The organism is Labrenzia sp. PO1 (assembly GCF_012273635.1).
Lineage (GTDB): Bacteria > Pseudomonadota > Alphaproteobacteria > Rhizobiales > Stappiaceae > Roseibium > Roseibium algicola.
Window position 1 is genome coordinate 283,624 of the sequence record NZ_JAAXCR010000004.1, and the last position, 111,147, is coordinate 394,770.

The following is a 111,147-nucleotide window of genomic DNA, read 5'->3' on the forward strand; positions in this document are numbered from 1 at the left end:
GTCTGAAATCGTTCTGCGTTTCTATCTGACCATCGGCTTTGTCGCGCTGTTCGGGCTGGCGGTTCTGGGTGCGACCTCCTTCGACAGCGCCATCCGCAAACTCGGGCGGAACTGGCAGCGGCTGCACACCCTGATCTATCCGATCGGCGGTCTCATGCTGTTCCACTTCTTCCTGCAGTCCAAGTCGGACGTCACGCAGGCCACCTTGATGGCAGGCCTTTTCGTGCTGCTGATGATCTACAGACTTGCTGTCAAGGCAGGCTTCAGCCTTGCAAACCCGCTGGTTCTGGCGGTTTGCGCGCTGCTGGCAGCTGTAGGGACTGCCGGGATCGAATTTGCCTGGTACGCACTTGCCACCGGCATTCCTGCCGACCGGGTGTTTCAAGCCAACTTCGCCCTTTCCGTTGCAATCCGTCCGGCTATCTGGGTCGGGATCATCGGGCTCGGGGTTGGCGTGGCCGCAATGGTTCAATGGATCGGCGGATTGCTCGGCCCCAAGCTGGGGCTGAAACGGGCGTAGAATAGCGCCAGACCTTCGGTGCAGCCTTTGTCATCCCACGGTTCGACAGTGGTCTCCATGTCGATCACCTCTCCTTACCGATGCGCTTGGCAGTGCGGCAAGGTCACGGCATGGATTGCCGGATCAAGTCCGGCAATGACGGTGAGGGGACTGATTTTCCATTGAAAAGCCGAAGATTTGCACAGGGCGAAGTCTGTTTTGGCTGACTGAATTGCCCGACAGGGGAGATGGGGGCATTCGCCCTACGACTGTTTCTCGTCGTCGCGCACGCGGCGTTCGGCGTTGATCTGCTCCAGTTCGGCCATCTTTTCGCCGATGGGGCGCAGGGCTGAAACCGTTTGGCGGAACTGGTTGGCGCGCTGGTCGAGCATGCGCTGTGCAAGTTCCGGGAATTCCTGGATCATGCGTTTGAAGAGCGCGCGGCGAATGCGGATGATGCGTACGCCGTCAACGGCTTCTGCCCGGCAAGGGCGCTTGTTTTCCGCAAGAAGAGCCGTCTCGCCCAGCAGTGTGCCCTGACCGACGCGCTCGATTTCCTCAAAGCCGTCCTTGGTCCTCGTCTGCAGGCTGACCGTGCCGCTGGTAATTACCAAACCGCCATCGGCGCGGTCGCCCTGATCGAACAGGCGCTGGCCGCGGTTGTAATCCATGCTTTCGGCGCTGAAGGCGAGCAGACGCAGCTGATCGTCCTGAAAGTCCGAAAGCATCGGGATTTGTTTGAGAATCGCAATGTCTTGGGCAAGGCTCATGCCCAAGAAATACGCCGATTACCGGTTACGGCACAAGCTTATATCCACCGGCTTCTGTGACAAGAAGCTCCGCATTGGACGGGTCACGCTCGATTTTCTGCCTGAGGCGGTAGATGTGGGTTTCCAGCGTGTGGGTGGTCACCCCGGAATTGTAGCCCCAGACCTCGTGCAGCAGCACGTCGCGGGTTACGGGCTTTTCGCCGGCGCGGTAGAGGAATTTCAGGATGGAGGTTTCTTTCTCCGTCAGGCGAACCTTGGAGCCGCTGTCGTCCTGCATCACCTTGGCGGCGGGCCGGAACGAATAGCGGCCGATGGCGAAGGTGGCGTCTTCGCTTTGTTCGTGCTGGCGCAAATGTGCCCGGACACGGGCCAGAAGCACGGCGAACTTGAACGGCTTGGTGACATAGTCGTTGGCACCGGCCTCAAGCCCCAGGATCGTGTCGCTGTCGCCGTCATGACCGGTCAGCATGATGATCGGTGCCTTGAAACCGCCCTTGCGCAGCAGCTTGACCGCTTCGCGCCCATCTATGTCCGGCAGGCCGACGTCCATCAGCAGCAGATCGACGTGCTCTTCCTTGGCCATGGCAATGCCGGACGTGGCCGAATCCGCCTGGATCGTCTCAAATTCATCGTAAAGCGACAGCTGCTCCACCAGCGCTTCGCGCAGTTCGGTATCATCATCGACAATCAAAATCGTGCGGGCGGTCATCGTCGCGTCCCTCGCCAGAATCCAAAATCTCTTCACGACGACTTGTGCAAAGGACACAAGCGCGTTCCTGCTTCTATGTGCGTGGGAAATTGTTCCCGCACAAGCGGTGTCCCGTCAATTCTTCTTCACGCGGGGTTTAGGGGTGGTTTATCAAGAAGACCGGCGGAGCGGACAGGCGGAACGGACAGGATCATGAAAACCTTGAAAAAATCGGCGGGAATGCTGGAGGTTCGTGCGTCGCCTCTGAACCGGACACGCGGCGTGCTCAGTCTTGGGCGGATCACGGTCCCGTGTGCGCTCGGCCGGTCGGGCATTGTCATGCGCAAGCGCGAAGGCGATGGCGGCACGCCGGTGGGCCGGTTCGAATTGCTGCACGTCTACTATCGCCCAGACCGGGGCTTGCCGCCGGCAACACTGCTGCCGACCGAGCCGCTGACACCGGCGTCGGGCTGGTGTGACGATCCTGGCCACCGCCTGTACAACAGGCCGGTGCAACTGCCTTTTTCGGCCAGCCACGAGAAGATGTGGCGCGACGACAGGCTCTACGACATCGTCGTGGTGCTGGATTGCAACCTGAACCCGGCCGTGAAGGGCCAAGGTAGCGCGATCTTCTTTCACATCGCGCGGCAGGGCTATTCGCCGACGGAAGGCTGCGTTGCCGTTTCACCGGAACACATGCGCCTGATTCTTCAGAACATCGGCCTTGGCGCGGAGATGGTGATCCACGCCTGAGCCGGCCCGAACAGTCTTAAGGATTGGCACTGACCTGTGGCCGGTAGATGGTGAAACTGCCACTGACCGTGGTCGAGGTCCTGACGCCGGCGTCATCGGTCGTCGTCGCCGTGCGAATTCCGAAACCGTTGCGCTTGACGGTCTGGTCGTCGGTGACGTTGCTTTCCAGAAAGGTCGCCCTGTTGCCGTTGACACTTTCCAGGATCGCCGTGTGCCGCGGTTCGCCGCGGGACATCGTCTGTTCCTCCCAGCTGCCGTCGGGCTGGGTTACACGAACCGTGACTTCGAAGCGGGTGAACTGGAAGACGTCGCCCGGCCGGGCGTCCGACAGGTTGTTGATCACCCGTCCCCAGACATAGGTGGAGGCCGGCTTGTTGAAGCCGACGTGCCGGAAAGCGTTGTCGACCAGCGTCCAGCACTGGCCATCGCCTTCCACCCGGCCAAGTCTCTCGGTGGCGAAATTGATCAGGCGTTGCGCCTGTTGAGCGTTTACGTCGGGCATGATCGTTATCCTTCATAACTGCCCCATGGACGCAATATTAGGTCGGCATGACCGCCAACTCTGTAACCCGCATCACGATTCCGTTGGCAATGAGGGCAACCGAACGCGCCTTGCCGCGTTTTTTGAAAAGTGTCTCACAGGCAGAGACGGCGGCCAACCGCATAGGTTTCCGTGGTCTTGTCTGGTATGACGAAGTTCGGGTTCATGGAGATAATCAGGACATGCGCTGGAAAGGCCGCCGCGGCAGCAGCAACGTTGAAGACAGGCGTTCCATGGGCGGGAGACCACGCATGCGCGTCGGTGGCCGCCGGGTGAGAGGTGGTGGCCTCGGGTTGACGGGCCTCCTGATTATCGTCGGCATTGCCTGGCTGACCGGCATCAACCCGCTGACACTTCTCGGCCAGCTGGATGGCGGGGGCGGTTACGATACGCAGTCCTATCAGACGCAGGCCCCTCGCAGTGCGGCCGACCAGGAAACCGCGCAATTTGTCTCCGTCGTACTGGCCGACACGGAAAACACCTGGGGCCAGATCTTCGAAAACGGTGGTGCGACGTACCCCGAGCCGACGCTGGTGCTGTTTTCAGGGTCGGTATCATCAGCCTGCGGATATGCCAGCGCGGCCACCGGCCCGTTCTACTGCGGCGCCGACAGCAAGCTTTACATCGACCTGTCCTTCTATCAGGAACTGGCAAACCAGCTGAATGCGCCGGGTGATTTCGCACAGGCCTATGTGCTGGCGCATGAAGTCGGTCACCACATCCAGAACGTGCTTGGCGTGCTGCCGGAATTCCAAAAGGCCCGGCGTACGCTCAGCAAGGCGGAAGGCAACGCTCTATCGGTACGTGTCGAGTTGCAGGCCGATTGTTATGCCGGCATCTGGGCGCATTATGCCGCCCGGCAGAAAGGGTTTGTCGAGGAAGGCGATATCGACGAGGCACTGAACGCGGCCAGCCGGATCGGTGACGATACGTTGCAGCGCCAGGCTCAGGGCTATGTCGTGCCGGAAAGCTTCAACCACGGCACCTCTGCGCAGCGGGCGAGCTGGTTCAAGAAGGGTTTCCAGTCCGGCGACCTCAATGCCTGCGATACGTTCAGCGCGGCGAGCCTGTAAGGGCACCAACACATCGCGTCATGCCATGGCACGTCCATGGCATCCATGCCGCTTGATCGGTTCTTTTCCCTACGCTTCCGGCTTTGAAAGGCCACGGATGGATTGCAGGGGCAAGCCCTGCAATGATGACCAAGTGATAACGGGCTGGCGCGTTTACGCATATCTGCGATGACTGCCTGCCCCACTGGTAATTTGCGGTGTTTTCCGCCATATAGGGGCAAATGTCCGCAAGATGGCGGACGCTTTTCCTTGAAGCTTTGAAGAAGTGCGACCGGTATGGCGTCTGAAACCAGACCCTTTTTGAAGATGAACGGCCTTGGCAATGATTTCGTGGTCTGGGATGCGCGTGAAAAACCGCTGCGCCTGACACCTGAAGCCATTGCCGCATTGGGCGACCGCGAGACGGGCATTGGTTTCGACCAGATGATCACCGTTGAACGGTCCTCGCTGGGTGTCGATGCCTTCATGCGCATTCACAACCGCGATGGCAGTGAAGTATCTGCTTGCGGCAACGCCACGCGCTGCATCGGCCGTCTGCTGATGGAAGAAGCCGGCAAGGAGCTTGTTACCATCGAGACCGGTGCCGGGCTGCTGCACGCGTTCGATGCCGACGGCCCGCGCAGCGTGACTGTCGACATGGGCGTACCGCGGCTTGCCTGGAACGAAATCCCGCTTGCGGAAGAGTTTGCCGACACGCGTGCGATCGAACTTCAGATCGGGCCTATCGATGACCCGATCCTGCACACGCCGGCCGTCGTCAACATGGGCAATCCGCACGCGATCTTCTGGGTCGACGACGTGGAAGCCTATGAGCTTGAGCGGGTCGGTCCCTTGCTGGAACACCATCCGATCTTTCCGGAATACGCCAACATTTCGCTGGCCCATGTGTTTGATGCCGACCAGATCCGGGTAAAGGTTTGGGAGCGCGGCGTCGGTCTGACGCTGGCCTGTGGAACGGCTGCCTGTGCGGTTGGGGTTGCCGCCGCGCGTGATGGCCGGACCAGTCGCAAGACCACAATCCATCTGCCGGGCGGTCCCATCGGGATCGAATGGCGCGAGAGCGACAACCACGTGCTGATGACCGGTCTGACGGAAGTGGAATTCGAAGGCGAGGTCGATCTCGATACCCTGGCCTGGCGCAAAACCGCCACGGGCGACACCCCGCTGGCGGCTGGAGCCGCGTCATGAGCATCGATGTCGTGACCTTCGGCTGCCGGCTCAATGCATATGAGTCGGAAGTCATGAAGCGCGAGGCGGAGGCTGCCGGCCTCAAGGACGCCATCCTCATCAACACCTGTGCCGTTACCGGCGAGGCGGTTCGTCAGGCCCGCCAGGCCGTGCGCAAGGCCAAGCGCGACAACCCGAACGCCAGGGTAATTGTCACCGGCTGCGCCGCGCAGACGGAAAGCGAGACCTTCTCCTCCATGGAGGAAGTGGATCTGGTGCTCGGCAACACGGAAAAGCTTGAGCGCAAGTCCTATCAGGACGTTGCCGCCTTCGGCGTTTCCGAAACCGAGAAAGTGCGCGTCAACGACATCATGAGTGTCGAGGAGACCGCAGGCCATCTGATCGACGGGCTGACGGGCCGTGCGCGTGCATTCGTGCAGGTCCAGAACGGTTGCGATCACCGCTGCACCTTCTGCATCATTCCCTATGGCCGGGGCAATTCCCGCTCCGTGCCGATGGGCGTGGTCATCGACCAGATCAAGCGCCTCGTCGACAATGGCTACAACGAGATCGTGCTGACCGGTGTCGACATCACCTCCTATGGCGCGGACCTTCCGGGGACCCCCAAGCTGGGCACGCTGTCGGCGAAGATCCTGAAAATGGTTCCGGACCTGAAGCGCCTGCGGCTGTCTTCCATCGATTCCATCGAGGCCGATGACGACCTGATGCGGGTGATTGCCGAAGACGAACGGCTGATGCCGCATCTGCACCTGTCGCTCCAGGCGGGTGACGACATGATCCTGAAACGGATGAAGCGGCGCCACCTGAGGGCCGACACGATCCGCTTCTGCGAAGAGGTTCGCCGCCTGCGGCCGGACATGGTTTTCGGTGCGGACATCATCGCCGGCTTCCCGACGGAAACCGAGGACATGTTCCAGAACTCGCTCCGGATCGTCGACGAATGCGGCCTGACGCATCTGCACGTCTTTCCGTTCTCGCCGCGCAAGGGTACGCCGGCAGCGCGCATGCCGCAGCTGCCGCGCAATGTCGTGAAGGAACGCGGCGCGCGCCTCAGGGCCAAGGGCGAGGAAGCGCTGGTCAGGCATCTTCAGGCCGAGGTCGGCAAGACCCGCCCCGTGCTGATCGAGAAGGAAGGCCTTGGCCGGACTGAACAATTCACGCAGGTCGAGCTGGGCAGCGGCAATGCCGGTGAGATTGTCGAAACCAGAATTATCGGACATACCGGCCGCCATCTTCTGGGCGAAGCCCTTTCCAGGGCTGCCTGAGGAAAGGTTCAGGGTTCGGGTGGTGACGAGCTGGCCTGAGGTGTGTGTCAGATTGGATTGAAGCCGGACAAACAGCCTCATCCTGAGGAAGCGCGCAGCGCTGTCTCGAAGGATGGGCCGCTTGCTCCGTGTATGCTGCCCATCCTTCGAGACGGTCCTGTCGGACCTCCTCAGGATGAGGCGGAATGTGTGGCCACTTCAGTTGCGACAGTTTAAGAACGCAGTAATGGGCAGATTTTTTAAGGCAGGTTCATGAGCGAGAAAAAGCGCGGCTTTCTTGGACGCCTCTTCGGCGGCAAAAGCAAACCGGAAGACGAGGCTGCTCCGGCCGCAGAGGATGCGGCACAGAAAGCAACATCCGCAGAACCGCAGGAAGATGACCCGGCACTCGACGTCGAGATGGACGTTCGGCCTGTCGCGGCGCTGAACGAGCCGTTCCAGCCGATCGCAATGGATGTCAGCCCTGGTATCGTTCCGGAACTTTCGCCAATGAAGCCGGCGGTGGAGCCGGAAGACATTCTGCCAACCGACACGGGACCCGACGTCGAGCCCGAGCAGGCAGAAACTCGGGAACCTGAAGCGCCCCGGCCGGAAGAGCCCGAAAGCCAAGAACCCGCAACGCCAGAACCTGCAACACCAGAACCTGCAACACAGGCGCCAGAAACCCAGGCACCAGAACCGCAGGCACCGGAAATACCTACGCCTGAAACGGCCAGCGCACCGGAACCGGTTGTCGAGCCGGCCGCCGCAGAAGCGCCTGTTGCCGCACCAGTGCCCGCCGTACCGGCGGAACCTGTTGCCGAAGAGCCGAAACTGTCCTGGTTCCAGCGCTTGAAGAACGGCCTGTCCCGGTCTTCCGCATCGCTGACCGAAGGCATCAGCTCGATCTTCACCAAGCGCAAGCTGGACGCCTCCATGCTGGAGGAGCTGGAGGATATCCTGATCCAGGCAGACCTTGGTGTCGACACGGCGATGGCGATTACCGACCGTCTGTCCGACGGGCGCTACAACAAGGAAATTTCGCCGGAGGAAGTCCGGGCGATCCTGTCCGAAGAGGTTGAGAAGGTGCTGGTTCCCGTCGCCAAGCCGCTCGATCTCGATACCGGCAAGAAGCCGCATGTGGTGCTGATGGTCGGGGTCAACGGTACGGGCAAGACCACCACCATCGGCAAGCTGTCACAGAAGCTGCGTTCGGAAGGCAAGACCGTCATGCTTGCGGCCGGCGATACCTTCCGTGCGGCCGCAGTGGAACAGCTGAAGATCTGGGGTGAGCGCACCGGGGCTGAAGTGATTGCGCGCGATACCGGCGCGGATGCCGCCGGACTTGCCTATGATGCGATGAAGGAAGCACAGGCGAAGGGCGTCGATGTGCTTCTGGTCGATACCGCCGGCCGGCTTCAGAACAAGGCCGAGCTGATGGATGAGCTGGAGAAGGTTATCCGCGTGATCAAGAAGCACGACCCGGAAGCTCCGCACACGGTCCTGCTGACGCTCGATGCGACGACAGGCCAGAATGCGCTCAACCAGGTCGAGATCTTTGGCAAGGTTGCCGGCGTGACCGGACTGGTGATGACGAAGCTCGACGGTACTGCCCGGGGCGGGATCCTGGTCGCGATTGCCGCCAAGCACGCAATGCCGGTGCATTTCATCGGTGTCGGCGAAGGTGTGGCCGATCTCGAGCCCTTTTCGGCCAAGGATTTTGCCAGCGCCATTGCAGGCATGGCTTAACGCGAGCGTCCCGCAAGGCGCCGGATCCGTTCGTTCGGGCGCCTTGCGACATTTGCAAAGCAGTGCCGGGGAACCTCGCAGCCCGACGTGCGTTTAGTTAGCGTCGAAGTCTGGCGCGCGCGGAAACCCTTCTACTGACGGCAGCCGGGCACAAGCGCGGAAAGGCCGTCATGATTTCCAGATTGTTGCACTCGTTTCTTGTTGCTCTGCTGCTGTTTCTGCCCGGCGCACTGCCTGCATCTTCACAATCGGAAAGCCCCGCCGGAGCTATCACCGCCATGCCCGGTGCCGGCGACGATCAGGCCATCGAGCAGCGTATCAACGGCATCTATGACCAGCTCGACGGGCTTTCCGGAATTTCGGTCGTCGTAAGATCAGGTGTGGTCAACCTGAACGGAACCGTGACCGAGGCGAGCCTTGCCACAAAGGCCGAAGAGCTTGCCGGCCGTGTCGACGGCGTCGTCGCAGTCCAGAACAATCTCACCGAGGAAACCGCGCTGGAGGAACGTCTCGTTCCGGTTTACGAGCGCCTGCAGGCGCGCCTGTCCCAAGGGGTGAACTATCTGCCGCTTGCCCTGGTTGCCCTGCTCGTCTGGATGCTGGCCAGTGCGGCCGGACTGCTGATCGCGCGGTTTGAATGGCCCTGGAACAGACTCACGCCCAATGCCTTCATTGCGGATCTTGTCAGGCAGCTGATCAGGATCCTGTTCTTCACGATCGGGATCGTGCTTGCGCTGGATGTGCTGGGCGCCACTGCTGTCATCGGCACCTTGCTTGGAGCAGCCGGCATTGTGGGGCTGGCGGTCGGCTTTGCTGTCCGGGACACGGTCGAAAACTACATTGCCAGTATCATGCTCAGCATCCGGCAGCCGTTCAACCCGAAGGACTTCGTCCGGATTGAAGGCTACGAGGGCTTTGTCATCAGTCTCACGTCGCGTGCTACGATCCTGATGGAAAAGGACGGGAACCATATCCGCATCCCCAACGCCATCGTCTTCAAGAGCACCCTCGTCAACTTTTCCACCAATCCACGGCGCCGCTTCGTCTTCGAATTGGGCGTCGATGCGGAAAGCAACCTCGACAAGGCGCTGGACGTTGGTTTGATGACGCTTCGCCGCCAGGAGTTCATTCTTCAGGACCCTTCTCCCGATGCCTGGATCGAAGCGTTGGGAGATTCCAACGTTGTTCTGAGTTTTGTGGGCTGGATTGACCAGACGCGGACCGATTTCCAGAAGGCCCGTTCCGAGGCGATGCGCCTCGTCAAGCTGGCGCTTGAATCAAACGGCTTCTCCCTGCCGGAGCCCATCTACCGGCTGAGGTTCGACGATGCGCCTGCGCTGGAAAACCTCCTGCCGGACAGGCACCAGGGAGATCAGGACCGCGGGAAGATCGCCCGTAAGGAGGCAGCGTTTCCGCAATCGGCAGAAGTGCCGAACGATACGGAAGCCGACCGGGATCTTGAAAAGCAGGTTGAACTGGAACGTAAAGCCGCCCAGTCGGACGACCTTCTCGATGAGCATGCGCCGAAGGAATTCGGGGCTAAATCAGCAAGGTAATCCTGACAGACAGGCGATTAATGAAGCAAATCCTGAGCAGCGTGTCAGGAAAGGCTGACCCTGCGCCACCGGGATTCGACAAAGGAGTAGATGGCAAAAACCATCAGACCAACCGCCAGCGCGAACAGCATGACCTGCCCATAAGGCAAACCCTGAATGTATTTCAGAGCATCCAGCGTGCTCGGCAGATCGCCGCCGGAGGTTGAGGCGCCCTCGATGCCAAGCCAGATCATTGCCGACAGAAGGGCGAACACGATCCCGCGTGCACCGAGGCCAAGAACCGACACGACGTGAACAATCCGCATCGGGGCTTCGTTTTCATCGAAGTGCTTGCTGTATCGGCCTGAACAGGCCTTCCACCAATGCGCAACCGCTATTCCCAAAAAGACAAGGGACAAGCCAGTCACGAATACCCGCTGGCCAAGAGCTTGCGAGATAGCGTTCATCAGGCTCGGCAGCAGTTTGCCATCATCCGTGCCCGTAATTCCGAGCAGGCCAATGGCGTAGAGTGCGAGCGCGCTATAGGTGGCGGCGCTTGCCAGAAGGGCCAGGCGCACGACGATCCCCTGCAGGTCCCGTCCATGGTTGTCCGCGTCCAGAACGGCCTGAACCAGCCGCCAGACGACAAAACCGAACAGGCCCGTCACAAGGACAGCCACCAGAACAGAGCCGAAGGGTTGGGACAAGAGAGTGACAAGGGCCCCTTTCGTGCCCTTGCTGCTGCCTGCGCCGATGGACGCGAGAATGGCAAAGAAGGATATGATGCCATAGACGATGCCGCGTGAAAGATATCCGGCACGTGCGGCAGCTTGTAACCAGTGCGAGTACTTCATTCCCCTGGTCTTTCCGCCATCCCGGCATTTTCACAATCGGTAAAGCGCTGTGCGCCGGCTCCGCCAGAACGATTGGCGGGCCGATCAGCGGGCGGCGCCAGAGGGCGTGGTTGCCAAACCTGCAATATTCGGGAGGTTACCCCGGCTCAGCCGAGGCCGAGAAACGACAGGATGGCAACAACCACGACGACAAGTCCGACGAGATAGATAATGTTGTGCATGTTCAATTCCTTGCCAGAAACGGAAAAGGGCCGGACGCTGGGTGAACGGCAGGGGGCAGCCGTTCGTGGCGGGGGCTTGCGTCCGGCCCAAACTGTTGGAGATCGTCTGCCGGGGGCGCGGCAGGGTTACCGGGGCTAGGTTAGACCAGTCCGATGAAGGACAGGATCGCGCCGACAACGACGACGAGACCGACCAGATAGATGATACCGTTCATGCCTCTCTCCTTTCGTTGGAGAGAGAACTCGTCAAACAGGAAATGGTTCCGAGGAATCGAACAGGGAGCGAAAAATCAGCTTCCCGGTTGCCAGTCTTCCGGTGCCATGACGAAGCCTTCGAACTGAAATCCGGGGGCAACCGTGCAGCCGACCAGGGTCCACGCACCGAGCGAGCGGGCCTGCTGCCAGCCGTCACGGGGAACGATGCCTTGCGGGCGCTCGCCGGCCAGAAGATCGTTTCCCAGGGTCAGCACCTGCCGGGTGGTGCCGTCGGGGCTGATGGAAAGTTCCAGCGGGCTGCCGGCGTACCAATGCCAGGTCTCGACCGCGTCAACCTTGTGCCAGCGGGAGAGAACGCCTTCGGGAAGCAGGAAATAGATCAGGGTAGATGCAGCCCGGCCGCCATCATCGGTGACGCTGTCGCGGAAGGTTTCGGCATAAAAGCCACCTTCCGGGTGCGGCTGCATGTCGAGAAGGTCGACGATCTTTTCGGCGGTCAGGCTGGCGGTAGAAGTCATGAAAAGTCCCGGCTGGATCAACTGGATTTCCGGGACGGGATCGCTCAGGAGGATTTCGACCCGGTGCAGAAAGCCAGATCATCAATGGTTTCGCGCAGGGCCGCAACCACTTCCTCGTAAAGGAGCTGCATGTCCAGCCTGTGTCCGCCGCCCAGATGACCCGGTATCGGTTCGGCCTGGCCGACGATGCGGCTGACCACGTCCCGTGCGCGCTGCTCCGCGGAGCGTGTCAAGTGGTCTTCGGAACTCGCAGGTGTCATGGTGTGTGCCCCTTCATGATCACGATGGCGTGCATATGGGGGCAACCAGTCGTTGTTTTAAGCCTTCCGGCCAAGAAAAACCGGAAGGCGGTGCAAGAATTCTGCTGCGGGACCTATAGGTATGATCAAGCGTTGTCCTTGCGCATGCGGATCTCGGAAAAGACTTCGGCAGCACTTTTGCCTTCCATGCCGAGTGCAGCGGCGACAGAAGCTTCACCTGCACGCAGGAACGGATTCGTTGCTTTCTCTTTCGCCATGGTCGTCGGCAGCGTCGCGGCGCCTTTCTCGCGCAGCGCGGCCACTTCGTCTGCCCGCGCCTTCAGATCGGCGTTGTCCGGGTCGATTGTCAGGGCGAAGCGCGCGTTGGCCTGCGTGTACTCATGGCCGCAGTAGATGGTGGTGTCATCGGGCAGCTGGCGCATCAGTTTGGCAAGCGACGACCACATCATGTCCCTATCACCCTCGAACACACGGCCGCACCCGAGCGAAAACAGAGTGTCGCCGGTGTGGGCCACCTTGATGGAGGCGATGTACCAGGAGATCTGATCCAGCGTGTGGCCCGGGGTCGAGATCGCCTTGATCTCGTAAGGTCCGCACCGGACGTCGTCGCCGTCTTCCACGGTGCGATCGAACTCGGCAATCTTCAGGCGTGAACGCTCGGGACCGATGACGGTCGCGCCAGTTTTCCGCTTGAGTGTGCCGAGACCCTGGACATGGTCCCAATGGTGATGGGTGATCAGAATATGCGTCAACGACCAGCCGGTCTGCTCCAGCGCCTTTTCGTAGGCATCGGCGTCGGGCACGTCGACGGCAACGGTCGTTCCGGTGTCGGTGTCGTGAATCAGCACGCCGAAATTGTCGTCGAGACAGGTAAACTGGTGAATTTCGGTGGTGTCGCTCAAGGCCATGAAACGGCTCCCTGCTGAGATCTGTCGGTTGAGATGCAGACTGGCAAAGTCAGGCGCCAAGGGCAAGGCAAGAGATCTTGCGCTCTCCCGCCGTTCCATGTTCAATCGCCGCGACCCTTCTTGACCGAGCAAGGCTGAATGTATCTCGACGTCGTTCATTTGCGCGCTTTTTACGATTTGCCACTCGGCAGGCTGCTTCGCAGCCTGATCGGCGCCCCTATCCGCAAGATGTGGCCGGACCTTACCGGCCAGGCTCTGCTCGGTATCGGTTACGCGGGCCCGTTCATGCGACCCTACCTCGACACGGTCGACCGGGCGATCGCCGCCATGCCCGCTCCCCAAGGCGCGGTTCATTGGCCGCGCGAGCGGGATAGCGCCTGTGCGCTGGTGGAAGACCAGGACCTGCCGTTTCCCGATGCCTATTTCGACCGGGTGATGCTGGTACACGCTCTCGACCATTGTTCGGACCCTGCGGCCGTCCTCAGGGAAGCCTGGCGGGTGCTGGTGCCGGGCGGGCGACTGATTGCCGTCGTGCCGAACCGGCGCGGCCTGTGGGCGCAGTCGGAGCTTTCCCCCTTCGGCTATGGCCGGCCTTATTCGGGCAGCCAGCTCAAGGATCTTCTGAAGAGCTGCCAGTTCAACGTGACCGAGGACAAGGAAGCCCTCTTCATGCCGCCTTCGCGCGCCCGCACCATCCTGCGCGCGGCCCGCACCTGGGAAGGCATCGGCCGCCGCATCTGGCCCGCCTTTGGCGGTGTTCTGATCATGGAAGCGGAAAAGGTCGTCTTCCAGAGCCTGCCCGTGGACGGCAAGAAAAGCCGCTTCCGCGTGCTGCGGCCTGTCTTCATTCCCGAAGGCGTCGCGACCGGGCTGAAGCCTGTCAGGTCGGTGCATCGGCAGATGAAGGCGGACTAGGGCTGGTGGTTTGGTTGCAGGGTGCGGTGTGCATAGTTGGCTGAACCCTCACCCCTAACCCCTTCCCACAAGGGGAGCTATATACTTGACGTACTACAATGAAAAAAGCCACGATTCGGACCGTGACAGGCCAGTATGTGAAGAGATTGAGGTGACGCTCGAGATGATTGAGGCGGGGGTCACCTTGTTTTTTGGAAAGTGGTCAGAATGGCCGAGTAATTCGGTAGCGCTAGAGGAGATGGTTACAAACCTTTACCGCGCAATGGCCTCCGCTCGTGCGAGGTGTCTTCATAGAACTTCCAAAGAGCTAGGTTAAGCCGCTCTGCCAGCTCACAATCCTTATTGAGTGTCTGAATCGTGATTACTTCTTCGGCTGTGTTACGAAAATCGAAGCGGTACGAAGACATGCGAATCTCACCGGGAATGCCGGTCGTTTGATAGAGTCCATGGCAGTACAAGTTTCGGCGCTTTTGTAGGTTCTTAATTTCTGAAAGCACTTCATCAAAGAAGGCTTGTTTGCCTTCGTTTAGGTTCGCTGCAAGCCTCGCAGTGTCCACCATAGCCAGGCGTCTGCCGAAGTCAGTACTTACGCTCAATAAGTGCTCACTGGTAGAACGATCCATTCCAGTAAGCGTAGCCAGCATCGCTGGTAGATGCGATTCAATGCTAGTAAACAGCGCAAGGAACCGGCCAACAGCATTTGCGATTTCCGGCTCGTCATCCATCGGAGTTCGCGCGCGCCACTGCTTGTCAGATATCGTGTATTCAGATGGGCGTTTAGGTCGAGATTCGCTCATGTCAGACACCGATAAAAAACCAGATCAAGAAAAAGGCGACGAGATCCCAAAGCGGATGCTCAACGCGCCGCCAGATCCGAAAACTAAAGAAAAGGACGCTGACCGAAGCCAGCGCCCCCCTGTGTCAAAGGAAGGCTTGGATAATCGCAGCGATGCCGAATAGGCACAAAGCGACGTTGACCTTCACTTCTATTGTGACCGTATGTTGCTTACGCATTTCGCGTGCTCCGCACGGGCAGTCCGGACTAGCCCTTTGAGGAACTAGACGGAGTATTTGTATACCGCCCTTGCTGGCGGTTGCTCCTCCCTCACCATGGAGTTGGGTGGAGCGTTCGACGCGCAACCTTCGGATTATCCAGTATGAGTGGGTCCCGTTAGTATTGCGCCATCAGCCTGCTTTGACCAAAGCGGACAGCAACGGCGGGTCAAGCCGTAGGGTAAGCATACTGAGTCGCTCGTACAGAGTCTCAGTATGTTTACGTTTTCGCTCTGTACTTGTTGATAAACTTGCCGACTTCTGCTTAAGCGTGCGCGCTTACGTCAATCCATCGATAGGTAAGACGCTTGCCGCATGCGCCGTCAGGAAGCTTAACGGTGCGCTAATCGCGCGAAATATGTCTGGGTTCCGGATCTGCGTTCGGCTTCGCCTTCCTTGTCCGGAATGACGGCCGAAGGTTATTGAACCAGCTCACCGCTTCAGCAGAAACACGGCCTGTTCGGCGACGATGTTCCACACCCACCACGGGGCATTGACCGGGATCTTGTTGCCCCGGCCGCTGAGGGCGATGGCCTTCTCGACGTTCGCGTCCAGTTCCCGGCAAAGCTCGACGAAATCGCGCAGCGAGCAGAAGTGGATGTTCGGCGTGTCGTACCATTCGTAGGGCAGGTATTTGGTCACCGGCATGCGGCCGCGGAACAGGAGCTGGGCCCGGTTGCGCCAGTGGGCGAAGTTCGGGATCGAGATCACGACCTGATTGCCGATGCGCAGGAGCTCGCTGACGACCTTTTTCGGTTCGCGGGTGGCCTGCAGGGTCTGGCTCAGGATGACGACGTCGAACGCCCCGTCCGGATAGTCGGACAGGTCCTGGTCGGCATCGCCCTGAATCACCGACAGGCCGCGGGCTACGCAGCGGTTGACGCCTTCCTGGGACAGTTCGATGCCGCGTCCGTCCACCTGGCGTTCGCGCACCAGAAGGTCGAGCAGCTCACCGTCGGCCGACCCGATGTCGAGCACGCGGGCATTGTGCGGTACCAGCGAGGCGACAACCTTGTGGTCGCCGCGCACGTCTCCGCTCTTGGTCTGTCTTGGAGCCAGGTTCACGGGATCAGGCCTCCTCGCCCGGTGCGGGCAGGCCGCGGGCGTGTGCTGCGCCGGTGACGAAGCCGGAAATGGTCTGGAACATCTCCGGCACGTCCAGCAGGAACGAGTCGTGACCCCGGTCGCTTTCGATCTCGACGAAGGAGACATTGGCCGCCGCCGCATTGAGCGCCTTGACCACGCGCCGGCTTTCGGACGTGGGGAACAGCCAGTCGGATGTGAACGACATGACGCAGAAACGCGTTTTCGTTCCCTTGAAGGCGTTCGCCAGAGAGCCACCGAACTGATGCGCCAGGTCGAAATAGTCCATCGCCCGGGTGACATAGAGATAGGAATTGGCGTCGAACCGGTCGACGAACGTCATGCCCTGGTGGCGCAGGTAGCTCTCGATCTGGAAATCCGCGTCGAAACCGAAGGTGACATTGTCCCGGTCCTGCAGGTTGCGGCCGAATTTCTGGTGCAGGGATTCGTCCGACATATAGGTGACATGCGCCGCCATGCGGGCAACCGCCAGGCCCTTTGTCGGCCTTTGTCCTTCCTGCAGGTAACTGCCGGCGCACCAGTTCGGGTCGGCCATGATTGCCTGCCGGCCGACTTCGTGGAAGGCGATGTTCTGGGACGTGTGCCGCGCTGCCGCGGCAATCGGTACGGCCGAGAACACGCGCTCGGGATAGCTGGCCGCCCACTGCAGCACCTGCATGCCGCCCATGGAGCCGCCGATGACCGCAAACAGCGTGTCGATGCCAAGATGATCGACAAGGCGAGCCTGTGCCCGGACCATGTCGCGAATGGTGATGACAGGCAGTGCAAGACCGTAGGGCTGCCCTGTCTCCGGGTTGATGGAGGCCGGTCCTGTGGTGCCGAGGCAGCCGCCGAGAACGTTGGAACAGATAACGAAATAATGATTGGTGTCGACCGGCTTGCCGGGGCCGACCATCTGGCTCCACCAGCCGGGCTTGCCCGTCACGGGATTGGTGGAGGCCACATACTGGTCGCCCGTCAGGGCGTGGCACACGATGATGGCGTTGGACTTGTCCGCGTTGAGCTCGCCATAGGTTTCATACGCAATCTGCCAGGGGCCAAGCTTTACGCCGGCATCGAGCTCCAGCGGTTCTTCTGCGGGAAAGCGCGCAAGTTTGCTCGAGGGCGAAACCGCTTCGCTTGCCTTCAGATCCTCCGGGGTGGCTGGACGTGATGTGTCTGCGGACATGGCTCTAAAGAATTATCTGTTGTCCCGGGCGGGAATTTTCAGGCCGGTTGAGCGGGCCACGGTCCGCCACCGGGAAACGGCAGGCACCCGGCAGAACGGCCAGACTGGCGACCTAGCCGTGCCGGAACGCCTGAGTCAATGTTTTCTTTTGCCTTTGGGCAATCACATGCCTATGACTATGCGCCGCTGAACCCAAACGAAGGCCGGAGCCACCTCATGTCTCACTTGCCGGACAGCGGGCTGTCGCTGGACGACCTCAGGACACGGGTCGACGAGATCGATGCACGCATCCACACCGCCCTGATGGAACGCGCCCAGGCCGAAGCCGGTATCCAGGCTGCCGGCCGCGCCGCAGGAGCTGCACCCGCCCTGTTTCAACCCGAACGTGACGCCGACCTGATGCGCCAGATGGTGGAGCGCCACCAGGGCGACCTGCCGCTGGCAACCGTCGAACACATCTGGCGTGATCTCATCTGTGCCTGCACCAGCCTGCAGGCAGACACCGCCGTCCATCTGGACGGCAGCGCCGATCTGATCGAGATGCTCGACCTGGCGCGTTTCTACTTCGGTTTTTCCGTGGAGCTGGTGCCGGGAAGCGATGCGGCCGACGTGGTCGGCGCCGTGACGGCGTCAGCCGGTGACCTGGGCCTTGTGGCGCTGATCGACCGGGCGGAGCTGCCCTGGTGGCGTGGCCTCAGCGAATCCGGCGCACTGGTGCGGGCGCGGCTGCCCTTCGTCATTCTGGACGAGCGTCCCGCCGACCTGCCGGCGCTTGTGCTGGCCAAGGCCGACAGCATGATCGACAACGCCGATATTGCGGTTTATGACGCCCGCTGGTCGGATCTTCTGCCGGGCAACCTGATGGACGAAGGCATTGAAGTGCTCAGTTTCTTCCGGTCCGCCGCCGGTGTCGACGCGCTGCTTGCGATTTCCGGCGAGCTGACGGAAGAGGATGTGCGCGCCGCCTGCCTTGCCGCAGGCGCCGCCCCGGAAGTTTTGAGACGTGTCGGCGGCTATGCCGCACCGATCGACGGCAATGGCGATCCGGACGACACATTTGCTGCCGAGGACGAGGAGCCTCAGGGATGAACGAGATGACGACAGTGACTGAAGCCGGCAAGGCAACCGCAAACCGTCCGCAGCCGCGGCCGGGCGTTCTGGATATTGCGCCTTATGTTCCCGGCAAGTCCAAGGGCAGCCACGGCAAGACCGTTCACAAGCTTTCGTCCAACGAAACGCCGCTCGGCACCAGCGATGCTGCCCGCGCGGCCATTGAAGCCGTGGCGCGGAACCTGGAACTTTATCCGGACGGCTCCTCTGCCGAACTGCGTGCGGCCATCGGCGAAGTCTACGGCCTCAATCCGGACCGCATCATCTGCGGCGCCGGGTCCGACGAGGTTCTCAGCCTGATCGCCTACGGTTATCTCGGCCAGGGCGACGAGGCGATCTATTCCGAACACGGCTTCCTGGTCTACGACATTGCCATCCGCGCTGCCGGGGCAACGCCGGTGATTGCACCTGAAAAGGACCTGACGACGGATGTCGATGCGATCCTGGCAAGGGTCACCGACAAGACGCGCATGGTCTTCATCGCCAACCCGAACAATCCGACCGGCACCTATTTGCCGTTCGAGGAGGTCAAACGGCTGCATGAGGGCCTGCCGGCCAACGTCCTGCTGGTTCTGGATGCCGCCTATGCGGAATATGTCCGCCGCAACGACTATGAAAGCGGTCTCGAGCTGGCAGCGACGTCCGACAATGTCATCATGACGCGGACCTTCTCCAAGATTTACGGCCTCGCCAATCTGCGTCTCGGCTGGGGTTTCGGTCCGGCCCATGTGATCGATGCGCTCAACCGCATCCGGGGGCCGTTCAACGTCAACGGCATGGCGATTGCCGCCGGTATGGCTGCGGTTCGTGACCGTGATTTCGTCACGCGCTCGATCGAGCACAATGACACCTGGCTGCCCTGGGTGACGGCGGAGCTGGAAAAGCTCGGCCTGAAGGTGACGCCGAGCGTCGGCAACTTCGTGCTGGTTCACTTCCCCGACGAGGACGGCAAGCGCGCGGCGGATGCCGATGCCTATCTGCTGGAGCGCGGCTGCGTGCTGCGCATGGTCGGCAATTACGGGCTGCCGAACTCGATCCGCATGACCATCGGTTCGGAAGACGCCAACCGGGCCATCATTGGCCACCTGAAGGACTTTCTGGAACAGAAATAAGAACACATGACTGTTGCCCCCATTTTCGAGCGCATGGCCCTGATCGGCATCGGCCTGATCGGTTCCTCGCTCGCACAGGTCGCCCGTGAACGCGGCCTGGTCAAGGAAATCGCGATTTCCACCCGGTCTGCGGACACCCTGCAAAGGGCGGAGGAGCTGGGCCTGGGCGACAGTTATGCGCTCGACGCCGCCGTGGCGGTGGAGGGGGCCGACCTGGTGATCCTCTGCGCGCCGGTGGGGGCCAATGAGGCCATTGCCAAGTGGATTGCGCCTGCGCTGAAAAAAGGCGCGATCCTGACCGATGTCGGTTCCACCAAGGGCTCCGTCGTCGATCAGGTCAGCCCCCATGTGCCCGAGGGCGTGCATTTCATTCCGGGTCACCCGATCGCCGGGACCGAACAGTCCGGACCCGATGCCGGGTTTCCGACGCTGTTCGACCAGCGCTGGTGCATCCTGACACCGGCAGAGGACACGGATCCCGAGGCCCTCGAAAAACTCAGCGCCTTCTGGCGCGCCTGCGGCTCCGACGTCGACACGATGGACGCCAGACACCACGATCTGGTGCTGGCCATCGTTTCGCATCTGCCGCATCTGATTGCCTACAACATCGTCGGCACCGCGGACGACCTGGAGACGGTCACCAAGTCGGAAGTCATCAAGTATTCGGCGTCCGGTTTCCGCGATTTCACGCGTCTGGCGGCGTCCGATCCGACCATGTGGCGGGACGTCTGCCTGCACAACAAGGACGCGATCCTGGAAATGCTGGCGCGGTTTTCCGAAGATCTTTCGGCCCTTCAGCGGGCAATCCGCTGGGGCGATGGCCAGATGCTGTTCGACCTCTTCACCCGCACCCGGGGTATCCGCCGCTCGATCATCGAGGCCGGTCAGGAAACCGACGCCCCCGACTTCGGCCGTCATGCCAAGGACAAGGCCGGCGCACCGGCGGAGTGACCGCTTCCATCAGGAACCGGTCTTGCCAGAGAATTTCCCGGGCGTTGAGCCCCCATTGCATTCTAGCCCGTGAGGATCGCTCGACCCTCAAGGGCTTTTTTGTCTCGTCAGTTGGTCCGGTTGACGATGAAACGGGCAAGGGCGCTCAGGATCGCCGCACGGCTGCCGTAGGGCGCGAGAAGCGTTTCGGCTTCCACCACCAGCCGGCCAAGCTCGTTGCGCGTCCTGTCGGTGCCCCAGAGGCCTACAAGCGTCGCCTTGCCGGCCTCCGCATCCTTGCCGGTGGCCTTGCCCATTGTTTCCGCGCTGGCTTCCACGTCCAGAAGGTCGTCCGCGAGCTGGAAGGCAAGGCCGATTACCTCACCGAAGCGGGTCAGCCGGTCGACATCCGCTTCCGCTGCATCCGCCAGAATGGCGCCCGCCCGGCAGGCGTAGCGCAGCAGCGCACCGGTCTTCATGGATTGAAGCTGGCGGATCTCCGCCTCGGAGCGCTCGCGGTGTTCGGACTCCAGGTCGAGCATCTGCCCGCCCGCCATGCCGCCGATGCCCGACGCGCGGGCCAGTTCACGCGATAGCCGCAGGCGCACGGCTGCATCCGCATGCACAGCCTCGCCCGTGATCACGTCAAAGGCGAGCGTCAGCAAGGCATCGCCGGCCAGGATGGCGGTCGCCTCGTCATAGGCCTTGTGCACGGTTGGCTGGCCCCGGCGAAGATCGTCGTCGTCCATGGCTGGCAGGTCGTCATGGACCAGCGAATAACAATGGATCAGTTCCAGCGCGCAGGCAGCCTGCAGAACGCCGTCATCCGCCCGCCCGAACAGGTTGGCAGCCTCCATCACCAGAACCGGCCGCAGTCGCTTGCCGCCGTTGAGCGCGCCGTGGCGCATGGCGGCAAGCAGCCTTGGAGGGCGCACGGTTTCATCCGGCAGCGCCTGGGTGGCCAGAAGCGTTTCCAGCGTGGCCTCCACAAACTTGGCCTGGAATGTCAGATGCTGGTTTGGGTCAAGGGTCACGATTGGCTCCGGGACGGATCGGCAACATTTTCAAAGTCCGGGTTTCCCTGAAACCAATTCTCTGTATCGTCAAGGCTCGAATTTCAAAAAAATGCGGGAGCTACTTGCCCGATCTTTTCAAACTGACCCATTTGGAGATTTTTCCATGAAACTGCTGTCGAGCCTTCTGCGATCCTTCATCAAGCGCGGGCGCATGCGTGTGATCGACGTCGCGGGTGCCGTGCACGAATTCGGGTCGGGCGAGGACGGTCCGACAGTGACCATCCGGCTGCATGACAAAAAGCTTTACCGATCCCTTTTTCTCAATCCGGAGCTGGCCGCGGGCGAAGCTTATATGGACGGAACCCTGACGATGGAGGAAGGGTCGACCTGCTACGACTTCATGTTCCTGTTTTCCATCAACAGGGCGCCGCTTGGGGCCAATCCCGTACAGGGCCTGTTGCGGAAGGGCTGGAAGCTCTTGCGGCGCCGCCAGCAGCAGAACAGCGTCGAACGGGCAAAGTCGCAGGCGCGGCATCACTATGACCTTTCAACCGACCTCTATCGGCTGTTCATGGATGAGGGCCTCAACTACAGCTGTGCCTATTACACCTCGCCTGACGACACGCTGGAACAAGCCCAGGCGGCCAAGCTGGCCCATCTGGTCGCCAAGCTGGACCTGAAACCAGGGATGGAAGTTCTTGAAATCGGCGGCGGCTGGGGCTCACTCGCCATTCGCATGGCTCAGGCCGGTGCAAAGGTTACCTCGCTCAATGTCTCGCCAGAGCAAGTGAAGATCGCCGAAGAACGCGTGCGCGCTGCGGGTCTTGAGGACCAGGTGAAATTCGTTCTGAAGGATTACCGGGAATTCGAAGGGCAATTCGACCGGATCATCTCGGTCGGCATGATGGAACATGTCGGTATCGGCCACCTCGACGAGTATTTCGGACAGATCCGCAGATGCCTGACCGAAAAAGGCTATGCGGTCGTGCATTCCATCGGTCGCATGACGCCTCCGGGCACCACCGGGCCTTTTATTCGCAAGTATATTTTCCCCGGGGGTTACGTTCCTGCGCTGTCGGAAGTCTTTGCGTCTACCGAACGGCTTGGGTTATGGGTCTGCGATGCGGAAATCCTGCGGCTGCACTACTACTACACCATTCGCGACTGGCGCATTCGCTTCGAAGACAAGAGGGCGATTGCCGCTGATCTTTATGACGAAACTTTCTGCCGTATGTGGGAGTTTTATCTGTGTGCGGTCGAGCTGGGCTTCCTGCACGGATCCAACATGGTCTTCCAGCTCCTCCTGTCGAAGGAGAGGGATGCCGTGCCGATTGTCCGCGACTTCATTGTCGATAACGAACGGGAACTGAATGGTTAGGGTCAAACCTGCAACGGGTGGAAAGTCAGGCTCCGGGGGCGCGCCGGGGCGCCGCCGTGGCATGATCGGCCTTGTCCGCAAGCGCTTGTTGCAGCTGCTGCTGGTCCTTGTCCTGCTTCCGCCCGTTCTCACCGTCATCTATTCCGTCGTGCCGCCCATAAGCACGCTGATGATCGGGCGCTATGTCCAGTTTCTGTGGGTCGACCGTCAGTGGGTGCCGCTTGAGCAGATTTCGCCAAACCTCGTCCGGTCGGTGATCACTTCGGAAGACAGCGGCTTTTGCGAAAACGACGGCGTCGAGTGGGACGCGCTTCAGGATCAGGTCGAAGCACTGAGCGAAGGCGAGAAGCCTCGCGGCGCAAGCACCATCACGATGCAGACAGCCAAGAACCTGTTCCTGTGGGGCGAGCGGTCCTACATCCGCAAGGGGCTGGAACTGCCGCTGGCCCTGATGCTGGATGCGATGCTGACGAAGAAGCGGATCCTGGAAATCTACCTCAATATTGCCGAGTGGGGCGAGGGTATCTTCGGCGCCGAAGCGGCCGCGCAGGCCTGGTTCGGCAAGAGCGCCAAGGACCTGACACGGACCGAAGCTGCCAGATTGGCGACAGCCTTGCCAAATCCACGTGGCCGGAACCCCGCCAAACCAGGTTCCGGACACCGGAAACTGGCCGGCACGAACCTGGCCCGTGTGAAGGGCGCGGGGCCGATTTTCGGCTGTGTTCTGGGGAAATAGACGAAGGTGGATAGCGCTTCGCCACCGCCTGTTCTATCCAGACCAAGAATTTTTTCTCTATGGGGTGGCAAAACGTTGGCGTTGCCTGTATAACGCCGCGCATTCCAACACGCTGCGTGACGCCACGCCCCGGGCTAACCCGGTCCGGGCCGCGCGGTTATGGACCACGGAGAAAAACAAAATGGCCGTTCCAAAGAGAAAAACCTCGCGCTCCAAGCGCGGTTTTCGCCGTTCCGCGGACGCCCTCAAGCAGCCGACTTACGTCGAGGACAAGGATTCGGGCGAACTGCGCCGTCCGCATCACGTTGACCTGAAGACCGGCATGTACCGGGGCCGTCAGATCCTTTCCGCAAAAGACGACGCATAACACCCGTATTCTTCGTGAATGCAGGTAGCGTCCGGACCGGATCGCCGCATGGCAAATCAAGATTGAGGCTGGCCTTGTTTCGACGGGCCGGCCTTTTTCTTTTCAGCGCCTTGAATTGGCTATCAAGATCGTGTCAGCTCGCTCCGATTTCCGCCCGCTTCGGGTGTCCTTGAATTCGGGAGCCGTTCATGCGCCTTTTTTCAGCCGTTCCTTTCACGCTTTTCTCGCTGCTGATCTATAACGCCCTTGCTTTCACGGTGGGCGCGGGAGAGCCCGGCTTCTGGGCGCAGCCGATGATCACCATACAGATGGTTTCCGGCGCAACCTTCGAGCTTCTGGCGAGCGATCTGCTCATCACCGTCGGGCTGTTCTTCCTGTTCATCGAAATTCTGAAGGCGACCCGCATCGGCACGACGGCCCTGCTGGACCACATGTTCTCGGTGCTGGTGTTCGTCGCCTACCTGGTGGAGTTCCTGGTGCTGCAGCCCGCGGCGACGTCGCTGTTCTTCATCCTCATGGCGATCTCTCTGATCGACGTGATCGCCGGGTTCTCGATCTCCATCACCGGCGCACGGCGGGACGTTTCCTTCGGCCACGGGGACGTGCACTAAGACTGCTTGCCTGCCAACCGCCGCTATTCCGGACAAGGGTGACGCGGCCGAGCGCAGAACCGGCACGCGGAATTCCTTTGCGTTTTAGCGCGGTCCACATTTGAGGAGAATGGGTTTGCTTGGCTCGCGCCGATATCCGGTTTCCGGATCGGCGTGCGGCGCTTTGCTGCATTTGTCGGAATAACGGTGCAGTGCCATGACCGAAGGGGTCAGGCGTCCTTGCCGTCTTCGACGATCGCGTGTTTCTGGATCAGAGGCAGCTGGGTCAGGGTGAAGACAAGTGTGATCGGCATGATGCCGAAGACCTTGAAGCTGACCCAGAAATCGGTCGAGAAGCTGCGCCAGACGATCTCGTTGATTGCGGCAAGCACGAAGAAGAACACGCCCCAGCGGAATGTCAGCTTACGCCAGCCTTCGTCCGTCAGCCGGAAGGCGCTGTCGAAGACGTAGCCGAGCAGTGCCTTGCCGAACAGCAATCCGCCCAGCAGAACCGTGCCGAACAGGCAGTTGACGATGGTCGGCTTCAGCTTGATGAACAGTTCGTCGTGGAGCCACAGCGTCAGGGCGCCGAAAACCAGAACCACCGCGCCGGACACCAGCGGCATGATCGGCAGGCGCTTCGTCAGCCACAGTGACACGACCAGCGAGATGCTGATGGCCACCATGAAGGCGGCAGTTGCCAGGAAGATTGGCTTGCCGACCTGTTGCAGCACCGGAAAGGCCGCCGCGATCTGTTCGCCGCGGGCATTGAACAGGAAGAACACGCCGAGCGGTCCCAATTCCAGCGCCAGCTTCAGGAGCGGGGAAAGTTCCTTGCGGGTGGGGTCGTTCGGGGCGTGTTCGAATTCCATGTTTTTCCGTTATCCTGTTCAGGAAGTCTGCTTCCGGACATAGGTGATGGAGGGTGCCAGGGTCAAGGACCCCGGTCCGATTCGGAAAATAGAGCCGGAAAATTTCAGGGCCAGTAGAGAGGCACCGGGAAGCGTGAAGATGAAACGTTGGATGCTATGCCTCGCGGCCACCTTGCTGCTTACGGTCTCTGCCTTCGCGGCGATGCCTGTTCGTTGGGACCAGCTCAAGGATCCGGAGGCCGCAGCCTATGAGGACCCCTTTGCCGCGCTCAGCGGCACAGAGCTGCGGTCGCTGGGCACGGTGCTGCGGCTTCGCCAGCAGTTGGATGGGACGGCTGCGACTGACGCGGATCGTTCAACGCTGAAACGTCGTCTTCAGCAGGAAGAGGCCCAGCTTGCAGCGGCCGGCGTGCCGACGGACAAATTGCTGTCGCAACGCTTCGAGGTTGCGAAGAAACGGGCTGCTGCGTCGCTTGCCGGCAACAAGGCTCTGGCCGGGAGGGACATCGAGATTACCGGGTATGTGATCCCCGTGCAGGAACCCGGCAGCGATGAGGTGATCGCCGGCTACCTTGTTCCCGAACAGGGCATGTGCAGCCACATGCCGGCGCCCGATCCCAACCAGATGATCCGGTACCGGCTGTCGACAGGCTGGAGGGCGGAGTATGTCTATGAACCGGTCCGGTTAACCGGGCGCTTGTCGTTGAAAACGACCCGCCAGGAAATCACGCTTCTGGACGGTCAGGTCGACATGATCGCGGCGTTCGAGATGGAGGTCACAGGCGCTCAAAGCCTGGGTGAGGAGACCGCCCCGGACCCTATGAGCCGGATCTGGAAGTTCTTCAAGGGGCCGGTGCCTGAGAACTCCTGGAAGCGCCCATAAAAAAGGCGCTGCAACAGGCGCTTTTTGGAAAAGCCGCGTGATCGCTGAAATTCGTTTGTCTGAGGTGCCAGGCTAAAATACGCGATGGATAGGTAGAAACTAAAAAAGTCGGAAACCAGCTCGCCGGTGCAATTTTTGCGCAAATTCCGAGATGATTTTGCGCAGTAGATTGAAAACCGGAGCATTCATCAAGATCTGATCCATAGTAGAAACCGTTTCAACTCTTGCGGTGGTTCCTTTCGTTTCAGCTCTGGTGCCTTTGTGATGATTAAGATTTTTTCTTTTCTTGGGTTTCTCGGGATCGTAGGGTTTATTATCACATTTCCGATTTTCATGGTCAGGTTGAAAACTGCCATGAAGATAGCCCTCGCGATTTTTTCAGGACTGTTGCTTTGGTGGCGTTTTACCGGCCCCTCTGACCGGGAGGGTGTTTTGTTTGTCGTTGTCTTCGCCAGTATTGCAATAGGTATGAGCGTGTCGCTACGCTTGCTGTGCGTGCTGTTTCTCCATTTCGCAGACAAGAAACGTTGTTTTGAAGATGTTGAAACCGCATCGCCTTACTGGCTGGACTTAGTCGTGGGGTTTGGTGCGTCAGGCATTTTGACGCTGATCTTTTTTTGCAACCTGGCCTGGGCAACCAGTGACCTGTCCCACGCCATGCTACTGCATGTTAGCCTTGCTCTTTTCTGTATCTGGCTATTTGCCAAGACCACTGAGTCTTGGCTGAAACGACCAGCATCAAGGCTTTTTCTTCATCCATTCGGCATTGGAACCGCCACGGTCCTGCTGGCTCTCACGGCTTATAGCTGGTTCTGGTATCCGACCCTGGTACGCTCTGAAGCGTATGCTGCTGTCAATGGCAGCGACCACTGCATCTACTTTCCCACCACTCAAAAGATCGCGCAGGTCGGCGACCGTCTGACTCTCCTGACTTTGGCCAAACGCAGAAGAGGTGGCAATTTTTTCCTGGTTTCGCGAGAGAAGGCCTGGGCGTGGAGCTACTATGAACGTGGCTTTGTTCCCGATCAGAAGGCTAATCGCGGCTGGCTTCAGCGCGTCTGTTTCGGCCAGGATCAACGAGAGTAACGTTCTAAAAAACAGAAAAAAGAAAGGCGCCCGAGAGCGCCTTTCCGTAGTTCTGGTTTTACTGAAGCCTCAGCCGTTGGCGATGTACTGGCCGCCGTTGATGGTCATCACCGCGCCGGTCATGAAGGCGGCGGCGTCGGACGCCAGGTAGACCACCGTCTGGGCGATTTCTTCCGGATGGCCGAGGCGACCGACCGGGATGCCCGAGATGATCGACTGCAGCACTTTTTCCGGCATGGCGGCGACCATGTCGGTGTTGATGTAGCCCGGGCAGACGCAGTTGACGGTGATGCCCTTGAAGGCGTTTTCCTGCGCCAGTGCCTTGGTGAAGCCAATCACGCCGGCCTTGGCCGCGGAATAGTTCGCCTGGCCCATCTGGCCCTTCTGGCCATTGATGGAAGAGATGTTGATGATGCGGCCCGAAGACCGTTCCCGCATACCGTTGATCACCGGCTTGGTCATGGTGAACATGGAATCGAGGTTCGTCGACAGGACTTCGCGCCACTGTTCGAAGCTCATCTTGTGGAACATGCCGTCGCGGGTGATGCCCGCATTGTTGACCAGCACTTCCACCGGACCCAGTTCGCTTTCCACCTGGGCAATGCCTGCCGCGCAGGCGTCAGGATCGGAAACGTCCCACTTGAAAACGTGGATACCGGTCTCGGCCTTGAAGGCTTCGGCCTTTTCGGTGTTGCCGGCATATGTTGCCGCCACGGTGTAGCCTGCGTCTTTCAGACCCCGCGAAATTGCTTCGCCGATACCGCGCGTACCACCCGTGACCAATGCGACCTTGCTCATTCCCCTTCCTCCTGACTTCCAGTTCCGGGCCCTTTGGGCTCTCTGACATCAATTCAGTCTTGTTTGCTGTTCCCGATCATGGCCGGAGGCCCGGCCATGATCCTTCTTTGCCTTTGCGGCTTAGCGCTCCAGGCACATGGCGACACCCATGCCGCCGCCGATGCACAGTGTTGCAAGGCCTTTCTTGGCGTCGCGGCGGTTCATTTCGTGCAGCAGGGTGGTCAGGATGCGAGCCCCGGACGCGCCGATCGGGTGGCCGATGGCAATCGCGCCGCCGTTGACGTTGACGATGTCCGGGTTCCAGCCCATGTCCTTGTTGACCGCGCAAGCCTGAGCGGCGAAGGCTTCGTTGGCTTCCACGAGATCGAGGTCGGCAGCGGACCAACCGGCTTTTTCAAGCGCCTTGCGCGATGCCGGGATCGGGCCGGAGCCCATGATTGCCGGATCGACACCCGCGGTGGCCCAGGAGGCGATGCGGGCGAGCGGCTTCAGGCCGCGCTTTTCGGCTTCGGCGGCGCTCATCACCAGAATGGCGGCTGCACCGTCGTTGATGCCGGAGGCGTTGGCGGCGGTCACGGAACCGTCCTTGGTGAAGGCCGGGCGCAGCTTGGCGACGCTTTCCAGCGTGGCGCCGTGACGGATATATTCGTCATCGGCAACGACGCGCTCGCCCTTGCGTTCCTGCAGGGTTACCGCGGTGATCTCGTCCTTGAACTTGCCGGCCTTCTGGGCAGCTTCCGCCTTGTTCTGGGAAGCAACTGCGAACTCGTCCTGCTGGTCGCGGTTGATCTGCCACTTTTCGGCGACGTTCTCGGCAGTCTGGCCCATGTGGTAGCCGTTGAAGGCATCCCACAGGCCGTCCTTGATCATGGTGTCGATCATCTTGTAGTCGCCCATCTTGTAGCCGGCGCGCATATGGGCGCAGTGCGGCGACAGCGACATGTTCTCCTGGCCGCCTGCCATCATGATGGTGGCGTCGCCTGAAATGATCTGCTGCGCTGCAATGGCAACGGTGCGAAGACCGGAACCGCAGACCTGGTTGAGCGTCCAGGCCGTCGCACTATCGGCAATGCCTGCCTTGATGGCAGCCTGACGCGCCGGGTTCTGGCCCTGACCGGCCGTCAGAACCTGACCGAACACGACTTCGTCGATGTCGCCGCCTTCGACGCCGGCCTGTTCCATGGCCGCCTTCATGACAATGGCACCGAGGTCATGCGCCGGGGTGTTGGCAAAGGCGCCATTGAACGACCCCACGGGCGTGCGGGTCGCACTGACAATGACGATATCGGTGAAAGCGCTCATCATACTCTCCAGACTTGAGGCCAATTGACCGTAGTGGACTGGTGCCGCAGGGGCACCTGTCGATGCTTATTATGCATGGACTAGAAACTGCGCTGAGATTTGTGTCAACCGTAACACTCCGTATCGAAGGCCTGTTTTCGCATTTGCGGTATAATCCTTTCGTCAGCGCACATAAAAAGGCTGGCACGATCCGATACGATTGGCTTAGTCTCTTACACGGAGGAGATGACAGGCCTGCGAAAGCCTTGTCGTCAAATGGGAAACTAGCCACAAGGCTGATAGGCGGAATTCACGGATGGCCAAGACCAACGAGCCGACAATCATCAAGAAATACGCCAACCGGCGCCTGTACAACACGGGCACCAGCACCTACGTCACGCTTGAGGACCTGGCGGTGATGGTGAAGGGGGAGGAGGACTTTGTCGTCTATGACGCGAAGTCCGGTGAGGATATTACCCGGTCGGTCCTGACCCAGATTATTTTCGAACAGGAAGGCAAGGGGCAGAATCTTCTGCCGGTCACGTTCCTGCGCCAGCTGATCCGTTTTTACGGCGACAGCATGCAGGGCCTCGTGCCGAGCTTCCTGGAATATTCCATGACCTCGCTCACCAAGGAGCAGGAGAAGCTGCGTTCGCAAATGAGCGAAGCTTTCGGCGCAACGGCGTTCGAGGCCATTGAGGACCAGGTCAAGCGCAACACGGAGATGTTCGAGCGGGCCATGAAGATGTTCATGCCCTTTCCGGCCGCAGGGGGAGATCCGGCTGCGACTGCCAACCCGGCAAGCCAGGCCAAGCCTGCAAAGTCCGGCGGAAACGATCTCGACGACATGAAGCGCCAGCTGGAAGACATGCAGAAAAAGATCAACCAGCTCAGCGAAAAGTCCTGAGGCGTTTACGCGACCTGCAATGAGCCGTGATCCGGACCGCATGACCGTCGCCATCATTGCGCTTGGCGATGATCCCGTGTTGCTGAAAATCCTCGAGACGTGGTTTGTCGAGGAATGGGCCGACTGGTATGGCCCGGGGCAACCCGGCGATGCGCGGGAAGATTTGCAAAAGTGCCTTCTGCCAAATGCTCGCCTGCCGCGCTGTCTGGTCGCGCTGGACGGAGATGGCAGGCCGTTGGGAACGGTCTCCCTGCGCGATACCTCGCCGGGGTCGGACCTTTATCCCGGCGCCTGGCTGACCGCATTGCTTGTGCATCGCGATTGCCGGAAAGCAGGTATCGGCATCAAGCTGATCGCTGCCGCAGAACGGGAAGCCACCAGGATCGGATTTCCGGAAATTCTGACTGCAACAGCAACGGCCGGGACGCTCGTCCTCAGACGGGATTGGCAGCAGGTCAAAACACTTCAATCGGCTTCGGGGCCGTTGGATATCTATCGCAAAGCCCTGGGGCCGGTCTGAACGGGCGTCAGCCCGGACCGCCGTCAAAATAAAGCCTCATCCCGAAGAGCGAGCTCACTCGAGTCTCGAAGGATGGGCCGCTTGCTCTTGTGTTTGCAGCCCACCTTCGAGACGTGCCTATCGGCCCTCCTCAGGATGAGGTGAAGGGTAGGTGAGGCTTCTTGAAAGAAGGCAGATCCGGTCTTTCCCTCAGCCGCAGTCGGCAACCAGGTTTGCAGCGGCAATGCCGGCGACTGCGCAGGCTTCGTCATTGTCGGACGTGTCGCCGGTAATGCCGACAGCGCCAAGGGTTTCGCCTTCGTCGTTCTTCACCAGAACGCCGCCGGGCACCGGTACGATGGCCCCGCCGGAAACGCCGTTCAGAGCGTTGACGAAATGCGGACGGGACTCTGCATTGGCGTTCAGCCATCTGGTGCCGGTGCCGACAGCGAGTGCACCTATCGCTTTGCCCGTGGCGATCTGCGGACGCATGATCGAGGATCCGTCCTGCCGCTTGAGCAGGATGGCATGACCACCCGCATCGAGGACAGCAACGGTAAGCGGTTTCAGATTCAGCTCGGCTGCTTTTTCAAAAGCGGCAGAAATGATGGTCTCTGCCGTTGATAATGTCAGTTTGCGCATTTTCCCACTTCTCCTTAAGGTGCTGACCGCGATACCGATTTGCTAACAGAACATGGCATTGGCGAATAGGCGGCTTTCCCGAGAAGCTATTGCTGCGATTCGGAAAGAAAGACACTTCGGCCAGGAGGAATTCAGTGAAGCGTGATTTTCAGGCCCCGGGCCGGTCCCCGGTTTTTGCACGCGAAGCAGCGGCTGCGACCTCTCATCCGCTGGCAACGAGCGCGGCTCTGGAAGTGCTTCAGGCAGGTGGCAATGCGGTTGATGCCGCGATCGCGGCAGTTGCCGTTCAATGTGTTGTCGAACCGCATATGACCGGTATCGGCGGCGACTGTTTTGCCATTGTCATGGAGCCGGATGGACGCCTGACGGGTTTCAATGGCTCAGGTGCAGCCCCGCGGGCCGCGACACCGCAAAAGCTTGCAGAGCTTGGCGTCAAGGACATCACCGACACGTCGCCCCATGCCGTGACCGTACCCGGTGCCATTCGGGCCTGGGAAACGCTGCTGAAGGCGCATGGCACCAAGAGTTTCAAATCCCTGTTCAAACGGGCAATTCAATATGCCCGCGACGGATTTCCGGTTGCCCCGCGTGTCGCGCGTGACTGGGCCGGGGATGTCGACAAGCTGCGCGCCGACGAGGTTTCGGCCGCGCGCTACCTGATCAAGGGTGAAGCACCCAAAACCGGCACGGTTCTGAAATATCCGCGTCTGGCAGACACTCTCGCGGCAATTGCCGAGGGCGGGGCGGATGCCTTCTATTCTGGCCCGGTTGCCGACGACATCGTGAGCGCGCTGCAGTCGCGCGGCGGGCTGATGACCCAGGACGATCTGGCCGCCTGCCACACGACAGCGGTGTCACCGGTGTTGAGGGACTACAAGGGTCACACGGTGGCCGAATTGCCGCCAAACGGGCAGGGGATCGTTGCCCTGATCATGCTCGGTATTCTGGAACAGTTCGACCTGGAAAGCCTTGATCCGCTCGGTCCGGAACGTTTCCACCTGGAAATGGAAGCCGCGCGTCTGGCCTATGGCGTCCGGGAGCAGTTCATCACCGACCCGGGCTATATGGATGTCTGCCATACACGGTTGATCGGCGCGGATTATATCGACCAGCTTGCCCGGCAGGTGTCGCTGACCAAGCGGATGGACTCGGTCCCGGCAAGTGCGCTGGCTCCGCAGACGGATACGGTCTACCTGACGATCGTCGACAGGGACGGACTTGCGGTTTCCTTCATCAATTCCCTGTTCAGCGGGTTCGGCAGCGGCATTGTCGCTCCGGAAACCGGTGTGCTGCTGCATTGCCGTGGCAGTTCGTTCCGGGCCGAGCCGGGACATGCCAATTCCATCGACGGCGGCAAGCGGCCGATGCATACGATCATCCCGGCGATGGTGCTGAAAGAAGGGGCGCCGTTCCTGTCCTTCGGCGTGATGGGTGGCCACTACCAGGCCTGCGGCCATGCACACGTGCTGACCAACATCATCGACTATGGCATGGATGTTCAGGCCGCCATCGACTTCCCGCGCATGTTCTTCGACATCGCCAGCCACGAACTGCAGGCGGAACGACTGGTGCCACCGTCCACGCTCGACGGCCTTCGCGCGCTGGGCCATTCCGTCGTTCCGGCGTCCGGCCCGATCGGCGGGTCCCAGGCCATCATGATCGACAAGGCCCGGCACTTGCTGACCGCAGGCTCCGATCCACGCAAGGACGGGCATGCCGGAGGCTACTGACCCGGCTTCGACAGGCTACCTGACCGCGTCAATTTGAACCTTGTGATCGCCGCCTCACGGGTGTTTGGTGCGGTTGGACGCGCCGATAATCATATGAGGTTTTCAATATGCCCGGATTTTCGAGGCGGGAGATCCTGCTTGGCGGCGCCGGGGCGCTGACGGCGTTTGCGGCCGGTGGACTTGGTGCCAGGCAGGCACTGGCCGCTGAGCACAGCCTGACCCTTTCGAGGCTCAATCATTCCGTGCTGCCGGAAACGGTCACGGCTGACATGATGAGCTTCAGCCCCAGTGGTCCGCCGCCGGTGCTGCGGTTCCGCAAGGGACAGACCACCACGATCGACGTGAAGAACGCGCTCGATGAAGCGTCGGTGGTGCATTGGCACGGCCTCAGGATCGCCAACAACATGGATGGCGTACCCTATCTGACGCAATATCCGATCGAGGCGGGAAACGCGTTCCGCTACGAGTTCACGCCGCCTGACGCCGGCACCTTCTGGTACCACCCGCATTGCAACACGCTGGAACAGATCGCCCGGGGAATGACCGGGGTGATCGTGGTGGAAGACGAGGAAGATGCCGGCTTCGACAGCGACCTGCCACTGAATATTCGTGATTTCCGGCTTGGGGGCGACGGCCAGTTCATTGCCTTCTACAAGCCTCGCAATGCCGCGCGAGGCGGTACGCTCGGAACCGTTTCGACAGTCAACTGGCAACCACAGCCCGTTTATGAACTTGCCGCGGGCTCTCTCGTGCGTCTGCGTCTGGCTGTCACCGATCTCACAAGGGTCGGCAGATATACAGTTTCCGGTGCCGAGGCACTGGTGATCGCAATCGACAGCAACCCGTTGCCGCAGCCGGTGGCGATGGACGAAATCGTGCTTGCGCCCGGCCAGCGGGCTGATGTTGCCCTGCGTGTGCCGGACAGTGAAGACGAGGTTCCCACGCTTGTTCTGAAAAAGCCGAATGGCGACAAGGTGCTGGCGACGTTCCAGCCCAAGGGCGCGTCAGCCGGCAGGGACCTGCGAGAACTGAAGCCACTCAAGCCGAACCCTGTGCCACAGGCAGACCTTGCCAATGCCGAGGTTCTGGATTTCGTGTTCGGCTGGTCTCCGGGCGGGGATGCGCCGCAGGCCAGCATCTGTGGTTCGCTCGGCTATACCTTCTGGTCGATCAACCGGGTGGCCTGGGGCGGGGATGTGCCCGGGCCGTTCGATCCGCTGGCGACCATGCGGCACGGCAAGTCCTACATCCTGCGCTTCCGAAACGAATCACCGAACGATCATCCGATCCATCTGCACGGCATGTCGTTCCAGTTGCTGCGGTCGAACAAGCGCAAGCTGCCGCCGCTGGTGACGGATACCGCGCTGCTTCTGGAAGAAGAAACCATGGAAGTGGCCCTGGTTGCCGATAATCCGGGCGACTGGGCATTCCATTGTCATGTGATCGAACACCAGAAAACCGGCCTGGCCGGTTTCCTGCGTGTAGAAGCCTGAGCGTTTTCCGACAGGTCAGGCAGACAGGGAGATCGTGTAGGAGCGTTCGTCGCCGTCTTCGGCGGCGGATGCATATTGCGCGACATGCTGCCGGCGCTCCAGCCAGGTCTGCTCGTCAAACGAGTCTCCGGCCAGAAGCTGGGTGGCATATTCGGCATGGGCGCCGTAATAGGCGTCACGCTGAGAAGCCTGTGCGGCGAGATGTGCGGGGACGGCATCCAGAGCGCCAAACTGACCATTTGAGGTCGAACCGAAGCCGGTTCTTTCAGTCGGAGCGGTTACCGGCTTCTGCCGGATGCGCATGGGATGGATGGCCGATACGGGTCTTACTTGCATTTCAGTCTCCGGGGTGGGCCAGTCCGTGGCCAGTCTTTCGGAGGTCCGGGGAGTCCGGATCTGTTTTTCAATATAGGGTCTCTGACAACAGAAAAATGTGACGCGCGTCACACTTTGACGGGTGAAGGGTTTGCCCGCTGCTGTGTAGAGATAACGGTTGTCAGCAGAATTTGTTCCCGGTGCCGTCATTTGCCGCGGTGCTTCTGTCTCCAGCCTCTGCAGTCCGGCTGATACGTCCCCTCCAAGATCCTCACCTGAAGCATGTTCGGGCGAACCAAAAAAAGACCCGGAGCAATGCCCCGGGTTGAAGGTCTCCAGTGGTACTTCTGGAACTTTAAAACAGGTTGGCCTAGCGCTCGGTCTTGAGCAGTCGGCCGGCAGGGCGCTGGCGTGGCAGGGCAGCAGTTGCCCGATAGGAGTTCACGCCGGTGAGAGGCTCAGTTTGCCTGCGGAACCTTGTCTGGGGCTCTCCATCTCGCGTCGCGATCAGATGGGCGAGAAAAATAGAGTTCGGGCGGTAGCGTGCGCTGAACGCAATCTGCTCGCGCTCAAGCTCCGGTTCCACGGGAACGGGGAGATACGTGTCAAAGGTCGCCTGCCGCTCGGACTCCGTCTCTCCCACGGAGGGACGCTTCCGCCTCACATTGGCACGACCTGCAGAAGAAACCGGGTTAACTCGCACGATTTAACGCCTCATTGTTTCAGAATGGCACGCCCAAGGCTGCCTCACCTGAAACGTCGCAATCACCGTGCCACGTTAACCTCTTGTTAACTTTTTGTCCGCAGAAAACCGCCGATCCGCATTAACAATCGTTAATGCAGTGGCGCAAAACCGGACACTTTTCAGTGGGAAGCGGGGATAGCGGTGGTAACCGGAACCGGCCCGTTGCAGGCAGGGGCAAGTCCTGACGGCAAAGGGAATCAGGTTTGACCTGCGGGGGGAGGACTCAGGCTGAACGGTGTTCCGACAGTTCTGGCAGCCGAACCGCGAGTGGTAGAGCGAAGTCCTCGGCGGTCAGTTTTTCGCTCCTCAGAAGATGCTGCAGGCTCACGGCAACCGACATGGCATCGTCGAGAGCGTCGTGTTGCCGCCCGTCCGGTGTCTTCAGGTCAAAATACTCCGCCAGGCGTCCGCTCGTCATTTTGCCCATATCCTCAACGGGGGTGCCCGCATTCAAGATCAGGCCGATGGCGTTGCCGAAGCGGTGGGCGGGGATAGGTGGTGTCAGGCCTTCGATATAGGAACTGATCGCCAGAAGGGTGAGTTCGTCCTTGCCCCAGGACCAGAAATTCGCCCCCTCTGCGAAGGCTGCGAGCCTTTCCAATGCGTCGGAGTGGGCAATGCCTTCGCGGTCGATGTCCGCCTGGGTTATGCCGGTCAGTTCGGTGAAGAAAGGATCTACCGTCGGGTGCCTGCCGAACCTGTCCCTCGGTTTGATCAGGACATTGAAGGTATCGAGAATGTCATAACCGCTCCCGAGCGAGAGTTTCACCGCTCCAATCTGGGCGACATTCGGATCCGGATCCAGCGGGCCGCACCATTGCCGGCTCATGGCGCCGGGCGCGGTCAGATATTCGCAGTCGTAAATGATCACGTGATGCATGAAAAAGAGATCCGTCCGATCAAAAGAAGGAAAAAGCGAGGGCGGCCAGAAACAGAAGAACGGTTGAATAGAATGTCAGGGCAAAGCCGAAGGCCCTGGCGGCAGCGCCTTTTTCATAACCGTTCCAGAACAGAGCGCGTCCGCACCAGAACAGCAGAGCAGCAGCAGGCAAAGCGCCGAGATACCCGGCCGGGGCAAGTGCTGCGAATGCGATGTAGGCAAGGGCGGCCAGCGTGGTCTGTTCCAGCGTGTTCTGGAGCACGGCCTGCAACACCCTGGCCTTTTCGGTGCCAGAGGTCAGTCCGCTGCCGTCGATATCCTCCGGTGTGAAAAAGCGATGCCGCGCCAGAAGGCCTATCGACAAAAGCAGCCAGAAAGCGCCGGCCAGCAGACACTGGGCGGCGAGCGTAAGGCGGGCTTGCGGCGAGCCGTCCGGCAGCCAGTCCTGCGGATACTGAACGGCGCCGAAGCCGAGCCCGGTGGCCGCGACGATTACCGCCGCGATCATGCCCTTCATCACACCATGTTGTTTCACTGTCAGGGGCAACCTGCTGCCTCGCGTTTGCTGGCGGAACCGACACGGGAACAGGATCACACCGGGCTTCAAAAGAAAAGTGTTGGCAGGCCCAGGTGCAGGCAGACTGGCGCGACCGGGAGGCCGCGCCAGTGCAAGAGATCGTCTTTGAGCCCGTCAGTCCGGTGCCTTGCCGGTCCAGGCGCTGCGGTCGATGTCGAGATCCGCGAAGTTGTCAGGGTTCAGCACCGGTCGGGCGACACCTTCCCGAAGCTGGCTCTTGAAGTCGTCCAGGATCCGCTTGGCTGTCGGGAACAGCATCATCAGAGCGAGTAGGTTGACGACCGCCAGGACGCCCATCAGCGGATCGGAGAAGAAGAACACCGAGGTTGCATTCGGTGCCGTCGCCCCCAGGAACACGACGCCCATCACGGCGACCCTGAGAACGTGCAGGGCCATGGTGCTGGATGTCATCGAACTGAGGGCGTTTTCGCCGAGGTAGTAGTTGTAGATGATGGAGCTGAACGCGAAGAGCAGCACTGCGCCGGTCAGGAAATAGCTCGTCCAGCCACCGAGGTGGGAGGCAAGCGATTGCTGGGTCAGGACGACGCCGTCAACGCCTTCTGCACCCGGCGCATAGACATCGCCGAGCAGGATGATCAGCGCCGTACAGGTGCAGATGATCATCGTGTCGATGAAGACCGAAAAGGACTGGGTGATGCCCTGGCTGATCGGGTGGCGGACTTCCGCCGTGGCGGCAACGTTGGGAGCCGAGCCGAGGCCGGCCTCGTTGGAGAACAGCCCGCGGCGCAGGCCTTGCGCAAGGGCTGCGCCCATGCCGCCGCCGACCACTTCTTCCAGCCCGAAAGCGTTGAGAACGATGGAATAGATGACGCCGGGCACCTCGGTGATGTTGAGAAGGATGATCACCAGCGCCATGCCTATATAGCCGACGGCCATGATCGGCACGATGACATCCGCTGCCTTTGCAATTCGGTGGATGCCGCCAAAGACGATCAGGCCGGTCACCACGGTCAGGCCAATGCCCGTCCACAGCCGACCGATGCCGAGGCTTTCTTCCGCGGCGCCCGCCACGGTGTTGCCCTGGAAGGCGTTGAAGCCGAAGGCGAAGGAGGCCATGAGGCAGAGTGCATAAAGCACCGCAAGCCAGCGGTAATCGGCGCCAAGACCATGGATGATGGTGCGGGCAGGTCCGCCACGATAGGTGCCGTCACCCGTGGAGCGCTTGTAGAGCTGGGCGAGCGAACACTCGATCAGGCTGGTTGCCATGCCGACAAGGGCAACGGCCCACATCCAGAAGACCGCACCGGGTCCACCGAGCGTGATCGCCACGGCGACACCGGCGATGTTGCCGCCGCCAACCCGGCCGCCGACAGACAGAAGCAGGGCTTCGCGGGCAGAGATGGCGTTGGGATCACCCGACTGGTTCTTGGAAGACAATACGCGGAACATACGCAGGAAGAAGCGTAGCTGAACGAAACCGGTAACGACCGTGAAGAAGATGCCAATGACGACGAGAAACGGGATGAGTGCCCACCCCCAGGTCAGGTCGCCGATTAGGGCGAAGAACGCCTCGACAAGCTGCATGGATCCAACCCTCCTTGTTTTCCGCAAGGCTGACGAAGGGTCAGCCTCATCGGAACCGGAAGGGTAGGCTTCAATTTCCGGGGTTTGCAATAAAAAAGAGAGGTGCTTGAAAATGCAGCTTTGAATTGCCGGGTTGATAGGCAGCCACCAGGCAATAAAAAACGCGGCTCGAATGAACCGCGTTTTTCAAATCGGATCGGGAAGCCTGCCTTAAGCGGCCAGAGCGCCCTGAGCCTGATCAACCAGGGCCTTGAAGGCATCCGGCTGGTTGATGGCGAGGTCGGACAGAACCTTGCGGTCGACTTCGATGCCGGCCTTGTTCAGACCGTCGATGAAGCGGCCATAGGTCATGCCGTGCTGGCGGGTTGCCGCATTAATGCGCTGGATCCAGAGCGAACGGAAGTTGCGCTTCTTGGCCTTGCGGTCGCGATAAGCGTACTGGCCGGCTTTCTCGACGGCCTGCTTGGCAACGCGGATGGTATTCTTGCGGCGGCCGTAATAGCCTTTTGCTGCCTTGATTACTTTTTTGTGGCGAGCGTGGGCGGTAACGCCCCGTTTGACGCGTGACATTTAGGTGATCTCCTTCGGGGCTGGCTTTATGCGTAGGGCAGGAACTGCTTCACGATCTTTGCATCCTGGTCGCTCAGCGTGGTGGTGCCACGGGCGTTGCGGATGAACTTGTTCGTGCGCTTGATCATGCCATGACGCTTGCCGGCCTGCGCGGTCTTCACCTTGCCGGTCGCGGTCACTTTAAAGCGCTTCTTGGCGCCGGACTTCGTTTTCAGCTTGGGCATTTTGCATCCTTTCCTTGGTGCATCCGTTCAGAACGGATACTCTTTTGTTGGTGCATTCAGAGCCGACACGGCATGCCCTCGGTTGTCGAAAACGGTCTGCGCAAGAACACAGAAAACCAGTCCACGACGAGCCGGACGACTCTGGACCGGGCGCTTATATGGGAGCTTTCCTTGGAATGCAACCGGTTTGCGCGCCTTTTTTGGCGGTTTCGGCCAGATCTGCGGCACGGTCCTCCGCGGCAAAAGCAGTGGCCGCGGAGACCGGTGTGCGCCAGCAAGGCCGATCAGGCAGCCAGATCGCATTCCTGCCGGGCGGCCAGAAGGCTGGCAGAGACCTTTTCAGGATCGGCGACGGTGCCTTGCACGGCAATGAAGCGGATATCCTCAACGCCCAGGAACGACAACAGGAACTTGAGGTAAGGCTGCACGAAGTTGGCCGCGGCAAAGGGCTGGCCGTCAAGATAGCCTTCGGCCCCATAGGCGGAAATCACCACCGCGCGCCGGGTTTTTGCAAGTCCCTGAAAGCTGTTGCCGTCAAACGAAAATGTGTGCCCGACACGAACGATCTGGTCGATCCAGGCCTTGAGAGCCGCGGGAACTGCGAAATTGTAGATCGGCGCAGCAATCAGCAGGGTGTCGGCTTCCTGAAGTTCGGCGATCAATTTGTCGGAAAGGGCTGTCGCTTCTTTCAGGTCTTCGGTCATGGAGGCGGGCTCGGTATAGAAACCTTCGATGGTCTTCTGGCCGATGATCGGGATGGAGCCATCGGCAACATTTCGCGTGATGACGCGGCAGTCGGGATGTTTGCGGCGGTAGCTTGCCTCGAAATGATCGGCAATGGCGGTGGAGTGCGAGCCGGTCTGGCGGGAACTGGAATTGATGCGCAGAAGCAGTGTCATGCGGGTATCTCCTGGTTGGATGATGCCCGGAGGTTATTTCTGCGCGTGTGGAGGAAAAACACTGTGGCTTGCAGGATATTCGTGCTTATTCTGCATGAATGGATCTGCAAGCCCTCAAGACAATCCTGCTCGTCCGCGACCTTGGCAGCCTGGCAGCTGCCGCGCGGGCGCTGGATCTCGATGCCTCGAATGTGTCCCGGACGGTTTCTGCAATCGAGCGGGAGCTTGGTCAGAGGCTTTTCCAGCGCAGCACGCGCAAGCTGTCGCTGACGGAGGCGGGCGAAGCCTATCTCCAGCGGGTTGCGCCGCTTGTGGAGGAGATCGAGGCGGCGAACGAGGACATTGCCGCCAGAAGCCAGCAGCCACGGGGAACCTTGCGCATGACGGCGTCGGTTGCCTTCGTGCTGGAAGGAATCGTCCCGCTTCTGCCGGTGTTTCACGACCGGTACCCGGATATCTCGGTCGAGCTTTTTCCCTCCGACAGCAATCTCGATCTTCTGGCCGAAGGACTGGACCTTGCTATCCGCCTGGCTGCGGCGCCGAAAGGCGATCTCATTTCCACAAAGCTGCTGCAAACCCATTACCGGGTGGTGGCCTCGCAAGACTATCTTGAAAGGGAAGGGCATCCGGAAGCGCCGGGTGACCTGTCTGCCCGAAATTGCCTGTGTTTTGCATTGCCGGATTTTCGCAATGCCTGGCGCTTCAGGCTTGGGGATGACGCGCCCTTCGATGTGGAAGTGTCGGGCAGAACGACAATTTCAAGCGCGCTTGCGCTACGCGAAGCAGCCAGGCTTGGCCTTGGTCCGGCATTGCTGGCCGACTGGCTGATTGCGAGCGACCTGAAGGACGGCAGGCTGGTCGATCTCTTTCCCGACCACACGTGTGCTCCGGCGAACTTCGAAACCGCCGCATGGATCCTTTATCCGAGCAGGGCCTATCTGCCGCTCAAGGTGCGGGTGATGATCGATTTTCTGAAGACAGAGTTCGGACGTTCCGGGAATTGATTATGCGTCAGAGGATCTGTTCTTTTGAGATAATCTATCCAATTTATTGAAATGAAGAAGGTTTTTTACCTCAAAGAATATTTATGAATTCAAATATTCATGATTTTTGATCGTGTTCCTGAATTTATAAACTGATGTATACGATTAAGTTTATTCATTTCTGGCAATTTCACTTAGAAAGGCGCCATATTCAATCTTTACGTGTTATTTAGTGTAAAACTTTGTCCCATAATACATTTCTTTCTTGAGAATCATGTCGTGAATATGTTGTTTTGAGGCTACGGAACAATAATTCGGACAACCTTGGATATGAATCCCAACATATGCCACGATCGAAAGATTGTTTTTGTACACAATCCCAAGGTAGCTGGTACGAGCCTGAGAGATTGGCTTGGCTTTGACGAAGTCTGGAATCACGGATTCCCGACGACAAATACGCCTGTAGAATGCTGGAATGACTACAAGGTTATTGTTGCTATACGAGATCCGATCGACCGGGCCTTGTCCGGGTACAGGTTCATGACCCGGGAAAAATATGTCGGAAGCTTCCGCAGCCGGTATCCTGACCTGCCAACCTGGGACCCGCTGACCTTCTTCCGGAAAATGTTCAACGAACAGATCTTCGTGGTGCCGCCGCAGTTCAAGTACACGATGCACATGCATTCGAACAAGGCGCCGGACTATCTGATCCGGTTCGAGAACATGGATCTTTCCCAGCTCGCGCAGGATCTCGATATCCAGAAGCCGTTGCCACGGGAAAACGCGAACCCGCAAACTGAAGTGGTCGATATTGCGGAAGATCTCTATGTGGCCCTGATCGACCACTACAAGGTCGATTACCTGCTTTTTGGCTACAGGCCGGTGCCTTATCGCGACTTCATGCGCTCACAGGAAATAGCTGCGGCTGCCTGAAGATCTGCATTCATTTCCGTGACGAAATTCGCCCGGGCAGACGCATTGTCCACCCGGGCAAGGAATTGTCTCAGGCATTCACGTCGACGACGACACGGCCCTTGACCTGGCCTTTCAGGATGTCGGCGCCAAGCGCCGGCAGGTCTTCAAGGGTTGCCGGGTGGATCATCGCTTCCAGCTTGTCCATCGGCAGGTCTTTCGCCAGCCGTTCCCAGGCTTTCAGGCGGCCGTCATAAGGCTTCATGACGCTGTCGATGCCCAGCAGGTTGACGCCGCGCAGCAGGAACGGGATGACGGTTGCCGGCAGATTGGCGCCGCCTGCAAGGCCGACGGCTGCAACAGATGCGCCGTATTTCATCTGGCCGAGAACACGTGCAAGCATCGGACCGCCGACAGCATCGATACAGGCCGCCCAGGTTTCGCTTTCGAGGGGTCGCTTGACCGTTTCGGCAACGTCATCGCGTGGCACCACGCGGGCGGCGCCAAGAGACTTCAGGTAATCCCAGGTGCTCTCGCGTCCGGTGACGGCGGCAACCTCGTAGCCGAGATTGGCCAGAATGGCGGTTGCAACGGAGCCGACGCCGCCAGCGGCACCGGTGACCAGCACCGGCCCGTTTTCCGGCTTCAACCCGTGCTCCTCAAGCGCCATGACCGCAAGCATGGCCGTGAAGCCGGCTGTGCCGATCGCCATGGCGTTGCGCGTGGTCAGACCTTCCGGCAATGGGACGAGCCACTCGCCCTTTACCCGTGCCTTCTGGGCGTAGCCGCCCCACCACGCTTCGCCGACGCGCCAGCCGGTCAGTACCACCTTGTCGCCCGGTTTGTACCAGTCGTCGGAGCTTTCCTCGACGGTTCCGGCAAAGTCGATGCCGGGCACATGCGGATAGTTTCGAACCAGTCCCCCTCCCGGGCCAAGGCACAGGCCGTCCTTGTAGTTGAGCGTGGAGTATTCCACGGCAACGGTGACATCGGCTTCCGGCAACCGGCTCACGTCGATGTTCTCAATCGAGGCGTGGGTTTTGCCGTCTTCGTCCTTGTCGACAATCAGTGCCTTGAAGGTCATGAGCTGTTCCCTTTTCTCTTCGGTTTCAGGCGGCGGCTTCCGCCGCCGGGCCGGACCAGTCGATCTGGCAGATTTCAGCACTTCTGCCGTCAAAATCCCAGACCCTGCCGTAAGCGCGCACGCGGCCTTGCGTGGCGGTGGCGACCGTGATGTCCGAACCCATCCAGTATTCGGTGTTCTTGACGACGATATCCTCGTCCGGATTGGCGCCGCGCACAGGCTCCACCTCGCCCTTGATCGCCTTGCCGACGATCAGGCGGCGTTTCTTGCCTTCGTTGGTGTAGGAGACAGGAGCGCGTTCGGCGCCCAGAAACTCGCTGACCAGAACCCGGAACAGGCCGGTGGTGCCCTTGGCCTGGCCGGAGAAGATCTTGATCAATCCGTCATAGGCCGCTTCGCTGGCGCGCTCGTCGATATAGGCGGCGGCCTTCCAGTTGCCGCGGGCCATCAGGCCCGGAATTTCCAGGACGAGGCCGACATTGAGGCCGGAGAGGTCCTCGCCCTCATAGTGGCCTTCGTCAATGCGCACACCCGCCCAGGCCTGGCAGTAACCCTCTGTGGGTGGGTGCTTGCCGAGCGATACCACGCAGGGGCAGAAGACGGTGCAATTGCAGTTGAGGATCAGTTCTCCTCTGATGGCCCAGCCGGACATGATTTTCTCCCTATATGGTTATTGGTAATAACGGCAGAACCAGAACGACCAGTCCGGCCAGAATGAGGAAAACGCCGACCGGCACGGTAAGTTTCGCGCCGATGTCGGGAAGTTTTTCCAGTGTCATCAGCACCATGGCGCCCCCCATGAAGGCGAGATTCATGGTGCCGGCGACAAACGCGAGCAGCATCAAGGCCCAGCAGCAGCCAAGGCAGACGGCGCCAAGTCTGAGGCCAAGCATCAGCCCGCCCCGGGCCCCCGGCTGCCAATGACTGAAGAAAAAGGTCAACGGGTTCCGGCAAGAGCTGAGGCAGGTCTGCTTGAGGCGGCTGAACTGATAAGCCCCCGCCACCAGCAACAGGGCCGCGTTCAACGGGTTGGAAACGGATTTGCCGAATGGATCGAGCAGGCTTTGTTCCGCCAGCCAGACCTGAAGAGAACCGGCCAGAAGTGAAAATCCGAGCCAGACAGCAAGATACCCACCCACAAGCGCGGCCAGCGGCAAGATGCCTGCGGCGGCAGTCTGTGTCAGCTGCGCATAGGTGCGAAAAGCGGGAAAGGCTGTTGGTGCCATCATCGCCAGGGCCATCAGGGCCCACATGAGGACGGCGACCCCGAAGCCGGCATTGGCGGCTGTTGCCGAGCACAGGGACAGGAATGCCTCCAGCGGCTGCCCCATGGGTAGCCCGGTAAGCTGCCAGTCCGTGGTTTCCCTCAGGCCGCCTGCCTGCATGGAGAACAGGATGGCCCAGGCAGCCAGAATGGCGGCATAAAAGGTCAGCCAGAACGCTCTGTGGCCAGGCATGAGCCGCGCAACGGTGTCCACCCGATCCTCCCGATAAATTTTCGCCTAGGCTGCGGGGGCAGTCTCTAAAAGTCAAACATTTAATTGTCAGACATTTAAACAATTTGTTTGACCGTGTCGGGTCGTCTCTTTAGGTTTGCCGGGGTTCAGGCGAAAATTCGGAGGTTCTTTTGGCGATTGAATTCAACACGATTCAAAAAGAGGGCCTTTCGGTCCAGATCGCCAATGCCATCCGCAATGCCATTCTCGAAGGCCGCCTTGCCGGTGAGGAGCGCCTGCCGAGCGAAGCCGATCTGGCGGAGCGCTTCGGTGTGTCGCGGTCGACTGTTCGCGAGGCCTTGAAACGGCTAGCCGCCCAGAACCTTATCCGCAGCGAGCGGGGTTCTTCCGGTGGGGCTTTCGTCAATCGCATGACCTGGGCCGAAGCTCAGGACAACCTGATGACGACCACGCGGCTCCTGATCGGCATGAACGACATTCCGCTGGAAGACGCCATCGAGGCCCGCTTTGCGCTGGAAGCTGCCGCGCTGCCCCTGGCGGTGGAAAAACGCACCGACGACCAGCTGGCCGAACTTGCACGCGAAATTTCCCGGCAGAGAAACCGTGACACAAGCGACGAGGACTTTTGCGCGTCGGACGTCGCCTTTCATTCGGCCGTGGCGCGGGCAACTGACAACCCGATCCTGGTTTTCCAGTTGTCGGCCGCCTTCGAGGCGATGCAGCCACTCATGAACATGCTGGTCTACCGCCTGCGCGACCGCGAACGGATCGCCGATCTGCATCAGGCTTTGGCCGATGCGCTGGCCGCGCGCGACAGCACCGCTGCCGCACAACATCTTGATGCCTTGTCGGCCTATACGCGGGAACTGGCGGCGCAAAGGCGCAAGCCGCGCAGCGCATAACGCCCCTTTTCAGGGATCTCTGTCCTTGTCCATGCGAAGCTGGAAGGCGATTTCCCTCGCGCCCAAGCCTGAAAGCCTAGTTATGTCAGAGACTTGCCGAATAAGTAACTCTACGGCATTGTTCAATCTCATCCTAAAGTCTAATATATACGAAAGTCGAAGTTCGAATCGTGGCGAATTTGCCTCCCACGTCTGCCGAGACGGTCACCGGATGCGCCATCTGTTTGAAAAGGTCGGCTTTTGTACGCTCGGTCACCCCTGGCCGGGCGTACAGGTCTGAACAGAGCTTGCGCCTGCGCGGCAGGAGCGCTCTTCACCATAGGGAGCAGTTCCATGAAATTCTGGAGCATCGCCGTCGTCGCCATGATCCTCGCCGGTGTCGCCGCCACCAAGGCCGCCAACCCCAGCCATGCCCTGACCGACGGCTCCGTCGCCACCGGCATCCCGGTCACGACGCTGCACACGCCAGTCACGCCGTAAGGCAACCGACAAACGTCCGGCGCAGGCGCCCTTTGCCTGCGCGCTCAGACTTGTTTTTTGAAACCTGCTTCGGCTGCATCCCCTGTGCGCAGCTTTTTATCCGGCCTTGAGCGAGCGTTGTTCGGCCGTGTCACATTTGCCAGCCTGCAATCCCGCCATTGTCATGAAAAAGTCAGGCCATGCCTGCTTTCAGAATGGAACGATTGCCCTCAGGTAACCGCCATTGCTCCGGCTCACGCTTCCGAAACTACCGGTGTACGCGAGCTTGAAGGAAGTGCCGGAGGCCTTCTGCAGTTCGAGTGCGGCGGAAAGGTTCATGACCGTAGTATCGAGTTTGGTCGTGGTTACGAAACTAGGAACACCCGAAGGGGCTTCAGTGAAGCGTGAATGGATGCGGTAGTCATTGTTGGAAAAGAAGCTGACACCCGTCTTCATAGAGCCATTTATCCTGTAACCGGGGCTTTCATGTAACGTGCCCATGACACCAACAGCGGGTGTTGCTGTCAGAATCCAGTCGTTGCTCCCAGATATGGTGAGGTTGGCGGATCCGGCTCCCGTTTCCCGAACATCGCCGAAGCCTACCCGGGTCGCAGCGACGTCGACCATCGGCACGACGCGGAATGTACCGGTATCGAACGCATAGGACAGCCGGGAGACGATCCCGGCAAACGAGATGGTCTGATCACTGCTGGCGGTACCAAAGCCGAGACCGACCTGGCGATCGGTGTCGTATTGCGCCAGGCCGCCATAGCCACCCAGACTTGCCTCCAGCGCGCCCCAGGTCTTTTCAAACTTCGCGCCGATTGTGTAGCGCATGCCGTCGGATGTGCCTGAATTGTTGGTGGAAAGCTCGCTGGTTTCTACCGTGCCGGCGACACCGACCCGCATGCCGTCGCCGAGTGGCACCTCGAGGCCGCCGGAAAAGCCGTAACTCGTCTCTCCGCCGCCGATCGTTAACGTGGTTTGGCGGATATCGACCCTATGGCCCTGGACCCGGCCCCAAAGACAATAGTCGTCGGCGGCTGCAACAGCGACGCCATCGAGCCGGGAAGGGCATGACAACAGGGATTCACGGAAATTGTGAAGGCTGCCAATCGCCGCCCCGACCTGAACCAGATAATGTTCGCCGTGCAGCCGGTCCAAGGCTTTCTGGTAGGCCTCGATGCTCTCGATCTTCATCAGTTCCAACTGCAGGTCGTGCATGGCGCCGCCGCCGTCAGAGTAGATTGCGTTCATGTTGGCGCCAACATTGCGCTCGTTTTGGGTCCTGAGCTGCGATGTGCCGTCGGGAGCAACGGGTGTGAAGTCGATATACTGGTTGCCGATGGCCACGTCCGTCGCATTGGGAAAGACAAGCGTGTAGTCCACCACAACGGTGTCTCTGGCGGTCAACCCGTTGTTGGTGACACCGCCTGCCGCGGACAGGATGGTCAGGGTCTTGGTCGGGTCGACCAGGTTCAGCGGATTAACCTTCACATTGCCTGAGAGCGTCGCCGTTCCGGAAATGTTGATCCGGTCGACCTTCGAGGCTTCCGAGTTCATGTCTACGGAAAAGGTCCCGCTGCTGGTCTGGACGAAATTGCCGGTCAGTGCCGTTGTCTGGATCGCTCCGGTGCCGCCGGGTGAGAGGTCGCCCTCATTGGTCAGCGTGTTGCCGGCGCCAAGATTGACGGTCGAAGCACTCTTGAAGAGGCCACCTGATCTGTTGTCGAAGGAATTGGTGCCACCGCCCAGGTCGACGTCGCCGGTGACCGTTCCATAGTTGACAACAGTGTCGTCGCTGACAGGCGTATTCACCGTCGTGTTGATTGCTTTGTCGCCGCCGCTGAGAGCTCCGGTCCCGGTGATGGTGATCGTGTTGAGGCCGGCCACGCCCAGGCCGACGCCATTCCGTCCGCCATAGACCGAACCGGTAATGGTGATGTCGGCGCTTGTGCTTGCGCCGAGTACATAGATACCGTCGTTATTTGTTCCGAAGACGTCATGTGCAGTGACGGAGGTGGTTCCCGTGCCGTCGTTTTGGGCCCTGATGCCGTTGGTGGCTCCGGAGATTCGGCCGGTCGAGGTTACGGTCAGGTCCGTGCCGGTAAAACTGTTGAGGGCATAGATACCCTCGGTGGTGCCTCCGGTGGCGTTCACCGCGCTGATCGTTGCGGAACCGGTTCCCATGTTCCTGGCGGCAATACCGCTCCTGGTGCCGCTCACGGTACCCGAGCTGGTGATGGTAAGGCCCGTACCATGGGCCTCCGCATTGATGCCGTTGGCCGTGTTTTCTGCGTGATCACCGTCGAAACCTTCAACGTCATAGGTCGTGATCCTGAGCGCGCCGGTGCCGAAGTTTCTGGCATAGAGACCTGATGAGGCACCGGAAACCGCACCTGTTGCAGTGATCGTCAGGTCCCCAGCGGAATTGAAGTTCTTGGCCAGAATGCCGGAATTCTTCACCCCAGCAGCAGTGGTGACCGTGAGAGTTGTATTTCCGGTGCCGTCGTTGCGGGCGTAGACGCCTCTTTCCTCGCCAGTAACGGGACCATTCGCGGTGATCGTAATATCCGTCCCGCTGGTCGAATTTCGAACGTATATGCCGTCCTTTGCCCCGCCCGTCACCGTTGCGGTGGTCACTGTCACCACGCCGCTGCCTTCGTTCTTGGCGAATACTCCGTATCGTCCGCCCGACACTCCACCGGTGGCGGTGATCCACATGTTGGTGCCAGTGCTCTCAATCAGGCCATAGATGCCATCGTTTTTGCTGCCCCGGACATCTGCGGCGGTAATGGAGAGGCTGCCGCTCCCTCGGTTCGTCGCAGTAATACCGTTGTTTTCAGCAGTGACGGCTCCCGTGGCGGTGATGGACAGGTCCGTGCCAAACGCGTTGTCAGCGAAGATGCCATCGACTTCGCTGCCGCCGCTTGCCACAACATCGACAGTTTCGATTGTCAGGGATCCAGAACCGTAATTGCGAGCAACGACTCCTGCTCTTGTGTCGTGCCCTGAGCCGGTACCTGTGACGGTAACTGTGCCTGTCGCACGCACGCTGAGGTCTGTCCCTTCGTTCCATGCCAAAATGCCACTTCCCGACCCGCCGGTAACGTCGGCGGTTGTGACGGTCAGTCGGCCAGTGCCGTCGTTTCGTGCATTTATGCCGTTCTTTTTGCCGGAGACCGTACCGGTCGTCGTGATCGTCAAGTCGCGGCCAGCCGTTGTACGGTTGCGCGCATAAATGCCGTCTTTTGTCGCGCTGGTGACGCTGGCTGCGGTGACGGTGATCGACCCGCTCGACCCTGACTCGTTGAGAGCATTGATGCCGTAGCCTTTCACGGCACTGACGTCCCCGGTGACATTGATGGTCACCGCCCCCCTGATTGCGCCATCGTCACCTGTCGACCTGACATCGATGGCGTTTTCTTCGCCCTGGATGAGGCCTCCGGTCGTATTGATGAAGCTGAGGGCGCCGTTTCCGGTCACGGTGATGGCGTTACCGGTGCCGCCGGTTGTGTCGATGGAGGCACCTGAAGCCATGGTGACGTCGGCATTGTCTGCGTTGATGGTTTGCGTGGTCCTCAGCGTGCCCGAGCACAGATAGGTGCCACCGCCTAGTGCGCTGCAGGCGGCATAGGCCTGGCGCCCCGCATAGCCGAAGACGACAGGGACAGCGAGCGCCGAGGTCAGCATAAGCTGTCTTTGTACTGTGGACTTGGGGAAGGAACGCATGCAACGGGTCTTTCCGGTGACTGCCGACCTTTGCCGGTCAACAAATCGCGAGTAATCGAAACAGGACAAAACGAATTACTGCTATTCTTGCTCCCGGATTGGTTAATGCTTTGATTCGACATCTTCAAAAACAGATGCCTTCAGACAAAAACTGTGCTGCGAAAAGAGCATGATAGATGGTTAATGCTATGCCTGTGGCGAGCTCGGCCCGAATGGAAGCGGGATGCTGATGCCGACTGAAGACAGGAACCTGCCGGTCGGTATTCGCGAGACCCGGGCTGATGAACCAACAGGCGTCACCTATTCGATGTCAGGCGGCCTCGTTGGGCTTCTCGCCTCGCTCAAGATCTCGGTTGCCTTTTCGTCCTACCAATCCGGCAAGTTCTATCTGCTTGGCCGCAATCCGGAAGGTGGACTGATGGTCAACGAGCAGTTCTTCAGCAAAGCCATGGGAATTCATGTCAGCGGCGGAACCATTCACCTGGCCACGTTGTCGGAAATCGTGCGGCTGGAAAACGTGCTTGAACCGAACCAGCGGATCAACGACACATTCGATGCCTGCTTCGTGCCGCGCGCTGCTCATGTCACCGGTGCCCTCGATGCACATGATCTGGGCATCGACCGTGACGGACGCATCCTGTTCGTAAATACGAGGTTCAACTGTCTGTCGACAATATCCGAGCGACACAGCTTCAGGCCGGTCTGGACGCCGCCCTTCGTAAGCCGGATCGTCGACGAAGACCGCTGCCATCTGAACGGTATGGCGATGAGGGACGGGAGGCCGGTCTTTGTCACGGCGGTGAGCCGGTCCGACACGATTGACGGCTGGCGAGACCGGCGCGCCGACGGCGGCGTTGTGGTGGAGGTGGAAACCGGCCGGATCGTTTGCCAGGGGCTTTCCATGCCGCATTCCCCACGCTGGTACCGCGGCCGGTTGTGGCTCCTGAATTCAGGCACCGGTGAACTCGGGTCAATAGTCCCCGCTGACGGCGACAGCGAGGGACGGTTCGAACCGCTCACCTTCTGCCCCGGTTTCCTGCGCGGCCTATCCTTCCACGGTCGTTATGCGTTCGTGGGGCTCTCCAAACCACGTTACCAGCGTTTCGAGGGCCTGGCGCTCGATGAACGGCTGAGGGTTGCCGATTCAGAGCCCTGGTGCGGTGTTCAGGTCATCGACCTCGACACCGGCGCCTGTGTGGAATGGTTCCGTATCGACGGTGCCGTCGCCGAGCTCTATGACATCGACGTCCTCCCCGGTGTCACTTGCCCCATGTCACTTGGGTTCGGAAGCGAGGAATTGATGAACCTTGTTACCGTCGATGTCGAAGACAAGGAGAGGCCAGTCAGCCCTTAGCTGAACTTTCGCATCAGAGCGCGATCGGTTGGGGGATGCAGCACAAGCGTATCATGGCGCGGCAACCTCAAAAACTTATTCGCTAAATCAGGAAAACTGGTGACCCCGGCGCGATTCGAACGCGCGACCCTCAGATTAGGAATCTGATGCTCTATCCTGCTGAGCTACGGGGCCTTTATGCGGTCGATTAGCATGATTTGACGTCCGTGGCGACCCCTGGCTGCAACAGACTGTAGCTGCCGATGGGGATTGTTTGTCGAGGACGCCGGTGCGCGGCGAGGGGAATGTTGACGCGCCGTGGGCTGCTCCCGCGTTGTCCTGATTTTTACTGCCGTTTTACTGGCGTGTCTTGGACTTGCCTTATTCGCTGCTTAGCAGTTTGGATCATCGTGACCGCTTTCTCAGCCTTGCCCGATGCCATGCATGTTGTCGGGTGACGTGTGCCTTGCGCTGCCTGCCTGCAGGAAGCGTTCCGGAAAAGGGTCGCGTACCAAGGTGAAGGAAGCGGACGTGCCACAGCGGCGACAGAAAACGGGATGGAGAAAAGCCGGGCGGGTGACAACCCTGCGCACGGCTGCCGCACCGTTGCTTGCCGGCTGTGCTGCCGTTCTGCTGACCCAGGCCGTAGCCGCTGACGAGCGCGCGCCGGTGGAGCGCCCGGAAATACCCGAGGCTGCCGATGTTTGCGCCGGGGTGCGGGAACAAACCGTTCAGGTGACCTTCGACAGCAGTGAAGCCTTGTTCGTGTCCGCCGCCGGAGACCGCTTCCTTGCGAGCGATATCGAGATGCCGGTGCAGGCGTCAGGACAGGCGGGCGGCGAAGATGCCCGCCGGAACACCTTGCAAACCTATCTGGAAAGTCGGCCTGATCTGGAGCTGGCCGCAGTCGCGGCTGGACCGGAAAACCGCTGGGGGCTAACGCCCGGCTGGGTGTTCGTTTCGGATGATGGCCATTCCGCGCTTCTGCAGGAGCAACTTTTGAAGGCAGGCGTTGCCATTTTTGCTCCGGGCCATGCCGGAGCTGAGTGTGCAGACGCCTTGCGGGCCGCGGAAACGCAGGCAAGCCTGGCACGAGCGGGCCTTTGGGGCGAGACATCGCCGCGTCTTGTCTATTCCGCAGCCGCGCCAAAGTCTTTCAGCGACGCTTCCGGGCACTATGTTATTGCAAGAGGACGTATTGTTTCCCTTGGAAAAACGCGCAGCACCCGTTATCTGAACTTCGGAAAATACTGGAAAACAGATTTCACGGTCACGCTGAAGGCTTCAGCTGAGGACGACGTCAACACGGCCCTCGGGCGATCCGGCTGGACGCTGGATGCCCTGGAAGGGCAGGTTGTCGAAATACGCGGCTCCGTTCAGGAAAGGGACGGACCGTCTATGGTGCTCCGCCATCCGGAGCAACTGGTGGTACTGAATGACAAAAGGGCAGGACGTGACGGCCAAAGCAGCAACTGATTTCCGTCAGCCGGCATGTTTGCCCGCGCGGCGCGGCCTGCGCCGGACCTGGCTGCGCAACCTTGTTGCAGGCGGTTCCGCGCTTCTGGTGGCCTCCTGCCAGTTGCTGGGCGACGGGCCGACCGTCGGCACGGTAACGCCCGGTACACTGCGCCCCAACCTTGCGGCCGATATCGGCGAGCGGGAGCATCCGCGCGTGGTGGCCACCTATGGCGGGGTCTACAAGGACGCCGGCGCGGAGCGGGCTGTTGCGAGCGTTGTCGGCCGGCTGGTGGCGGCATCGGAAGACCCCTCGCAGAGCTACAAGATCACCATTTTGAATTCGCCGGCCATCAACGCCTTCGCCCTGCCGGGCGGCTATCTTTATGTCACGCGCGGCCTCTTGGCACTTGCCAACGACACGTCGGAAGTTGCCGCCGTGCTGGCGCACGAGATGGCGCATGTGACGGCGAACCACGCAATCAAGCGCCAGCAACGCGCTGAAGCCAAGCAGCTTGCCAACAAGATCCTGACCGACGTGGTGCAGGACAGCGAGGAAGCCCGCAAGGCGATCATCTCGTCGCAGCTTTCCTTTGCCCGCTTCAGCCAGGTGCAGGAGCTTGAAGCCGACGATATCGGTGTGAAGACCCTCGCAAGGGCCGGTTTCGACCCCTATGCCGCTGCACGGTTCCTGCGGTCCATGGCAGCCTTCGCCCGCTACCAGTCCGCCGACAAGTCGGGCTCGACCGCGCCAGACTTCCTGTCTTCCCACCCCTCCACGCCGGAGCGCTTGCAGATCGCCATCCGCGCGGCCCGTCAGATCGGTGCACCGGGCATCGGCGAACGTGACCGCACCCGCTATCTCAGCCAGATCGACGGCATGCTGTTCGGCGACGACCCGCTTGAAGGGTTCGTCCGTGGACGTTCCTTCCTGCACAAGGCGCTCGGCATCAGCTACACCGTGCCTTCCGGCTACATTCTGGAGAACACGCCCGAAGCGGTTCTGGCCAGCAATGGCGACGGCACGGCGATCCGGTTCGACGGGGCAGATGTCAGCAGCTATTCCGGCCTGCGTGATTACATGAACTCCGGCTGGATCAACGGCCTGCTGCCCGAAAGCGTCCGCGAAACGACGATCAACGGTCTGCCGGCGGTCACCGGGGCGGCCATCACCCAGGGCTGGTCCTTCCGCATTGCGGTGATCCGGATCGGCAAGACAGGCTATCGCTTCATCTTTGCCAGCCGCTCGCCCAATGAAACGTTCGACCGGGATTTCCACCAGACGGTGGAAAGCTTCCAGCAGCTGTCGCCGACCGAGCGTGCCCGCCTGCGCTCGCTCCGGATCAAGGTCGTCACCTCCAAGCCGGGCGACACACCGCGGAAACTGGCGATCGGCATGAGCGGTGTCGAGCCTTCACGGCGGCTGGAATTCTTCTCCATCCTGAACGATCTGAACGCCGATCAGGCGATCCCGACAGGCACGGCGATCAAGCTGATCGTCGACTGACGGTTTTTCTCCCGGTTCGGCTCCGGCATTTGTCTGGCTGAAAACTGACGGAGCTCAAAAAAAGGCGGACCGGAAGGTCCGCCCGTCAGAGTTACTTGGAGGAGATAGAGGTCAGGTGCTGTAGGCGGCCCTGTCCGGCTGTGCTGCCAACAGGGCGGATTTCAGTTTTTCCATGGCCCGGCTTTCAATCTGCCGCACGCGTTCCTTGGAAATGCCGAGTTTCACGCCAAGCGATTCCAGCGTGGCGCCCTCTTCCGACAGGCGTCTTTCACGCACGATTTTCAATTCGCGCTCGCTGAGAACCTCCAGGGCGGAGGACAGCCAGCGACGCCGGCGTTCGGCATCGATGTTGACGGTCACGATCTCGTCCGGCAACGGGGCATCGGACACAAGGAAGTCCTGACGGTCCGCGCTGGAGCCTTCGCTGTCGGTCACAGGAGCGTTCAGGGACGTATCAGGGCCGGACAGCCGCGCATTCATGAGGGCGACATCGGACTGCTTGACGCCGATTGCGTCGGCGATCTTCTGGTGAAGCTCGCTGTCGGTCAGAGGAGTCTGATTGCCGGAGAGCTTGGCACGCAGGCGCCGAAGGTTGAAGAACAGGGCCTTCTGGGAGGAAGAGGTGCCACCACGAACGATCGACCAGTTGCGCAGGATATAGTCCTGGATGGAAGCGCGGATCCACCACGTGGCATAGGTGGAAAAGCGCACTTCCCGTTCCGGTTCGAACCGGGCGGCAGCCTCCAGAAGGCCAACATGGCCCTCCTGGATCAGATCGCCAAGCGACAGCCCGAAGTTGCGGAAGCGTGAGGCAACGGCTATGACCAGGCGCATGTGCGAGAGCGACAATTTCTCAAGCGCTTTCTCATCCCGGTTATGTCGCCAGCGGATCGCAAGCTCCAGTTCCTCTTCGCGCGTGAGGTAGGGGGCTTTCATCGCGGCCCTTACCAGTTGACGTTTCTCGCTCTGGGACATGATCGACGCTCCGATATGTTATCGGGGGAAATACGTACCGAAGCGTAGGTTAGATCACTTATCGCTACCGTTGGGGCAGTTTTTGTGCACTTTCGCGTGAACAGCGCGCGAGGTGGCGGTGCCAAAACGAATAAGGGCCCGGATTTCTCCAGGCCCTCGTCGATTTTCGCGTTCGGAAAATCCGCTTGGATCAAGCGGCTTCTTCCTTGTCCTCGTCGTCTTCCGCTGCAGCTTCCTCAGCGGCTTTGATGCGGCTCGGAGATTTTGCCAGGTTCTGTTCGATCTGCTTGACCGCTTCGGTTTCGGAACATTTGTTCACTGCCGCGATTTCGCGGGCCATACGGTCGAGCGCAGCTTCGTAGAGCTGGCGTTCAGAGTAGGACTGTTCCGGCTGGTTTTCAGAGCGGAATAGATCGCGAACCACTTCAGAGATCGCGATCAGGTCGCCGGAGTTGATCTTGGCTTCATATTCCTGAGCGCGGCGGCTCCACATCGTCCGCTTAACGCGCGGGCGGCCACGAACGGTCTCGAGAGCCTTCTTGACGGCCGCAGGGTCGCCAAGCTTGCGCATGCCGACGGAGGCAATCTTTGCCACCGGGACACGAAGGGTCATCTTGTCCTGTTCAAAAACGATAACGAGCAACTCCAAAGAGTGACCTGCAACGTTCTGCTCTTCAATGGCGGTAATCTGGCCGACGCCATGCGCCGGATAAACAATGTACTCGCCCGTCTTGAAACCTTGGCGCTGCGCGGTCTTTTTGGTGTTCGTTGCCATACTCGTATTCTCTCCTGCGCAGTTGGCGGTCCGGGTTCGGACCGATGACGGACCGCGGTGCGGTCCCCTGTTCTTGTGCGACACGAACCCCGCAGAGCGATCCGTAATGGAACGCCTGTTGATATGCGGCGTGTCAGGGCTGGTCAGTCGACGTTTTCCACTTTAGAACCTTGATCAGTCATATGAGCTGCCGGGAGCTTGATCTGTCCGGTTGTTGATACCCGGGACAGTTTTCAAAGACTCCGTTTTGGGGGTTGTTCTCGTGGTTGGCGACTATCTTCCATGTGTACCACACTTTTGTGGAAAATTAAAGTACTGAGCTTTGATGGTGCCAAAACACCACAAGGGCCCCGCCCGGTCGCCACGGGCAGGTACCTGAAAAAGATGGAAGAATCGCCGTTTTAAGCAGTTCTTGTTTGTCTTGCGGCAGTCTGCCGCACAAGCAGTTTTCGCGAATCAGGACGCAGGATTCGGCGAAAAATACTTTTCGAACTTGTTTTCCTTGCCGTCAAACTCTTCAGCGTCCGGCAACGGTTCTTTTTTCTCAGTGATGTTCGGCCACTTTTCAGAGTATTCGGCATTGACCTCGATCCATTTCTCGAGGCCGGGCTCCGTGTCAGGCAAAATCGCCTCCGCCGGGCATTCCGGCTCGCAGACGCCGCAGTCGATACATTCGTCCGGATTGATGACGAGGAAATTCTCACCCTCGTAGAAACAGTCCACCGGGCAGACTTCAACACAGTCGGTGTATTTGCATTTGATGCAATTGTCCGTGACGACGTAGGTCATCGCTATCCTCATTCGGCGCCGGGCAGCCTGCAGCCGATTTGCGCAAGGCCCTGGCGGTCAGTTTCGTGCCGCTCTCGCAAAGAAGGCGCACGTATAACGTCTGGTGCAGATGTTGGGTATCGTTTTTGTCAAACGGGCGCAAGCGCTCTGGATGACGCAGTCCGGGCCTGAAAGAGAAAGTTTTTCTGTTTTCCGGGCTTTGGCAGGAAACAGCGTCAATCGCCGCCGCGGAACGCGTCGATTTTCCGCCGCTCGCGCTTGGTCGGGCGACCGGCACCAGCCTCGCGCTGTGCAGGCGCAGGTGGCGGCGGGGCATCCTTCGGCGGGGGCGGCGGCGACAGATCCTCGTAAAGCTTGCGGGCTTCTTCATAAGGACCGCGCCTGGTGCCGAGAGCAAGGATCTTGAGGACGAGGATACGGCGATCCAGGCCGATGGTCAGAACGTCGCCGGTTCGGACAGTCTTGCTGGCGGAATCGATCTTGTCCTTGTTCACCCGGACATGACCGGATGTCGCCAGCTTCTGGGCAAGAGAGCGGGATTTGGTGACCCTGGCGTACCAGAGCCACTTGTCGATGCGCAGGCTGCCGGCGGCAGCATTGTTTTCAGGCGCAGGAATTACTTCTTGTCCTTGCTGTCCATATTCGCCTTCAAGGCCATCAGGGCCGCGAAGGGCGAGTTCGGATCGATCGGCTTGTCCCTTGGGGCCTTGTCGCGGCGGTTGCCACCGTCAAAGCCCTTCTGGCCGCCATGACCACCACGGCCGCGGCCTTCGCCTTTCGGTCCGCCCTTGCCGTGACGCTTCTCGCCCTGACCACCTTTGGCACCCTGACCTTGGCCCTGGCCCCGGCGGTTGTCGCCGCCACGGCGCTGGTCCTGACGGCCGCGTGGACGGCGGTCGTGCCGGCCCGGACGCCAGATCTCGATGGTCACCGTTTCCAGTTCGGCTTCACCCGCAGTGGCCTCAGCAGCGGTTTCGCCTTCCGTCTGTGCATCCGGCGTTGCTTCCACAGCGGCGGTTTCAGCGGGTTCAACGGCTTCGCCTTCGGCAGATGCAGCAGCTTCGGCGGGGGCTTCCGCCGGTTCGGACACCGCTTCAGATTCGGCCGTGGCCGGTTCAGAGGCGGCTTCGGCGGCCACGGCTTCGGTCGTTTCTTCCGTAGCGGTTGCTTCGGCGGGAGTGTCCGCTTCGGTCGCAGCAGTTTCCGCCACTGGCGCCTCTGCCGGTGCTTCCGTTGCCGGCTTGGCCGCAACAGGGCGCTGCACTTCCTTGGTCTCGGACCGGTAGCCGAGGGATTTCAGCACGGCGGAGAAGTCCTCGCCGGCACAGCCGAGCAGCGATGTCATGGCAACGGTAACGGTGAAGCCGCCTCCGGTTGCGACCGCGCCTTCCGGCGGGCTGACTTCCGCATCAAGCGGCTTCCAGGCGATCAGCGGACGGATCAGGTCAGCCAGGCGTTCCAGAATGTCGACGCGAACGGCACGCGGGCCACAGACGCGGAAACCGACAACCTTGTAAAGCGCCTTGTCGATGGTTTCATCAACCGGGATGGACGTGCGGCCGGATGCAGACAGCTGTGGCAGCTCGGCCATGCCGTTCATGTCCAGCGAACCGTGCTTCAAGGCCCAGAGCTGTGCCAGCAGCTGGCTCGGCGCAGGCTTCAGCAGGGCGGGCACGAACACGGTGTAGGCACCAAAGCGGATGCCGTGCTTGCGCAGGCTGGCGCGCATGTCCTGGTCGAGCTGGCGGATTTCGTCGGCAGCTTCCTGGCGTTCCAGGATTCCGAGGCCTTCAACGATGCGGAACGCGATGCCGCGGGCAAGACCTTCCAGGCCTTCGCCGGCCTTCAGGTCGACAAGCGGTTTCAGCAGGGTATCGATCTGTGCCTTGACCCACAGATCAAGCCGCGCCTGTACATTGTCGCGTGCCGGGCCGGTCAGATGTTCATCGGCCAGCAGCAGCACGACGGGCGTCAGTACCTCTTCTCCGGAGACGAGCTTGGCCACGGGTTCCCCGCGCCAGCGGATCACGGCTTCGGACGTCAGCACGAAATCGGAGTTCTCGGACTTGCCGAGCTTGTCCGCACGGGATTCGATTTCGGTGGTCAGGGCCTTTTGGGCTGCGGCACGCACGGTCTTGCCGTCCGGTCCTTCAGCTGCCGCGTCAGGGGCAAACCGGAAGCCAAGCAGATTCCCGATGTGCTGACCTTCCACGAGCACATCGCCGCTCGATGTAATTTCCGCTTCCAGCATTGCGTTCTCTCTCAAACGTCGCATCAATACACTTGTACGCCGATCCACGAACCGCTGCGTCAGCCGCTCGTGAAGGGCGTCAGATAGTTTGTCTTCTATGTCGCGCGTCTCGCCCTGCCAGTGGGCCGGATCGGCCAGCCAGTCGGGACGGTTGGCGACATAGGTCCAGGTCCGGATATGTGCAATCCGGTTTGCGAGAGTGTCGATATCACCATCTGTGCGGTCTGCGAAGGCCAATTGACGCGAGAACCAGTCATCGGCAATCGCATTGTCCTGCATCAGGTGGGTGTAAATGGTGTTGAGCAACTCTGCGTGGTTCGCCGGGGCGATCTTACGATAGTCGGGGACCTGACACACGTCCCATAACAATTCGACCGCATTTCCGCCCTTTGCCATGCCGGATATTGCGGGATCGCGCAATAAATGTTCAAGAGCGGTGATGTCGTCGCCAATGGGTGCCCTTGCGAGACCCTCTTCACGCGGCACCATGTCGAGGCTTGAGCGCAAGGCGTTTGCCGACGAAAAATCCAGCGCACTGTTGCGCCATTGCAGCACTTTCAGGCTGTCGAAGTGGTGGCTTTCGATCTGTTCGACCAGGTCGTCGTCCAGCGGATCGACCCGTCCGGTCACCCCGAAGGTGCCATCCTTGGTGTGGCGGCCGGCCCGTCCAGCGATCTGACCCATCTCCGAGGCGGTCAGCTGGCGGTACTGATAGCCGTCGTATTTGCGGTTGCCGGCAAAGGCGATGTGATGGACGTCGAGGTTCAGCCCCATGCCGATGGCATCGGTCGCCACCAGATGGTCGACATCGCCGTTCTGGAACAGTTCCACTTGTGCATTGCGCGTGCGCGGACTCAGCGAGCCGAGCACCACGGCCGCCCCGCCGCGTTGGCGACGGATGAGCTCTGCAATGGAATAGACTTCGTCTGACGAGAAGGCGACGATGGCCGAACGGGCCGGCAGGCGCGAGACCTTCTTGGAGCCCGCATATTCCAGCACGGACATGCGCGGCCGCGTGACCACATTGATGCCCGGCAGCAGTTTTTCCAGCAGCGGGCGTGCGGTCGCCGCACCCAGCAGGAGCGTTTCGGATTGACCGCGGACATTCAGGATGCGGTCGGTGAAGACATGACCGCGATCGAGGTTGCCCGCCAGCTGCACTTCGTCGATAGCGACGAAATCCGTCTTCAGGTCCAGCGGCATGGCCTCAACCGTCGAGACCCAGAACCGCGGGTTCTTCGGGACGATCTTTTCTTCGCCGGTGACCAGCGCCACCGCTTCCGGACCCGCGCGGTCGGCAACACGGTTATAGACTTCACGCGCGAGCAGGCGCAGCGGCAGCCCTATCAGCCCGGAAGGCTGGGCCAGCATGCGTTCAATGGCGAGGTGGGTCTTGCCGGTATTGGTCGGTCCGAGCACGGCCGTCACAGTGCGGGACCGGGCAGACGGCGGCAGCGGCAGGGTCTGGGGACGGGGCATGGGGAGGCTTGTGATCGGCTTTCTTCGGATCGGCGCAAACGGATGGCGCCTATATCTGGTGTCGCGTGTCTAGCACAGCCGGGGCGGGCATGTCCTTATTCTTTTGGCCAGCCGGTCAGGTTTTTGACGGTTGAAATATGTTGTGGAGAACGACTCTGGAACAAACCGAAACCGAATCGGCGACTCCGGACGATTCAGGATTTGTTCCCTACGACATGTGGTTTGCGAGGTGGGTAGAGCCACAAAATCCTGAATCTGGTCAAGAGGTTGAGTCGTTTTGCGCGGATGTCGCTGATTTGCTTCGAATCTCTGTCAATGATTAATTTTCCATAAACGCGTATCATCGCCGGAGGAGAATGCCGTTTACCCGGGGACACAGGGTGAACGAATCTTGGACGAATCGCTGATTCATAAAGGTTGCGGATTTGTTCTCACAAGATCTAGTGGGTTTCCGGTAGAGCGGTGTCCATGCAGTTGGGCCGTCCGGAGGGTGATTTTGTCTTGCCGACAGGAATGTGTCCCGAAATGGTCAGCAGCCACGCAAGCCGGTTTTTGCGGTTTCGGCGCCTGTCCCGATCTGAAAATTGCTGCGCTGCACCTTTTTAAAAAAGTCCGGGAGGATCTGGGGTTCAATCGAATTAGTGTTCGTTTTCCTACAGTTACGGGCGCAGACGCAAAATTATTTTCCAAGTTAAAAAAAGGACATAGCTTCTGCCCCTTTTCAAGCGCCTCCGACCAAAGTAGAAATCTTGCCGAAACTGGCTTTTCGTTTTGCGTAAAATTAGGGGGAGAAGGCGTTTGGCGATAACAAAAATTCTCGTTGCTAACCGATCTGAAATCGCGATCCGGGTGTTCCGTGCCGCCAACGAGCTGGGCATGAAGACCGTTGCGATCTATGCCGAGCAGGACAAACTGGCATTGCACCGGTTCAAGTCCGACGAAGCGTATCAGGTCGGCAAGGGGCTCGGGCCGATCGAGGCGTACCTCTCCATCGACGAGATTATCCGCGTTGCCAAACTCTCCGGTGCAGACGCCATTCACCCCGGTTACGGCCTTCTGTCCGAAAGCCCGGAATTCGTGGATGCCTGCGAACAAGCCGGCATCACCTTCATCGGACCGAAGTCCGAAACCATGCGCCGCCTGGGCAACAAGGTGGCCGCGCGCAATCTGGCCATCGAGGCGGGTGTGCCGGTGATGCCGGCAACGGACCCGCTGCCGGACGACATGGACGAAATCAAGCGCCAGGCCGCCGAGATCGGCTACCCGGTCATGCTGAAGGCCTCCTGGGGCGGTGGTGGCCGCGGCATGCGCGTCATTCCGGACGAAGCGACCCTGGCCAAGGAAGTTCTGGCGGCCAAGCGCGAAGCCATGGCGGCATTCGGCAAGGACGAGATCTATCTGGAGAAACTGGTCCAGCGGGCGCGCCACGTCGAAGTTCAGATCCTGGGCGACGGCGAGAACGTGGTTCATCTGTACGAGCGCGACTGTTCCATCCAGCGCCGCCACCAGAAGGTGGTCGAGCGCGCTCCGGCGCCGTATCTTTCGGCCGAAAAGCGGGCCGAGCTCTGTGAATATGGTCTGAAGATCGGCCGGGCCGTGAATTACCGCGGTGCCGGCACGGTCGAGTTCCTGATGGATGCCGACACCGGTGCCATCTACTTCATTGAAGTGAACCCGCGCGTTCAGGTGGAACACACGGTGACGGAAGAGGTCACCGGCATCGACATCGTCCAGGCACAGATCAAGATCTGCGAAGGCGAGAAGATCGGCACGCCGGAAAGCGGCGTTCCCTCCCAGGACAAGATCCGTCTCAACGGCCATGCCCTGCAGTGCCGCATCACGACGGAAGATCCGGAGCAGAACTTCATTCCGGATTACGGGCGCATCACCGCCTATCGCGGGGCGACGGGCTTCGGCATCCGTCTGGACGGCGGCACGGCTTATTCCGGTGCGGTCATCACCCGTTTCTACGATCCGCTTCTTGAAAAGGTCACGGCCTGGGCCCCGACGGCGGAAGACGCCCGCAAGCGCATGGACCGCGCCCTGCGCGAATTCCGTATCCGCGGTGTGGCGACAAACCTGGTGTTCCTGGAGAACATCATCAGCCACGCGGACTTCAAGGCCAACAACTACACGACCCGTTTCATCGACGAGACGCCGGCCCTGTTCGAGCAGACCAAGCGTCAGGACCGCGCAACCAAGCTCCTGACCTATATCGCCGACGTTTCGGTGAACGGTCATCCGGAAACCAAGAGCCGTGCCCGTCCGCCGAAGGATGTGGCCGCGCCCGTCATCCCGAACTTCGGCGATGCCAAGCCCTCCGGCACACGCCAGTTGCTGGACGAATTGGGTCCGAAGGGTTTTGCCGACTGGATGAAGGACCAGAAGCGGACGCTGGTGACCGACACGACCATGCGCGATGCGCACCAGTCGTTGCTGGCAACCCGCATGCGGACCCACGATATCGTCAACATCGCGGATGCCTATGCAGCCGGTCTGCCGAGCCTGTTCTCGCTGGAATGCTGGGGTGGCGCGACCTTCGACGTTGCCATGCGCTTCCTGACCGAAAGCCCGTGGGAACGCCTGCACAAGATCCGCGAAAAGGCGCCGAATATCCTGTTGCAGATGCTGCTGCGCGGCTCCAACGGTGTCGGTTACACCAACTATCCGGACAATGTGGTCAAGTATTTCGTGGCGGAAGCCGCTGAAAACGGCATTGACCTCTTCCGGGTGTTCGACTGCCTCAACTGGGTGGAGAACATGCGTGTGTCCATGGACGCGGTCCAGGAAGCAGGCAAGCTGTGCGAAGGGGTGCTCTGCTATACCGGCGACATGCTGGACAGTGCCCGGCCGAAATACGACCTGAAATACTATGTCGGCCTTGCCAAGGAACTGGAAGCAGCCGGCGCACACATCCTGGGTCTCAAGGACATGGCCGGCTTGTTGAAGCCGGAAGCAGCCAAGGTCCTGATCCGGACGCTGAAACAGGAAGTCGGCCTGCCGATCCATTTCCACACGCACGACACGTCCGGCATCGCCGCGGCCACTGTTCTGGCAGCGGTCGAAGCGGGCGCCGACGCGGTGGATGCAGCCATGGACGCGCTGTCCGGCCTGACCTCCCAGCCGTGCCTTGGCTCCATCGTGGAAGCCCTGCGCGGTTCCGACCGTGATACCGGCCTCGATGCCAAGACGATCCGCCAGATCTCGTTCTACTGGGAAGCGGTGCGGACCCAATATCGTGCCTTCGAAAGCGACCTGCGCTTCGGGGCATCGGAAGTCTACCTGCACGAAATGCCGGGCGGGCAGTTCACCAACCTCAAGGAACAGGCCCGTTCGCTTGGCCTGGAAACCCGCTGGCACGAAGTGGCGCAGGCCTATGCCGACGTCAACATGATGTTTGGTGACATCGTCAAGGTGACCCCGTCTTCCAAGGTCGTCGGCGACATGGCGCTGATGATGGTCAGCCAGGGGCTGAGCGTGGCGGAGGTCGAGGATCCGGCGAAAGACGTCGCGTTCCCGGACAGCGTCGTCAAGATGCTGCACGGTGACCTCGGCCAGTCTCCGGGCGGATGGCCGGAAGCGCTTCAGAAGAAGGTTCTGAAGGGCGAAACCCCGATCACCGTGCGGCCGGGGTCGCTCCTGAAGGATGCCGATCTGGATGCGGAGCGAAAGACTGTTTCCGACAAGACCGGCCACGGCATCAGCAACACCGAGCTTGCCTCCTATCTCATGTACCCGAAGGTGTTCACCGACTTCGACAAGGCCCAGCAGCAATATGGTCCGACGTCCGTCCTGCCGACTCCGGTCTATTTCTACGGCCTGGAACCGGGTGACGAGATCTCCGTCGATCTGGAAGCCGGCAAGACGCTGGTGATCCGCTGCCAGGCGATTGGCGAGACCGACGAGAAGGGCGAGAAGAAGGTCTTCTTCGAGCTCAACGGTCAGCCGCGCAATGTCAAGGTTCCGGACCGCGCCCATGGCGCCACCGGAGCTGCCGCAATGCGCAAGGCCGAGGACGGCAACGCGGCGCATGTCGGAGCACCGATGCCGGGCGTCATTTCCACGGTGGCGATCACCGCCGGTCAGGATGTCACCGCCGGTGATGTGCTGGTCTCGATCGAAGCCATGAAAATGGAAACCGCGCTCCACGCCGAACGCGACGGCAAGGTCAAGGAAGTCCTGGTCTCACCGGGTTCGCAGATCGACGCCAAGGACCTTCTGGTGGTCTTCGAAAGCTAAGATGCTGGCTACAGCATCAACCAAAGGCCGTCCGGATCCATTCCGGGCGGCCTTTTTGTGTCCACCTCGCCCGTCATTCCGGACCAGCGCGGCGGAGCCGCGTGCAGATCCGGAAGCCAGATATCATTCGCGCTGCAAGCGCGTCTTTCTTCCAGCTTGAGGGTTCGCTGTGCTCACGCAGATGCGCTGGATTCCGGATCTGCGTGCAGCTTCGCTGCACTTGTCCGGAATGACGGTGGACGAGAGGCGGATTGTCTTCCTGGTCAGCCCCGTTCCCGAGCCATCTCCAGCAGCTTGCGGACAGTGTTGAGGTTTCTGGCGGTGCCGGGTTTCAGGGCCGGGAACTTCAATTTGGAGGGACCAGAGCCGTCAGGGTAACGGACGACGATTTCACGTCCAAGGACGACGGCCTCTTCGCCATCGGGTGCTACCATCGCCTCGAGGGCATCGGAGGGAGCAGCCTCCGGCAGAAAGTTCACCAGTACGCGGTTTGGCGGGGCGTCCGGAAACGGCATTTGCGCGCAAAGAGTTTCGAGTTCCGGGATGGTCCGAAGCATGACGCCCGGCGTCTTGCCGAAATAAGCCGTGAGGACTTCGGTGAGCCGGCACAGAACGTCCTCGGCTTCCAGATCTGACGTGAAGACAAGATTTCCGCTCTGTATATAGGTTGCAACAGCTTCAAGGCCGATGTCCTCAGCCATGGACCGAAGATCTGCCATCGGCAGCTTTCCGGTTCCGCCGACATTCACGGCGCGGAGCAGGGCGACAAAGACAGTCATCGTGGTGTCCCGGTGGTTTCTGTTTCGCCGCATAGACAGCCTTATTCGCAAGCGTTGCGCAATCGGCGTCATTAAAAGATTGGGTGCTTGCGACACTCATTTCAAAAGCCGTTCGGGATTATTTGGGGCGACTTTTGTTACTCTTCGTCTGTCACCGGAGGTGAGACGCGCAGGGGAGTCCGGTGACAATTGTTGCAGAATGCGAGGCGCCTGAGCCCCAGCCACTGTCGTTCCGGATCTGCGCACGGCTTCGCCTTGCTTGTCCGGAATGACGGTGGAGGCAGTTCAGGGTCAGGTTAAAGCAATGTCTTGCCGGGGTATCGGGTCTGAAACGCCGGTTATTCCGCTGCCTTCAACATGCCGTGGCAAACCGGGGCGGCGGCCGTGCCGATCCAGAGGTCCAGAAAACGGTCGAGCCATTTCCGAACAGCGGGATCGTAAACGAAGCGTCCGGCAAAATGGTCGCGGCGTTGCTGGGCGCCGGGCAACTCCATGCGCGGGGCGCCCTTGGTCGTCCAGCGGACCATCATCTGGTGGGTCAGTTCCGGGTGAAACTGGATGCCGTAGGCGCAAGACCCGACGCGGATCGCCTGGTTCGGATAAGTCGGTCCGGAGGCCAGCAGATCGGCGCCGCGGGGCAGGTCGAACCCTTCCCGATGCCATTGATAGACCTTTTTCGGCCAGTCCATCAGGGATTTGCCTGCCTCGGTCGGCTGCAGCGGATAATAGCCGATCTCAACCAGGCTCTCATGATGGCCCGTGACTGTGCCGCCCATATGCTTGACCATCATCTGCGCACCAAGGCAGATGCCGAGAAAGGGTTTTTCCTCGGCAAGCGGAACACCGATCCAGTCGATTTCCTTTTGAATGAAGGCATCGGGATCGTTGGCGCTCATCGGGCCGCCGAAAATGACGGCGCCGGCATGGTTTTCCATGGTGTCGGGGAGAAGGTCGCCGAACCGAGGCTTGCGGATGTCCAGCGCGAAGCCGCGCTTTACAAGCTCAAGGCCCACTCGTCCGGGCGAGGAATGCTCCTGATGCAGGACAATCAGGACTTTCGGTCGGTTCTTCACGGGATCGGACTGAAAAAGCATGGACTTAATATGAGGGAGGTCGGCACGAAAATCGAGTCCCGTTGCCACTTCATCCTGCATAAATACGCGTCCCGGCTGATTATCGCGTGGGCGATCAGTCCAGTTCGTCGGTCTCCGGGGCAGTCTGGGCAACCTTGTGGCGCAGGGTCATGCGATCACGTGTGGAGACACCGAGAAGCTCGGCAACCCGCCAGATTGTGTTGTCCTCGAACTCGTGCACGTGGCCGTCGGCATAGACGATTTCCCACATCATCTCGACGATCGCGAGGCGCTCTTCCTCGTCGGTTGTGCGCTTCAGCACCGATGTGAAGCCGTACAGATCGACCGCTTCCTCGTCGCGCTGCTTGGCGGCGGCGATCAGTTCGGTCGTTTCCTTGTCCGTCAGGTCATAGTGCTTGCGCAGGATTTCCCGCAGCTTCGAGCTTTCGCTTTCCTCGATCACACCGTCGATATCGATCAGGTGAAACAAGAGAGCCGCCGCAGCCAGGCGCTTGTCGTCTTCGGCGAAGGTCTTTTCTCCGCTGTCACCAAAGGTCAGCTCCCGAACAAAACTTTTCAGCGCATTGAGCATGTCTGTCGTTCCTGTTGCCTGGCCCCCCAAACAGGCCGGCTTTTATTGCTATACCATTCCCTCTTTACCATCAAAGGGTTGATGTCGGCTTTAAGACTTTGAGATGGGAATCAAATCCGGCATTTATAAGTCAACTTTTTGGAACTGTTCTAAAGTATTGATTTTTTTGGAATTATAACTTGACTTCCTGCCTCATGAAATGGTTTCCCTCTCCCTGCGGCGCGTGTTTCCGCGCCACAAAATCATTCAGGTTTCGCCCAGAGACGGTCCACGCGCACTGCGGGCGACACATATTACGGGATGGATCAATGAATACTTTCAAGCTTGGCCTTCTGGCCGCTTCTGCCCTTTTCGTCACACCGGCCCTGGCTGCAGCACCTTCCGACGTTCTGTCGACCTACGGCGACATCGCCCAGGCGAAATATGCGGACTCGCTCGCAACGGCCAAGACGCTCAAGTCCGCGATAGACAAGCTCGTAGCTGAGCCGACCGAAGCAAACCTGGAAGCCGCGCGCACCGCCTGGAAGGAAGCACGCGACCCTTACCAGCAGACAGAGGCGTACCGTTTCGGCAACGCCATTGTCGACGATTGGGAAGGCAAGGTGAATGCCTGGCCGCTCGACGAAGGCCTGATCGACTATGTCGACGCGTCCTACGGTGATGAATCGGAAGAAAACGATCTCTACGTCGCCAACGTGATTGCAAATCCGACACTCAAGGTCGGTGGTGAAACCATCGATGCCACCGAAATCACGCCAACCCTGCTTGCAGACTCCCTTCAGGAAGCCGGCGAAGTGGAAACGAACGTTGCGACCGGTTACCACGCCATCGAATTCCTGCTGTGGGGTCAGGACCTCAACGGCACCGAAGCTGGTGCCGGCAACCGCCCTGCCACCGACTTTGATCCGGCCAACTGCACCGGTGGCAATTGCGAGCGCCGCATTCAGTATCTGCAGGCCGCAACCGATCTTCTGATTTCGGATCTTGAAGAAATGGCCAATGCCTGGGCTCCTGACGGGGCTGCGCGCGAAGAGCTGGCCGGCAAGGGCGAGGCCGGTGGTCTTGCTACCATCCTGACCGGCATGGGATCTCTTTCCTATGGCGAACTGGCCGGTGAGCGCATCAAGCTTGGCCTTATGCTGCATGATCCGGAAGAAGAGCATGACTGCTTCTCCGACAACACCCACATGTCGCACTACAACGACGTGGTCGGCATCCGGAACGTCTATTTCGGGTCGTACAAGAGCCCGGTCGGCAACGATGTTTCCGGTGCTTCCCTCGCCGATCTGGTGGCGGAAAAGGATCCGGCGCTGGCGGAAGAAATGAAGACGAAGCTCGACGCCACGCTGGCGGCTTTCGAAGCCATGAAGGCCCGGGCCGAAGGTGGTGAAGCCTATGACCAGATGATCGGCGAAGGCAATGACGAGGGCAACGCCGTCGTGCAGGCTGCTGTCGATGCGCTGGTTGACCAGACGGCTTCCATCGAGCGGGTCGTCAAGGTGCTTGAACTCGACGATATCGCGTTTGAAGGTTCCGACAGCCTGGACAACCCGGGCGCCGTTTTCGAATAATCGAACAGATCGTCAGGCGGCATCGGCCGCCTGACGGCTTGTCCGCGAATTGGGGCTCGCGGATTACAGTCAGGATGCGAATATGAGACTGGTCCCCAGACCGGGCGCCATGACGGGCGTCTTTTTGTGTTTCTGCCTCGCGGCAGGAACCGCTCTTTCAGATGATACGCTGTCTCACCGGGATGATCTGTCGGCCAAGGACAGGGTCAAGGCCGCGAAGGTTCTGCAGCCGCCGGCCGATTTCGAAGCCGCTGAAGCCTTTGAAATCATGCAGGGCGGGGCCGGGACGTCCCGAAAGCGGATCAACCGGGATGCCTATTCCCACTCCAATGCCAATCTGACTTTTGAAGAACAGGCCACCTTCAAGGTGGGCAACGGGCTTTTCAAGAAACTCTGGGCGTCTTCTCCCTCGTCGACACAGGCATCGGATGGCCTGGGGCCGCTCTATAACGCGCGCTCCTGTCAGGGGTGTCACTTGAAGGATGGCCGGGGCCGACCGCCGCGGGCGGGTGAAGACGCGGATTCCATGTTCCTTCGCCTGTCCATCCCGCCTCAGTCCGAGGCGCAGCGCCAGGCACTTGCCGACAAGGATATCCTGCTGGTGCCAGAGCCGACCTACGGCGGTCAGTTCCAGACCTTTGCGGTGCCGGGCCTGCCCGGTGAAGGACGCTTCGATATCGAGGTGGAGGAGGTCGAGGTTCCACTGGCCGGTGGAGAAAAGGCTGTGTTGCAGAAGCCCGTCTACAGGATCCGGGATCTTGGATATGGCGACATGCACCCCGACACCATGATTTCGGCCCGCGCGGCCCCGCCCATGATCGGCCTCGGTCTGGTGCAGGCCATCCATCCCGGCGACATTGAAGCGCTTGCGGACCCCGACGACATCGACAGTGATGGAATTTCCGGCAAGGTCAGCCGGGTTCGTGACCCCGCGACGGGTGCGTTAACGCTTGGCCGTTTCGGCTGGAAGGCTTCCAAACCCTCGATCCGTGCGCAGTCCGCGGCAGCGTTTGCCGGTGATATCGGCATTTCGACGCCCGAGATGCCGGACAATTACGGCGACTGCACCAAGGCGCAGACAGCTTGCCGCGCCTTGCCTCATGGCGAACAGGCAAACCTCGGTGTCTCGGAAGCTCCGGACCCGGTCATGGATCTCGTCACTTTCTATTCGGAAAACCTGGCGGTGCCGATGCGCCGCGACGTGGATGATCCCGAGGTGCTGAAAGGCAAGCAGGTTTTCTACCAGTCAGGCTGTCCGGCCTGCCACCAACCGAAATTCGTGACCAGTCGAAAGGCGGAAAATCCGGCGCACAGGTTCCAGTTGATCTGGCCTTATTCGGATTTCCTGTTACATGACATGGGCGAAGGCCTCGCCGACAATCGCCCGGTGGGTGACGTCAGTGGACAGGAGTGGCGTACGCCGCCGCTATGGGGCATCGGCCTGACCGAGACTGTCAACAATCACACCCGGTTCCTGCACGACGGCCGCGCACGCAATCTGCTGGAAGCGGTCCTGTGGCACGACGGCGAAGCCCGACAGGCGCGCGACGCTGTGGTTGCGCTTCCGCCCGCCGACCGACAATCGCTTATACGTTTTCTGGAGTCCCTTTGATGCGCTGTTTGCTATTTGCCGCTCTCGTTTCCGGAGCCGTTATCGCCCAGCCCGCGTTCGCCACGGACTACGAGCCGAAACTCGACAATCTGATCGAGGCCTATATCCAACCGGCAACCGGTGCGTTTGCCGAAACCTCTGCAAATCTCCCGGACGCTGTTCGAGCGGTCTGCGCAAATGCGGACGAAGCATCGCTCGAGGGGTTCAGGACGGCCTTTTCAGACACTGTGCGGGATTTCTCCCATGTGCATTTCTTGCGGTTTGGCCCGTTGATCGACAATGATCGCCTCAGTCGGCTGGCCTTCCTGCCCGACCCGCGTGGCATCACGCAACGCCAGATCCGCAAGCTTCTCGCTTCTGAAGAGAAGGACGCCTTGTCTGCGGCGACGCTCAAGGACAAGAGCGTCGCGGTTCAGGGACTGACAGCACTGGAATTGCTTGCTTTCGACAAGGACAGTGCGGTTCGGCTTGGGCAGGCAGACGACGGCAAGGACTTCAGCTGCGGTTATGCTCTGGCGATTTCGGAAAACCTTGCGGCCATGGCCAGCGAAATCGCTACCGGCTGGCAGGATCCCGACGGATACAGCGAGGTGCTCTTGACAGCCGAAGGCGGCAACGAGCGGTTCCATACGTCGAAGGAAGCGCTGGAAAGCGTGTTCAACGCGCTGGTCACGGGGCTGATCATCGCGCGGGATCAGGATGTGCTTCCGGCATTGGGAACCGGCAAGGACAAGGCCAGGGCGACGCGCTTTCCGTTCTCGCGCTCCGGCAACAGCGTGGTCTATCTCAACGGCGAGCTGCTCGGCCTTCAGAAGGCCATTGCTTCCCTGGACCTGAAGGACCTGACGCCGGACGATTTCACCTGGATTTACGACACGCTCGACTTCGAGTTTGGCAATGCTGTCACTCTTCTGGGGACCCTAGATCCGCCCTTGCGCCAGTCCTTCGAAGAAGGCGATGCCTACGACAAGATGGTTGTCCTGGCGATCACGCTGAAATCGCTTCGCGACACGATTGCCCTTGAACTTGCAGGTGCCCTGGAACTTGCTGGAGGTTTCAATGCGCTCGATGGTGACTAAGCCTCTGTCCCGGCGTGGTTTTCTGGCGGCACTCGGCGGCCTTGCCGCCTTGCCGGCATTTTCCGGCTCGACGCTGGCGGCAAGCCTTCTGAACCGGGAAGCTTCCGACGGCGTGCCGCTGTTCGTGAGCGCCTACAAGCTTGAAAACGGCGATTATGGGGTCGGTGTTGTCGACGACCTTGGACAGGTTCTGGCCAGGATCGGTCTGCCGGGACGGGGCCACGGCGTCGCGGTTTCTCCCGACAGGACCAGGTTTGTGGCCTTTGCCCGCCGGCCCGGCACATTCGCGGTCGTGGTTCGGCCATATCAGGATGTGGAGCCGGAGGTTCTCACGGCGGAACCGGGCCGCCATTACTATGGACATGGCTGTTTTTCCGCTGATGGCAGACTGCTCTATGCGGTCGAAAACGACTATGCCGCAGCCCGTGGCGTGATTGGCGTTTACGACATGAGTGGCCGTCAGGTTCAGCGGATCGGCGAGATCGAGACCCATGGCATCGGTCCGCACGACCTCCTGCTCGCGCCGGACGGGCGCACGCTTGTCGTTGCCAATGGCGGCATCATGACCCATCCGGACAAGGGGCGTGAAAAGCTCAATCTCGACACCATGGCGCCGACTGTAGTGTTCCTGGACCGGGAAACCGGTGATCTTCATGCCAGCCACGCTCTGGACGCTTCCCTGCACCAGCTGTCGCTCCGGCATATGGCGCTGGACGGACAAGGGCGGGCTTGGGTCGGCGGTCAGTTCGAGGGGCCGGAAACAGACCTACCGCCTCTGGTTGGCGTGTTTTCGCGGGACGAAGCACCCATCCTGACGGAAATTCCGACAGGTATCGCGTCAGGCCTTCAGAACTACATCGGCTCGGTGACCGCAAACGCAAGCGGTGAGGTCATTGCAACGTCCGCTCCAAGGGGTGGGCAGACGTTGTTCTGGAAGGCCGATACCGGCGCATTCCTGGGGGCTGAGGCCATTGCCGACGGATGCGGCGTTGCGCCGATCGATCAGGGCAGCTTTCTGATATCTGACGGCAACGGGGCATTGTCTCTTGTTGAGGATCCTGCCCAACCGGCGGAAATTCTGGCTCGCCCACCGGGCATTTCCTGGGACAATCACATGTTTGCCCTGTCCTGAGACAGAGCATCGGACGGCCGGATCCTGCACTATTCAGGCTGTTTTCAGCCTGAATAGTGCCAACCTGGGGCAAATTCGGCAGACTTCCTGCTTTTGTCAAAATCGGCTGGCACAGTGATCGGGATCGTATGCCGGTCCCAAGGGCGGTATGCGGAGTTGTAGACCGATGTGCCGGTATTTGATCGTTCTGTCTCCTTTCCTGCGAAAGCGGTTGCTTCTGCTTGGGGACGTTCCGGCCCGATTGGTCTACATTGGGGACCGATTCGCGACGGGGAGACACTAAATGCGTCGGCTTTTGATCGGACTGGGCAGTCTGCTGTTCATGCTGGTAACCATCATTCTGGTGGTGCCGCTGTTCCTGCCCAAGGACGAAATCAAGCGTCAGGTAGTTGAGCAGGTGGACAAGCGCTTTGGCTGGCGCGTGCGCCTGGACGGACCTGTGTCCTTGTCGCTGTTTCCCGGATTTTCGCTGGTCGCGGAAGATATCGGCCTTGCCGGCGAGGCCGGTGCCGACGGGATCGAGTTCGCCAAGGCCGAGCGTGTCGAATTTGGGCTCGCCTGGGGTGGTCTGGTTTCCGGTAATATCCAGGTGACCGGAATTGCCCTGGACAAGCCGGATATCTATCTGGAAATCGGCCCGAACGGCACCACGAGCTGGGAGCCCCGCCGCGACATCAGCGACATTGGCGACTTGATCGAGGCTGAAACCGGCGACGCTGAAACCGATGCGGTGGCGGAAGCCACGCCTGCGCCTGCGTCTGAAGCAGGGCCGGCAGAAACAGCCGCAGCTCCCGAGGGCTATCTCAAGAGCATTGGTGTCGACAGCCTGCAGATCACCGGCGGCACGGTGACCTACAAGGCGCCGGATGCTGCCGAGCCGGTTCGTATCTCCAACCTTGATCTCAGCCTGCAGGCGCCCAGCCTGTCGGGTGAGGTGGATCTGACATCCAGCTTCACGTTCCGCGAAATGCCGGTCGCCGTCGCAGGATCCCTGACCAACCCGCTCGCTCTCATGGGTGGGGAGCAGGTTCCGGTAGACCTGAAAATTTCCAGCGGTGAAAACAGCGTCTCGGTCACCGGTCAATCCGGCCTGGATCCGATGCGCGCCGAATTGGCCCTATCTGCAGCCGGTCCTTCCCTGAAAGCGCTTGCAGCGCTGGCCGGGCAGGACCTTGCCGCCGATCCGGGTGCTTTTGCCGTGTCGGCCAAGGTTGCAGGCACCGAGGCCATGCTGTCGCTGGCTGATCTCGACATCACGCTTGGCCAACTGTCTCTTGGCGGTGCGGCGGACGCGGATCTGTCGGGGAGCGTTCCTGAAGTCTCCGGCCGGCTGGTGCTGAAAGACGGTTCGATTGCCGATCTCCTGCAGCTGGCGGGCAGGGATTTGCCTGCAAGCGGCAAACTCAGCCTCGACCTCGCCTTTGCAACCGTGGGGCAGACAGGGGAGGAACTGCTTGCCGGTCTTGATATCACGGGGTCCGTACGTATCGCCGAGGGCGAGATTGGCGGACTTGGGCTTGCTTCGGCGGTCGGCGGCGATCCGGAAGCGGACCGCCTGACGAACCTTGCCATGGATATCGATCTGCAGGGACTGGAAAACCCGATATCGCTCAGCGGTGCCTTGTCCTGGCGCGGCGAAGCGTTCAGCCTGACCGGCGAAGGCGACACCGCTCGCCTGCTGGCGGGGGGAGCTGCGCCGGTTTCCGTGAGCGTGAAAGGCAATCGCGTGAGCGCCGGCTTCAATGGTCGGGCTTCGCGCGACGGTGCGCTTGATGGTGCGGTCAGCGTCGATACTGCCGACCTGCGCGGGCTCATGGCGTGGCTCGGCAAACCGCTTGGCAGCGGTGGCGGTCTGAAGCGCTTCAAGGCTTCGGGTATCTTCGGCGTCGCAGGCGAGACGATTTCATTCGAGGAAACACGGTTCACGCTGGACGATACGTCGGGTGAAGCCAACGGACGGATCGTCCTTGGTGGCAAACCAAGCGTTACGGCGCGGCTGGATCTGCGGGAACTTGTGCTCGACCCGTATCTCGGTGGCGCATCGTCTTCGGGTGCAGGCAGCGGCGGTGGCGGCGGTTCTGGCGGTTCTGGCCAGGCGTCCGGAAATTCCTCGGCTGGCGGCGGCAAACGCGGTGGGGCAGGTGGCTGGAGTACAGAGCCGATAGATTTCTCCGGTCTCAACGCGATCGACGCGGACTTCAAGCTGACCACCAGCGAAATCCGCTGGGACAAGATCAAGATCGACCAGAGCGCCCTGTCGACCACCATCAAGAACGGTGTGCTGACTGCGAACCTGGAAAAGCTGGCACTATACGGCGGCTCCGGCACCGGTACGGTTACGCTCAACGGGGCGTCCGCAACACCTCAAGTTGCCGCGAAATTTGCTCTCGCCAACCTCAATGCCTATCCGTTGCTGCGCGATGCAGCCGATTTCAGCTGGATCGAAGGCAAGGCCAACATCAACCTGGATGTTACCTCCAAAGGCGGCAGCGAACAGGCATTGGTGCAGGCCCTGAACGGGACAGCCAACTACACGTTCGCCGACGGTGCGATCAAGGGTATCAACGTGCCGCAGATGGTGCGTGGCCTGTCGGTGGAGACGTTGCTCGGATGGCAGGCCAATCCGTCGGCCAAGACCGATTTCAGCTCGCTCGGGTCAACGTTCCAGATCCAGAACGGCATTGCCAAGACCGACGATCTGTCCCTGATCGGGCCGCTGGTTCGCATGACCGGCAAGGGCACGACGGACATGCCGGCGCAGCGACTTTCCTGGCGTGTGGAGCCGAAGATCGTGCCGACGCTGGAAGGTCAGGCCCCGCAGCCTCGGCGGAAGGGCGAAGACAAGAAGCTGGCCGGCCTAGGTGTGCCCATCGTGATCGAAGGTCCGTGGAACGATCCGCGGATCTATCCGGACATCAAGGGTATTCTGGAAAACCCGGAGGCAGCCTACAAGCAACTGCAGCAGACCGGCGGTGAGCTGATCTCCATTCTTCAGGGAAAGAAGGAACCATCCCAGGAGCTGGTTGACCAGGCCAACAAGGTCATCAACCAGGCGACCGGCGGCAAGACCCAGATCGACGTTCAGAAGGTTCTGGACGGCGAGGTCGATGACGAGGAAGTTCTGAAAGCGGTAGAAGAAGGCTTCGGCCTGCCTTCCGGCCTTTTGGGCAACGTTTTCGGGAACAAGAAGAAAAACAAGAACTGACGACACATTGGCGCAAAGGTGCTGCGTTTGGGGGCCGCACCTTTGCTTTTGCCGTGGGACTGAGCGGGCGGGTTTCGTTCGGGTGTGCGAGTGGCCTGGCAGCGGACTTGTTGTCCGGTCAGAACTGCCGCGCCCGATGGGCCAGTTCGACACCAGGGCTGACCCGCATCAGCCGCATTTCTCCAAAGCTGCGGATCTCGCGTTTGCCAAGGTCTTCCAGGTGAAATTCGTCCACCAGGAATTCCTTCATGGCATCCGGCGCAACGACGCACATGGGATTGGCGAATTCCTGCAGTCGTGCGGCAAGGTTCACTGCCGAGCCGAAGACGTCATAAACGTACTTCTGGATTCCGACGACGGAACCGACTGCCGATCCCGTACCCAGTCCGACACGCGCCCGCCACTTGTGTTGATGGCTCTGGTTCCGACGCTCCAGGTAACGAATGAAGCGCACGGCGCAGTTGGCAACAGCGCGCATGTGATCCGGCGAGGGCTCGGGCATGCCTGAAACGGCAAGATAGGCATCGCCGATGGTCTTGATGCGCTCACAGCCGAATTGCTCGGCGATACGGTCGAATGCGGTAAAGATGTCGTTCAGTTCTCCAAGCGTCACCGTCGGGTCGTGCTCTGCGGAGAATTTCGTGAAGTCCACGAAGTCGAGCATGACCACGGAAACGCTCTCGTAAAGCTGCGGCGTGACGACACCGAAGGTCTTGAACTCCTCGTAGACCGAACGCGGCATCAGGTTGAGCAGCAAACGCTCGACACGTTCCTTCTCGCGTTCCAGTTCGCGCGTATTCCGCTCTACCATGGAGGAGTAACTGTCGATCATCGACTCCAGTTCGCGGATCCGCGTGATGTTCTGGCACTCAACGACGAGGAAGTCCTGCTCTTCAGCTGGCGAAACGGTCAAGGCGATGACCAGGGTCCGGCGCTTCAGCTTGACGGAGACTTCTCCGGAAAAGCGTCCCTGCTCCTTGATTGCTTCACGAAGCTGTTCGATGTCGATATCCGGCAGCAGATCGGCAAGCGTGGTGACGGCTTCCGGCTTGCCGAACCAATCGGAAAACGGAGCGTTCTGGAACAGGAACTGGAGGTCCTTGCTGTTGACGACGGCAATGCCAACCCCGATCGCGCGCAAGAGCTGCTGGTTGATGGCGGTGATGCTCATGTCGCACCGGTCGAAAGAATGGCGGAACGTCGCGCTTCGATTGCCGACATCACGGACTTGATGTCTGCAGGGTCGAACTTGTGTTCCACCAGCGTCTCGCGCAGGAGACGTGCAACTTCGTCAAAGTCCTCGTTTTTCAGGTCAAGGGTGGCATGGGTTCGTCTCAGCCGCTCTTCCGAATAGCTGACCGGCCCGCCCAACAGATAGGAGATAAACTTGGTCTGATGATCGATCAGGCGGGTCATGTCGACGTCGTCGAAAAAGTCACCGATCTCGTCGGAATCGAGAACCTTGTCGTAAAAGGTCATTACGATGCGGCTCACCGACCCGAAGCCGCCGTACTTTTCAAACAATGTCGCAGGCATGCCGCAGAACTCGATTTTCAGAATGAGATCAAGAATAAGAGAGTAGTCGACTATTCTGGCAATGCAAAGATTTTGTGTCGACTATTCCTTTGCGTCATTCGTCAGCTTCCTCTGGGAAGCACGACGTATTTCTGTCGCCGGTTGCCTGTCAGATCGTAATTTCGTGCCTTGGATGTTTGCGAAAACCCGCTGCAGACAGCATCCGGTCGGTCGCCCGGCCGGATGTGCCGATGTTCTTCGGGGGGCTGTTCCTTGTGAGCCGCCTATTTGGACAGGTCCTGAGCAAGCATGAGCGCGTTGCCATCGGGATCGTAGAAGGTTGCGGTGCTGACCATGCCTTCGATGGTCTCCGTCGCTCCGTCGAATTTGACACCGGCCTCTTCCAGCGCACTGCGGGCACCTGCGATATCGGCCACGCCGAAGACGGGAACCGTGTTTCCGGGCGTGGGTTCGGATTGTTCGCCCAGTCCCAGGGTCACGCCTTCGGTTCGGGTTGCCAGCTCGCTCCAGCCAGCGTCGTCCATATGATAGAGCAACTCGAATCCGAGTTTTTCCGCATACCAGTCGGCACTTGCATGCCTGTCGCGAACGGAGAGGGCGAGAGTGATCGTATTATCCAGAGAAACGAGAGGCATGAGACTTTCCTATGTATCAAAAGTATAGTAGCTATAAAATATGAATATGCAGCTTCTTGTCAACCTCACATCCAAAGCCTGGTCGCTGAAAATTCTGGCTCAGTTGCATGCAGGTGTTTCCGGTCGGCAAGCCCCGTTGATCGCGGCGACAGGGGCGAGTCGCAGTTCTTTTGCAGCAAGCCTTGAACATCTGTTCCAGCTTGGGCTGCTCGAGCGAAACCCCGGCCATGGCCATCCCCTGCGGCCCGAGTTTCGGCTGACGGACAAAGGCAAGGTTGTTGCTGCCATGGCGAGCCGGATCGAGGAGATCGTTCCGAACGAGGATGCCTTTTCGGTACTGCGACGCAGCTGGACGGTGCCTATCCTGGCAGTAACCGGGGCGCCAAGCCGGTTTTCGGCGATCAAGGCAGGCCTCGGACCGGTGACGGACCGGGCCCTGTCGAAGTCCCTTGGTGTTCTGGAAGAGCAGGAGTGGCTGAGGCGGGACATCGACCTGTCACAGCGCACACCTTTCCCGATCTATCACGCCGTGAATGCGGGTTTGAAAATCAATCAGGCGATCGCTGCGGGCGCCCGTTGACCCGGATGTGAACCAAAGTTCTACCCTGTGGTTGTATTGTCTGGCCTCGAAATGAAGTTTTCCCGGCCGAAGTCCACCGAACAAGTCTTTGTCCAAGAACAATAATTTCTAAATCAATGAATCTGGGCGTGTAATGACGCATCATGACTCTTCTGGTTCATTGCAGTTTCCGGGTGTAGCGCTACGCTTGAGTGGTCGAGGCGAATCTTGCGAGGCAAGCATGTCCCGGTCAGACGAAGAGAAATGCGGTCGCCTGATGCGCACCGCTTGCAGGAATGTCATCGGATTCTGGCAGCTTTTGCAGGAACCGGATGTTCACAGGCTCGATCATGTCAAACGCCTGCAGTATCGGGCCTACATGATCGGTTCCGCCCTCCATCTGGCAGACCTTGTGGTCAGGCACGAACACGCCCTGATCCATCTCCGCCGGGCGGTCGGGGAGCCCGAACTGGGCGAAGAAGCAAAACAGTTCCGCACCATGGTTCACGCGTTCGACGGTGATCATCAGGACGCACTGGATGCCAGGGCCCTGATTTTCAGTCAGGCCGTTCAGAGCGCGTTTGCGGATTAGAGACGGGTACGGTTGAGGTCAAAGGCCGAGTGCGGCGACCATCCTGTCGACCGCATCCTCCACCGTGCCGGTGTTTTCAATGCGGATCAGATTGGCGACGTTTTCCGGTTCAAGGTCGGCACGGCGCAACCGTTCCTCTATTTCCTGTCTGCTTTCGCGGCCACGTGCGGCGAGGCGTTCGGCAAGGACTTCGACCGGCGCGGTGATCAGCAGAACGCTGGCGTTTCGGTACTTGTCCTCTGCGTGCTTCAACACCTTGCGCGAGCCATTGGCAATCACGGTTGCGCCCGCTTCGATAGCCCGGTCGTAGCTTTGCGGGATGACGTAGCCGAGCCCGTGGGCCTCCCAGCACAGGGCAACCTTTCCGGCAGCTCTCAGCTGATCGAATTCGGCGCGCGAAAGCGCGTCGTGATCCTCGGCCTCGACATCGGCCTGCCGGGTGATCGCTCTCCGGGCGAAGCTGACGTCCGTCCGGCCCGCCAGACGGGCCTTGAGCGCGGCCATCAATGTGTCCTTGCCGGCCCCGCTCGGCCCAACCACGAGCACCATGCGGCCGGGGCCGAGTTTTTCTGTCATGTCGGACGCAGCCTCAGGCAACCCGTTTGCCCTCGCGCCAGACACCGCGCACGATCGGGATGTCACCAACCATTTTCACTTGGATGAGATCGGCCCTGAGGCCGGGTTCCAGGGTGCCGCGGTCTTGCAGGCCAATGGCCTTCGCGGGCGTCGCCGTGACCATGGCGACTGCCTGTGGCAGGGCAATCGCCTCGACCTCCGCAGCCAGCTGGAACGCAGCCTGCAGCAGCGAAATCGGCACATAGTCCGAGGAGAGCACATCCAGAACGCCCGCTTCGGCAAGCGCCTTCGCCGAGATATTGCCGGAATGGGATCCACCGCGCACGACGTTCGGCGCCCCCATCAGAACAGCCATACCGGCTTCGTGCGAAGCCTTGGCGGCTTCCAGTGTGGTTGGAAACTCGGCGATTTTCGTCTGCAGTGAAATCGCCTCTTCCACATGGGCGGTGGTGGCGTCGTCGTGGCTGGCGATGGCGATGCCGCGCGATTGGGCGATGGCCGAGAGATGCTTGCGGTTTTCAGGGGCAAGACTGCTGGCGCGCGCCTGGCGCTTGCGGATGAAGTCGTCCATCTGGGCGTCGGTGAAGCCCTTCTTGCCCTGATAGTAGATCTTGTAGGCATCCATCGACACGAACTGGCGCTGGCCGGGGGTGTGGTCCATCAGCGAGATCAGGCGGATGCTGTCGTCGTCCTCGAACACCTTGAAGGCGCTGAGCACGTCGGGTGCAGACACTTCGCAGCGCAGGTGGATGAAATGGTCTGCGCGCAGGCGGTTTTCCCGCTGGCCGGTTTCAATGGCATCCGCAAGCGCGCGCATATCCGAATAACCAAGGTCCGCGTCTTCATCCATGCCGACGCGCAGCGCATCGAACACGGTGGTGATGCCGGAACATGCGATCTGGGCGTCGTGGGCCTGCACGGCGGAAACCGGGCTCCAGCGTACCTTGGGACGTGGCGCATAGTGGGTTTCCAGGTGGTCGGTATGCAGTTCGACCAGGCCTGGCAGCAGGTAGTCGCCTTCGCAATCATGCCCGTCGACCTCGGTCGGTGACCCGATGCCGGAAATCAGACCGGCATCATCGACCGTTAGGGAACCGTCGAACACTTCGCCTGCGAGAACCAGACTGGCATTCTTGAAGACTTTGGGATGCTTGCTCATGCAGATTCCTCTTGGGAAAGACGCTCGGCCTGGCTGAGCGCGTCGGCGGGAGCGACGCTGCCGGTCAGCTGAAAGACGGTATGGACCTGGAAAGGCGCGCCGCGTTCGGCTTCGGTGTAGAGCGCAACGTGGCGGCACAGCCGCTTCTTGCCGATGACATCCGCAAAGTGGTCCTGGGCGGCATTTGCCATCCGCTCCATGTCGCTGTTGTCTTCCAGTTTGTTGGAAAGGGTCAGGTGGAAGCGGAATTCATCGAAGATATAGGGATAGCCCCACCTGACGAGATAGGTGTCATGCCTTTCCGACAGTCCGCTCTTGCGGCGGCGCTCGAGATCCGCCTCGGACAGTGGTGCGCGGAACGGCTCGAAGCGACGCACGCACAGGCCGGCGAAGGCGCGCAGGGCCGGCTCTTCTGCCTCAGGGGTCAGCGCCAGAAAGCGGCCGAGCCTGTTCACGCCGAGCGCTTCTATCTCATAAGGGGCGATTTCTGCCGCAAAGGCTGCGCAGGCGTCCAGCAGTGCTGCCTCGGTCTGATCGGCTGGGAGAGAAAACGGGGCTTTCAACGTCCCGTGAAATCCATAGCGCCGGGGGTCGGTCGTCAACTCCTGGAAGCGTGCCGATGTCATGCCGGGCAGCTCCGGCTGCGGTAGTGCCGTGCCGGAAAAGGGATCGCGCCCGAGCCAGGAATTTCCGAGCTGCATCAGGCGGTCGTCGGCATCGGCGGCGAAATAGAGGGCGTAGCGCATGAAGAAAATCGCGATTTTGAAATGTGGTTTGGCCGGGATGTGGCAGGGCCACATCCTTCAACTTTCTGAGGGAGTGACCTAAAGGCGGGCGGTGACTTTTCTGTGACAGTTTCCGCCCGTCTGCAAGCCTTTCCTCATCTCGTGGCTCAGGCGGCTGCCTCCGCGCTGAAACCGGTCACGTCGATGATGCGGTCGGCGATCTGCTCCCGGACGTCCTGGTCGTGAAGAATGCCCACCATGGCAACGCCCTGGATTTTCTTTTCTTCCACCAGACGGACGACCACGGCCCGGTTGGCAGCGTCGAGAGAGGCGGTTGGCTCGTCCAGCAGCAGGATCGGATAATGGGCAATGAACCCCCTTGCGATGTTCACGCGCTGCTGCTCGCCGCCGGAGAACGTGGCGGGTGGCAGAGTCCACAGGCGCTCGGGCACATTCAGCCGCGACAGCAGGAAGCGGGCCTTGTCGACGCCCTCCTCCTCGCTGGTGCCCTGGGCGATAAGCGGCTCGGCGACGACGTCTTCGGCCGAAACACGCGGGATGGTGCGCAGGAACTGGCTGACATAGCCGATCGTGTCTTCACGCAGGCGCAGGACCTTGCGCGGCTCGGCCCCGGCAATGTTGACGATTTCATCGCCAACCGTCACCAGGATCTGACCCTCGTCACAGCGGTAGTTGCCGTAGATCATCTTGAGGATCGAACTCTTGCCGGCACCGGAGGGGCCGCCAAGGACGACACATTCGCCGGAATTCACCGAGAATTCGACCTTCTCGACCACGGGAATGACGGTTCCGCCCTGCAGGTGCATGGTGAAGGACTTGCCGACGTTGTTGAGATAGAGGCGTACGGGCATTTCGGTCCTCATACCTGGAGAATGGAAGAAACAAGCAGCTGGGTATAGGGCTCGCGCGGATCGTCGAGAACCTGGTCCGTCAGGCCGCTTTCGATGACGTTGCCGTGGCGCATCACCATGATCCGGTGCGACAGCAGCCGGGCGACCGCAAGGTCGTGGGTGACGATGACCACGGAAAGTCCGAGATCGGCGACCAGTCGGCGCAAGAGGTCGAGAAGACGTGCCTGCACGGAAACGTCCAGACCGCCTGTCGGCTCGTCCATGAAGACCAGCCTTGGTCTCGTGACGAGGTTGCGGGCGATCTGCAGGCGCTGGCGCATGCCGCCGGAGAACGAGCGCGGATCGTCATCGATCCGGTCGCTGTCAATTTCCACCCGGCCCAGCCAGTCGTCGGCGGTGGAGCGGATGTTGCCGTAGTGGCGCTCGCCAACTGCCATCAGCCTTTCGCCGACGTTGGCACCAGCGGAAACGTTCATGCGCAGCCCGTCCGCAGCATTCTGGTGTACGAACCCCCAGTCGGTGCGCATCAGCAGGCGGCGCTCGGCCTCGGTCAGCTGATAGAGGTTGCGCATGGTGCCGTCGCGCATGCGGTATTCGATGGCTCCCGCCGTCGGCGCGAGCCGTGTCGACAGGCAGTTGAGCAATGTGGTCTTGCCGGAGCCGCTTTCGCCGACGATGGCAAGCACCTCACCGGGCCAGAGATCGAAGGAGACATCGGCGCAGCCGATGCGGTCGCCATAATAGCGGGTGACGTTATGAACCTGCAGCAGCGGGTCCGCGGAGGGAAAGGCGTTCATCGGGCGGTCTCCTCTGCCTGGGTGGCACCGAACTGGTGTGCCGCCGGATCGGCCGCCATCGGGCCGAGGTGGCCGTCCGCGCGCCGTTCCTCGCAATAGTCGCTGTCGGAGCAGACGAACATGCGCCCGCCCTTGTCATCCAGGATCACCTCGTCGAGATAGACATTCTCCGCGCCGCACAGGCCGCAGGGCTTGTCGAATTTCTGCACCTCGAAAGGATAGTCTTCGAAGTCGAGGCTCTTCACCTTGGTGTAGGGCGGAATGGCGTAGATGCGTTTCTCACGCCCGGCACCGTAAAGCTGAAGCGCCGCCATCTGGTCGATCTTCGGGTTGTCGAACTTCGGCGTCGGCGACGGATCCATCACGTAGCGGTCGTTGACCTTCACCGGATAGGCGTAGGTAGTGGCGATATGGCCGTTCTTGGCGATGTCCTCGTAAAGCTTCACATGCATGAGGCCGTAATCCTCGAGCGCATGCATCTTCCGGGTCTCGGTTTCGCGTGGCTCCAGGAAGCGCAGCGGCTCGGGAATCGGCACCTGGAAGACAATGATCTGGTCTTCGCGCAGGGCCTTTTCCGGAATCCGGTGGCGGGTCTGGATGACGCTTGCCTCCGACGTCTCGTAGGTGGTGCGCACGCCGGCGGTCTTTTCAAAGAAACCGCGCAGGGAAACCGCATTGGTGGTGTCGTCGGAGCCCTGGTCGATCATCTTCAGGCAATCGTCCTTGCCCAGAATTGCCGCCGTGACCTGCACCCCGCCGGTGCCCCAGCCATAGGGCATCGGCATTTCGCGCGAGGCGAAAGGCACCTGGTAACCCGGTATCGCGATGCCCTTCAGGATTGCCCGGCGGATCATGCGCTTGGTCTGCTCGTCCAGATAGGCGAAGTTGTATTCGCCCTGTTCGAAAATCTGAGCCGTGTCGTTCATTGCGCAGCACTCCGTTCCCTGAGTATCCGGCGATAGTGGTCGAGGCGCATGTCCAGCGTTCCGGTGTGCAGCTCGAACAGGTGATTGTCGTTGTCGTAGAAATAGATGGACCTGCCTTCACCTTCGACGCGGGCGCGCGGTGGTTTGACTTCCAGGCCAAGGCGCTCGACGGCTGCCAGCTTCGTGTCGAAGTCTTCCTCTTCGATCTTGAAAGCCACGTGATTGTAGGTGCGTTCGTTCAGGGCATCGCCCTGCATGATCGCGATCCAGACGTCACCGACCAGAAAGAACTTTTCCTGGGAGAGGGAAAAGGTGGCCTCTTCACTGGAGTAGACTTCCCGGGCTCCAAGTACCGTCGTCAGCAGGTTCGTCATCCTGTCGAGATCACTGACGATGAACGTCATATGACTAAGTCCGCTGCTCATTCCGCCGCCTCCTGGGCGGTGTTGCCCTCTTCTTCTTCCTGGCGTCGTTTTTCGAACCATTCGCCGCGCATCCGGCGCACCAGATCGAGTTCGGCCTGGAAATCGACGTAATGCGGCAGCTTCAGGTGTTCGACGAAACCGGTCGCCTGGATGTTGTCTGAATGGGACAGGACGAATTCGACATCCTGAGCCGGGGCGGACTGTTCCTCGCCCAGTTCCTGCCAGCGCATGGAACGGTCGACCATGGCCATGGACATGGCCTTTCTCTCCACCTGCCCGAACACGAGGCCGTAACCCCGGGTGAAGGTCGGGGCGGTCTTGGCCGAACCCTTGAACTGGTTGACCATCTGGCACTCGGTTACCTTGATGGCGCCGAGCGTCACGGCAAAGCCGAGTTCCTCTGCAAAGAACTCCACCTCCACTTCGCCGTAGCGGATTTCGCCGGCGAAGGGGTGTGTGCGGCCATAGCCGCGCTGGGTGGAATAGGCCAATGCCAGCAGGAAGCCTTCGTCGCCACGGGCAAGGTTCTGCAGGCGCAGGTCCCTGTCGGCCGGGAAGGATAGGGGCTCGCGGGTCAGGTCGCCGACGGGCGCGTCCTCGTCGGTTACCGGGTCCGGCTCCATCAGGCCTTCGTCGCCAAGCAGGTCGGTGACGCGCGGCATGCTGCCTTCTTCAGCGGCAGCTGTTTCGACAGGCTTTTCGAGACCGTCCTCTTCGGCGGCCAACGCGAAATCCAGAAGGCGGTGGCTGTAGTCGAAGGTCGGGCCCAGCACCTGGCCACCCGGCAGGTCCTTGTAGGTGGCTGAAACGCGCCGTTCCACCAGCATCTTCGCGGTGTCAATCGGCTGGCTGTAGCCGAACCGTGGCAGGGTCGTGCGGTAGGCACGCATCAGAAACGCGGCTTCGATCAGGTCTCCGCGCGCCTGCTTGATGGCAAGTGCGGCCAGCATCTCGTCGTAGAGCGAGCCTTCGCCCATGACACGGGCGACAGCATGGGACAGCTGCTGGGCGATCTGCTCCAGCGTCAGCGAGGGAACGGAGGTGTCGCCCCGGCGGCGCTTGGCCATGAGCTTGTGGGCGTTGCGGATGGCCTTTTCACCACCCTTTACGGCTACATACATGGATCAGACCTCCGCTTTGAGGATGCGGGTGGAACGGGGCAGGGCAGACAGCGCTTCCTGTCCGGCAAAAACCAGATCGATACCCCGTGGAAACTGGCGGTTGTTTGCGATCACCTGGTCCCAGAACACCGGTGGAACCGGACCGGTGCCAAAGGAAACGGTGTCCTTGATGCCCGGGCCGCTAAAGGAGACGGCCGGATGGGACCCGAAGTCCTGACCGGTCAGGATCACCGTTGTCGACCGGTCCGGATATTCGGCCGATCCCTGGTTGAAACTTGCCAACGGGATCATGCTCACCGGTGCGCTGACCAGCGCAAAGGCCGCTTCCACCGGTTCGGTGACGATCGGGCAGCCGGTGTGGAAGCGCAGAAAGGTCTTCACGGCGTCCGACGTCATCAGAGGCTTGTCGAGCCAGATCGGCGTGTCGTAGTCGAACAGGGTCAGGGCAATGGCGGCGGCCACCTGCGTCAGCGGTGCGGGCGGCTTCAGATTGCCGGCGGAAATCGCCTGCCGCGTACCCGGCCGGGCCATGGCATTCATGATCGCGCGAAAGCAGCCCTGCGCATCGTGAACCGGGTCCTGAAATCCTGCGGCCAGCGGGGCGGCGGCGGTCTGTTGTGCTGCGGTCATCAGTTGTCTCCCCGCACCATGGTGAAGAAGTTGACCTTGGTGGCCTCGGTTTCCTCGCGAACGGTTTCCTGCGTGCCTGCCTGGGCTTCGGCCAGCGGCGCGATGATGTCCGTCTCGATGCGCTCCTGCATTGCAGGGCGTTGCCACAGGGCGTCGATCACGGCGGACTGCAGCGCTTTCTGCTTGTTGCGGCCAAGGCTGTAGGCATTGCCGGTTTCACCGGTTTCCAGGCGAACAACGCAGCGGGTGACGGTGACCTCGCCCAGGTTGAACGGACTGCCGGTGCCGCCCATGCGGCCGCGCACCATCACCAGTCCGGTTTCGGGCTGGCGCACCAGCTCGTAGCTTTGCGGCGGAAGTGCGCTGAATTTTTCCGCGACGGCCTCGGCGGAGGCTGCGGCCAGCGTCGCGATCACCTTCTGGCGGGCGCTCACGGCTGCGCCGGGTTGGGTGTCTGGGGAGGCGGAAGAGGTAGTGTCTGTCATGAAGCGCGCCTTTTGGGTTGGGCGGTTCTTCGGAAAGCGTTTGAAAACGCCCTTGTCCTAGACCTGATTTGTCTATTTGTCTAGACAAATAATCCGGTTGACTCTTTGGTACCGAAATTTGATGACGGGCTCATGACGACGAACAGCACTCTCGACCGCAGCGCCGGAATTGCGGTGTGGCGCCAGATCATGGAAACGCTGAAGGCGGAAATCGTGAGCGGGGCCTTTGAAAAAGGCAGCCGCCTGCCTCCGGAATCCGAGCTTGCAAGCCGGTTCGGCGTAAACCGCCACACGGTCCGCCGGGCGATCGCCGCGCTGACGTCGGATGGTATTCTGCGGGCCGACCAGGGCCGTGGCACCTTTGTTGCCTCAGCCCCGCTCAGCTATCCCATCGGGCCACGCACGCGCTTTTCGGAAATCGTTTCCGGCCAACTTCGGGCACCGTCCGGACGGTTGATCGGCTCGGCTGTCGAGGAAGCCGACGCCCTTCTGGCGCATCAGCTTGGCGTGCCGCTCGGAACGCTGCTCATTCGCGTGGAAACCCTGCGCGTTGCCGACGGTGTACCGATGATCGCGGCCACAAGCTGGTTCGAACAGTCCCGCGTGCCCAATTTCGTCGCTGATTATGCCGACACCGGATCAATCACGGCGGCTTTGCAACGCGCCGGCATTTCCGACTACCGCCGCAAGGAAACGCGCATTACGGCCGAGCTGGTGGAAAACCGCGATGCCCAGCAGCTTGGTCTGGCGCTGGGCCAGCCGGTGATGGTGATGGAAAGCGTCAACCTGGACATGACCGGCAAGCCCCTGCAATACACCCGCGCCCGCGTGGCGGCCGACCGCATGCAGCTGGTGGTCAGCGGCGAGGTTTAGACGCTCGCTTTGATGCAAGGTCCGTTCGCCTTTTTCGCTCGGTGAGCCATGCCCGCAGGATCAGCCAATCCGCCGCCAGGCGCCGGGTGACATGCCCGCCATCTTCTTGAATGCGCGGGAAAACGCCGCTTCCGACCGGTAGCCCACGCTCCAGGCGATTTCCGCAATTGATGATCTGCTGTCCCGCAATTGGCGCGCGGCTAGCTGCAGGCGCCACGACGTCACATATTGCATCGGTCCCTGACCCATTTTTCCGGCAAACCGTTCGGTCAGCACCGTACGGGAGGTGTTGATCTGCCGGGCAAGGCGTTCCAGCGTCCAGTCCGATGCCGGGTCGGCGTGTATGGCGGTAATCGCGGCACCGGCGACCGGGTCGGTGAGGGCGCCGAGCCAGCCTTCGCTCGCCGGGGCCTGCGACAGCACATGGCGACGAAGCGTTTCGATGAAGATCAGTTCGCACAGGTGCAGGCGTACGCTGCGGCTGCCGGGCTGGTCTGACTGTATTTCTGCCCGGGCTATGTCGATCAGCCTTTGCAGACTGTCATCAGCCTTTTCGGATGGCGAGACAAGAAGCCGGCGTTCGAGCCTTGCAAGCAGCGGGTTGAAGGGTCTTGCGTCGCAGGCGAGGAACCCGCACAGGAACAAGGCCCGCGGGTCTCCGCCACCGCCTTCCGGAACGATGCTCGGCAAGCGTCCGGCGGCAAGGTTTTCGAAAAAGTCGACGACCTCGTCCGCACTGAACTCGGGAGGCGTTCCAGCTGCGCTTTCCATCCGGTACCCATCACCCTGCGGGAAGACGAGAACGTCACCCCGGTTGAACCGGATGGGCGCCTCGCCCGGTATCGAGGCCAGGCCTGAGCCTTCCAGGACGACATGATAGGACAGCACGTGCTGCCCGGGATCTGCAAGGATCGCGCGGTAGGCATTTGTGTGGGGAATATCGACACACCAGGGGTCGCTGGCATCCACCAGGAACATCAGCGCACCGGTCAGGCGCACGAGGTTCAGAACGTCGGCGAGTGGATCCTGTGCCGGTCCAGACCCGGCAGGGGTTGCCGTTCCCCGCGCGGATGCGGGGGCAGAACTTGCGGACGGTGGAGCATGGAGCCGGGACATGTCCGAGTTTAGCATTTCCAGCCGCAGGTAAGAAATCAACGGAAGGACACTTCGCCATGGCTGCATTCGTGTTTTTCGACGTCAGGGAAATCCACGATCCGGAACTCCTGGGTGCCTATCGCGCCAAGGTCTTTGAGACCGTGGAACACTTTGGCGGGCGCTACCGTGTTCTCGGCGACATGGATAGCGTTTTGGAAGGTGACTGGACGCCCAATATCCCGGTGCTGATCGAGTTTCCCGACAGCCAGACTGCCCGAGCCTGGTATGAGTCCGATCTTTATGCCCCGCTTAAGAAAGACAGGATTGCCGCAGCCCGTTGTGACGGCGTTCTGTTAGGCGGATTCGAGCATGGTCCGGGCACTTGAGGAAACAAGCGCCCGTGACGGGTGCGTGGCCGACGCTTGATCAGGATTCCGGCAAATTGGCCGGGTCGAAGTCGCACATCTCGGCGGCCTTGGCGAGGCTCTCGCTGAAGCCGGCCGGCGAGAAGCGGCCGTAGAGCCAGGTTTCGCCCAGGCTTTCGCGCTCGACGGAAATGTCGATCGTCGTCTGCGCATCTGCCACCGCGGCGGCCATGTCCTTCACGAAGCCGGAGGTCATCGAGATCTGGTAAGGGTCCTGCATGCCGACGGGAAACATCTCTCCTCCCAGCCAGGAATCTTCTCCGTCGATGGTAATTTCAACCAGGTCGGTCTCGGCCCAGGGGTCCTCTTCGTTTTCGGTGTAGGGCGCATATTCGTATGTGAAATCGGCGTTGTAGCCTTTGACGTCGAAGCTGAACTGCAACGAGCCGGAGGTGTCGCGCGCCGGGGCGTTGTTATAGACAATGCAAGTGCTGCCGATCCTGGCGGTTTCCCAATCGCCGCTGCTGAACGGCGCGGCAGCCGCACCTGTTGCCGGCAGCAAGGCCAGCACCGAGACAAAAGCTCTGAAATTCATTCCAAAATACCTCGAATGCATATTGATATGCGGACACCGGCCCCTCGCGCGGCGGGAAGCTCTGCGCACGCTCGAACCTTTGCCGTCTCCGGCAACGCGGCGCATGCACATTGCTGACTAGAAGCGAATTTGCTTAAGGACAAGTTCAGTAAACTGCATGTCCGGCTTCCGAGCACGCGGGAGGCGGTAAAAGGTTTGCTGTCTCTTGCGGGCGGGGGGAAAGGCTCCTCTGGTATTGCCTGCCTGCCCTTTCGAGGCGATGTGTCGGAACGCCTGTTGACCCGCAAATCCAGTCGGCCCAAGCTTGTGGTTGCCAACATTTCTCCCGGGTGAGGTACCTTTGTGACAGCCCCACACCGCCTTGCGTGCGACACGATCGTATTTGCGTCCACCCAGAGAACGGGCAGCACGGCGCTGGCAACGACGCTGAGTGCGTCGAAGGTGACCCGGCAAAGCTACGAGTGGTTCGGGCAGGGGCATTTCGACAAGAAGATCAGGCAGTTCCTGCCGGAGTTTCACGATCTGCCCGCAACAGCAGAAGAGCTGAAGCGCTATGTGCGGGCGATCCGGCATTTTGACGCCGGTTCGGGTCTGCCAGTCTCGCTGATGCTGCACAATTATCAGTTCGACCTGCTGCGGGAACTCGGCGTGAGGAAACTGGAGGAGCTCTTTGGCGACTGCCTCTACGTCTACAATTATCGGGGCGACATCTACTATCAGGCCGTATCGCTTCACATTGCCATCCAGACCCAGCAATGGGTTTCCGCGCAGGAGCGTATCGCCGAGCCCAGCTACGATTTTGAAAGCATCGACAGGCTTGTGAACTGGATTTCGCAGGACTGCGAAAGCTGGCTGGCCTATTTCAGACAGAACGGCATCGTGCCGTTCCATGCCGCCTATGAGCGCTTCGCCCAGGATCCCCGCGCGGCAACACAGCTCCTGCTGGACTGGCTGGGCATGCCCGGCCAGGCTATCGAAACGACTTCACTGCAACGCCAGGCGAGCGGCCTGAACACGGACTTCTATCATCGATATCTTGCCGAATGCGGCACCCGCAGAGCTTTGCAGGATCCTTGAGCGAACTTGCGTGGGCGTTGTTTTGGCGGTCGACTTGCCCCTCGCACCGCCCTTTTGCAGGTTGTCTGGCGATGCTTCAGTCAACAGCCACTTGCCTGAAGTGTGATGCCCCTCAGGCGCTTGCGCTGTGTTTCGGGCGGATGCTCCAGGAGATCCCAAGCACACTCAGGAGCAGGAAGACCGGGAGGATCGCCAGCGGGCTTGCCGCGGCGACGAGGGCCGTCCCGGCCGCGCAGGCAATGGATGCGGCGGCCTCCGCAAGCGTGGAGGCCTTGGAAGCGACCTGACGGCGCCTGAAGGTTGTGCGCTTGGCCTGTGCCCGGAACCAGAGTTGAACAAGCACTGCGCTTGCTGCCGCGGTCATGGCGCCGGCGGCGGTGATGACAGCGCCCCAGAGCGATATGAACGCCAGACCCAGGGAGATCGGCAGCACGATTGCTGCAATAATCGTCAGCACCGACAGCACTTTCGCCCACAGGCGTGTGAACGCAGAGATGGGGGCTGTCGCAATCAGGTCGGGTGCGTCCTCACCGGAGATCGTCAGCCAGGCGAGGCCGCCGGCAAGCTGTCCAACCGCCATGACGACAACCGGGGCGACGATCACGGAAATCTCGGTTTTCTCGCCAAAGCTGACCCAGAGCATGACAGCCGGCGGGATGAGATAGAGAACCTGCATCAACGTCTGGGATATCAGCCAGGGATCGCGGGCGATGAGCTTGAGTTCCTTCAGGACGAGCGCGCCGAGCGGCGAATAACTGCGAAAGGTCCGCTCGGAAACGCGGCCGCGCGGGGTCTTTTCCGTAACGCCAAGTGCGAGCACGACAATGCTGCGGAACTGGACCGCGCCGCGCCAGGCCCCGACCGCAAAAAACGCGACGGAAACCGCCAGGAACAGGAACACGGCATTGGTCTGTCCGGCCACCGTGTGGGCGAGGAACCACCACGGCGAGCCCTCACCCGGCGCATGGCTTGCCAGAAAGGCAGGGTCGAACAGCGTGAACCGCGACATCGACCCGAAGGACAGGATCGCCACCACCTGCATCCCGATGAGGAAGGCCGCGCCAACGACTGCTGCCAGAATTTGCGCGTAGAAGCGCGTGCGCTGCGCGCCAACCGTTCGGAACAGCGCGAGCGTGATCAAAACGCCTGCCCCGGTCGCGTTCAGCGATACCGCCAGAAGAACCACATATCCCGCCAGCCAGTGCTCCCCGCCAAGCACCACCGCAACGTTGAGGAACGGTGAGATGACCAGCGCCGACATGGCCCAGCTCGTCAAGGCCATCATGACGATGCGCACGAGAAACAGGTCACGGGAGGGGGCGGGGGAAGACAGGATCAGGTCCAGGTCATCTCGGGCGTAGAACGCACGGGTTACCGACTCCATCGCCTGTGACAGCATCATGGTGAAGCTGAGCAGCACCGTGACCGAAAGCGCTGCCTGTGCTGTCTGGTCGAGAACAAACCCGGTGGCAAAGCGGGGGGAAAGCACCGCGTAGGCGATCAGGTGCATGACCGCGTAGAAGATGCTCATGCCGATCAGGGCGCGCCGCAGGCTTGTGCTGCGCCAGCCTGAAAACATCCAGGCCCAGTCGCGCCATGCCAGCCGCAATTCATGGCGGGAGAAGCGCAAAAGGGCGGAAGGGGCCGCCAACGCTCTCATGCCACCTTCTCATCAAGGAGTTCGGCCGTGTTCGCATGTGCGCCGGCATCGCCGCCCACGATTTCCAGGAAAATGTCCTCCAGGGAATGGCCGCCGGCACTTGCCCGTTGGCGCAGCTCTTCCAGCGTTCCTTCGGCAACAAGCTGTCCACGGGCGATAATGCCGATCCGGTCGGCCATGCGCTCCGCCACCTCCAGGATATGGGTCGTCATGATGATCGACACGCCCTGCGCGACAAGCCCGGTCAGCACCTTCTTCACCTGGCGGGCAGAGCCTGCATCAAGGCCGGTGAGCGGTTCGTCGAGGATGATCAGGCGCGGTTCGTGGATCAGGGCACCGGCAAGCGCCACCTTCTGGCGCATGCCTTTCGAGAACCCGCCGCAGCGCTCATTGGCATGGGGGGCAAGTCCGAAGGCGTCCAGAAGGCTGTCGGCCTTGAACCTTGCAAGGTCCGGCTGCATGCTCCAGAGGCCTGCCACGAACTCGAGATATTCAAGCGGCGTCAGCTTGTCGTAGACCATGGGTTCGTCCGGAACCCAGGCCAGAACCTGCTTGGCGGCAATCGGATCCGCAAACGCATCGATGTCGCAGACCCTGACCGCCCCCGCATCGGCCTGAAGCAGGCCGGCGACCATGCGCAGCGTGGTGGTTTTGCCGGCACCATTGGGGCCCAGCAAGGCGTAGAATTCGCCTTTGCGCACCTTCAACGAGAGATCGTTGACCGCAGGTTCGCTGAAACGCTTGTGAAGATTGAGAATTTCGAGAGCGGCGTTAATGGAAGACGGCATCACTTTCTCGTCTCTGGAAGGTTTTCTCCAGTTTACCGATGGGACCTTTCGTTAATGTAAAATCCGGTCATTTCTCCAGGGCAGAAGTATCAGGGGCGAAAAAGAGAGTTGGAAGACCGGTTCGCCTAGTTCGGGATGGAGCCCGTGATGAGCCTTTCCACTTCGGCCCGTTGGTCCGCCGTGTAGATGGCGCCCGGCGTCACCTTGAAGCCAGGGCTGAGGTTCAGACGCGCGACAAACGCCTCGACCGCGACGTCGGCTACCTCCCGGGCGGGTTCCGCTCCGCTTGGCAGACCGTCCGCGACGGGGGCTTTGGAGGAAAGGGTGGTTGCGGCCAGGGCATGCAGAACTTCGGGGGCATCAATCAGGGGCAAGGCCTTCAGCATGAAGACGAGGCTGTCCGGCTCTGCCTCGGGGATTTGCCTCAGGAGGCTGGTTCGCGCTTCATCGTCCCCCAAGGCCGAAAGCGCCAGCCGGGCTGCCAGGGCTGCGGGGGCCGTGGGCTCCTGTGGTTGTGCCTTGACCAGGCGTGTGCCGGAAAGGTGAGCTTCAAGCGCCTCTTCCGCTCCGGGTGCCAGTGCCCCCAGTAGCAACACGCCGCCTTCCGCGTCCGGCGCTTCCAGCGCGGCTGTTACTTCGGTCTGAAGCTGCTCGGCCACCGGGCCCGACGGTGGGCCATTGGCCAGCACGACTTTCAGCGCTGCGGCGCTGGCGCGCGCGCGCAGGTCCGGGTCGGCATCACCGATGTAGGGCAAGACGGGCGCCAGGGCGTCTGCACCACCGACGGCTGCCAGCAGATCCACCAGGGCCGACTTTTCCCCGGTGGTCTTCGCCGCGGCGAGGCGCGCGGCCAGGGGAGCGACGGCGGCCGGACCTGCCTCCACCACAGCCTCCGGCGAGCCTCCGGCCAGCGCGGTATCGATCTCTGCCTCAAGGTTCATGTCGTCTGCCATAGTGCTTCCTGCAAGCCAGGTGACCAGAAACGCCCCTGCGATGCATCCGGCCAGGTTGCGGTGTCGAACCATTATGTGCCCGACGGATTGATGATGTTGGCCTGGGCGCGCGAAATCAGCTGCCCCGTCCGCACCGCGCCACTGGCGATCAGGTGTGTTGCGGTTCCGCTGTGCGGGCCGATGCCGCGCAGGTGAATGGTCTCGTGTGCCAGGGTTTCGGCATGGGTCGAGCCGGTGATCGTATCTTGCATCAGGCAGTTCTTCTCGGCGGCCAGGGTTCCGGCCCGGGTGTTGTTGACCGCAGGCGTCGCATCCTGCTCATACTGCCACACGAAGAAGACATTGAAATCCGCGGCAGCATCGGCAAAGGCCGTGACATCGTCCCATTCATGTTCGGCGGCCGCAACGCCCGCCAGGTGGCTGGAAAACCGTACCGTGGCGCCCAGGTTCTGTGGAACCGTTATCGTGCGTGCGCTCTTTCTGTACATCCGCACGTTGGCCTGGGTGTCCAGCAGCCGGTTGACGCCCCGTATCAGGGCGTTGAGGTCGCCCATGTTGCGGTTGGTCTTGTGGCCGGCGTTGTCCTTCACATAGTGAAACGCCGTGTTGATCTTGACCTCGGTCTTGACCGAGATTTCCAGAATGTCGCTGTTGGGAACAGGCCCCGCAAACCCGGCATTCGGCACAAAGCGGACAAACCCCTTGCCGGCCTTGAGGCCCTTGAGCGTCAGATGGTGTTCGGCGCCGACACGGCGATAGGTGACCCTGGCAATGTCGTTGGGGGTCAATTCGGGAATAAGGGCACCTGCTCCCCGCACCACAATCGTTCGCTCCCACCCCCTCGGCACCATTTGCCACTTGGGCGAGGCCGTGGCGTCAAATCCGAACATGGCGATACGAGGTGCGAAGGTAATTGGCATACGTCAGGTTCCAGATCGACTGTCGCGCCTTGAATGCCTTCAGCAGGCACATCTTTCTAATGCTTTGAAACGCACAAGAAATGGCGCGTCACAGGGCTTTGTATGACAAGTAACTGCTCTGGATAGTGAGCCGATGTGTGCGGCAATGCAAGAATTAACGTAAGGGAAGATGGGGAAACTTTATGAGTTGGTTCCAGTAAAACGGTAAGCCTCGGGACGCTTTGCCGACTGGTAGATTTTGGGGGAGGGAGCGGACGGTCGGCTTACGTGTCTCGAAAGGGTTTAGCTGACATTCGTTGCATCTGCGAAGACGATTGTTCTCAAGATGCCGGTAGTGCGGACGTTTGAGACACTCAAGGCAGCCGCTAAGACGTCCACATTCCAAAGTTAGCCATTTTGCGAAAAACGCTAAATCTAATGAACGTACCGGGTACCCGGTCATTGATGTCATCGAAGAGTTTTCTCAGCGGGTCGTTCGTCGACATAAACGCATCGCTCTTTTTGTTAACGTACAAAGCAATCGGAAATATAAATCAACTCTTTATTGCTGATTGAAAGCGCCAGACACGGAATGATTGTTCGCGACGCAGAATTGAAGTATTCTGTTGTACTTAAACGGTGGGTAGGCCGCCCAGTCGAGAAGGACAGTTTCGATGTCTTCCGTTTCAAAACTTCAAAAAAAGATATATGAAATGACCAAAGGGCTTTTTGCTACGTGGCTTCCTGACGATCACTTGGACGTTGGTGACTACGGCAATCTCGAGAAGGGTAGATTTCTTCGAGATGGCAACTTGAAGAAAAAAAGTGTTCTGTTTGAAGAACAGATTATCAGCTCTGACAAACGTGTTTTTCGCTATAGCGATGGCGCAAAAATCAAGTCAGCGGCAGCGGCTCACGGATCAGCGGCGGCCGGATTCGGCGACGCCGCAGGCGAAATTGAGTTTTCGAAAGAAGGCGGATTTATTTACCACTTCCACGATGCAACACAAATTCGGATCGAGAGCCGTGACGACTTTTTCAGGTCTTTGCTCGAGGCGATTATCTCTGGTCAGATCATGTGGCAGGATGGGTATGTGGTTATTGACGAACTGCGAGATTGCGCGCGTTACTGGATAATGGTCTCAGAAATGAGTTCAGGGTTAGTGAAATTAAAAGCGTCATCGAAAGTCACTGAAGATGCCAACCTCGCGAATCTTGGCGGAAATGTTTCGACGTCGGTCGAGTTTGGGAGCATCCTTGACTATTCCAATGGCGAACGCGGAAGGCCATTGTACCATGCGGTGAAACCTGTGTTCGGGGGGGCCACTGGCGGCGAGGGCTTCCAAGCGATGCTTAAGTATTTTTGGAGCTTTTTCGAAAACCGACACCCCAAACCAAACGAGATCGACATTACCAAGTATCAGAGTTCCGACGATACATATCTTATCCGCCCAACATCTAGCAACGCTACCGAGGAAATCTTTACAGTCCGATTTGAGTCGGCAACAATCGAAGACTTGCTCAGCGGCTCTGCTCAGGCATCGGTGTCGGAAGATATAGATAACCTTCACGTCGACACGGTTAATTTACAGCAATTTGGGGCGCAGAAGTATGAGGCGGGCCACTGACCAGTCGAGGTGACGTTTCGTTAAGCTTTCGACGAAATTGGCCCCGCCAGGTTTCACTAGGTTCATCAACTTGCCTGACTTCAGAAGAAGCATTTGGTGAGGATGCAATGAAATCGCCCCCGTCGGCTATGCCTTCTAATGGAGCAGGCGGGGTCAACACTCTTGCCAATTACCGGATCGAGGAAAAGCAACGGCTCCAATTACAGGACACGATATTCTACGGCGCAACATTATAGATCGATGATTGGCTCCAAGCGGACTTGCGGCAGCACAGCAGCCCACGCGTAGTCGCCTTCAGGCGTGACGTCACTCCCAGCCCATTGCGTTCGTTCGTGTTTTTTACAGAGTATGACTGTTCACAGCCAAATTCGCCTCTTGAGCACACCCGCTCCCAGTTTCCTTAAGTTCTTAATGAATGAGATGTGCTGCGCATGGCTTTGACTTGAAAGACATGCAGCATTTTAATTAACCGTTCCCAGCGCGATGCTAGGGCAGGAGATGGAAGTGCCTTAGAGTAATAAGGTTTCGAAAATGGTTCTGGAAGATCATATCAAGAGGAAAAGGCGGCTCATTCCACCGGTGCGCGCGGCGATGGGTGACAACTTTTCACCTTTCTCGTGGTCGCTTCAAATCGTCCCTGAATTATTCTGGATAACGTTACTTATCAATGAGCTAGGCCCGGTGAGAGGCGTTGAAGTCGCAAGGCAGGTGGGAAAAGCTGCCGCACAGGTCAGCAAAAAGGACCCTAAACCACTCTTTGCCACAGTGACCTCGTTTTCAGAGTTGTCAGAAGTTGAGCATCAAGAGCTCTTGGATGTCATTGACGAAGCGATATTGGCAGATTTTCGGGCTGTTCTAGGCAGGCTGTCCGTCATTTGGCCCGACAGCCCTTTATCTTTCGCTGAACTTCAATCCGAAGATGATCTGCAAGCAGTCACAGATCATCTGGGCCCCACTCTTGCGGAAATGTATAACCGTCACAGTCGCGCCGCAACGCTTGCAATTTCGACTGCCGTATATCTTGCCTTCGATCAAGATAAGATTAGGGTAGCTAAAGAGGTTTTCGATAAGAACGCGACCGTTTTCAGTGATATTGAAGACTATCCAGCAACCGAAGCATCAAAAAAAGCGGGCTCTTTCTTTCGTGCCATGGCTCCAATGCTTCTACTTGCAAAGGAAGAAGATGCTGACATACCTGACTGGGTCGATGCTTTTTGGAACGGCTTATCAGCGATAGGTAGGTGCGCTGGCGACTATCAAGACATTCCTGAACTCCCCGATGTCTCTAAGGGAATCGAAGGCTTCATCACAGCATTTGCGCACTTCGTACACGATGACTTCAGGGCTCGTGAAAGCGCTTGGGAGATTGACCTTGGCAAGCCGCAAGAAAGACAAGTCATTCTCGCCCTCTTGGCAAGGCAGGCAACACTTGCCATTGAGATAGTCTCTAATCCTGGCATCTGGAACTCGAATACTGCACCGATAATGCTAAGGGCGATGGCGGATGTGCATATTACGCTCGTCTGGCTAATACAGAACCCTCGTGAACGCGTGCCTTTATATGTCCAAGACGGACTCGGTACCATCAAGCTGGAGATAGCGCATCGCAAAGAGGAACTTGAAAAAGCCGGTTTAAAGGACACAGAACAACAGAAACCATACATTGAGCAATTGGAAATTTGGCTTGAATCCCAGCAGGCAGAATTTCTTACTGAGGTTAATCTTGGAAGTTGGTCGGGAAAGAATGCCCGTGTGATGGCAAAAGAGGCAGGCTGCATAGATTTTTACAACTATGTGTTCCAGCCCTTTAGTTCGGCAGTCCACTCGTACTGGTCTCATGTAGGTAGAATTAATATAGAATACTGCCAGAACCCTGCGCACAATTTTCATCTACTTCCAGTTATTCCCTCGTTTGAGCCAGACATACACTGGTGTCGAATGGCGGGGAAATACTTTGCAAAGACGCTTAGCTCTTTAGATGAGTTTATCGGTAAGCCAGAGCTGCCCGTTAAGTCGTATAGTGTAATCCATGACGCGTTGTCGGAACCTGACAGCGAGAGCTAAGATAAGACTTAATCATAATCGCCTAGCTGACGTTGGTGCAAAATGCAGCGAATTCCCGCTCTCCGCCTCCAATAGACCTTCGCGCAAGGCGCAACGATCGGCAGCTTTGCAGACCGGCTCAAACTCCACCGTTCGTCCGAAATGACGACGCAAGACAGCCTTTCCCGCGTCCTACCGCCCCAGAAACCGGAACGGTTCTGCTTCCTGGAAGTGCGCGTTGGCCATGCCGGAGTAGATGTTGGTCTGGTTGGGGCCGAGGTCTAGTTTCATGACCTTGCCGGTTTCCGGTGAAAAGTCGGCCTGGCTGAAGTCGATCCAGAAGATGTTCGGGGTCACCACGGATTCGAAGAAGTAGAGCTTGCGCTTCTGGTCGGCGACGGTGCGCCAGCGGGTGGAGGAGATGTTCGGCTGGTCGGGCGTGGTGATGCCGAGCGGCACGGAGACATTGCGGATGACGCCGAAGACGCTGGCAATCGTCTCGACCGGGCTTTCGGTTCTCGGGATGGCGTCGACATAGAACGATGCGCGGGCAAAGCGGTCCGCCGCACGGTTGGTGCCCGGCAGCATGACGGTGCCGCCGATTTCCTTCCAGTACTGGTTCAGGGCCAGCTGCTCTTCGAAGGTCGGCGAGTTGGTCATCACCTGATAGGCGCGGCTGTGGTGGATCACCTGCTTGCCGTCGATATATTCCACGATGGCGCTGTCGCCGCTTGCATCCGACAGGGACAGGTGCAGGGTGGCGAGGCGTTCTTCGCCTGGAACATTGTCGCTGAAGAGCGTGAAGGGTTCGGCCTCCAGCGCGCGGACGGCCTCTTCAACGGTCGCGAAATTGTCGAGCACATATTGCGCCCAGGCGGCGATCGTCAGGCCGGGTTTGGAGCTGTCGTATTCTGGATACTCGGATTCCACCAGCCACAGCACATTGGCGACAAGCCCGGCTTCGTTCATGCCGTCGGTCGTTGAAATGTCGTAGCCGGAGGCAATGACACTGCCGTATTTCGAGGTCCATTCCAAGGAGTTTTCACCGGCCTCGCCGTTGCGCTTCATGCCGCGCGGGAACAGCCAGAGGTTCGTGCTGACATCGGTTTTCCAGTCCATCGAGCGGGCGGTGATCACCTGCTCGCTGGCACCGAGATAGACCACCCGGGTGCAGGCATCCGCAAGGCGTGGCGCCAGCAGGCCGGACGAGGCGATGGCCAATGCGCAGGCTGCCGTTACCGTGGTCTTGCCGATCTTCATGCGCCGTCTCCTTGCGGTTTGCCGATGGGGTGCCGAGTCGTCCCCGGCACAACTGGTGATATAGGGACGGCCAGGTGTGACGCTGTCAAGACAGGCCGGCGATTGTGTGCCGGTTCGAGCGGCAAACGGAAATGGCCCGCAATGTTGCCACTGCGGGCCCCGGACACGGAACTTGGGCGAGTTGGGTGAAACCCGTCCGGTCAAAGCGTCCGGAACAGGTTGACCGTGAAAAAGGCAAGCCCGGCCGTGACCGCGATCGCACCAACCGCGATGACGGGTTCCATCGCCGTATGGCCAAGCGCATAGGCGGCCAGTGCCGCCATCATCACCGGCAGACCAAGCGCATGAAGCCAGAAGTGCAGGCGGGCAAACCTGTTGTCCGCCATGGCCGGGATTACCGTGTAGAGGAGCCCGGTCAGGGCCAGGGTTGCCCAGCCGAGAAGGTTGGTGTGCACATGAACCGGCGAGAGCGCGTGGTCATGGCTTGCCGCCATGACGATGCCGAGCACCAGTCCGATCAGCATCCAGAGAGCGGCAAGCCGGAACAGCCAGGCGGCCAGGGTTGGGATGCGGGTGGTCAAGTCTTTCGTCCTTTCAAGGAAGGCTGTGCCTTTGGGCACAAGCGGGGTGAAGAAACCGGTGCGGACCGGCGGTAGAACGTGAGGGAGGAAGAAAGCCCGGGCAGGGCTTTCCTGAGGTGTCGAGGCTGGCGCGGTGCCGTCAGACCTGCCAGGCGAGGCGCAACCGCTCGCGGATATCGCCGAGCCTTTCTGCCGGCTCGTTGGCGAAGACGAAACGCAGGTAGCGTCCGGCGATGTCCTCGCTGCCCCAGCCGGTCATCGGTGTTGCCGCGATCCGCCCCTTTTCGAACAGCAGCCGGGAGGCTTCCACCGGGGAATAACCAAGTTCGGCGGTGTCGATCAGCAGAGACCAGCCGCCATCCGGGCGCACGACGGGCAGGTTTGACAGTGCCTGAAGGATGATGTCCCGGCGGGCTTTCCAGGTTGCCGTTGCAGCGGCGATGCCGTCGTCTTTCGCGGTGATGGCGGCCGCAGCGCCCGGCATTGCGATGCCGACCTGGCAGACGACGTTGGTGAGGCTGACAAGGCCGATGTCCGCCATGATCGGGGCGGGGCCGACCGTCCAGCCGACCCGCCAGCCGATCATCCGGTATTCCTTGGAAACGCAGCCCACCGTTATCGTGCGCTCCGCCATGCCATCCAGGCTGGCCGGGTGGATCACCGGCTTGCCGGTGTAGAGAATCCGCTCCATGGCGGCGTCGTGCAGCAGGAACGCGCCGGTGTGCATCACGACTTCCGCAATGGCGTTCCATTCTTCCGCCGTGTGCACGATGCCAGTCGGCATGGACGGGCTCATGGTCAAAACGGCCCGGGTTCTGTCGCTGGCTGCGCGGCGCAGTTCTTCCAGATCAAGACGCCAGCCGCCATCGACCACCCTTAGCGGAACCAGCTTCGGAACGCCGCCGGCAAGGCGGATGCGGTTGAGCAGGCCCGCATAGGCGGGATCGGTGATGATGACCTCGTCGCCCGGCTCCAGGATTGCCAGCAGGGCATTGAGGATGCCGGACAGGCCGCCCGCCGAAATGACGCATTGGGTATTCCAGTCGTAAAGCTGGCCGGTGGTGGCCGATATCCGGTTGGTTGCGGCCCTGCGGATGTCATTCGTGCCCAGGAACGGCAGATAGCTGTTGGCGTCATCCCGGCCGATGGCAGCCAGCGTTGCTTCCAGCGCCTCCTCCGGCGGGCGAAGGTCCGTATCCAGGTTCTCCAGCCGAAGCATGTCGGAATTTCCGACGTCATCGGCGGCCTGTCCCATCTTGTCCACGCCAATTCCCGGAATGTCCTTCAATCGCGAGACGGTCATCTGCAATATCCTTTTTTGTATCCAAATTTAAAAACTGGATACATATTTGCCGGATTGCAGTCAAGTCGCTGATTGTCTACGAAGGCGGAAGGACCCAGCCGGACGGACAGATGACAGAGCGGACAAGCGCAAAAAGAACCGGAGATCAGGCCATTCGGGTGGCCGATGCCCTGCGGGAAAAGATCGTCTCGGGCGAGCTGAAACCGGGCGAGGCGCTGCGCCAGGAACGGCTGGCGGTGTTGTTCGAGACCAGCCGGATGCCTGTTCGCGATGCGCTGCGCCTGCTGGAGGCCGAAGGACTGGTGCAGATGCCGCCGAACAAGGGCGCCATCGTTGCCCCGCTTGATCCGGAGGAATTCAGGGAAGTTTACGAAATGCGGGCGGCGCTGGAGACACTGGCCTTGCGCCTTGCCATTCCGGAGCTGACCAACAGCCAGATCGACCGGGCCGCAGCCATTCAGGACAAGGCCGAGGCGTCGGACCTGGAAAACTTCGGAGCCTTGAACAAGGCGTTTCATTTCGCGCTGTATGAGCCCTGCGCAAGGCCGCGGCTGCTGGCACAGATTGCCGCGCTCAATGAGGCCGGCGACCGGTACTTGAGGCTTGCGGCGGCGCAGCTCGACTACACCCGGCGCTCTCATCAGGAACACCGGGCCCTGCTTGAAGCCTGCCGCCGCCGGGACGGCGCGGAAGCCTGCGACATCCTGAGGCGACATATCGAGGCTGCCGGAGAGGCGCTGGTCGAGCGCCTGTCTGCAAGACTGCCCGCGCCGTGAAGGTGATCAGATGCGGCAGGTGTCGTCTGTCTCCCGCTGGCGAGGAAATGAATGTCTCGAAAAATCTACCGGATTGAAGCGGCAGTTGAGGCCGATGCGGAAAGGCTTGCCGACATTCGCGTCGAGGCAATGCGGCCGAGCCTCGAAGCCGTCGGGCGGTTTGACCCTCTCCGGGCCAGGGACCGATTCCTGGGCAGCTTTGTTGCCACAGACACAAGGATCATCCTGGTGGAAGAAGACATTGCCGGCTTTTTTGTCGTGCGCAGGCACGCCGACCATTTCTATCTTGATCATCTCTATGTCAGTCCGGCCTTTCAGGGGCTTGGGCTTGGCCGAGATAGCGTCGAGGGCCTGAAGGCTGAGGCAGAAGCGGCGGGACTGCCGATCCGGCTGATGGCCCTCAACGGCAGTCCCGCCAATGATTTTTACCTCGCCTGCGGGTTCCGGTTCGTCTCGCAGGACGCATTGGACACCGTCTACGCCTGGATGCCCGGCACTTGAAGCCTGCCGGCCTGGAATCCGGCCGAATGGACCGGATATTGCCCGGCCCGGTGTTGTGATGTCAGTTCGTCGCCGGGCTGCGCAGCTTGTCCGCCACGAATTCTCCGAATGCCTGCGTTGCAGCCGAGGGATTTGGCGACGCGTAGGCCAGCGTGACGCCGATGCCGGGAAGCGGCGGCAGGCCGGCCTCCACGATGTGGAGATCATGCGGCACCGCGGAGCGGGTCACCACACTGATGGCCTGGCCGGACCGGGCAATCGCCAGCAGGCCCGCGAGGCCATTGCTGGCAAAGGCGATGCGATAGGGTTTGCCTGCCTGGTCCATGGCGCTGCGGGCGGCGCGATGGTCCAATGTGTCCGGCGCCGAAAGCGCAAGCGGCACAACATCCTTTCGCAGGACCTCCGGATCGGGGCGATTGGCCACCCAGACAAAGCTTTCCGGCCTCAGGATGCGGGCGGACGCGTCTTCGCCGGGAACGGAAATCAGGGCAAGATCGATCCGCCTGCGCTGTAGCTGAAGGTGCAATTCCGTTGTTGGAGCACAGACCACCTCGATCTCGACATCGCCATGCCGCGCGCCAAACCCTTTCAGAAGATCGGGAAAGAAGGCGGTCAGATAGTCTTCCGGGCAGCCGAAACTGATCAGACCATGCAGGCCTGCCCCCGGCAGGGTGGCAAGTGCTTCGTCGTGGACGGCAAGAATGCGTTCCGCCTGGACCAGAAACCTGTCACCTGCTGCCGTCAGTTCCACACCCCCGCGTGTGCGGCGCAGGATCTGCTGGCCGACAATCGCCTCCAGCCGGTTCATCTGCATGCTGACGGCGGATTGTGTCCGCCCGACCTGCCGCGCTGCGGTGCTGATCGAGCCGCTGCGGGCGACTTCCATGAAACTGCGCAGCAAGGCGATTTCCAGAACAGGCATGAGATATCAATCCAATTGAATATCATAATCTAAACTATGAATTTTATTGAATGCAAGGCTTCTCCTAAACTTGCTGCAGTCAATTCAGCCGGCCGGATCAGGAGACGCCTCATGGCATTGGAAAGCGCCAGCAACAGCACGGATACCGGGTTCTGGTCCGACGTGTCGGATCACGTCCTGCGGTATGGTCCTGTGTTCGAACAACGTGTCATCGAACGTGCCGAAGGCAGTTATGTCTATGACAGCTCAGGCGCACCAATCCTCGATTTCACGTCCGGTCAGATGAGTTCCATCCTGGGGCATTCCCATCCGGATATCGTGCGCACCGTGCGCGAGCAGATCGGCCAGCTCGACCACCTGTTCAGCGGCATGCTGTCCCGCCCGGTCGTCGACCTGTCGAAGCGCCTCGGATCTCTTGTGCCCGGACTGGAAAAGGTGCTGCTCCTGTCCACCGGGGCGGAATCCAACGAGGCCGCCATCCGTCTGGCAAAGCTGGTTACCGGCAAGCACGAGATCGTGGCCTTTACCAAGAGCTGGCACGGCATGACCGGGGCAGCTGCTTCCGCCACCTACAGTCACAACCGGCGGGGCTACGGGCCGGTCAATCCGGGGTCGTTTGCAATCCCCGCCCCCAATGCCTACCGGCCGCGGTTTACGGATTCGAACGGCAATCTGGACTGGAGGACCGAGCTGGATGATGCCTTTGCGCTGGTCGACAGCCAGTCCACCGGCAATCTTGCTGCCTTCATTGCCGAGCCGATCCTGTCGTCAGGCGGCATCATCGAATTGCCGGAGGGCTATCTCGCGGCACTGCGCCAGAAGTGCGACGAGCGCGGGATGCTGCTGATCCTGGACGAGGCCCAGACCGGTATCGGCCGGACGGGACATATGTTTGCCTTCCAGCGGGATGGCGTGACACCGGACATCCTGACCTTGTCCAAGACCCTGGGGGCCGGATTGCCGCTTTCCGCCGTGCTGACGAGCCGTGCCATCGAGGAAGAAGCGCACCGGAAAGGGTTCGTGTTTCTGACCACCCACGTGTCCGATCCTCTGCCCGCTGCTGTCGGACTGGCGGTGATGGATGTGGTGGAACGGGATGGACTGATCGGCCGTGCGGTGTCGGCAGGCCAGCGCCTGCAAGCCGGGCTGGAAGGCTTGAAGCAGCGTTTTGAGAGTGTTGGCGATGTGCGCGGTCGTGGGCTGCTGCTCGGGCTGGAGATCGTGACCGATCGGGCCAGCCGCCAGCCGGATCTCGCGATGGCAGACCGGATCGGCGCCGAGGCAATGGCACGCGGGCTCAGCATGAACATCGTCAAACTGCCAGCCATGGGCGCGGTCTTCCGCATCGCCCCGCCATTGACGATCTCGGATGACGAGATCGATCAGGGGCTGGACATCATGGCGTCGGCGATTGAAGCAGCTCGGGCCTGATATGGCCCCTTAGGGTATGAGGCGATACAGGGGAGCGTCAGCGCTCCCTTGTAGTCTGGCTCCTGCCGGTGAAATTGCTGCGCGGGATCCGCTCAATAAAGCGTTTTCCGGTAGGTCTCCTCCAGCGCAGCATCCAGCTTCTGCATTTCCTTTTCATCCGGCGCGCCGGTCGTCTGGTCCAGAATGATCTTGGAAAGCGACGGCATTTCGCTGCGGTCCTGCTGGTGTTCGGGATCCCAGAGGTGTGAGCGCCGGAACGCCTTGGCGCAGTGCAGGAAGACTTCGCTCACCTTCACGACAATGGCGAGCTTGGGCGCACGGTCCTTCACGCTCATGGTTTGAAGAAGATCCGGATCGGTTACAAGCGTTGCCATGCCGTTGACGCGCAAGGTCTCGTCAAACCCGGGAATCAGGAACAGAAGCCCGACATTCGGGTTGGCGACAATATTGGCCAGACTGTCGAGGCGGTTGTTTCCCGGACGGTCCGGAATGGCAAGCGTTTGCGGGTCGAGAACCTTGACGAAGCCGACCGGATCGCCACGCGGGCTGACATCCGCCTTGCCGTCCTTGTTCTGCGTGCCGAGGCACAGAAACGGCGAGCGGGCAATGAAGTCCCGAGCATGTTTGTCCAGTGCGCTCAGGCACTTTTTTGCTGCCAGCGGCGATAGCTCGGAATAGTGGCTCCGGAGCGTTTCCTCATCCGAAATGACGAACTCCGGGTTGATCTTGTAGGCTTCCAGCACGCTATCCCTCGACCCTGATCCCTGTATGACCCTGCTTTGGCGGTCCTCGCCCGGCGGCTGATCCAGCGTTCGACTTGCCGAACACTGGGCCAATCTGCGTGGAAGGTAGCATAAACTGAGGTGCGTACATCAGAAATTGATGGGCCACACATCGTAAGGTGGTAAGGGGCGAGTTGGGCATCACGTGCCCAACCCGTTTTTGCCGTCTGACCCGTGCGATGAAGCGTTTGCAGGGTCTGGTGCTAGTTCAGTCTGACTGCCTCGATCCTGCCTTCCAGCATATGCGGCAGGTAAAGGACGTCATCGTGGGTGGAAATATCGGCAAGGCCGGCGGGTTCGCTCATGATCTCGTTCGGTGTACCGTCAGAACCAATCTCGAAGACCTTGCCGTTGATCCAGTCGTTGAGGACGAGCTTGCCGTTCAGCCGTGCGATGCCATCGATGTTGCCGATATCCCGCGCCACGACGCTGATAGCTTTGGAGGCAGGATCAATGGCAAGCAGGCTGCCGGGTGCTTCAGTGGTGAAATCGTTCTTGAGGCCCTTGCCCCAGGCGCCGACAAGCAGGCGGCCGTTGTCCCAGTAAAGGCCATTGGGGTGATTGAGCTCAGGGCTTTCCAGCCATTTTTCAAAAGTGCCATCCGCGTAGCGCCAGATGGTGTTCGTCATCATGTCGGAAACGAAGATTTCGTCGCCGCTGGTGGTCACATCGTTCAGGAAAACCGAGCCTTCTGCAGGCAATGACTGCAGCAATTTGCCGGTCTGGGCGTCGACAACCCGCAGACTGGTGAGATCGGCCGCGAAGACCTTGCCGTTCATCAGCGCCAGTCCCTTGGGAGCGTCCATTCCGGTTGCCCATTTGGCATCTATGATTTTCCCGTCCGTGGACAGAAGCGCCAGATGGCCGTTGCCGTCGACCGCATTCGGCGCGCCTTCCATGACACTGACGATGAGCCGGTTGGCCGCAGTGTCAAAGGCTACGGATTCAGGCATGTCGAAGCCGTCCGTTGACCAGAGTGAACCGGCTGATGAGGGGAGCGTTGAAAGGCCGAGCAGCAGCGCGGCGGCCAGGGGTTTGAAGGTCTGCATGGGAAGTCCTTTCGCAAAGTTGAACTGGACCTCTCCTGCAGAAGACGAACTTTTCTTGCAATTGATGATGATTTGGTATCAAAAAACGATACTCAAACTGTCGAATTCGGGATCAGGAATATGCGCGGTGATACCTTCAAGATCTTGCAGGGCGTGCTGAAGGCTCGTGGCATGACCTATGCGGATCTCGCAAGCCGGATGGAAATATCGGAGCCAACGGTCAAGCGGATCTTCGCGGGGCACGATTGCAAGCTAAGCCGGTTGCTGGAGATCTGCGAAATTCTGGAGGTGCCGCTGGCGGACGTATTGCATCGGGCAGAGCGGAATTCGGAAGAGGCAAGCGTCCTGCCGGTGGCAACGGAAGCGCGGCTCGCTGCGGATCCGTCGCTGTTCTATCTCTTCATCCTGCTGCGTGAGCCGATCCCGCAACAGGAAATCGAGCGCCGTTTTGATCTCTCGGGAGAGGACATGTTCCGACTGGGCCGGGTGCTGGAGGCGCTGGGGCTGGCCGAAGTGCATCCAGGCAACCGCATCAAGATCACGCGCAAGGAGCCCTTCAGGTTCCGTCCGGACGGGCCGTTGATCCCGCTGCTGAAGGAAATCAACATGCGCTTTCTGGGGCAGGTGATAGCCAATCCGGGTGGCAACCAGTCCCTGTTCTTCACGCTCTCCCGCCGCATGCTGCCGGACACGGGGGCGTTCATCCTGCGTGAGATCGAAACTCTGAAGGAGACCATCGCCGAGCTGGCCCGTCAGGACCAGCTGGTCTCGCGCGAGGAAGACCTGACCACCTTCAAGCTGACCGGAGCCTTCGCCCCTGTTTCCTTTCCGGACATTCTGATGATCGAACCGGGCCGGTGATAAGCGTCAGGTCCAGAATTTCGGCGTTTCCCGGGTTGCTTCCCAATATCCCTTGGCGTGCTGCCACATGGCCTGGCATTGGGCCTCGTGCCAGCCGATGACAAAACCGATGGCCTGGTTGGTTGCCAGGGCATTTGCCCCGCTGACCTTGCATTTCACCGGCAGTTGTTCGGCCATGGCGACATCGTTGAGATAGCCGAAGATATCCTGCAGCTTCTTCATCCGCTTCAGGAAGGGCTTCACGGTGTCTTTCGGATAGAGGCAGCCGAAGAATTCGATGCCGTAGCGCATCTTCTTCATCGCCTTGCGCATTTCGTGGCGTTCGGGAACGGTAAGTTCTTCCAGTCGCTTGCCGTATTTCAGAACCTTCTTCCACTGCTTGGCAAGAGCTTCGCCGGCGTGAGTCTCCACAGGTTGGGCCAGAAGCTGCGTCTGGCCGAAGTTTTCCGGGTCCAGCCAGCCGCGCCCCTCGGTGTAGGCTGCAAGGTCGAGCAGGAAACCGTTGACCTCTTCCGATTTGAGATGATCCGTCAGCGTGGTGCGGGTGCTTTCATCCCGGAAGGCATTGAGATTTTCCAGAAGAGCGTCAAAGGACAGGGTTGCGGGCGCCCTGTCGACCAGGGGCATAACGATCTCGTCGACCAGGACGTCGAGATCCCGCAGGGAACCGGCTTCGGTGGCAATGACCTTCGCGGTCCTGTCGAGCGGTGCCATGGTCGCCGGGTTCAGGATTGGCCGGAACAGGCGAAACGCACTGCGCAGGCGGCGCAGGCCCACCCGTAGCTGATGCGGGCCTTCCGGATCGTTCGACGACAGGACTGCAAGCCGGTTTTCGGAAATCTGGGTCAGGCAAGAACGCAGCACGTCGCGAAAGGCGTGCTCGGTGGTGATGCCGCTGTCGAAGGAAACATTCTCGGCAAAATAGGGTGCCCGTTCCGCAGGCGCGGTGCCCTCGGCAAAACGGTATCCGCGCTCTGCCTTGCTATAGGGCGAAAAGCGGAAGGGGATGTCCTTCAAAAGAGCCTTGGCGGCCTCGAAAAGGGCAAGGCTGGGACCGGACTTCAGTTCCATTTCGAGTTCTGTCAGCGGCTGGCTGCCGCTGCCGGCCAGAATATTGCCGTTGTCGAAGGCGAGTTCGATGAAGGTGCCGTCACTGTCCCGGGTCAGATTGCGCACGGTGCGCTTCATCACCGTTTCAAAGCACTCCGACAGGGGGGCATCGCCGATGATTTCCAGAAGACGGTCGTGGACGGCGGGGTCTTCGATGACGGAAAAGTCGAGCGCACGGCCCTTGACCGGATGTTCGGCTTCCACCGGCGAGGACAGGCCGCCCATGACGCCCGTGCCGAGCTTGACGGTCTGAACCCAGCTGTTGCCGGACTTGCGCACGCGAAGGGAAATCCTGGCCTTGCGAAGCGCCTGGTCCGGCGTGTCGAAATAGATCGACTGCAACGTCTTGTTCACGGCGCGGCTGGCAGTGAATCCGTCTATGGAACCGGCGCGTTTCAAAGCGTCCTGTGCCGTCGTTTCCAGCTCGAGCTTAAGCTCGATTTCACGTCCTGATTTGCTCATGCTGAATTTCTAGCCAAGCCATTTCTGCTTGTCCAGAAAAAGCGCACAATTTGCGCCTTTGTTTGCAGGCTAACAAATTCGCCCGCCGAAAGGCGCAAGGCGCCTTTCTTTCAAGACCTCATTCGGCAACGCGAGCCCGACATTTTAGCCGAAAAGTTTCTTCCCGACGCCTTTCAATCTCTCAAGGATGCGGGACTGATAATGCAGATACCAGGGAACCGGCTTCTGATTGAACGCGAGCTTGCGGATGTAGGTCGGCACTTCCCAAACGGCGGAGGTGCCTGCCGGGAAGAACAGGGTCACGCCGGGCTTGCCTTCATAGACATGGCCGGCCTCGTCGGTGATCCGGACACCGCCTTCCAGAAACATGACCGACTCATCCCAGCCGTAGTGCCAGCGGAACTTGCCGGCGGTGCAGGACCAGTGGCAGGCATCGCCCCAGCCGAACTTGTGTCTGGCCAGCACGGCGCACATGGCTTTCGGGTCGCCTTCAAGCACCCATTCGGGCCGGATCGGCGCTGGCATCAACTGTGATTTGTCAACGAAGGACTGTGTGAAGGCCTGCCCGTGCCGAGCGGCTTCGTTCACAGCAGAAGTTTTCGTGCGTTTCGCCTCTTGAAGGCCGCCAGCCAGTGTCATCCGTTTCTCCCAAACTTGTCTGACTGTCCACTTGCGCGAGCAGCAGTTGCAAACAGCTTAAATATGCGCCGGATTTCACCCTCTGAGGCTGTGTGGCAGGCGAATTCGCAGCCCAGGGTTAAGGGAGCGTAAAGGGAGAAGCTCAAATTCGATCAAATGCAGCACCCGCCGCACTTGCTGGCGGAAAGCCGCGGCGCGCTGGAACCGCTTGCATCGGACAAGGCCCCATGATAGGCACCCAATCCGATACCGGATTGCCCCCCTGGCGGAACTGGTAGACGCGCCGGATTCAAAATCCGGTTCCTTCGGGAGTGCCGGTTCGATTCCGGCGGGGGGCACCATCTCCAGCGGTTCGAATTGCTGCGGGAATGCGAAGGAGTGGTTCGAGGCTTGCCTCCCACCCGCACTGGTTACCAGCTACTTCAGCGTCACCGTGTCGAAGGCCAGGGAAGCGCTGGTCTGGTAGATGTCTTCCACTTTCTTGATGCGGCCCTGACGCGGGTGGCCGATTGCAATGCCGACGATGCCTCTCTGGCTGTCGGGCTTTGCCAGCGCGACCAGCCGCACGAGGAGCTGGTCGCCTTCCTTGTTGATGAAGTTGCCGACGATTTCGGATGCAGGCAGATCGCCCAGTGTAAT

General features: G+C 60.2%; 109 protein-coding genes and 2 tRNA genes (2 of these 111 cut by a window edge). 47 read left to right on the forward strand and 64 right to left on the reverse strand.

All coding sequences use genetic code 11. From position 1 onward, the window contains the following. Positions 1–520, forward strand: partial view of a protein-methionine-sulfoxide reductase heme-binding subunit MsrQ gene (locus HCG46_RS21405; protein WP_209009572.1) — the 3' portion only. 347 nt of this gene lie to the left of the window's left edge; the window shows 520 of its 867 coding nt (coding positions 348–867); its start codon lies off the left edge, out of view; it ends in the stop codon at positions 518–520. Between the two features lie 242 nt (positions 521–762). On the opposite strand, the gene HCG46_RS21410 is transcribed toward HCG46_RS21405, so the two are convergent. Both HCG46_RS21410 and HCG46_RS21415 read right to left on the reverse strand, forming a co-directional pair. Further along, on the reverse strand, positions 763–1,269 hold the full coding sequence (locus HCG46_RS21410) for a cyclic nucleotide-binding domain-containing protein (RefSeq protein ID WP_023002570.1): 507 nt from the start codon (positions 1,267–1,269) through the stop codon (positions 763–765). Between the two features lie 25 nt (positions 1,270–1,294). Further along, positions 1,295–1,978 carry a response regulator transcription factor gene (locus HCG46_RS21415; protein ID WP_023002571.1) on the reverse strand — a complete coding sequence of 228 codons (684 nt, stop codon included), beginning with the start codon at positions 1,976–1,978 and terminating at the stop codon, positions 1,295–1,297. A gap of 192 nt (positions 1,979–2,170) precedes the next feature. On the opposite strand from HCG46_RS21415, the gene HCG46_RS21420 reads away from it, so the two are divergent. Further along, a complete protein-coding gene (locus HCG46_RS21420) occupies positions 2,171–2,710 on the forward strand; it encodes a L,D-transpeptidase family protein (RefSeq protein WP_168687324.1) in 540 nt (179 codons plus the stop codon). Between the two features lie 16 nt (positions 2,711–2,726). On the opposite strand, the gene HCG46_RS21425 is transcribed toward HCG46_RS21420, so the two are convergent. Then, entirely contained in the window at positions 2,727–3,212 is a 486-nt protein-coding gene (locus HCG46_RS21425; RefSeq protein ID WP_055660126.1) for a hypothetical protein, read from the reverse strand. A gap of 221 nt (positions 3,213–3,433) precedes the next feature. On the opposite strand from HCG46_RS21425, the gene HCG46_RS21430 reads away from it, so the two are divergent. The 5 genes from HCG46_RS21430 to HCG46_RS21450 all read left to right on the forward strand — a co-directional run bounded on the left by HCG46_RS21430 (position 3,434) and on the right by HCG46_RS21450 (position 10,061). After that, positions 3,434–4,324, forward strand: coding sequence for a neutral zinc metallopeptidase (locus HCG46_RS21430; RefSeq protein ID WP_023002575.1), 891 nt, complete (start codon positions 3,434–3,436; stop codon positions 4,322–4,324). Positions 4,325–4,600: 276 nt separating this feature from the next. Then, positions 4,601–5,512: a diaminopimelate epimerase gene (gene dapF, locus HCG46_RS21435; RefSeq protein ID WP_168687325.1), complete on the forward strand. Its 912-nt coding sequence runs from the start codon at positions 4,601–4,603 to the stop codon at positions 5,510–5,512. Further along, entirely contained in the window at positions 5,509–6,777 is a 1,269-nt protein-coding gene (mtaB, locus tag HCG46_RS21440; RefSeq protein ID WP_023002577.1) for a tRNA (N(6)-L-threonylcarbamoyladenosine(37)-C(2))-methylthiotransferase MtaB, read from the forward strand. The genes dapF and mtaB overlap by 4 nt, the downstream gene beginning before the upstream one ends. 450 nt (positions 6,778–7,227) lie before the next feature. After that, positions 7,228–8,505 (forward strand): signal recognition particle-docking protein FtsY, encoded by a 1,278-nt coding sequence (ftsY, locus tag HCG46_RS21445; RefSeq protein WP_286185495.1) that lies wholly within the window; start codon positions 7,228–7,230, stop codon positions 8,503–8,505. 170 nt (positions 8,506–8,675) lie between these two features. After that, positions 8,676–10,061 carry a mechanosensitive ion channel family protein gene (locus tag HCG46_RS21450; protein ID WP_286185476.1) on the forward strand — a complete coding sequence of 462 codons (1,386 nt, stop codon included), beginning with the start codon at positions 8,676–8,678 and terminating at the stop codon, positions 10,059–10,061. Between the two features lie 44 nt (positions 10,062–10,105). Here HCG46_RS21450 and HCG46_RS21455 read toward each other — a convergent pair whose 3' ends face one another. The 4 genes from HCG46_RS21455 to gloB form a co-directional block, all read right to left on the reverse strand. Next, positions 10,106–10,894, reverse strand: a complete 789-nt coding sequence (locus HCG46_RS21455; protein ID WP_168687327.1) for a DUF1206 domain-containing protein — start codon at positions 10,892–10,894, stop codon at positions 10,106–10,108. A 511-nt stretch (positions 10,895–11,405) separates the two neighbouring features. After that, positions 11,406–11,849 (reverse strand): cupin domain-containing protein, encoded by a 444-nt coding sequence (locus tag HCG46_RS21460; protein ID WP_075282224.1) that lies wholly within the window; start codon positions 11,847–11,849, stop codon positions 11,406–11,408. Between the two features lie 44 nt (positions 11,850–11,893). After that, positions 11,894–12,109 (reverse strand): hypothetical protein, encoded by a 216-nt coding sequence (locus HCG46_RS21465; RefSeq protein ID WP_023002583.1) that lies wholly within the window; start codon positions 12,107–12,109, stop codon positions 11,894–11,896. A 125-nt stretch (positions 12,110–12,234) separates the two neighbouring features. Then, positions 12,235–13,017 (reverse strand): hydroxyacylglutathione hydrolase, encoded by a 783-nt coding sequence (gene gloB / locus HCG46_RS21470; protein ID WP_168687328.1) that lies wholly within the window; start codon positions 13,015–13,017, stop codon positions 12,235–12,237. A gap of 138 nt (positions 13,018–13,155) precedes the next feature. On the opposite strand from gloB, the gene HCG46_RS21475 reads away from it, so the two are divergent. Next, positions 13,156–13,932 (forward strand): class I SAM-dependent methyltransferase, encoded by a 777-nt coding sequence (locus HCG46_RS21475; RefSeq protein ID WP_168687329.1) that lies wholly within the window; start codon positions 13,156–13,158, stop codon positions 13,930–13,932. A 242-nt stretch (positions 13,933–14,174) separates the two neighbouring features. Here the strand turns inward: HCG46_RS21475 and HCG46_RS21480 are convergent, their stop codons facing one another. Further along, positions 14,175–14,729: a hypothetical protein gene (locus HCG46_RS21480; RefSeq protein WP_168687330.1), complete on the reverse strand. Its 555-nt coding sequence runs from the start codon at positions 14,727–14,729 to the stop codon at positions 14,175–14,177. On the opposite strand from HCG46_RS21480, the gene HCG46_RS21485 reads away from it, so the two are divergent. Then, positions 14,728–14,892 (forward strand): hypothetical protein, encoded by a 165-nt coding sequence (locus HCG46_RS21485; protein WP_168687331.1) that lies wholly within the window; start codon positions 14,728–14,730, stop codon positions 14,890–14,892. The two genes, HCG46_RS21480 and HCG46_RS21485, sit on opposite strands and share 2 nt — an antisense overlap. A gap of 525 nt (positions 14,893–15,417) precedes the next feature. Here the strand turns inward: HCG46_RS21485 and metW are convergent. Then, positions 15,418–16,050, reverse strand: a complete 633-nt coding sequence (gene metW / locus HCG46_RS21490) for a methionine biosynthesis protein MetW (RefSeq protein ID WP_023002586.1) — start codon at positions 16,048–16,050, stop codon at positions 15,418–15,420. Positions 16,051–16,054: 4 nt separating this feature from the next. After that, positions 16,055–17,257: a homoserine O-acetyltransferase gene (locus HCG46_RS21495; RefSeq protein ID WP_168687332.1), complete on the reverse strand. Its 1,203-nt coding sequence runs from the start codon at positions 17,255–17,257 to the stop codon at positions 16,055–16,057. 216 nt (positions 17,258–17,473) lie between these two features. On the opposite strand from HCG46_RS21495, the gene HCG46_RS21500 reads away from it, so the two are divergent. From HCG46_RS21500 to HCG46_RS21510, 3 genes are read left to right on the forward strand one after another with little or no spacing between them, the layout of a single operon-like run. Beyond that, complete coding sequence (locus tag HCG46_RS21500) at positions 17,474–18,346, forward strand: chorismate mutase (protein ID WP_055660523.1); 873 nt, start codon at positions 17,474–17,476, stop codon at positions 18,344–18,346. Beyond that, positions 18,343–19,479 carry a histidinol-phosphate transaminase gene (hisC, locus tag HCG46_RS21505; RefSeq protein WP_023002589.1) on the forward strand — a complete coding sequence of 379 codons (1,137 nt, stop codon included), beginning with the start codon at positions 18,343–18,345 and terminating at the stop codon, positions 19,477–19,479. The genes HCG46_RS21500 and hisC overlap by 4 nt, the downstream gene beginning before the upstream one ends. Before the next feature lie 6 nt (positions 19,480–19,485). After that, positions 19,486–20,430, forward strand: a complete 945-nt coding sequence (locus HCG46_RS21510) for a prephenate/arogenate dehydrogenase family protein (protein ID WP_189640120.1) — start codon at positions 19,486–19,488, stop codon at positions 20,428–20,430. A 107-nt stretch (positions 20,431–20,537) separates the two neighbouring features. Here HCG46_RS21510 and HCG46_RS21515 read toward each other — a convergent pair whose 3' ends face one another. Further along, entirely contained in the window at positions 20,538–21,398 is an 861-nt protein-coding gene (locus HCG46_RS21515; RefSeq protein ID WP_353621833.1) for a polyprenyl synthetase family protein, read from the reverse strand. Positions 21,399–21,588: 190 nt separating this feature from the next. Here HCG46_RS21515 and HCG46_RS21520 point away from each other — a divergent pair, with 190 nt between their 5' ends. The 4 genes from HCG46_RS21520 (at position 21,589) to HCG46_RS21535 (ending at position 24,517) form a co-directional block, all read left to right on the forward strand. Next, positions 21,589–22,803, forward strand: a complete 1,215-nt coding sequence (locus HCG46_RS21520) for a cyclopropane-fatty-acyl-phospholipid synthase family protein (RefSeq protein ID WP_168687334.1) — start codon at positions 21,589–21,591, stop codon at positions 22,801–22,803. After that, the gene (gene mtgA / locus HCG46_RS21525) at positions 22,796–23,539 is read left to right on the forward strand and encodes a monofunctional biosynthetic peptidoglycan transglycosylase (protein WP_083660470.1); all 744 of its coding nucleotides are present in this window, start codon (positions 22,796–22,798) and stop codon (positions 23,537–23,539) included. The genes HCG46_RS21520 and mtgA overlap by 8 nt, the downstream gene beginning before the upstream one ends. Before the next feature lie 181 nt (positions 23,540–23,720). Next, entirely contained in the window at positions 23,721–23,906 is a 186-nt protein-coding gene (gene rpmF, locus HCG46_RS21530) for a 50S ribosomal protein L32 (protein WP_006936667.1), read from the forward strand. A gap of 188 nt (positions 23,907–24,094) precedes the next feature. Continuing rightward, complete coding sequence (locus HCG46_RS21535) at positions 24,095–24,517, forward strand: hypothetical protein (protein ID WP_023002594.1); 423 nt, start codon at positions 24,095–24,097, stop codon at positions 24,515–24,517. Between the two features lie 209 nt (positions 24,518–24,726). Here HCG46_RS21535 and HCG46_RS21540 read toward each other — a convergent pair whose 3' ends face one another. Then, a complete protein-coding gene (locus HCG46_RS21540; protein ID WP_023002595.1) occupies positions 24,727–25,368 on the reverse strand; it encodes a septation protein A in 642 nt (213 codons plus the stop codon). Between the two features lie 139 nt (positions 25,369–25,507). Between HCG46_RS21540 and HCG46_RS21545 the strand changes: the two genes are divergently transcribed. Further along, positions 25,508–26,251, forward strand: a complete 744-nt coding sequence (locus HCG46_RS21545; protein WP_168687335.1) for a DUF3299 domain-containing protein — start codon at positions 25,508–25,510, stop codon at positions 26,249–26,251. A gap of 264 nt (positions 26,252–26,515) precedes the next feature. Beyond that, the gene (locus HCG46_RS21550; protein ID WP_168687336.1) at positions 26,516–27,337 is read left to right on the forward strand and encodes a hypothetical protein; all 822 of its coding nucleotides are present in this window, start codon (positions 26,516–26,518) and stop codon (positions 27,335–27,337) included. 69 nt (positions 27,338–27,406) lie between these two features. Here the strand turns inward: HCG46_RS21550 and phbB are convergent, their stop codons facing one another. Beyond that, entirely contained in the window at positions 27,407–28,135 is a 729-nt protein-coding gene (phbB, locus tag HCG46_RS21555; protein ID WP_023002597.1) for an acetoacetyl-CoA reductase, read from the reverse strand. A gap of 120 nt (positions 28,136–28,255) precedes the next feature. Beyond that, a complete protein-coding gene (locus tag HCG46_RS21560) occupies positions 28,256–29,437 on the reverse strand; it encodes an acetyl-CoA C-acetyltransferase (protein ID WP_031270058.1) in 1,182 nt (393 codons plus the stop codon). A 295-nt stretch (positions 29,438–29,732) separates the two neighbouring features. Here HCG46_RS21560 and phaR point away from each other — a divergent pair, with 295 nt between their 5' ends. Next, a complete protein-coding gene (gene phaR, locus HCG46_RS21565; protein WP_023002599.1) occupies positions 29,733–30,323 on the forward strand; it encodes a polyhydroxyalkanoate synthesis repressor PhaR in 591 nt (196 codons plus the stop codon). A gap of 19 nt (positions 30,324–30,342) precedes the next feature. Beyond that, positions 30,343–30,843: a GNAT family N-acetyltransferase gene (locus tag HCG46_RS21570; protein ID WP_168687337.1), complete on the forward strand. Its 501-nt coding sequence runs from the start codon at positions 30,343–30,345 to the stop codon at positions 30,841–30,843. 189 nt (positions 30,844–31,032) lie between these two features. On the opposite strand, the gene HCG46_RS21575 is transcribed toward HCG46_RS21570, so the two are convergent. Beyond that, positions 31,033–31,464 (reverse strand): heme-binding protein, encoded by a 432-nt coding sequence (locus HCG46_RS21575; RefSeq protein WP_168687338.1) that lies wholly within the window; start codon positions 31,462–31,464, stop codon positions 31,033–31,035. 134 nt (positions 31,465–31,598) lie between these two features. On the opposite strand from HCG46_RS21575, the gene ggt reads away from it, so the two are divergent. Together ggt and HCG46_RS21585 are read left to right on the forward strand one after the other, a co-directional pair. After that, complete coding sequence (gene ggt / locus HCG46_RS21580) at positions 31,599–33,194, forward strand: gamma-glutamyltransferase (RefSeq protein ID WP_023002602.1); 1,596 nt, start codon at positions 31,599–31,601, stop codon at positions 33,192–33,194. Positions 33,195–33,301: 107 nt separating this feature from the next. Further along, a complete protein-coding gene (locus HCG46_RS21585) occupies positions 33,302–34,687 on the forward strand; it encodes a multicopper oxidase family protein (protein WP_168687339.1) in 1,386 nt (461 codons plus the stop codon). Between the two features lie 15 nt (positions 34,688–34,702). On the opposite strand, the gene HCG46_RS21590 is transcribed toward HCG46_RS21585, so the two are convergent. From HCG46_RS21590 to HCG46_RS21625, 8 genes are all read right to left on the reverse strand, one after another. Next, a complete protein-coding gene (locus HCG46_RS21590; protein ID WP_139314091.1) occupies positions 34,703–35,023 on the reverse strand; it encodes a hypothetical protein in 321 nt (106 codons plus the stop codon). Between the two features lie 349 nt (positions 35,024–35,372). Next, positions 35,373–35,645, reverse strand: a complete 273-nt coding sequence (locus tag HCG46_RS21595) for a hypothetical protein (protein WP_031270062.1) — start codon at positions 35,643–35,645, stop codon at positions 35,373–35,375. Between the two features lie 325 nt (positions 35,646–35,970). Further along, positions 35,971–36,627: a 3'-5' exonuclease gene (locus HCG46_RS21600; RefSeq protein ID WP_168687340.1), complete on the reverse strand. Its 657-nt coding sequence runs from the start codon at positions 36,625–36,627 to the stop codon at positions 35,971–35,973. A 19-nt stretch (positions 36,628–36,646) separates the two neighbouring features. Then, complete coding sequence (locus tag HCG46_RS21605) at positions 36,647–37,162, reverse strand: MAPEG family protein (protein ID WP_209009573.1); 516 nt, start codon at positions 37,160–37,162, stop codon at positions 36,647–36,649. A 156-nt stretch (positions 37,163–37,318) separates the two neighbouring features. Next, positions 37,319–38,749 carry an alanine/glycine:cation symporter family protein gene (locus HCG46_RS21610; protein WP_168687341.1) on the reverse strand — a complete coding sequence of 477 codons (1,431 nt, stop codon included), beginning with the start codon at positions 38,747–38,749 and terminating at the stop codon, positions 37,319–37,321. A gap of 210 nt (positions 38,750–38,959) precedes the next feature. After that, positions 38,960–39,319: a 50S ribosomal protein L20 gene (gene rplT, locus HCG46_RS21615; RefSeq protein ID WP_023002609.1), complete on the reverse strand. Its 360-nt coding sequence runs from the start codon at positions 39,317–39,319 to the stop codon at positions 38,960–38,962. A gap of 26 nt (positions 39,320–39,345) precedes the next feature. Further along, entirely contained in the window at positions 39,346–39,543 is a 198-nt protein-coding gene (gene rpmI / locus HCG46_RS21620; RefSeq protein WP_023002610.1) for a 50S ribosomal protein L35, read from the reverse strand. A gap of 284 nt (positions 39,544–39,827) precedes the next feature. Beyond that, the gene (locus tag HCG46_RS21625; RefSeq protein ID WP_055660082.1) at positions 39,828–40,442 is read right to left on the reverse strand and encodes an NAD(P)H-dependent oxidoreductase; all 615 of its coding nucleotides are present in this window, start codon (positions 40,440–40,442) and stop codon (positions 39,828–39,830) included. A gap of 98 nt (positions 40,443–40,540) precedes the next feature. Here HCG46_RS21625 and HCG46_RS21630 point away from each other — a divergent pair, with 98 nt between their 5' ends. Together HCG46_RS21630 and HCG46_RS21635 are read left to right on the forward strand one after the other, a co-directional pair. Next, positions 40,541–41,446, forward strand: coding sequence for a LysR family transcriptional regulator (locus tag HCG46_RS21630; RefSeq protein ID WP_075282215.1), 906 nt, complete (start codon positions 40,541–40,543; stop codon positions 41,444–41,446). A 519-nt stretch (positions 41,447–41,965) separates the two neighbouring features. Beyond that, positions 41,966–42,358 (forward strand): hypothetical protein, encoded by a 393-nt coding sequence (locus HCG46_RS21635; protein WP_152505124.1) that lies wholly within the window; start codon positions 41,966–41,968, stop codon positions 42,356–42,358. Positions 42,359–42,428: 70 nt separating this feature from the next. On the opposite strand, the gene acuI is transcribed toward HCG46_RS21635, so the two are convergent. The 3 genes from acuI to HCG46_RS21650 are packed head-to-tail and all read right to left on the reverse strand — an operon-like array spanning position 42,429 to position 44,899. Next, on the reverse strand, positions 42,429–43,421 hold the full coding sequence (gene acuI, locus HCG46_RS21640) for an acryloyl-CoA reductase (RefSeq protein ID WP_168687342.1): 993 nt from the start codon (positions 43,419–43,421) through the stop codon (positions 42,429–42,431). A 25-nt stretch (positions 43,422–43,446) separates the two neighbouring features. Then, positions 43,447–44,073, reverse strand: coding sequence for a DUF1326 domain-containing protein (locus HCG46_RS21645; RefSeq protein ID WP_023002616.1), 627 nt, complete (start codon positions 44,071–44,073; stop codon positions 43,447–43,449). A 10-nt stretch (positions 44,074–44,083) separates the two neighbouring features. Next, entirely contained in the window at positions 44,084–44,899 is an 816-nt protein-coding gene (locus tag HCG46_RS21650) for a DUF2182 domain-containing protein (protein ID WP_209009574.1), read from the reverse strand. A 149-nt stretch (positions 44,900–45,048) separates the two neighbouring features. On the opposite strand from HCG46_RS21650, the gene HCG46_RS21655 reads away from it, so the two are divergent. Further along, positions 45,049–45,780: an FCD domain-containing protein gene (locus HCG46_RS21655; RefSeq protein WP_168687343.1), complete on the forward strand. Its 732-nt coding sequence runs from the start codon at positions 45,049–45,051 to the stop codon at positions 45,778–45,780. Positions 45,781–46,113: 333 nt separating this feature from the next. Further along, positions 46,114–46,260: a hypothetical protein gene (locus HCG46_RS21660; protein WP_023002620.1), complete on the forward strand. Its 147-nt coding sequence runs from the start codon at positions 46,114–46,116 to the stop codon at positions 46,258–46,260. A gap of 189 nt (positions 46,261–46,449) precedes the next feature. Here HCG46_RS21660 and HCG46_RS21665 read toward each other — a convergent pair whose 3' ends face one another. Further along, a complete protein-coding gene (locus HCG46_RS21665) occupies positions 46,450–49,971 on the reverse strand; it encodes an autotransporter outer membrane beta-barrel domain-containing protein (protein WP_168687344.1) in 3,522 nt (1,173 codons plus the stop codon). Between the two features lie 223 nt (positions 49,972–50,194). On the opposite strand from HCG46_RS21665, the gene HCG46_RS21670 reads away from it, so the two are divergent. After that, on the forward strand, positions 50,195–51,325 hold the full coding sequence (locus HCG46_RS21670; RefSeq protein WP_209009575.1) for a TIGR03032 family protein: 1,131 nt from the start codon (positions 50,195–50,197) through the stop codon (positions 51,323–51,325). A gap of 97 nt (positions 51,326–51,422) precedes the next feature. On the opposite strand, the gene HCG46_RS21675 is transcribed toward HCG46_RS21670, so the two are convergent. Then, a tRNA-Arg gene (locus HCG46_RS21675) sits at positions 51,423–51,499 on the reverse strand. 381 nt (positions 51,500–51,880) lie between these two features. On the opposite strand from HCG46_RS21675, the gene HCG46_RS21680 reads away from it, so the two are divergent. Further along, entirely contained in the window at positions 51,881–52,780 is a 900-nt protein-coding gene (locus HCG46_RS21680; RefSeq protein ID WP_168687345.1) for a hypothetical protein, read from the forward strand. Continuing rightward, complete coding sequence (locus tag HCG46_RS21685; RefSeq protein WP_208992226.1) at positions 52,740–54,266, forward strand: M48 family metalloprotease; 1,527 nt, start codon at positions 52,740–52,742, stop codon at positions 54,264–54,266. The genes HCG46_RS21680 and HCG46_RS21685 overlap by 41 nt, the downstream gene beginning before the upstream one ends. 111 nt (positions 54,267–54,377) lie before the next feature. Here the strand turns inward: HCG46_RS21685 and HCG46_RS21690 are convergent, their stop codons facing one another. The 5 genes from HCG46_RS21690 to HCG46_RS21710 form a co-directional block, all read right to left on the reverse strand. Beyond that, the gene (locus HCG46_RS21690) at positions 54,378–55,241 is read right to left on the reverse strand and encodes an RNA polymerase factor sigma-32 (RefSeq protein ID WP_055660074.1); all 864 of its coding nucleotides are present in this window, start codon (positions 55,239–55,241) and stop codon (positions 54,378–54,380) included. A 190-nt stretch (positions 55,242–55,431) separates the two neighbouring features. After that, positions 55,432–56,016: a CarD family transcriptional regulator gene (locus HCG46_RS21695; RefSeq protein WP_023002626.1), complete on the reverse strand. Its 585-nt coding sequence runs from the start codon at positions 56,014–56,016 to the stop codon at positions 55,432–55,434. 456 nt (positions 56,017–56,472) lie between these two features. Continuing rightward, positions 56,473–56,805, reverse strand: coding sequence for a ferredoxin FdxA (gene fdxA, locus HCG46_RS21700; protein ID WP_031270075.1), 333 nt, complete (start codon positions 56,803–56,805; stop codon positions 56,473–56,475). Positions 56,806–57,020: 215 nt separating this feature from the next. Further along, positions 57,021–57,386, reverse strand: coding sequence for an RNA-binding S4 domain-containing protein (locus HCG46_RS21705; RefSeq protein WP_088665223.1), 366 nt, complete (start codon positions 57,384–57,386; stop codon positions 57,021–57,023). A 35-nt stretch (positions 57,387–57,421) separates the two neighbouring features. Beyond that, positions 57,422–60,535, reverse strand: coding sequence for a helicase-related protein (locus HCG46_RS21710; RefSeq protein ID WP_168687346.1), 3,114 nt, complete (start codon positions 60,533–60,535; stop codon positions 57,422–57,424). A 798-nt stretch (positions 60,536–61,333) separates the two neighbouring features. Here HCG46_RS21710 and pyc point away from each other — a divergent pair. Next, positions 61,334–64,774, forward strand: coding sequence for a pyruvate carboxylase (gene pyc / locus HCG46_RS21715; protein ID WP_168687347.1), 3,441 nt, complete (start codon positions 61,334–61,336; stop codon positions 64,772–64,774). Positions 64,775–65,037: 263 nt separating this feature from the next. Here the strand turns inward: pyc and HCG46_RS21720 are convergent, their stop codons facing one another. The 3 genes from HCG46_RS21720 to HCG46_RS21730 form a co-directional block, all read right to left on the reverse strand. Further along, complete coding sequence (locus tag HCG46_RS21720; RefSeq protein ID WP_168687348.1) at positions 65,038–65,553, reverse strand: DUF1697 domain-containing protein; 516 nt, start codon at positions 65,551–65,553, stop codon at positions 65,038–65,040. A gap of 338 nt (positions 65,554–65,891) precedes the next feature. Then, entirely contained in the window at positions 65,892–66,647 is a 756-nt protein-coding gene (locus tag HCG46_RS21725) for a glutamine amidotransferase (RefSeq protein ID WP_055660066.1), read from the reverse strand. Positions 66,648–66,741: 94 nt separating this feature from the next. Beyond that, positions 66,742–67,218, reverse strand: a complete 477-nt coding sequence (locus HCG46_RS21730) for a TerB family tellurite resistance protein (protein ID WP_023002633.1) — start codon at positions 67,216–67,218, stop codon at positions 66,742–66,744. A gap of 308 nt (positions 67,219–67,526) precedes the next feature. On the opposite strand from HCG46_RS21730, the gene HCG46_RS21735 reads away from it, so the two are divergent. From HCG46_RS21735 to HCG46_RS21755, 5 genes are all read left to right on the forward strand, one after another. Continuing rightward, positions 67,527–68,789: an imelysin family protein gene (locus HCG46_RS21735; protein WP_168687349.1), complete on the forward strand. Its 1,263-nt coding sequence runs from the start codon at positions 67,527–67,529 to the stop codon at positions 68,787–68,789. A gap of 82 nt (positions 68,790–68,871) precedes the next feature. Then, complete coding sequence (locus HCG46_RS21740; protein WP_168687350.1) at positions 68,872–70,401, forward strand: di-heme oxidoredictase family protein; 1,530 nt, start codon at positions 68,872–68,874, stop codon at positions 70,399–70,401. After that, complete coding sequence (locus tag HCG46_RS21745) at positions 70,401–71,480, forward strand: imelysin family protein (RefSeq protein WP_168687351.1); 1,080 nt, start codon at positions 70,401–70,403, stop codon at positions 71,478–71,480. Before HCG46_RS21740 ends, HCG46_RS21745 begins: the two co-directional genes overlap by 1 nt. Continuing rightward, on the forward strand, positions 71,461–72,612 hold the full coding sequence (locus tag HCG46_RS21750; RefSeq protein WP_209009576.1) for a DUF1513 domain-containing protein: 1,152 nt from the start codon (positions 71,461–71,463) through the stop codon (positions 72,610–72,612). The genes HCG46_RS21745 and HCG46_RS21750 overlap by 20 nt, the downstream gene beginning before the upstream one ends. A 283-nt stretch (positions 72,613–72,895) precedes the next feature. Next, on the forward strand, positions 72,896–75,817 hold the full coding sequence (locus HCG46_RS21755; RefSeq protein ID WP_168687352.1) for an AsmA family protein: 2,922 nt from the start codon (positions 72,896–72,898) through the stop codon (positions 75,815–75,817). A gap of 118 nt (positions 75,818–75,935) precedes the next feature. Here HCG46_RS21755 and HCG46_RS21760 read toward each other — a convergent pair whose 3' ends face one another. The 3 genes from HCG46_RS21760 to HCG46_RS21770 all read right to left on the reverse strand — a co-directional run bounded on the left by HCG46_RS21760 (position 75,936) and on the right by HCG46_RS21770 (position 77,988). Next, the gene (locus HCG46_RS21760) at positions 75,936–76,988 is read right to left on the reverse strand and encodes an adenylate/guanylate cyclase domain-containing protein (protein WP_075282205.1); all 1,053 of its coding nucleotides are present in this window, start codon (positions 76,986–76,988) and stop codon (positions 75,936–75,938) included. Beyond that, a complete protein-coding gene (locus HCG46_RS21765; RefSeq protein ID WP_075282204.1) occupies positions 76,985–77,353 on the reverse strand; it encodes a group 1 truncated hemoglobin in 369 nt (122 codons plus the stop codon). The genes HCG46_RS21760 and HCG46_RS21765 overlap by 4 nt, the downstream gene beginning before the upstream one ends. A 263-nt stretch (positions 77,354–77,616) precedes the next feature. Further along, positions 77,617–77,988 (reverse strand): VOC family protein, encoded by a 372-nt coding sequence (locus HCG46_RS21770; protein ID WP_168687353.1) that lies wholly within the window; start codon positions 77,986–77,988, stop codon positions 77,617–77,619. 46 nt (positions 77,989–78,034) lie between these two features. Between HCG46_RS21770 and HCG46_RS21775 the strand changes: the two genes are divergently transcribed. Together HCG46_RS21775 and HCG46_RS21780 are read left to right on the forward strand one after the other, a co-directional pair. Then, entirely contained in the window at positions 78,035–78,568 is a 534-nt protein-coding gene (locus HCG46_RS21775; RefSeq protein WP_209009577.1) for a winged helix-turn-helix transcriptional regulator, read from the forward strand. Between the two features lie 220 nt (positions 78,569–78,788). After that, positions 78,789–79,139 carry a hypothetical protein gene (locus HCG46_RS21780; protein WP_023002643.1) on the forward strand — a complete coding sequence of 117 codons (351 nt, stop codon included), beginning with the start codon at positions 78,789–78,791 and terminating at the stop codon, positions 79,137–79,139. Between the two features lie 18 nt (positions 79,140–79,157). On the opposite strand, the gene phnN is transcribed toward HCG46_RS21780, so the two are convergent. The 10 genes from phnN to phnG form a co-directional block, all read right to left on the reverse strand. After that, complete coding sequence (gene phnN / locus HCG46_RS21785; RefSeq protein WP_168687355.1) at positions 79,158–79,715, reverse strand: phosphonate metabolism protein/1,5-bisphosphokinase (PRPP-forming) PhnN; 558 nt, start codon at positions 79,713–79,715, stop codon at positions 79,158–79,160. A 13-nt stretch (positions 79,716–79,728) separates the two neighbouring features. After that, a complete protein-coding gene (locus HCG46_RS21790; RefSeq protein ID WP_168687356.1) occupies positions 79,729–80,874 on the reverse strand; it encodes an alpha-D-ribose 1-methylphosphonate 5-triphosphate diphosphatase in 1,146 nt (381 codons plus the stop codon). Continuing rightward, positions 80,871–81,620, reverse strand: a complete 750-nt coding sequence (locus tag HCG46_RS21795) for a DUF1045 domain-containing protein (protein WP_168687357.1) — start codon at positions 81,618–81,620, stop codon at positions 80,871–80,873. Before HCG46_RS21795 ends, HCG46_RS21790 begins: the two co-directional genes overlap by 4 nt. Before the next feature lie 146 nt (positions 81,621–81,766). Continuing rightward, positions 81,767–82,471 (reverse strand): phosphonate C-P lyase system protein PhnL, encoded by a 705-nt coding sequence (gene phnL / locus HCG46_RS21800; RefSeq protein WP_168687358.1) that lies wholly within the window; start codon positions 82,469–82,471, stop codon positions 81,767–81,769. Between the two features lie 8 nt (positions 82,472–82,479). Beyond that, on the reverse strand, positions 82,480–83,268 hold the full coding sequence (gene phnK, locus HCG46_RS21805) for a phosphonate C-P lyase system protein PhnK (RefSeq protein WP_055660045.1): 789 nt from the start codon (positions 83,266–83,268) through the stop codon (positions 82,480–82,482). Then, entirely contained in the window at positions 83,265–84,194 is a 930-nt protein-coding gene (locus HCG46_RS21810; protein ID WP_055660043.1) for an alpha-D-ribose 1-methylphosphonate 5-phosphate C-P-lyase PhnJ, read from the reverse strand. Before HCG46_RS21810 ends, phnK begins: the two co-directional genes overlap by 4 nt. After that, the gene (fosX, locus tag HCG46_RS21815) at positions 84,191–84,619 is read right to left on the reverse strand and encodes a FosX/FosE/FosI family fosfomycin resistance hydrolase (RefSeq protein ID WP_152509110.1); all 429 of its coding nucleotides are present in this window, start codon (positions 84,617–84,619) and stop codon (positions 84,191–84,193) included. The genes HCG46_RS21810 and fosX overlap by 4 nt, the downstream gene beginning before the upstream one ends. After that, positions 84,616–85,740, reverse strand: a complete 1,125-nt coding sequence (locus HCG46_RS21820; protein WP_152505231.1) for a carbon-phosphorus lyase complex subunit PhnI — start codon at positions 85,738–85,740, stop codon at positions 84,616–84,618. Before HCG46_RS21820 ends, fosX begins: the two co-directional genes overlap by 4 nt. Positions 85,741–85,743: 3 nt before the next feature. Continuing rightward, positions 85,744–86,370, reverse strand: coding sequence for a phosphonate C-P lyase system protein PhnH (phnH, locus tag HCG46_RS21825; RefSeq protein WP_168687359.1), 627 nt, complete (start codon positions 86,368–86,370; stop codon positions 85,744–85,746). After that, entirely contained in the window at positions 86,370–86,855 is a 486-nt protein-coding gene (phnG, locus tag HCG46_RS21830) for a phosphonate C-P lyase system protein PhnG (RefSeq protein ID WP_168687360.1), read from the reverse strand. Before phnG ends, phnH begins: the two co-directional genes overlap by 1 nt. 132 nt (positions 86,856–86,987) lie before the next feature. Here phnG and phnF point away from each other — a divergent pair, with 132 nt between their 5' ends. Continuing rightward, entirely contained in the window at positions 86,988–87,728 is a 741-nt protein-coding gene (gene phnF, locus HCG46_RS21835; protein WP_023002654.1) for a phosphonate metabolism transcriptional regulator PhnF, read from the forward strand. A gap of 60 nt (positions 87,729–87,788) precedes the next feature. Here phnF and HCG46_RS21840 read toward each other — a convergent pair whose 3' ends face one another. Then, complete coding sequence (locus HCG46_RS21840; protein ID WP_168687361.1) at positions 87,789–88,844, reverse strand: AraC family transcriptional regulator; 1,056 nt, start codon at positions 88,842–88,844, stop codon at positions 87,789–87,791. Between the two features lie 56 nt (positions 88,845–88,900). Between HCG46_RS21840 and HCG46_RS21845 the strand changes: the two genes are divergently transcribed. Continuing rightward, positions 88,901–89,209, forward strand: a complete 309-nt coding sequence (locus HCG46_RS21845) for a DUF1330 domain-containing protein (protein ID WP_168687362.1) — start codon at positions 88,901–88,903, stop codon at positions 89,207–89,209. Positions 89,210–89,249: 40 nt separating this feature from the next. Here HCG46_RS21845 and HCG46_RS21850 read toward each other — a convergent pair whose 3' ends face one another. Beyond that, positions 89,250–89,783, reverse strand: coding sequence for a hypothetical protein (locus HCG46_RS21850; RefSeq protein ID WP_168687363.1), 534 nt, complete (start codon positions 89,781–89,783; stop codon positions 89,250–89,252). A gap of 342 nt (positions 89,784–90,125) precedes the next feature. Between HCG46_RS21850 and HCG46_RS21855 the strand changes: the two genes are divergently transcribed. Further along, positions 90,126–90,860 carry a Stf0 family sulfotransferase gene (locus HCG46_RS21855; RefSeq protein WP_168687364.1) on the forward strand — a complete coding sequence of 245 codons (735 nt, stop codon included), beginning with the start codon at positions 90,126–90,128 and terminating at the stop codon, positions 90,858–90,860. Between the two features lie 112 nt (positions 90,861–90,972). Here the strand turns inward: HCG46_RS21855 and HCG46_RS21860 are convergent, their stop codons facing one another. The 4 genes from HCG46_RS21860 to HCG46_RS21875 form a co-directional block, all read right to left on the reverse strand. Continuing rightward, positions 90,973–92,520 (reverse strand): permease, encoded by a 1,548-nt coding sequence (locus tag HCG46_RS21860; protein WP_168687365.1) that lies wholly within the window; start codon positions 92,518–92,520, stop codon positions 90,973–90,975. Further along, positions 92,517–93,308: an ABC transporter ATP-binding protein gene (locus HCG46_RS21865; protein WP_168687366.1), complete on the reverse strand. Its 792-nt coding sequence runs from the start codon at positions 93,306–93,308 to the stop codon at positions 92,517–92,519. Before HCG46_RS21865 ends, HCG46_RS21860 begins: the two co-directional genes overlap by 4 nt. A gap of 125 nt (positions 93,309–93,433) precedes the next feature. Then, on the reverse strand, positions 93,434–94,261 hold the full coding sequence (locus HCG46_RS21870; RefSeq protein ID WP_168687367.1) for a hypothetical protein: 828 nt from the start codon (positions 94,259–94,261) through the stop codon (positions 93,434–93,436). Between the two features lie 71 nt (positions 94,262–94,332). Further along, positions 94,333–95,181 carry a hypothetical protein gene (locus HCG46_RS21875; RefSeq protein ID WP_139314088.1) on the reverse strand — a complete coding sequence of 283 codons (849 nt, stop codon included), beginning with the start codon at positions 95,179–95,181 and terminating at the stop codon, positions 94,333–94,335. A gap of 653 nt (positions 95,182–95,834) precedes the next feature. Between HCG46_RS21875 and HCG46_RS21880 the strand changes: the two genes are divergently transcribed. Both HCG46_RS21880 and HCG46_RS21885 read left to right on the forward strand, forming a co-directional pair. Further along, entirely contained in the window at positions 95,835–96,788 is a 954-nt protein-coding gene (locus HCG46_RS21880; RefSeq protein WP_168687368.1) for a hypothetical protein, read from the forward strand. A 531-nt stretch (positions 96,789–97,319) separates the two neighbouring features. Next, positions 97,320–98,852 carry a DUF5677 domain-containing protein gene (locus tag HCG46_RS21885; protein WP_168687369.1) on the forward strand — a complete coding sequence of 511 codons (1,533 nt, stop codon included), beginning with the start codon at positions 97,320–97,322 and terminating at the stop codon, positions 98,850–98,852. A gap of 171 nt (positions 98,853–99,023) precedes the next feature. Here the strand turns inward: HCG46_RS21885 and HCG46_RS21890 are convergent, their stop codons facing one another. From HCG46_RS21890 to HCG46_RS21900, 3 genes are all read right to left on the reverse strand, one after another. Further along, positions 99,024–100,091: a linear amide C-N hydrolase gene (locus tag HCG46_RS21890; protein WP_168687370.1), complete on the reverse strand. Its 1,068-nt coding sequence runs from the start codon at positions 100,089–100,091 to the stop codon at positions 99,024–99,026. Positions 100,092–100,291: 200 nt separating this feature from the next. Then, entirely contained in the window at positions 100,292–100,672 is a 381-nt protein-coding gene (locus HCG46_RS21895; protein WP_077291465.1) for a hypothetical protein, read from the reverse strand. A gap of 139 nt (positions 100,673–100,811) precedes the next feature. Then, positions 100,812–101,975: a pyridoxal phosphate-dependent aminotransferase gene (locus HCG46_RS21900; protein ID WP_168687371.1), complete on the reverse strand. Its 1,164-nt coding sequence runs from the start codon at positions 101,973–101,975 to the stop codon at positions 100,812–100,814. A 110-nt stretch (positions 101,976–102,085) separates the two neighbouring features. Between HCG46_RS21900 and HCG46_RS21905 the strand changes: the two genes are divergently transcribed. Together HCG46_RS21905 and HCG46_RS21910 are read left to right on the forward strand one after the other, a co-directional pair. Then, the gene (locus tag HCG46_RS21905; protein WP_168687372.1) at positions 102,086–102,751 is read left to right on the forward strand and encodes a GntR family transcriptional regulator; all 666 of its coding nucleotides are present in this window, start codon (positions 102,086–102,088) and stop codon (positions 102,749–102,751) included. A 51-nt stretch (positions 102,752–102,802) separates the two neighbouring features. Continuing rightward, positions 102,803–103,252, forward strand: coding sequence for a GNAT family N-acetyltransferase (locus tag HCG46_RS21910; protein WP_168687373.1), 450 nt, complete (start codon positions 102,803–102,805; stop codon positions 103,250–103,252). Positions 103,253–103,313: 61 nt separating this feature from the next. Here HCG46_RS21910 and HCG46_RS21915 read toward each other — a convergent pair whose 3' ends face one another. Continuing rightward, entirely contained in the window at positions 103,314–104,174 is an 861-nt protein-coding gene (locus tag HCG46_RS21915; RefSeq protein ID WP_168687374.1) for a LysR family transcriptional regulator, read from the reverse strand. 111 nt (positions 104,175–104,285) lie between these two features. On the opposite strand from HCG46_RS21915, the gene HCG46_RS21920 reads away from it, so the two are divergent. After that, positions 104,286–105,605: an aspartate aminotransferase family protein gene (locus tag HCG46_RS21920; RefSeq protein WP_168687375.1), complete on the forward strand. Its 1,320-nt coding sequence runs from the start codon at positions 104,286–104,288 to the stop codon at positions 105,603–105,605. A gap of 92 nt (positions 105,606–105,697) precedes the next feature. Here the strand turns inward: HCG46_RS21920 and HCG46_RS21925 are convergent, their stop codons facing one another. Both HCG46_RS21925 and HCG46_RS21930 read right to left on the reverse strand, forming a co-directional pair. After that, on the reverse strand, positions 105,698–106,345 hold the full coding sequence (locus HCG46_RS21925) for a pyridoxamine 5'-phosphate oxidase family protein (RefSeq protein WP_055659987.1): 648 nt from the start codon (positions 106,343–106,345) through the stop codon (positions 105,698–105,700). 245 nt (positions 106,346–106,590) lie between these two features. Continuing rightward, complete coding sequence (locus HCG46_RS21930; protein WP_168687376.1) at positions 106,591–107,436, reverse strand: ATP/GTP-binding protein; 846 nt, start codon at positions 107,434–107,436, stop codon at positions 106,591–106,593. Between the two features lie 120 nt (positions 107,437–107,556). On the opposite strand from HCG46_RS21930, the gene HCG46_RS21935 reads away from it, so the two are divergent. Further along, positions 107,557–108,297, forward strand: a complete 741-nt coding sequence (locus HCG46_RS21935) for a helix-turn-helix transcriptional regulator (RefSeq protein WP_168687377.1) — start codon at positions 107,557–107,559, stop codon at positions 108,295–108,297. Positions 108,298–108,303: 6 nt separating this feature from the next. On the opposite strand, the gene HCG46_RS21940 is transcribed toward HCG46_RS21935, so the two are convergent. After that, positions 108,304–109,869, reverse strand: coding sequence for a CYTH and CHAD domain-containing protein (locus tag HCG46_RS21940; RefSeq protein ID WP_168687378.1), 1,566 nt, complete (start codon positions 109,867–109,869; stop codon positions 108,304–108,306). A 144-nt stretch (positions 109,870–110,013) separates the two neighbouring features. Then, positions 110,014–110,508, reverse strand: a complete 495-nt coding sequence (locus HCG46_RS21945) for a cupin domain-containing protein (RefSeq protein ID WP_023002681.1) — start codon at positions 110,506–110,508, stop codon at positions 110,014–110,016. 256 nt (positions 110,509–110,764) lie between these two features. On the opposite strand from HCG46_RS21945, the gene HCG46_RS21950 reads away from it, so the two are divergent. Further along, positions 110,765–110,849, forward strand: a tRNA-Leu gene (locus tag HCG46_RS21950). A gap of 76 nt (positions 110,850–110,925) precedes the next feature. Here the strand turns inward: HCG46_RS21950 and HCG46_RS21955 are convergent. Next, positions 110,926–111,147, reverse strand: the 3' portion of a protein-coding gene (locus tag HCG46_RS21955; RefSeq protein ID WP_168687379.1) for a hypothetical protein. Its footprint extends 456 nt past the window's final position; the window shows 222 of its 678 coding nt (coding positions 457–678); the start codon falls outside the window, past its right edge; its stop codon occupies positions 110,926–110,928.

Excerpts from the sequence above, each read along its gene's own strand:
- HCG46_RS21410 (WP_023002570.1), bottom strand. The coding sequence starts at position 1,269 with ATGAGCCTTGCCCAAGACATTGCGATTCTCAAACAAATCCCGATGCTT.
- HCG46_RS21415 (WP_023002571.1), bottom strand. The coding sequence starts at position 1,978 with ATGACCGCCCGCACGATTTTGATTGTCGATGATGATACCGAACTGCGC.
- HCG46_RS21420 (WP_168687324.1), top strand. The coding sequence starts at position 2,171 with ATGAAAACCTTGAAAAAATCGGCGGGAATGCTGGAGGTTCGTGCGTCG.
- HCG46_RS21425 (WP_055660126.1), bottom strand. The coding sequence starts at position 3,212 with ATGCCCGACGTAAACGCTCAACAGGCGCAACGCCTGATCAATTTCGCC.
- HCG46_RS21430 (WP_023002575.1), top strand. The coding sequence starts at position 3,434 with ATGCGCTGGAAAGGCCGCCGCGGCAGCAGCAACGTTGAAGACAGGCGT.
- dapF (WP_168687325.1), top strand. The coding sequence starts at position 4,601 with ATGGCGTCTGAAACCAGACCCTTTTTGAAGATGAACGGCCTTGGCAAT.
- mtaB (WP_023002577.1), top strand. The coding sequence starts at position 5,509 with ATGAGCATCGATGTCGTGACCTTCGGCTGCCGGCTCAATGCATATGAG.
- ftsY (WP_286185495.1), top strand. The coding sequence starts at position 7,228 with ATGGATGTCAGCCCTGGTATCGTTCCGGAACTTTCGCCAATGAAGCCG.
- HCG46_RS21450 (WP_286185476.1), top strand. The coding sequence starts at position 8,676 with ATGATTTCCAGATTGTTGCACTCGTTTCTTGTTGCTCTGCTGCTGTTT.
- HCG46_RS21455 (WP_168687327.1), bottom strand. The coding sequence starts at position 10,894 with ATGAAGTACTCGCACTGGTTACAAGCTGCCGCACGTGCCGGATATCTT.
- HCG46_RS21460 (WP_075282224.1), bottom strand. The coding sequence starts at position 11,849 with ATGACTTCTACCGCCAGCCTGACCGCCGAAAAGATCGTCGACCTTCTC.
- HCG46_RS21465 (WP_023002583.1), bottom strand. The coding sequence starts at position 12,109 with ATGACACCTGCGAGTTCCGAAGACCACTTGACACGCTCCGCGGAGCAG.
- gloB (WP_168687328.1), bottom strand. The coding sequence starts at position 13,017 with ATGGCCTTGAGCGACACCACCGAAATTCACCAGTTTACCTGTCTCGAC.
- HCG46_RS21475 (WP_168687329.1), top strand. The coding sequence starts at position 13,156 with ATGTATCTCGACGTCGTTCATTTGCGCGCTTTTTACGATTTGCCACTC.
- HCG46_RS21485 (WP_168687331.1), top strand. The coding sequence starts at position 14,728 with ATGTCAGACACCGATAAAAAACCAGATCAAGAAAAAGGCGACGAGATC.
- HCG46_RS21480 (WP_168687330.1), bottom strand. The coding sequence starts at position 14,729 with ATGAGCGAATCTCGACCTAAACGCCCATCTGAATACACGATATCTGAC.
- HCG46_RS21495 (WP_168687332.1), bottom strand. The coding sequence starts at position 17,257 with ATGTCCGCAGACACATCACGTCCAGCCACCCCGGAGGATCTGAAGGCA.
- HCG46_RS21500 (WP_055660523.1), top strand. The coding sequence starts at position 17,474 with ATGTCTCACTTGCCGGACAGCGGGCTGTCGCTGGACGACCTCAGGACA.
- hisC (WP_023002589.1), top strand. The coding sequence starts at position 18,343 with ATGAACGAGATGACGACAGTGACTGAAGCCGGCAAGGCAACCGCAAAC.
- HCG46_RS21510 (WP_189640120.1), top strand. The coding sequence starts at position 19,486 with ATGACTGTTGCCCCCATTTTCGAGCGCATGGCCCTGATCGGCATCGGC.
- HCG46_RS21520 (WP_168687334.1), top strand. The coding sequence starts at position 21,589 with ATGAAACTGCTGTCGAGCCTTCTGCGATCCTTCATCAAGCGCGGGCGC.
- mtgA (WP_083660470.1), top strand. The coding sequence starts at position 22,796 with ATGGTTAGGGTCAAACCTGCAACGGGTGGAAAGTCAGGCTCCGGGGGC.
- rpmF (WP_006936667.1), top strand. The coding sequence starts at position 23,721 with ATGGCCGTTCCAAAGAGAAAAACCTCGCGCTCCAAGCGCGGTTTTCGC.
- HCG46_RS21535 (WP_023002594.1), top strand. The coding sequence starts at position 24,095 with ATGCGCCTTTTTTCAGCCGTTCCTTTCACGCTTTTCTCGCTGCTGATC.
- HCG46_RS21540 (WP_023002595.1), bottom strand. The coding sequence starts at position 25,368 with ATGGAATTCGAACACGCCCCGAACGACCCCACCCGCAAGGAACTTTCC.
- HCG46_RS21545 (WP_168687335.1), top strand. The coding sequence starts at position 25,508 with ATGAAACGTTGGATGCTATGCCTCGCGGCCACCTTGCTGCTTACGGTC.
- HCG46_RS21550 (WP_168687336.1), top strand. The coding sequence starts at position 26,516 with ATGATTAAGATTTTTTCTTTTCTTGGGTTTCTCGGGATCGTAGGGTTT.
- phbB (WP_023002597.1), bottom strand. The coding sequence starts at position 28,135 with ATGAGCAAGGTCGCATTGGTCACGGGTGGTACGCGCGGTATCGGCGAA.
- HCG46_RS21560 (WP_031270058.1), bottom strand. The coding sequence starts at position 29,437 with ATGAGCGCTTTCACCGATATCGTCATTGTCAGTGCGACCCGCACGCCC.
- phaR (WP_023002599.1), top strand. The coding sequence starts at position 29,733 with ATGGCCAAGACCAACGAGCCGACAATCATCAAGAAATACGCCAACCGG.
- HCG46_RS21570 (WP_168687337.1), top strand. The coding sequence starts at position 30,343 with ATGAGCCGTGATCCGGACCGCATGACCGTCGCCATCATTGCGCTTGGC.
- HCG46_RS21575 (WP_168687338.1), bottom strand. The coding sequence starts at position 31,464 with ATGCGCAAACTGACATTATCAACGGCAGAGACCATCATTTCTGCCGCT.
- HCG46_RS21585 (WP_168687339.1), top strand. The coding sequence starts at position 33,302 with ATGCCCGGATTTTCGAGGCGGGAGATCCTGCTTGGCGGCGCCGGGGCG.
- HCG46_RS21590 (WP_139314091.1), bottom strand. The coding sequence starts at position 35,023 with ATGCAAGTAAGACCCGTATCGGCCATCCATCCCATGCGCATCCGGCAG.
- HCG46_RS21600 (WP_168687340.1), bottom strand. The coding sequence starts at position 36,627 with ATGCATCACGTGATCATTTACGACTGCGAATATCTGACCGCGCCCGGC.
- HCG46_RS21610 (WP_168687341.1), bottom strand. The coding sequence starts at position 38,749 with ATGCAGCTTGTCGAGGCGTTCTTCGCCCTAATCGGCGACCTGACCTGG.
- rplT (WP_023002609.1), bottom strand. The coding sequence starts at position 39,319 with ATGTCACGCGTCAAACGGGGCGTTACCGCCCACGCTCGCCACAAAAAA.
- rpmI (WP_023002610.1), bottom strand. The coding sequence starts at position 39,543 with ATGCCCAAGCTGAAAACGAAGTCCGGCGCCAAGAAGCGCTTTAAAGTG.
- HCG46_RS21625 (WP_055660082.1), bottom strand. The coding sequence starts at position 40,442 with ATGACACTGCTTCTGCGCATCAATTCCAGTTCCCGCCAGACCGGCTCG.
- HCG46_RS21630 (WP_075282215.1), top strand. The coding sequence starts at position 40,541 with ATGGATCTGCAAGCCCTCAAGACAATCCTGCTCGTCCGCGACCTTGGC.
- HCG46_RS21635 (WP_152505124.1), top strand. The coding sequence starts at position 41,966 with ATGACCCGGGAAAAATATGTCGGAAGCTTCCGCAGCCGGTATCCTGAC.
- acuI (WP_168687342.1), bottom strand. The coding sequence starts at position 43,421 with ATGACCTTCAAGGCACTGATTGTCGACAAGGACGAAGACGGCAAAACC.
- HCG46_RS21645 (WP_023002616.1), bottom strand. The coding sequence starts at position 44,073 with ATGTCCGGCTGGGCCATCAGAGGAGAACTGATCCTCAACTGCAATTGC.
- HCG46_RS21660 (WP_023002620.1), top strand. The coding sequence starts at position 46,114 with ATGAAATTCTGGAGCATCGCCGTCGTCGCCATGATCCTCGCCGGTGTC.
- HCG46_RS21665 (WP_168687344.1), bottom strand. The coding sequence starts at position 49,971 with ATGCGTTCCTTCCCCAAGTCCACAGTACAAAGACAGCTTATGCTGACC.
- HCG46_RS21670 (WP_209009575.1), top strand. The coding sequence starts at position 50,195 with ATGCTGATGCCGACTGAAGACAGGAACCTGCCGGTCGGTATTCGCGAG.
- HCG46_RS21685 (WP_208992226.1), top strand. The coding sequence starts at position 52,740 with ATGACAAAAGGGCAGGACGTGACGGCCAAAGCAGCAACTGATTTCCGT.
- HCG46_RS21690 (WP_055660074.1), bottom strand. The coding sequence starts at position 55,241 with ATGTCCCAGAGCGAGAAACGTCAACTGGTAAGGGCCGCGATGAAAGCC.
- HCG46_RS21695 (WP_023002626.1), bottom strand. The coding sequence starts at position 56,016 with ATGGCAACGAACACCAAAAAGACCGCGCAGCGCCAAGGTTTCAAGACG.
- fdxA (WP_031270075.1), bottom strand. The coding sequence starts at position 56,805 with ATGACCTACGTCGTCACGGACAATTGCATCAAATGCAAATACACCGAC.
- HCG46_RS21710 (WP_168687346.1), bottom strand. The coding sequence starts at position 60,535 with ATGCCCCGTCCCCAGACCCTGCCGCTGCCGCCGTCTGCCCGGTCCCGC.
- HCG46_RS21720 (WP_168687348.1), bottom strand. The coding sequence starts at position 65,553 with ATGACTGTCTTTGTCGCCCTGCTCCGCGCCGTGAATGTCGGCGGAACC.
- HCG46_RS21725 (WP_055660066.1), bottom strand. The coding sequence starts at position 66,647 with ATGCTTTTTCAGTCCGATCCCGTGAAGAACCGACCGAAAGTCCTGATT.
- HCG46_RS21730 (WP_023002633.1), bottom strand. The coding sequence starts at position 67,218 with ATGCTCAATGCGCTGAAAAGTTTTGTTCGGGAGCTGACCTTTGGTGAC.
- HCG46_RS21735 (WP_168687349.1), top strand. The coding sequence starts at position 67,527 with ATGAATACTTTCAAGCTTGGCCTTCTGGCCGCTTCTGCCCTTTTCGTC.
- HCG46_RS21740 (WP_168687350.1), top strand. The coding sequence starts at position 68,872 with ATGAGACTGGTCCCCAGACCGGGCGCCATGACGGGCGTCTTTTTGTGT.
- HCG46_RS21745 (WP_168687351.1), top strand. The coding sequence starts at position 70,401 with ATGCGCTGTTTGCTATTTGCCGCTCTCGTTTCCGGAGCCGTTATCGCC.
- HCG46_RS21750 (WP_209009576.1), top strand. The coding sequence starts at position 71,461 with ATGCGCTCGATGGTGACTAAGCCTCTGTCCCGGCGTGGTTTTCTGGCG.
- HCG46_RS21755 (WP_168687352.1), top strand. The coding sequence starts at position 72,896 with ATGCGTCGGCTTTTGATCGGACTGGGCAGTCTGCTGTTCATGCTGGTA.
- HCG46_RS21760 (WP_075282205.1), bottom strand. The coding sequence starts at position 76,988 with ATGAGCATCACCGCCATCAACCAGCAGCTCTTGCGCGCGATCGGGGTT.
- HCG46_RS21765 (WP_075282204.1), bottom strand. The coding sequence starts at position 77,353 with ATGCCTGCGACATTGTTTGAAAAGTACGGCGGCTTCGGGTCGGTGAGC.
- HCG46_RS21770 (WP_168687353.1), bottom strand. The coding sequence starts at position 77,988 with ATGCCTCTCGTTTCTCTGGATAATACGATCACTCTCGCCCTCTCCGTT.
- HCG46_RS21775 (WP_209009577.1), top strand. The coding sequence starts at position 78,035 with ATGCAGCTTCTTGTCAACCTCACATCCAAAGCCTGGTCGCTGAAAATT.
- HCG46_RS21780 (WP_023002643.1), top strand. The coding sequence starts at position 78,789 with ATGTCCCGGTCAGACGAAGAGAAATGCGGTCGCCTGATGCGCACCGCT.
- phnN (WP_168687355.1), bottom strand. The coding sequence starts at position 79,715 with ATGACAGAAAAACTCGGCCCCGGCCGCATGGTGCTCGTGGTTGGGCCG.
- HCG46_RS21790 (WP_168687356.1), bottom strand. The coding sequence starts at position 80,874 with ATGAGCAAGCATCCCAAAGTCTTCAAGAATGCCAGTCTGGTTCTCGCA.
- HCG46_RS21795 (WP_168687357.1), bottom strand. The coding sequence starts at position 81,620 with ATGCGCTACGCCCTCTATTTCGCCGCCGATGCCGACGACCGCCTGATG.
- phnL (WP_168687358.1), bottom strand. The coding sequence starts at position 82,471 with ATGCCCGTACGCCTCTATCTCAACAACGTCGGCAAGTCCTTCACCATG.
- phnK (WP_055660045.1), bottom strand. The coding sequence starts at position 83,268 with ATGAACGCCTTTCCCTCCGCGGACCCGCTGCTGCAGGTTCATAACGTC.
- HCG46_RS21810 (WP_055660043.1), bottom strand. The coding sequence starts at position 84,194 with ATGAACGACACGGCTCAGATTTTCGAACAGGGCGAATACAACTTCGCC.
- fosX (WP_152509110.1), bottom strand. The coding sequence starts at position 84,619 with ATGAGCAGCGGACTTAGTCATATGACGTTCATCGTCAGTGATCTCGAC.
- HCG46_RS21820 (WP_152505231.1), bottom strand. The coding sequence starts at position 85,740 with ATGTATGTAGCCGTAAAGGGTGGTGAAAAGGCCATCCGCAACGCCCAC.
- phnH (WP_168687359.1), bottom strand. The coding sequence starts at position 86,370 with ATGACCGCAGCACAACAGACCGCCGCCGCCCCGCTGGCCGCAGGATTT.
- phnG (WP_168687360.1), bottom strand. The coding sequence starts at position 86,855 with ATGACAGACACTACCTCTTCCGCCTCCCCAGACACCCAACCCGGCGCA.
- phnF (WP_023002654.1), top strand. The coding sequence starts at position 86,988 with ATGACGACGAACAGCACTCTCGACCGCAGCGCCGGAATTGCGGTGTGG.
- HCG46_RS21840 (WP_168687361.1), bottom strand. The coding sequence starts at position 88,844 with ATGTCCCGGCTCCATGCTCCACCGTCCGCAAGTTCTGCCCCCGCATCC.
- HCG46_RS21845 (WP_168687362.1), top strand. The coding sequence starts at position 88,901 with ATGGCTGCATTCGTGTTTTTCGACGTCAGGGAAATCCACGATCCGGAA.
- HCG46_RS21850 (WP_168687363.1), bottom strand. The coding sequence starts at position 89,783 with ATGAATTTCAGAGCTTTTGTCTCGGTGCTGGCCTTGCTGCCGGCAACA.
- HCG46_RS21860 (WP_168687365.1), bottom strand. The coding sequence starts at position 92,520 with ATGAGAGCGTTGGCGGCCCCTTCCGCCCTTTTGCGCTTCTCCCGCCAT.
- HCG46_RS21865 (WP_168687366.1), bottom strand. The coding sequence starts at position 93,308 with ATGCCGTCTTCCATTAACGCCGCTCTCGAAATTCTCAATCTTCACAAG.
- HCG46_RS21870 (WP_168687367.1), bottom strand. The coding sequence starts at position 94,261 with ATGGCAGACGACATGAACCTTGAGGCAGAGATCGATACCGCGCTGGCC.
- HCG46_RS21875 (WP_139314088.1), bottom strand. The coding sequence starts at position 95,181 with ATGCCAATTACCTTCGCACCTCGTATCGCCATGTTCGGATTTGACGCC.
- HCG46_RS21880 (WP_168687368.1), top strand. The coding sequence starts at position 95,835 with ATGTCTTCCGTTTCAAAACTTCAAAAAAAGATATATGAAATGACCAAA.
- HCG46_RS21885 (WP_168687369.1), top strand. The coding sequence starts at position 97,320 with ATGGTTCTGGAAGATCATATCAAGAGGAAAAGGCGGCTCATTCCACCG.
- HCG46_RS21890 (WP_168687370.1), bottom strand. The coding sequence starts at position 100,091 with ATGAAGATCGGCAAGACCACGGTAACGGCAGCCTGCGCATTGGCCATC.
- HCG46_RS21900 (WP_168687371.1), bottom strand. The coding sequence starts at position 101,975 with ATGACCGTCTCGCGATTGAAGGACATTCCGGGAATTGGCGTGGACAAG.
- HCG46_RS21905 (WP_168687372.1), top strand. The coding sequence starts at position 102,086 with ATGACAGAGCGGACAAGCGCAAAAAGAACCGGAGATCAGGCCATTCGG.
- HCG46_RS21910 (WP_168687373.1), top strand. The coding sequence starts at position 102,803 with ATGTCTCGAAAAATCTACCGGATTGAAGCGGCAGTTGAGGCCGATGCG.
- HCG46_RS21915 (WP_168687374.1), bottom strand. The coding sequence starts at position 104,174 with ATGCCTGTTCTGGAAATCGCCTTGCTGCGCAGTTTCATGGAAGTCGCC.
- HCG46_RS21920 (WP_168687375.1), top strand. The coding sequence starts at position 104,286 with ATGGCATTGGAAAGCGCCAGCAACAGCACGGATACCGGGTTCTGGTCC.
- HCG46_RS21930 (WP_168687376.1), bottom strand. The coding sequence starts at position 107,436 with ATGCAGACCTTCAAACCCCTGGCCGCCGCGCTGCTGCTCGGCCTTTCA.
- HCG46_RS21935 (WP_168687377.1), top strand. The coding sequence starts at position 107,557 with ATGCGCGGTGATACCTTCAAGATCTTGCAGGGCGTGCTGAAGGCTCGT.
- HCG46_RS21940 (WP_168687378.1), bottom strand. The coding sequence starts at position 109,869 with ATGAGCAAATCAGGACGTGAAATCGAGCTTAAGCTCGAGCTGGAAACG.
- HCG46_RS21945 (WP_023002681.1), bottom strand. The coding sequence starts at position 110,508 with ATGACACTGGCTGGCGGCCTTCAAGAGGCGAAACGCACGAAAACTTCT.